Genomic DNA, 115,343 nt, shown 5'->3' with positions numbered 1-115,343 from the left:
TTTACAAAGGTTCTTCCATTGGCATCCTTAAAAGGATGCAAAACTTCATATTGCCGAATATGCTTAGCAATAACGTAAAGTTTTTCATCAAGGTTTTTTGCGGCTTTAATTTCCTTGTTATAAGATTGAGTGATTGCTTCCAGAAAAACATCAACTTTTTTTCTTACTGCCAGATAAAAGTGGTTTGTATTACTGTAGCCATGCGCCCTCATATCTTCATATATTTTTTTAGCAAGCTCCGGTATTTTTTCAGGGGTCAAATCTTTAAAATAGTCCAAATCAAAGCTAGGACCAAACGGGCCTGGATTTCCAGGACCAAATGATGCACCACCATCAATAAGAAAAGATAGTTGGAGAAATTCTTCTATCCCTTCAATTGAGGCACGACATGCTGGAATACCAAATGATACAGGCTCATCTGTTCTGATTTCACCTGGGCTCTTATCTTCTAACGCCTCTACTTTCCGTCCACACTTTTTATGTATTTCTTTAATTAAATCGACACTTAATTCAAATGTCTCACCTTCTTTATAAACTTGCAGTGCAATGGAGCACAAACTCTCTAAAGCAGCATTAATTGAACCTCGTTCTCTTGATTCATAACCATGCCAGCCCTTTTCTTTTGACCAAAAGCGTCCATCAACCAATAATCTCCATATTTGTTCAGGGGGGTAGGATTTTAGAAAAAATAATCCAGGCAAGTTTGGCATAATTTTACTCATAAAGCATCATTATTATTTATAATATTAGCCCAAAGTGATTTAAATATATTCAAAGAACCCATATTTTATGTCATAATGCCTGGCTTTATTTTGTTAATTTTTCTAAAGAAAAGTTTTGAAAAATGACTAAATGCAATATAAAGACACGAATTGATGAGATACTGTCATGCTGGTAACAACTATCTCCAAAGATGATTTATTATGATTTGAGCTACCCATATTGATTTATGTAGAGAATGTTATGAGAGATAAAATTATCACCAACAAGAAAGTTATTTATTCGTATTCAGTGGCACAAGATCGCTGTAAAAAATTGTCTGGCTTTTTATCAGAAAGATTTTATTCCATAAATCAAAGTCATAACAGTACAATTCTTATCGGCTCAAGCTTATCTCATCAGGATCACGATATAGAATATGATAAGATTCTTGATAGTTCGGGCACATCCATTACTAAAGATAAGAATGGTGTTATTAACGGCGCACGCATTGCAGTTACCGACGGCTTGGGTGGAGGAGCTGGAGATCAACAAGAAGATGAGGAGATACATAGAGTATCTCTAGCAACGTGTGAAGCATTTTTGGATAGTGATGAAAATATAGATACAGCTCTCGTCTCAATTGGCAAATTAACTTCTGTAAGGGATAGAACTAATAAAGAGCGTCCGCATGCATCTATGGCAGCATTTACCTATAAACACGAGCAAGGAAAAAACTATTCTGGTGAATTTGCAAATATTGGCGATGGATTAATTATTGTTTTAGATAAACAATTTCATATCAAACACACTCTAAATGCACGCCATGTTTATCGGGGATTTAATACATGGTCTCCATCATCTGTACAAATGTTTGCATCACCTTCTAATAAAGATCGCGCTCTAATTCACAAAAATCTTGAATTAACTGAAGGTGATATTGTCATTTCGATGACGGATGGCATATGGGGAGAGTTGGCCTCACATTTGACTTCTGAAACAGAACAATACCGTGATATCAATATTGCTGCCTATCCATTTGAAGCCTTATTTGATCAATTAGGTGATACTCCATACCCTTCTTCATTTGATATAGCTCACATCATTACCAATCACGCGATGTCCCAAAGCTTACAACGCAGACAAACTTTAGTGGAATTACTTCTTGAACTCGAACAACAACACTTTCAAGAAAAATCGATAACAACCATCAGTGAAGTATTCGCTTACTTGGATAAAACAAGTAATCCAAAAACAGCTGATACTTTAAAAAGCATTTTGTTTAAGCATGGTTTAAATGATGGAATAGTTTATTTTGAAAATATTGAGATTCCACTCGCTGTAGTGATGCGCGATTTAAAAAGTCGTACTGTTGGGGATTGTGCAACAATCAATGTGGTTCGAATTCCTTATCATTTAGATGAGCTCATACGATGTTTTATAAATCATCCTGAAAAACGACAGGCATTATCGCCACAACTTGAAACGACGATCCAATCCGAGGCAGAGATAGAAGAGGCATTTAAGCGTCTTTCTCTTGAAGTCATACAATCTGAAGTTGATTCCAGGCTTTCTGATGTGCATTTTCAACCGGCATTTAAAAAAGAAACTCTTTATAGAACACATAATCTCCTAACACACTATGTTCGACTATCTGGTCTCTTAGACCAGAAAATGGATTATCATAAATTGTTATCTAATTTAAATGCATACCTCACTAAAGAACCCTCTCTAGAAAAAAATGATATTGAATTGTTACTATCAATGCTAGACAGCAAAATTAAACCTAAAAAAGGAATTTTTCATACATTACTTGGGGAAAATCACAACAAACTCTATAAATCATTTTATAAACAAATCGAACTACACTTTTTAAGCAATGAATCAAACAATACGCATCAATTGAATTAGAGTCTTGGTGAAGTGACTCAGTGTTTTTAAAACTCTTCTCATCAGTAAATTAAAGTATCAATTTCGTCCAGGATGGGCCAAATACACCTTGGGGTGCATGAGGCCTAAACAGAGGCGATACATCTTATGCAACATAAGTCAGGTTAAACATGACCCCATTCGTATAGAAGTGATTTAGGCTTATACCATCCCCCATTGTTTGACCGGGTGCACGCCCCAAACGACTTTTACCCCAATCAGCAAATTCATACCCCACACCAACTTGCCAATTCTGATTCAATGCTTTTTGTACTCCCGCCCCCACTGTATAAGTAAAGGCTGTTTGGGTATGGGATGTAAAATCAGGATTTTCTATAGCCTCAAAAATTTTGGGCTCATTGTTAAATGCATGAGCGTCATTAAAACCAACACCAATACTGCCACTCACCCAAGGCATCACGATAAATCCCATATCTGCCAATAACTTTCCTTTTAATGCAATATGAGAATGCTGGATTTTATAATTGTAGGTGTAGTTGTCAAATTCTGGATCAGCATCATCCCAAATGTCCCCTGAAAGACGAGCATTAGTGGTTGCAGCAACTGCGAGGCCTAATTGTCCCAAAAGTGAAGGAGTAATTGACCGTTGCAAGCCTAAAAACACTTCAAAATTTGCCAGAGCGTTATTGGTATCGTCAGCATCATAAGTTTTTTCAATGTCAGGGGCCAAAAAAAAGGTTTGGCTCTCACCTCCAGTCGGCCATACTGGACCAATACTTAAAGCAGCAACATAATTAAAGCGGGAAATGGGTTCACCCATAGTTCCCGCTACACCACTATTAGTTAAAAGGCACGCTAATAATCCTAATAAATAAGACTGATTTGTCATCTCAACTCCTTGTATGCTTAAAATGATTGATTGAATGCATAGTACGTTTTTATTTTTTTAAGGGAACTAAACAGGTATCAACAGTTACGCCCCCTGGTATATTTGCTGGATTGTATAGCGCAAGGTTATCCCCTATATCTGCATTGTTGTCAAAAAATTCATTCGAAGCAACACAAGAATGAGCGAGGTTCACAGGGAAGGGAGTTCCTACACTACCTCCAACTAATATTGCCCCTCCTCGATTCTCTTCTTCCATTGGCATTTTCAAGGCAGTATTTCCGGTAAAAAGATTATCAAAAATTTGAGTATTCCCAGAAAACTCCACTGCAATTGCACCACCTCCAGGTGCCATAGCGGTTACCGTAGAACTTCCGGAACTAAAAATATTGGCAACTAAGTTAAAGAAAAATAAAGGTGATACGGCACCTGGAGGAACTCCTATAATGGCATTGTTTAGAAATTTGTTATTTGAAATTTGTGCTTGTGTCTGTATTGAAGAATTAAATATGGCATTCCCATAATTTGAGGCAAAGATTCCTCCACCTTCTAACTGTGCTTTATTATCGAGAAATGTTGATCCTGTTACTGTTGTTGCAATCGAATCCAGGTAAATTGCCCCACCAACACCTCCAGTATTGTTGGTGAATTCAGAGTTCATAATCTTAGCTTTTGAACCTGGATTAGGCAGGATTCCAAAAACATTAATAGCACCTCCCCCAAATGCAGCGGCAACGTTATTGGTAAACTTGGAATTCTCAACATTTAAAAAATAAGGGGTCCCATCATTAAAAGGGATGTGAAAAAAAATAGCGCCCCCACCAAAACCTGTAAGAGTCGTTAAATTTTGCATAAAAGTGCTATCAGAGACTGATAAATTGGTATTGATCACACCAACAGCTCCCCCACTTGCATCTGGAACTGGACCATTTAACACGTTATTTTTGAATTGACTTGCTGAAATAATGACATCACCTGCATCTTTACTACGAATCGCGCCACCATTACGAAAAGCAATATTTTGTTCGAATTCACTTGAAGTGATAGTATAAGCAGCGTCAATTAAATTTTCCAAAGCGCCGCCACTTCCCCCTGGAAATAAGGCACTGTTATTAACAAATCTGGATTTTTTGATATGAATTGCAGTATCGGTATCTATTGCTGCTACAGCTCCCCCGCCTGAAGCCAGGACTAGAAATTCTCCAGCAAGAATTTCCGATACTGTTGCATTAAGGCCATCACTAATATTTTGCTCAAAAACCACTTGATTGAGTTCAACTCTTGAGCCATAGCGTGCCAACAGTCCCCCGCCCGCAGCATGCTCATAGTCTAAACTCTCAAGTATATTATGGGCTCCCAAAACTCCATTATCTGGACCGTTTGCATAGCCCCCTCTAATAATGAGGCTGTCAAGTTTAACATTTTTAACTCCTGTGCCAGGAGGAACATCACTTCCGGCCATCAGTACATGCCACACTCTATCATTGCTACTACTAGGTACATAGGGGGTAAGACAGGTTGACGTCATATCCCCACATAAAATTGTAGGATGAAGTGTTGCGTTTCTTTGTGCACGTTCCGATTCAACCCCGGAAAATCCTCCATATATTGCGGTATCACTGGGTAACTCAAAGGTTCTTAGCTTAGGGGTATTAACGCCATAAGCACCACCAATTATTCCTTGTGGCGCATATACTCGAGAAGGCTTATAAACTCCTTTCGCCAACCAAATTTCGACAGCACCTGGGTCTGCGTCAGCAGCTTCGAGTGCGGACTCTAAATTATTAAATGCATTGGCCCAGTTACTTCCATTCCCGTTAGTTGCTTTATTGCCGTTAACATACAATACCGTTGCACTTCCTTTAATGATATTCAAAATCTCTGGAGCATTGGGTTGATAACACTGCAAACGATTGCCTAGATTACAAACGACTGGACCTCCAGATATGTTGCCGATTAAGTCACTGCCATTTACTTGCAACGTCAAGGTACATGATTGTTTAAAGCGTAATGTAAAAGGATTGTTGCAATTTCCTGAACCTGAGGTGATCTGGTTGAGACCGACAATAGAGTTCATGATTAAGGTATGTGTTTTTTTTGATTGATTGGTAATGGTGTATTTCACTAAAGCAGTACCTGTTGGACTGACAGTCAACTTAGGTGGAAAATTTACATCCGATGTAAACGTCCATAAAGGGTTAACAGTCGATACTGAATTGATAGGATCAGTACCGGCAATGGCACTATAATTTAGAATATTTAACAATAAAATGAAAAAAAAAGGATATCTTTTCAATTAATGCTCCTTGCACCAAAAAGTTATCGATTATAATAAAAGAGTGGTTGAAATAAAGAATGGTCGGTAGTTGTTATAACACCCATGATCGTAAAACGGCTTGGAGCATCTAAGCATAAAATTTTATGAATATCAATAAACTAACATGGGTATTTTTTCATAAAGTTCATTGCAAAAAGTGCCGATTATTTTAAAGTAAGATGAAAATCTTCAGCCTCATCACGGGGAGAAAATCCGTCTCTATATTTAAAATGTTCACAAATGTGGATGACAATAATATATGTTCCTTGTTTGGTTTTTTTTAAAATCCAAGTATGCGTTAAATCCGCGATGAGTTGTTGACTGTAAGCTGCCGGTGATTGCCAGATTCGTGCATACCAAACTCCTTTAGTACTTAAAGTAATTTGATCGTCTTGAGCTTCGCTATTAGTGAGTTCACATTCAAATTTTTGATCGAAATAGATGAGTTTGCCTATCTGATGATCAGCAAAACCCGCAATCCCCTTAAAAACTATATCACTGCCACGCAAAGTAATAATTAAATTTTCTGGATCAACAATCGGTAAAAAATCGGAGATTGGCGCCCGTGAAGCATTTAAATGATTAAATTGCTCAACAACTTTAAACGCCTCTTTTTCATCATGTTTTGCTTTATTCATCAATTCATCACCTCTTTTGGTTTTATTGTAGAACAGCCATATAAAAAATCCATCATCTAATGAGCATGAGCTACAGCAAAAGCTTTTCGCTTCATACCCATATTGGGGTGAGATATTTATGATCCCATCAGACGATCAAGCGCCTGAACTAAAACTTTAATTAGCAAATCAAGCTGCTACGAATATGATTGCTCAAGGAGTAACTCATATGGGCTATTGGCGTCTGCAACGGGATGACAGTAATTTGGACTATGGTAATTTATTTCCAAAGCTACTCGGTTTATCCTAGGCGATCTTTTTTGAGGACAGTTAAAGCTGTCCTCATTTTTTTATCATGAATAACATATTACATCTTATGTGCGATATCCAAAATCATATAAGCACCTGCTGTCGACAGTGACTTGTGAACCAGTCGACAATTAAATCCTTTAAAAAAAGCACCGATGCCATGATTCTTATAGATTTGTGATGCGACCTCCCCTATGGTTTGCTTGGTTTGATTAGTACAAGCCTGTTGGTTGCTCTTAATCACATCAAGGGGTGTCGTTGCAAAAGTTACCGGTGCTGAAGCAGCGGTTGCCCAAAAAATCGTTGACAGGAACGTTTGTTTTTCACGCCTGGTTTTAATTGCATTGTACGTCATAAATAAATAAAACCAACTTGGAAATGCTTTTGCCTGTGTAGCGCCACTTCCGACAAAAAAACCGGATAATCCTCTTTGCTGATAAATGCTTTTCATTGCTTGAATTGGAGTTACTGGTTTACTCTGACTTGCAATAGTTTTCATTTGTACTGTTTTAATATTCTCAAGCGGACTAACAACTAAGGTATCAAAAGTACTCGAAATGGAAGCTTTGACTAAACTTCCGACCAACATAGGAAATTGCAATTTATCAACCTCCTTTGGCATATGAGTAATCAAGAGAGGTCGGTATATTACTTTTCCTTGTTGACGAACAACGCAAGATAAAAAACCTGTGGAAAAATGGTTTAAATTTGCGCCTAAAAATTGTTTCGTTACTGAATAAGGACTTTGAGAAAGATTTGTTTGAATTGCAACTTTCAATCGTTCCGCTGGATGCCCTATTAACGTAGTAAATCCTGTATAACTCATACTAAAAGCATAAGCATCCCATAGCGTCTTCTTTTCTTTTTTTTCTTGCCCCATAAAACACCCTTCTGCCAACAAAAAGGCGCAAATAATAGCATATAGATCATTTTAAAGGCATTTTATTTTTCATTTCCCAAATCAAATAGATAAAAAGGAACTGTTTAATTCTCTCTAACTCACTCTTTGAAAAAGATAAATGTGGTAAATTCGGATGACATTATTTAGTATTGTTTCCTTGTTGAAAATTAAATTTATAAGAAACAACTTTCGTAAAAAAATACGTTTCATAAATTAAGAGTATTTTCAATTTTATTTCTTATTTTGAGTTTATTACTACTAAAAAAGGACATTAGAGTAAAATGAATCAATTCATAATGGCAAATATTTTATTTTTTATGTTGAATCAGGCCATTGCAGGTAATCCTATTCTTCATTCTTTAGATAAACCATTCCCAACACAAATTTCCACACTTGGTGGTAGTGTCACGGCTACGTATACTTTTACGAATAATCTTCCTTTTGCATTTAAAAAACCATTTCAGGTGACACCCATGCTTTGCGCCTCTGCAATTCAAGAATGCACTGCTCGTGAAGCCGAATTTAAATACCAGGATCAATGCACAGGTAAAAAATTACAACCTAAAGAAAGCTGTACCTACAGCATTACCTTAACACCAAATAGCATTGGCCGGAAAACCGTAATGGTCGCATACAGTGGGTATGACAATAATGTGGTGCACGTTCAACCTGCATTAACAACCCTTGCTACAAACAGTCCTGCGGGTCTTCTCGGCACCTCCAACTTTCCTTCAGCACAACCTTTGCCAAGCCAAGGATTTGCAAATACGAACTATACAGTAACCTTTACGTTTACCAATTATGATGCATCAACAGCCAGTTTTACTCAGCAAATCACTCAAAATAACAATCCAAACCACCCCAATTTCTTAATAACGAGCAACAGCTGTATTCCCTCAGGCACAACTGGAACTTTGGCAAGTGGCGGGCAATGCAGTATTACGGGTATTTTCAATGCACCAACTAATGGCTCATTTACGTTGGCAGCTCAATTAGTTGGCAACCTAAGTTCCAATACACTCAGTACATCAACCAACATACAATCCGTTTCATTCAATCAACTCATCGGTGTTGATTATAATCCTAACCACTATACCAATAACTATCCCTTTAATTTTCATGATGTTTTTTATACTGGGACACTCAATAACCCTGCAGCAACTAATGTGTATGCAGAGCTACAACAATTGCAAAATGCAGGGTTTACCACCGTGCGCTCCTATCAAACAGAGCCCTATAGTTGGATAGATATTATTAATCAAGCCAATGCTTTAGGGATGAAAGTGATTTATGAGGCAGTGATTCCTCAACTCCCTAACGACACCAATTATCCAGGATGTCCATTAGGCGCTCAAAATTATATTCCCTGTGCACAAGCGACATTAAATGCGGTTATTCAGGCAGTTACTCCTGCCGTGTTCAACAATACAGTCATTCTTGTTTTTGCTGGCCATGAAAACTATTGTAATGCGGGGAATACCGTTCCACCATGCACGGGAACTTCCAATGTGACTTATTTAACGACCGCGGTGTCGACTTTGCAAACGACACTCGCCGCACAAGGAGTGACAACTCCAGTAGGTTCCGCAGTCCTCAGTGGAAGTTTAGTCACACCGAGCCCTGCAATTTCTGCAGATATGCAAACACTAATTAACTCTTATTCGCCTACTGCTCCATTAGCCTTTGACCCTTACCCCTTTCAATTCGGTGTATCCCCAGCAACAGCCGCGGTATGGACGCCTCCATTAAGTTCAACAGTACAACCTACTAATTCACTAGCATGGGATTACATCCAGGTCGTCGGCTCAACAACACCTCCTGCTTTACCGGCAGCTAATCCTCAACCATTTTACACTGCTGGTCGTGTCTTATTGTCAGCAGAAACAGGATGGGCAACAGCAGGAACTACCACGGGATATGCATGCAATTCCCCAGGCCCATGTGCTCCATCCGTGGGTAATGCGTCTGCCTATTTCCAAACGCTTTATCAACTCGGTACCAGTAATTTTCTACAAACATCCGGATATAATATAGGAGTTCTTGCATTTGAGGCCTATGATGAACCCGCAAAAGCAGGTCCTACAGCAGAGCAAAATTATGGTCTGTTTGACTCGGGTTGTAATCAAAAAGGCGCAGGACTGGTTCCCAACAATACGATAGTGTCCGCTACGGGATGTCAGGGATTTACTAACGGTACTCTACTCTCCATTTTTGGCACTACACCGCCGACTCAAGCCTCATTTACGGTGCAAATTACCTATCCATCAGGACAACATCCAACAATAAATGCAACGATACCAGCTAATTCTGGCCTATCGCCCAATATCAGTTCGGTAACTCCATGGCCGCAATTCCTGGTTTATCAAGGGGCTCAAATTACAGTTTCTTCAGCGACAAGTGGACAATCGTGTACCACTACAGCCACCGCCGTTACTGCATCCCCATCTTCAATTACTTTTGGGCCAGTGACCTGTCAAAATCCACCTCCCAGCAGTATGGGGTGTTTTGGCTTGGGTTGCCAATTATCGAATCCTTTTTAAAATAGGAATTTGAGTAGGATAAAAATTTTAAATTTTTAGGTAAGAACATTTCAAAAGTGTCGGGCTAAGGCCCGATACACCCATTATGACGCCCCCCACCAATAAGCTACGAAACGAAATAATTTATTCCCTTAATAGGCAGATGACTCAAATCTCTTCGTGTGCTCGCCCATCATTTCTTACTCAAACAAAATGACCAAATATAAAACATTGCGATTATAAACTTGACAAAATCATTCTAAATGCCGTATTATTGTTCCACTTGATTAAATTAAAAGCATTTATAAGTGAGATAACAACATGCAAATGAAACTTTTTAAACAACAACCTATTCCTAAAACCAGTCAAGAAGCTTTTGATATATTAAGCTGCTCGTATGATCTAGATGATATTCAGAGTATTTTTTTTAATTTTAAGCAATTAGTAAGTATCAGGAAAAGTGTTTTGACTTCTCATGCTCTTCCAAACTCAACTGTACCCGATAATCAAGCATTTATCATCGATTTGGAGACTCGCATTAATAGACTACAAACAGCTGTGGCCGAAGAAAAACCTTATCCAACTTTATATGGCGACGTGTGTAAGGTAAAAGAAAGTCTTGGAGTAATTTTAGGATATTATCAATCTCAGATTAAAAAAGATCAGCCAATTGCAAGCAGCTTTGTACGAGATGCTCAAAGTCCTTCTAGTCAAATTACAGCTTTAGCATCTGAAGTTGCAAGTGATGCTCACCCCACCCTTAATAAAATAGATTCAAGGATGCTAACCAAATACACAATTAATTATTGTGCAACGGATATTATGGAAGATGATGTAGCAACAATTGCAGAGATTGTTCAAAAACCTTTTTTAGCTGATCATAGTGATGATCCCAAATTTTCCTATATCTAGTACCATGTAACTAGTGAGAAGTATCAATATCCTTTTGGTACTTCTTAAACCTAGGAAGGATTTTTTCTATCATTAAGTCTTTCGTAAAACAGCCAGGTACAAATTGAGTATGCTTAAAAAAAATTTGATATTTTTTCTTTGTTTCACACTCTTCTTTCCCTTAAAGTTTGCCAACGCAAGTCCAGAAGCAGTTAAACAAAAAATTAATCAAACAGTTACTTTTTTTATGCAGCATCACCATGTCCCTGGATTAGCATTAGCAGTACTCAAAGACGGTAAACCATTTCTTATCAAAGGATATGGCTATGCCAATATCGAAACTAAAGATCCGGTTAACACCAAGACCTTATTTGCTATCGGCTCCGTTTCCAAAGTAATCACTGCTTTTGCGCTAATGACTTTAGTACAGGAAGGGAAAGTGAATCTAAATCATTCCGTCTTGGACTATGTACCCAAAGCACCACAGAAATGGCGGAATGTCACTATTCGACAATTACTCTCCCACTCTAGCGGTATTCCCCAGCATCGTGGCCCCCATCTCCCATGGATTAAAGTTTGGAACAACCTGGCTAAAAAGCCCATGCAGTTTCAACCAGGATCGGCAATTACTTATAATAATTTTGCCTTTGCTGTATTAGGGCGAGTCATTGAAAATGTAAGCCATCAAACGTTAATCAATTACTTATCCAATACACTTTTTAACCCTTTGGAAATGAACGATACAGGCTTGCCTAATTCACTTTTTCCTCCAAATTTAGCCACCGGATATCAATCAGGAGCGGGTAAAATGATTCCCAGTCCGAATCAAAAACCATGGCAACAGATGGGGGGTTCAGGTGGGATCGTATCGAACATAAGTGATATGGCAAAATGGGACAATGCGATGTCTGCAGGAAAAATATTAACCCCGGCGGCATACCGGCAAATGTGGACACCCATTTTTTTGAACAATGGTCAACCTGCCGGCTATAAAAATTGGGCTTGGTCTTTAGGATGGCAAATTGCCACTATTGATGGCAAACGGATTGCATTTAAAAATGGGGCGATAAGAGGATATAGTAGTTGGATGGAGCGTCATCTTGATGATAAGGTAAGTATTATCATTCTCACCAATACCAATCATGTCCCTTTAAGACGCCTTGCTAAGCGCATTTTCATTCAGGTTATGCATGGTTCAAAATAGGGTCTACCTACTCCTTTATGTTAAGGAGCGCGAGAGCAACTAAAAAGTTTTGCCTCCAAATCCGTAGTGCCTATTCGGTGTTTTAATATCATTCAGTTGTTTCAATTCAGTCAGTTGTTGCATTGCCTGCGTTCTTTGTAAACTATAATCAATTGTCGTATAACGTACCTGATTTGCAGCCCCTACTTTCAATAATTGTGCGTCACAAAAATTTAAATTCTGCATAATATCACCATGAAGGGTGACTGTTTTATCTATAGAGGCACTACTCAATTCCTCTTCTGCGATTTTTCTGGTGCATTTAATGGCGCAGATAATGGAGCTGGGCAACACTTGAAAAGCTATTGCTTCATATGCATGAAGTGGCCAACCCGCACTTAGCGTCATTGAGGACTTAAAAAAATCATTAATATTTCTTGTTTGCACCGTTTGCAGTTCATTCAAATCAACCACAATTTCTTTATTGTCAGTTGGAGTATCTTGCGTTCGTGACAAAAGCACTTCCCCATTACCCGATCCGACATATTCTATTTGGGTAAAATCTGGAAGCGCAATAGCATAGATATAGGTCTCTTCATTATTGAGCGGAAAAATAGCTGCGCTTTCAATTTTAGTACTCATGCAAATGCATACCGCAGGATCAGCATCAACCGCTTTATCATCAATTCCTCGATCATTAATGTATCCTCGAGACTTAATTGCCTCTTTCCACCAATCGTTACCATAAGCTTTGATTCTTGGAACGAAGCCTTCTTTAAAAATGAGTTCGGGTGGCCTGCTATCTGAACGAAAGTAAATTCGTCCATGTAGCTCAGGAGGTGCGCTTTTCTTATGCAAGATCTCAGTAAATAACATGATGATTTCTATGCCCAAATAATTATTTTATCTTTTTATGATTTCAAAATATGTAATGTATTGCTACCCCCATATTGATAGTTGCAATATATATTTACTTATTGAATAAAAAAATATCTTAGCTACAATAATCTTTTTTTTCAGGCAATCATCATGGGATTTTATTTTAATACATTCAGACAACAACAAGGCGATGCAGCTTACAACGAACAAAAATATGAAGAGGCATATAAGCATTATTCAGAGGCATTAAAAACTTTGCAGTTACATGCTGCTTCTAATGGTTCTCGACATAACGATTTTTATGATGCTTTAGTTTATGTACTTTCCGAAATAGTACATACCAAACTTATGCTCATCCGTCGTGAGGTAGATAATTTGAACTTCGATGCTGTCGATCATTATTGGGATGATATTCCCGGTATGTTGCATGAAATGGAATTGGTTTATAAAGAACATCTTACAGGATTATCTCAGTCCAATAGTAATAAAGATCACGTAGTTTTGCGCGTTAATGAATTGCTTGCAATAGTTTGCGAGGAAGTAAGTGATGCCTTAGTCGATCAACTCGATGAACAAAACCAAAAGACGCTTATTGACTCCCAAGGTGTACTATCAAAAGCGGTTCAGTGGATGAATAGAGCGATTGATTTTCAGATAAAAATTGAAGGAAATCCTAACCTCTCAAGTAGTTTAGGCTATTTAAATTTACTTGAGCAGCAATATAAAGAAACCGGAAATAGAGATAGCCTGCGAATGATGTCCGAATATATTGATAGGCAGAAACTCTTGGCGTTGACCATTGAATCAGCCTTGGAGAAACTCGAGCTGCTTAGTTACGTTGCAACAATAGCCCTTGCTAATGGCGAAAATGTCGATGCCCTGACCTACGAGTGTCAAACCCTCTATACCAAACTCGAAGAGGAAGAAAAAGAAAATCCCATTTTGGATGACTTGCGTGCTTTAATTCAATTAATCCCTCAAGAGGAAGAAGAAATCGAATATGATGATAAATTGAATGCCTCTGAGAATGAAGGCACAAGCATGGATCAATCACTGGGTGATTTAAGCAAAGACGGATTTAACACAGAGGATTCTTTTACAGACCTCGGAAATGATATGCTTGTTGACTCCGAGCCTCATCAGGATGAGGATACCCCTCCTCCTCTATCAAGTGACTTGGGATCTTGCAATCCATTAATGATGGAAAATGATTCAACAATACCGCTCATTCTGACTCAACCTTATGGTTTCGTCGTACAACAGGGATTTTTTTCTCATCCTTCATCCCCCTCTCAACAAGTAGGGGATGAAATGCCTTATAGCCGCGCCCTGCAATTGGCATTAAAAAAAATAGTCACTCACTCGAACCAACCGAAATTTTTAGCGAACTTAGTGTCTCTTATAGCAGATTTCTTTTGTAGACATAAGGCTGATGGAATTCAAAAACAAAATGCGATTATATTAGCTTTCGATCTTTATCAACACGTAATTAAAATAGATCCTAATCATCATAGAGCGATTGAAAAATTAAAGGAATTATCCTCTCAGCACCAACCGTTGATTGGTTCATATCAGCACTATAGTGAACCCCAAAGTCCTATACCAGCAACGGTCCAATTATCAGGTGCAAAAAATCGTTTTTATCAGGCAATAGAAGAATTAACCATTCAATTAGAATGTCTTTTAATGAATGATAAAGCTAAAATTCAAGAAGCGATAAACAACTTAATTCACTTTATCGGTGAAAAATTAACCAGTGGAGCAATTACCAGAGAGCCAAGTCCGGAAATAAAAGAGCTTCTAGTTCAAACTTATTGGGAGGAGCTTCAAGAATCAGTACCTAATACTATGAGTATGAGTAGGATTCGCTAATTTTAAAAACTTACGCGCAAAACTGGAAAACGTAGAATTATGTATTATGGCTGTAAACTATTACTCTATCTTTGCCTGCCAGTTTTGCAGCATAAAGTGCAAGATCAGCAGCCTTTATTATTTCATCAATAGAAGCCCCATGTTTTAGTGCTTCTGCAACACCAATTGAAATAGTAATGTGATTCAAGGGATTGCCTTTAAAGTAAATTGATATATTTTTTATCTTTTCACGAAGCTCTTCCATTTTACTCACTGCATTGTTTAAGGTAGTGTTCAACAAGACGATAACAAACTCTTCTCCACCGAAACGTACAGAAATGTCACTTTCACGGAAACTGTCTTTTAATAACTTTCCAATGGCTTTGAGTATCTCATCCCCCGCTAGATGACTGTAAGTATCATTAAATTTCTTGAAATTATCGATATCCAACATCGCAACGCATAATGTCTTTTTTTCCCGAGCAATTCGAATTAATTCCCGTGACAAAATGTCATTTAAATAACGTCGATTGTATAAATTGGTTAATGGGTCATGTAAGGACAACTCGCTCAATGATACGCGCAGGTTAATATTAGCAATGGCAAGCTTCACAATATTTCCAAAGGAATTGGCCATGTCTTGTTGATGTCGTGTTAACTTTCTATCTTTTGGTGCGAGGAGATGGATAACACCTATCAACTCATTTTGTACCATAAGCGGTAACGCCATATATCCACCTTGAGGAGGCGTATTATAATGGGCACAAGGTACTGATTTATTGGGATCATCCACTACATTAGTGGCTGCCTCGCGAATTGAAAAGCAAGCCATAGGCAGGAATATATCAGGTAATAATTGTTCTTTTCCCCACTGAACTACTGTTTCCATTTGCTTGATCGTTTTATTATAAATTGATAACCCCCCACTTAAGTCTGGAAATAAATCTTGAGCAATTAAATGGATTCGGGGGTAAGCTTCTTCTGTGGTAATGCAAATTTGCAGGGAGCGATTCAATTTATTTAATAAACTTTCATCATGCTCCAGCAGCTTCAATTCATTTAACATTTCCATCGTTTTTTCATTTAACTGTCGCATTTTTTCTTCATTTTGTATGCGATCACTTACATCCTTCATTTGCATAATAAAATTAATTGGCTCTCCCTGTTCATCACGGATTAGACTCGAGCTAACCATCCCCCAGATAATACTTCCGTCCTTTCGAATATAACGTTTTTCCATATGTGAAATACGCAATTCACCCTGAAGAAGTTTATTCATGGCATCTCGAGTCATCAATCTATCATCAGGATAGGTGATTTCCAGCATGCTTTTGTTCAGTAATTCTTCATCACTGTAACCCAAGGTTTCTTGCAGCGTACGATTTGCATAAATACATTTTCCTTCGGGTGAAACAATGGCCATACCGATTGGTGCATTTTCAATAGTATTGCGAAAGCTTTCTTCACTACGTCTTAAATCGGACAAAAGATTTGAACTGTATATTTCCAGATAAAGTGATTTTAATAAAAATTGACTTAATTGTGCTGTTGCATAAATCAGTGTAATCACAAAAAGCAAAATCGCTAAAAGTAAAATCAATGATAGTGAGGGTACAATGGATACCGATAAAAAAATCAAGAGCACCCAAAGTGGTATCATAAAAGCAATGTATGCGTTATGCATGGTTAGGAGCTTTGCCGCTGGTGCTCCAAGAAGACCAATGAGATAAACAAAAATTGCCATGCGATGCAGCGGATCATCGACATAGATAAATAAAGCTCCTCCTAAAGACCATAACACTCCCGACTGAAAATTATTCACTACAAAGTACTTTTTCCAAAAGGCTGGATGAAATAAACCATCCTGCCTTTTTCGTCGATGATATTGATATAAAAATAAACTTCTCAATACATGATTAAAGAGGAACATCACCAAGACCCATGTCACGATTAGAAGTTTGTTATTCACTTGCTGCCAAATAATTGCGGCAAAAAAAAGGGTGGCAAAAAAATCTGCAATAATTAACACATAAAATTTATTATAGGACGCGGCTATAAGCTTATTTTCTATTTGATCGCTCTTAATGCCCGGGAAGTCCATATTGTCCTTAATTATTTATCAATTATTAAGATCATAGTATTTATCTACAAAATATCCAAAATGCCCCCAAACTTTCTTTACAATTTTGATATAAAATTGACGATTATGAAATAATACCTTATTTTAAATAAAGGCAGACTATTCGTACTCATGTAGGTACAGAAATTTATTATCCATATTACAAGGAGCGTCCAATGTTAATTACACTGATGCTTGGAGTTCGTCAATTTCAAGACGAATCGTTTAAACAAATGAAGGATATTTTTCAGCGATTGAGTTCAGGACAAGACCCTGAAATTCTATTTATTACTTGTTCTGATTCACGCCTGTTGCCAAATCTTTTGACACAATCGAAACCTGGTGATTTATTTTTCATCCGTAATGTAGGGAATATTATTCCCCCCCCTAATGTTCCTTCAAGTGAAGCAGCAGCACTGATGTTTGCTTTAAGTGAGCTTCATAGCATTAAAGACATTATTATTTGTGGCCACTCACATTGTGGCGCGATGAAAGGTCTTTTAGCTCCTAATCCAGACGCAAATCATCCTGCAGTGGCCTCATGGCTTACTCATTCACATTCTGTCTTAGAAAAAATCAATGACTCGAAAGAATCTTATAACGATAATTTCGCTTTAAAAGTACGACATGCTACTATGCTCAATGTTTTGGCTCAGATGGATCATTTAAAATCATATCCACTCATAGCTGAAAAACTGAGGCGTAAAGAACTCACTATTCATGGCTGGTTCTATGAGTTTGAGACTGGTGAAGTACTGGTTTACGAACCCAAATGTAATGAATTCTTTCCACTCGAAAAAGCATTAACTTTTGCTGTCTCAGCGCGAAGGGATAAAATTATTGAGCAGGTAGTAATGAGCCATTTGGAGCCTTTAACCAAACCTCAGACTGCTGAAGAATATAAGAAGTTAATGCACCTCTTTTCACAGCTTGAGAACGATTTAAAACCTATCTGGCAAGCAATAAAAAAAGAACTTATCCAAAAATTATGGGAAGAATTAGGCGGATTGTATTCCAGTATAGAGGATCCCCAATTCAATGATATGCTAGAACAAGGCCGTCAATTTAAGTTACCCCATCTAAAAGATTTTCAAAAAAATATTATAGACTCCGCAGGCTATCAGCACTATATGAGACAGATAATGCGCCATTCATTCTTTATGCAATCAACTCCTTTTATACAATCAATTCCAAAAGTAATTTCAGAATCAATTTGTAATTCGTTTACTTTTAATCATTAAACATACAGACCAGAATAACCTGGTCTTTAGTGCTGATAGAATTTTTACAGAGTCATATCCAAATTCTTAATGCCTGTTTCTTAAATGGAAATTATTCATTTATTTTACAAAACAAATTTTTTAGGCTACATAATATTAAAAGGAATTTAAATAGAATACTTATGAAAAAATGGACTGGTTTCTTTGTATTACTGGTAGTACTTACTCTAGTGGCTTATTATGCCATTGGCCTCACAATAAAAAGTACTTTAAATAAAAATATAAATTCGATACCTAAATCTTCCGCATTTAATGTCCGTCTTCACGAATACCACAGCGGATGGTTTTCTTCTCATGCGATTATATCAATCAAGATGCATATTCCTGCGCAAACTACAACGGATAAAAATGGTGTCGCCAAAACAGAACCACCCGTTGATTTTGATACCGATATACCCATTCTCATCAAGCATGGACCTTTTATAGTTACAAACTATGGAATACGTTTTGGAATGGGGATAATTACGACTCAACCTGAAACGCATTATGAAGCATTTATTAATTACCTTAATAGAACCATATTTAGGTACACGCTCCCCTCTTTAGCCATAGAAGGTAAAATTGGGCAAAATGAAGGCGATTTTCAACTCTCTTGGGACGGATTAACTTCCTTACTTAGTGTTTCTTCTAATCTTGATCGTATTGAGGGTAATTTAGAATTATTAGGATTAAGTGGATCCGCCAATAACCCTGCGAACACAGGGAGTAATGTGATCTTTAAAGTCGGTGGAATTACCTATGATTTTAATTTAAAACGTTACCAAGACTGGTTGTGGTTAGGCCATTCGCGCTTTGATATTCCTACTATAACAATCAATCTAGCTGGCACCCCGTTATTTGAACTCACCAGATTCAACTTTCTGGCGCGCTCTGATGTGAGTCATGAAGCATTAACCATTGATTTTAAACTGTCATTACAGAAATTATTTGCTAATAATCAAACCTATGGACCAGGAATAATGCATTTAAGTATTAGAAATCTGGATCCCATTGCGGCGGCAAAAATCAATCAGCAAGAATTCAGCATGATGCAAAATAATAGTGATCCCAATATGATCTCGCTTGCATTCCTGAATGAATTACCTCAGCTGCTTGCTAAAGGAGCAGTCATAGAGCTTTCTCAAATGACTTTGAATTTACCGGATGGGAAAATTGCAGGAAATTTTAAAATAACTCTGCCAAAAAATGAGAGCAATAATTTATCGCAGATCATGCAAAAACTACAAGGTGAAGGCTCCTTTAAAGCCCCAATGGCGACGGTAAAAACACTGCTGATCGCTTCGCTTAAAAACGAATCGTCCCCCAATGATACTCAAGCTAATCCAGTGACCTCACCAGCATCTACAACGAGTCCGACGCAAATTTTAACAAATCCTGATAACGATGCGGATAAAAAAGCAGATAAAATATTGCAGGATTTAGTAAGTAAAGGTTTTTTAAAGATTGAAGGTACTGATTATACCTTCACCTTTAAATTAGAAAACCAAAAAATTATTGTGAATGGAAAGGTTTTTAACCCTGATCAGCTTAGATAATTTAATTTCCTTTATCAAACTGTGAAATCATTTTAACAATATAGAAAAGCCCATATGTCGTATTGATATGGGCTTAGACTTTTTTACATCGTTAACGTGGGGTTAGTCGTTGGTAAGCGCTCCAAGAACCACAGGCTTACAATTTACAACTTAGGGGTATAATCTAAGCCAATATTCCAAGGCAACAGTTTTTCATAATCATCAACACTGTTGCAAAGAGGAGCGTTCTTTAACAACATGACATAGTAATGATAAGGGTCGAGATTGTGTAATTTAGCCGTTCTGATGATACTGAAGTGTAAACACAAGGCCTCAGCACCTTCAACAGAGGCGCAAAACAAGAAGTTCTTTCGAGCAATGACCAAGGGTTTGATTTCTTGTTCAGTAAGATTGTTATCGATTTCCAGACGCCCATCATCTAAAAAGCGCATCAGTCCATCTCTATATTTAACACAGTAATTGAGTGCTTTCCCAAGCGGTGATTGGGGCAAAGTTGTAGGATAGACCTTATCAACCCATGTATTAAAGGCTTCCATGAGTGGTTTGGATTTTTCCTGACGCAACTGGTGACGTTGGTCTGGATTCAGTTGATTATTTTTAGCCTCACGCTCTATTTTATAAAGCTCTTTAAAAAAGCGCATGGCTTCTTTGGCAATGCCTTTGCCTTTATTAGATTGGGCAATAGGTTCAAATTTTCTGCGCGCATGCGCGTTGCAATTGACAATGTGCGCATTGCTGCTACCCACAAGTTCAAAAAAATTGTCACCATCGACATGTAAATAGCCATTGAATCCGACAAACCAATCGTAAATAAATTGTTTGTGCTCCACATCGTTGTAGTCATAAAGAATAACGGATTTATCCGGTGGTCCACCCCGAATGCAATACACATAGGATTTGGTTTCTGCTTTTCTTCCAGGCTCATGCAAGACCTGCAAGGTCGTTGCATCACAACTGGCCACATCATACTCAATCACACTGTCTTTCAACAGATTATAAATGGGACGCAGTGGTGTCATTAACTCAATGAGCCAGCGCGCCATGGTTTGGCGTGAGCAATCAATACCATGTCGTTCGCTGAGTTGTCGCTCCAGATGGTACAGTGGTTGCCTGTCATCCAGCTTGCTGACCACCAGGAATGATAAAAACTCTTCTGTTGCTTTAATTTTGGGGAGAATTTGTTTGGGCGCTGCTGCGGTTACGATTTGATTCTCGCATCCTTTAGTGCAAGCAACTACTTCACGTCGTTGCTCCACAATTTCGATGACGCAAGGTTGGTAATGCAGTAGCTCTTTGGTTTCATAACGAATCACTGTTTTGCATGCACCACAGGCACATTGCTTGTCTTCATCAGATACCGGAATAATTTCAATGCGACGGGGTAGTTCTTTCTGCGCTTTTTTATTCTTCTTTCTTGTATGGGCAGCCACTGGTGTCATTTCTTCGGTCTGCTCACCGCTTGCTTCAGCCTGAGAAAAAATGCTCTGATTATTTTCAAACAAAGACAGCTGAGGATTTTCAGGGTCAATATAACGCTCAGAGCGCTTGCCAAAACGGTGACGGCGTAGCTCCATGATTTGTGCTTTTAAAGAATCATAGGCTTCCGCGTAGTGTTCATTGCGTGCTTGAGATAGAGCAAGCTCTGCTTTTAATGCGAGTATTTCGTTACTTAATTGCTCTATTTTTTCTTCGTACATCATGTTGAAATGGCACCTGTTTGCTGAGTCAATTATATCACATTACGTTGATTTTAAAAACAAATTAATCGTTTTTTGTAAATTATTTCTAATAGAAATTCGTAGCCAATACTTCCGGCAACAATGTGTGTTTTGCAAAATCCAATCCTGAGAGCAGCCAGCTTAATTGGTCATTGGTAAGGCTCATGACCGCGTCATCGTGTTTGGGAAATTTTAGTTTTCCTTGCTCCAATCGCTTATAACAGAGCCAAAACCCATTTCGCTCCCACCACAGCATTTTTATTTTATTGGCTTGGCGGTTTCTGAAAAGAAAAATTTGCCCTGATGTGGGGTTCAACTGAAGATGGTCGGAAATCAACATCACCAGTCCATCAATTTGTCGCCTAAAATCAATAGGCTTTGGATAGAGCCATATGCTTGCATTAAATGATAAAAACATGGCTAACCCCACAAGGACAACAACATTGGCAATAAAGTCTGGTCGTGAATTTTTAGCTCATGCCCATTGTTCAATACCAAGGTGCATACTGTCTCTGGAGCTCTTTGTGTCAGCTTATTTAATTGAATCGGTACTAATTTGGATGAAGCTATTTCTTCCCGATACTTTCGCTCCCAATAGCCAAATTGATGGTAGTTTAATTGATGCTTTCGACAGTACGTTACTCGCGACAAACCACTTTCTTTTTGATGCGTTACATGCTCCATCCATCTCTGTTCTTTCGTGCCATCTGTTTCTTGGGGGGATATAATTTGTGGGGATATATTCATCGTACTCTCCTCTCTAAATTGATGTTGCAGAGTATGACGAAACGGAGATAATTATTAAATTATGTAGTTGCTGGCGCGCTTACAGTCGTTGTAACGCCTGAAGAAAGACGACTCTCCCGCTCGATATACTTGTCCATAAGCTCGGTCAAAAAACCAATTTTCTCCGCCATAGAAAGATCTGATGCCAACACGCCTTGAGTAATACCCTGAAATATTTGACTGAGCGGGGATGATTTATATTCCAGATCTGATTTTTTACTTCTTGAGAGAGATTCTTTATAAAGAGCAAGGCCAACTCCTGCAGTTAGTGCAGAAGAGACGTCATCTCTAGTTCCTTTTGGCAATAGACGTTCCAGGTTTTTTTCTTTTCCATTAGAAAGCTCCATCACTATAACTCCTTCATCTCTTGAGCTCGATAATGTCGAATGATTTACCGAGGATTGAGGAGTAGAGCGGTGTTTCTTAGGAGAGAAAAAAGTGACCAGGTTGCTTAACTTCTCGGTCTTAACCGGTATTACAACCGGCTGAAATTTTTCAACGTTCTGAGATTCTTGTGGTGGCGCAACATCTTCAACATCCTCAACTTCATCAACTTCGTCAATTGCTTCAGCTTTCTCAACCTTTCCGACATTGATTATTTTTTCATCATTTTTTGTTTTTTTATCTTTTTTAGGTTTTTGAGGTTTTTCATTTTTTTCATTTTTTTCATTTTTTTCACTTGTAACAGTTAAATCATGGCTTCTTTTAAAATTCACTTCCAGCCAATTGACAAGTAAAGAAGGTTTCGCAACGTGAATGCTGTGTTTATCATGGTAACACTCTTCTTGAATATTCCGTCCCTTTTCAATATGTGGAACATGATTTTCAACAACAAAGAATTCTTTTGTTGCTTTAAATGGAGGTAGAATGTTACCTGGGTAAGTAATGAAATTATAACCGAGGGAGGCCGCTAGCAACATAATAGAAGGGCTTTCTTCCGTAAGATAGCTTCGAGAGCGAGCTCGCCACAGTTCAAGTTCATCACTTTCTCCTTCTTCGAGATGACGCTTAGCAAAGTCACTCGCAGCTTGCTCAATAGGTAACTTAAGACCATCTATGGAGCTATAAAGAGGCAGGATTTCAGTTAATGATTTCTCAAAGCCATTTTGAGACTCCCAGGTATGCCAACGCATAATCTCAAAATTTTTTCCTTGTTTTAACGCCAGGTCATTGATAATCGCAATTTGTTCATCCGTCGATTTACTGGAATATTCGCGTTTAAAATCTTCTGGAGTAATATTCAAAGGAGCTAAAAAAGCACCTAAATTTCTTTCAAAATACGACTCACCCAACTCTCGGGCTTGCCGTTTCAGCACATCCCCCCCATCATCAGATGTTTTCTTGAGATTATGCCAGTATATTTCATCAGCAATTAAGAACGTTGTCTTACCTTTTGTACCCGAGTGACCATTAGGAGTTTGATGCATCGCTACTGATTCATTCACAATAGCCGCCAAATACTCCCCTGTACAAAACTCATTTCCTTTAATACTTAAAAGAACTAAGTTTTTTGTAGTCTTTAATGTGGGGAAAAAACTTTTACTATTATTTTTTTTATCGATTGAATCAAAACTAGCAGTAACAATCTTACCGTCTTTTGGACCTCTAACTTTTGGCATCTAAATATTCCTTAGCGCTTATTTCTATCACATCAGTACGCTAACCATTTCATGAACCGACTTAAATAAATTTTATATTCGATACTACCGCGTAATATAATTAATCTGGTTTTCTAAACTCTAATAATCTTGAATTATTCGACTAAAAATATAGCCACAGTATAATTCATTTTGAAAAAAAAATAACCATTTCTTCGGCAAATAGTTTATAATAGTCTCATTAACATTTTATTAAGAACAGAATATTTAGAGGACTTTTTTTCAGCGTGTTGTAAATTAGTCTATTAACATCTGTCAAGCAGTTTAGGTAAAAACAATTTTACTTAATAATGACCCTGATTTTCATTGTTAAGTTCATTTGAATATGGTGAAAAATGGATTCCGAAAAGATACAAGAATTACAAAAGATTATTAATCAAAAGAATGAGGAAATCACTCAATTAAATCTTTCTCTAGAAGAAGAAAGATTAATATTTAAAAATGAATTACAGGCGGTTCATGATTATTATGAAAATATCATTGCTTTAATGCCAGGACACGTTTATTGGTTAGATAAGAATAATGTATTTTTAGGCTGTAACGATGCACAAGCGGCCAGCGCAAGGCTGCGGTCAAGAAAAGATATCGTAGGAAAAACTAATTATGATATGCCATGGAAAGATCAGGCTGAAGAATTAAATAGACTCAATACATTAGTCATGGAAACAGGCATACCTCATACTGCGGAAGAATATGCAGTCATGGCAAATGGAATGGGCATTTACTATTCGCAAAAAGTTCCTTTACGCAATCAAAAAAATGAAATTATTGGTGTTTTAGGTATTTCCCTGGACATCACAGAACGCAAAAAAATGGAAGTTGCTTTACGTCGTGCAAAAGAAAACGCTGAAGTAGCCAATCAGGCTAAAACCGAGTTTATAGAAAATATGAGCCATGATATCCATACTCCATTAAGTGGTATTGTCGGGATGTCAAGACTTTTAGAGGAGAAAGCAGAAGATCCTGAAAGAAAACAATATGCACGTTGGATTCATGAAAGCGGCGAGAAATTATTGGATTTACTTAATGGTGTTATGGAAATCGTTAAAGCAGATAATCTCCGAGAACAGGATGTCCAAGAAGAATTATTCGAATTACGTAAGCACATCAAGGATATCGCACATCTCGTTCAACCAACCCTGGAAATGAAGAAGATTCAACTCAACATTGAGATTGATGATACAGTACCCAATGCAGTAATTACGGATGGAACAAAATTACATCGAGTTTTGTTAAATCTTGTTGGAAATGCAATTAGGTTCACAGACATGGGTAGGGTCACAATTAAGGTAGAAACCCTTTCCCATGAAAACAGCTATACGCAACTTCGATTTAGTGTGATCGATACAGGAATCGGTATACCGCAAGAACTAAAGAGCAAAATCTTTGATCGGTTCTTTCGTGCCATCCCTTCTTATAAAAGCCAGCACAGCGGTTATGGCGTTGGACTTCATGTGGCGCAAAAGTACTTAAGTCTATTGGGTGGCGAAATACATTTAGAAACCGAAGTTGGAAAAGGCTCTACTTTCTATTTTACCCTGACCATGAAAGTGGGGTACGATGAGTTCAATCCTTCATATAATCAAACTCAAACGCCTGCGCGACAAGGAACAACTGCAGCGGATTCTCCACTTATTCTTCTCGTAGAAGATAATATTATTTCTCTTCATATGATTGAAAATGTTGTAGAACAGGCTGGGTATCAATTTTACTCAGCGATTGATGGCGAGCATGCTCTAGAGTTGTTAGAAGCAAATAATTTTGACTTAATTATTACTGATGTAGGGATATCAGGTAATTCAGATAAAAATCTGGTTCAGTGCATTCGCGATCTGGAAAAACAAACACAGAGAAATCCCATACCGATTATTGGCTTAACAACAAGCACCTCAGATGAGGTAGTATCAAAAAATTTGGGTATAGGAATGACTAGAGTGTTGACCAAGCCCATTCATTTAAAAGCACTACAAGAGGTAGTTAATGGACTTGATTTATCCTCAAAAGAAAAATGATTTTTTCCAATCCAATGAAGCGGAACCCAGGTCTCCAATGCTCTTGTTCTCACTTCTGATAAGCTCGCCTGGGATACGTCGTCCTAAATGAGATAGAGATAATAGGGAATAGTATCCCCTATTGAGGAGCTCCTTCATCGTAAGCTCCTCAGGATGACGTGAACTTCCGGACCAGTACGTTCCTCTGCACTCACTTAACCGAATTATTTCATCGAGTTTCAAAATAATTCGTGTCAAATGGATAACAAACCCAAGTCAAGGTGGAGCCATTGTAATTCACTTCAAGTGTTGAAGTATCTAAAGAAGTTAAGGAAGGTTGTTTGTCTATATAACAGACTCGCTTCGCCCCCTCTACAGTTACATAGTAATAAGATGTTGTTGTTTTATAATCAGCAGGGACATAATAAACATCTCCTTGTTTTTCCAATATAATGGGTTGTCCCGTAATCAAAATTTTGTCGGCGTAAGAACTGACATTGAGTATCATCAACGAAAAAAATGCTAATAATAATTTTTTCATAATAATTTCACTCCCTGAAAAGATGCGCGATTATGGTTAAGTATAGAACAAAAACACTACTTAATTTATTTTTTCACTACATCTTAATCACTGCACGAAATCGTACTTTATTTTCCATCATATCGGCAAAAGCTGCTTCCGCTTGTTGCAGTGAATATTGTTGAATCATTGGACGAATTCCCGTCAGCGCACAAAACTGCAATGTTTCTTCTATATCGATTGCGCTTCCAGAAGGCCAACCTTTAATCGAGCGATTCGCAGAAATAAGCTGAGTCGATATGACCTCAATTGGATCATGAGAAGCGCCTACAATAACCAACTCACCTTTATTACCAAGCGCGTCAATTAAGGGCGATATTGATTTACCACTTGGTGCTGTTGCTAAAATTACCTGGGCACCACCCAACTTTTTTAATTCAAGAGTAACATCTTGGTTGTCAGAATCTATATAAATGTGAGCGCCTAACTTTTTAGCGAGGGACTCTTTGTCTGCTCCCTTAGACAGAGCAACCGTTTTAAATCCCATTTTATTGGCAAATTGAATTGCTAAATGACCTAATCCGCCTATACCCTGTATTGCAACTAAATCACCTGCACGAGCAACACTATGTCTTAATGCATTAAAAGTAGTAATACCTGCACACATTAATGGCGCAGCATCAGCAAATGAGAGCTCATCAGGGATTGCAGCAAGCGCTTCAACAGGCGCGATCATATATTGTGCATAACCACCGTCATAATGTAATCCTGTAATTTGATGATTTTCACATAAGATAAAATCCCCATGACGACATGGAAGACATTGACCACAACGTGCCCCCGCCCATCCCACGCCAACACGTTGACCCGCTCTCCATTGGGTAACATGAGGTCCAATCTCATCTATCACACCTGCGATTTCATGACCAGGAATTCTTGGGAATTGAAGATTGGGCCATAAATTTTCCTTCACAAATACATCAGAATGACACACTCCGCATGCTTCAACCTTGATACGAACTTGATTTGTTGCAGGCATCATTATGTCTCGTTCAACCGCTTCCCATTCACCGGATTTATTGACCTGTACGACGTTCATCTTGTTCATTGTCCATTTCCTTATGTCATCAATAACAGAACGAATTAATTGATTGATTAAAATCCCTATCCTCAATTGTAGACAATCCCCACAAAATTTCATGAATCATGAGGATTATGAAAAAAGATGTTTCCTAATGTTGTTAGGGTGTTTTGTGCTGCAAGAAAGATTATAATCGCTTGAAAGAGTTTGAATTTTGTACTGCATACCATTTAATTTTAAAAGGAATCTTATGAATACTTTGGATTGGTTAAAAAAACTGATCGCGTTTGATACCACCTCACGCAACTCCAATTTATCATTGATTGAAACTCTAGCCAATGCATTGAATGATCATCAGATTAATCCCATTTTAATTCATGATGACCAAGGACTAAAAGCAAATTTACTTGCATCCATCCCAAATCGCTATGGTCGATTCGATGGAGGACTTATTTTATCTGGGCATACGGATGTAGTACCTGTTGATGGTCAAACGTGGGATAACGACCCATTTCGGGCAACGGTTAAAGACGAAAAAGTCTATGGCCGCGGGGCTTGTGATATGAAAGGTTTTATTGCCGTAGTCATGAATCTCATCCCGAAATTTAAAGCATTAAATCTTGAATTCCCAATACACTTTGCTTTTTCATATGATGAAGAAATTGGTTGCCTTGGTGCACCAAGTCTTATTGATAAAATGACACAGCTCAATTATAAACCGCTAGCATGTATTGTGGGCGAACCCACTTCGATGCAACCGGTAATCGGGCATAAAGGAATACAATGCTATCGTTGCCAAATTCATGGTGTAGCAGCTCATTCATCGCTGACGCCTCAGGGTTGTAATGCCATAGAACATGCTGCATCATTAATTACGTATCTTCGCAATATCGCGCATCACCTTAAATCTCAAGGACATCGTGATATAGCTTATGATGTACCGTATACAACGATATCTACAAATCTCATTCAGGGTGGAAATGCGTATAATACGATACCTAGCTTGTGTGAGTTTATTTTTGAAATTAGAAACTTGGTAGCAGATAATCCCGATGAACTTCATCAACAAATTGTTGATTATATAGAAACTCAGCTGCTTCCCACACTCCGTAAGGAACAAATGAACACCAACATTATTTTAGATAGGCTTGCGAATGCTCCTGGGTTAGATACTCCCCCATCAGAACCAATTGTTCGCGCCGCTCAATTAATTTGTGACAATGAACAGCTACTTAAAGTGGCTTATGCAACCGAGGCTGGTTTATTCCAACATGCGAAAATACCGACGATTGTTTGTGGTCCAGGTAGCATTGAACAAGCTCATCGTGCCAATGAATTTGTTTCACTTGAACAATTGCATCGTTGCGAACAATTCATTATAAAATTTCTACACTCACCATTCCTTAATTCAGTTAATTAGATTAAAAATCACGATGAGCTAAGAGCATGATTATCCTATATATTCCATTCTGTGAAGAAAATGATTTAATAGCTAGTGCAATTTATTGGCAAAAAGTGCTCAACACTCAAAATCTACTCATCATACAACATGGTAAAAAAATTAATTATCAATCTATGATGAAAGAATCCCTTACAATCTATGTGCTGGCGCATGGTATTGATTATTTGTTAGAGCAGTTTCATCTAGCAAGCACTTATCCTACTACCGCTCGGACTACACTTCTTGGCATTGATAAAATAGCTGATCGTTTTAACTCTGATTTTCTCTATCTGCATCATAGGATAAAAAGCATCAAACTTTATTTTTGTAATAATAAGGGGAATCAAAAATCCATAGCAGAGAAATTTCATCAGAATTTAATCTTATTTAATGCATTCATTAATTATTATGCAGGAACCCTTTTTAGCCCTTCAACAGATAAAAAAAAATATTCCTGTCATAATGGCCAGCGGCTCCCCGCCTCCAAGGTACGCCAAACATTAGATAAAAGCAGAAGAGATGAATATTCGCCTGAGAAAATGAATATCAAACAGCTAAGCAAGGCGGATTTCATTGATGAGACAAAACAAAAGCACCTTGAGTTTATGATTGAACGACAGAAAAAAGTACGCCAGGAATTATTTATGAATAAAAGAAATATACGGCTTGAACATCCTGTAGATAGTGAGCCAAGATCAGTCAATCCATGTTAGGTTGATTTCATTGATAGGCCGTATAGGGATCGAACCTATGACCAAGAGATTAAGAGTCTCCTGCTCTACCAGCTGAGCTAACGGCCCATTTTAAAAGGAATTATAATTACATCCACAACATGTTGATTACACATAAAATAGTAGCTGATAAAGATAAATTTTGCCATATGACCATGAATTATCATAAAAGTTGATATTAGCGTTTATTTTAAGTGCTCGAATCTCATCCTATTCAATAACAAACAATTTAATCCCAGACATGGCAAACCATTACCATTCCGGGATTTTTTTAAGTAGGAGACTCTACAGGATAAAGTTTTGCAGTTCCATAATTCTCTCGATACGTCAGAAACAGGAAACCGATAACCCCCATTGCCAGGGTAACAGGAATAACGCCTACCCCATAAACAAAAGCATTTGCTTCACGAATACCGCCATTTGCATTGATTACAAAACCAATCAATGAGTGAAAGGCATAGCCAAAAATCATGATGATCATATTGGCAATCGCCGTGGTCAAACCTGCAAGATGCTCTGGCACAAAAGTTGAAACTTTATAAATCGCCAAGATTTGATAAGCGCAACACATTCCAACCAATATAAAGGATATTGTAATGGTGGATACGGTTAACTTCCCAGCAATAAGTAAGGTGAAGATCACGAACATGGTTATTCCTGCGGCAATAATCGTTCCCAAGTAATATCCGGTTTTTTCCGCGATTAAACTTAAAATGGGCGAGCCAAAACACATTCCTATGAAAATCATTGAAGGCAAATAATTTGCTGTCGAGGTATTCAAACCATAAACCTGTTTTAAAAAGCCCGATCCCCACACATCAGAAAAACCTTCAAGTGGGCCTAGCATCAATCCTGCAAACAAACAGAGCAAAATTACCTTTTTGTTGGTAAACACCGTTTTGATATTTGTAAGGGCTGATGCCTGATAAGTAGGTTTCTCGTCAGGTACAATAAAATAAGTGATGCAGGCAAGAATAAGTCCAACAGCAATAAATACTTCGACTACCATTTTATAGCCCACTGCATGACACATATAACTAACAGGACCGCCACCATAAACAGCTCCTATCAGTCCTATCATCACAGAAAAACTGAGCATTCTAGAAAAATGCTGTTCTTTGAACGTCATCCGTATTATTTTAAATGTCCCCAAAATTGCAGCTGAAGAGCCAATACCAATGAGTGCTCTTCCTATAAGAGGATAGGCCCAATGGTCTGCAAAAATAAGAGGTAACAATCCAACAACAGGAAGCAAAATGCATAAAGTCATCACTTTTCTAGGACCATAACGATCCAGCATAATCCCGATTGGCAAATGCATTAAAGAATAACCAAGATAATAAACACCAGAAAACTGCCCAAATACTGTCGCATCAATGTGAAATTGCGATGTAATATCATCCATCATGATATTGGGCATTACTCTTAGAACATATTGGTACGCATAAAATATGGACGCAACAATCCATACAAACCAGGCAACAATTCGTGATGTAGACATAAAAATCCTCGAAAAAACAAGCAGCCAATTGATGCACAATGACTATAACCTGCGCATCAGTATATTCTAATACATTTCTTTTGAAATATTATTGCAAATATAGGCGGTCAACGAATAAATTTGAATTTTTATTTCACCGTATTATCATTTATTAGAATAAAATGCTAAAATATAAAATATTTATGTAATTTTTAAAAATTATGGACCGTACAGATAAAAAAATTCTTGATATCCTGCAATCCAATTGCCAAATCAACAACCAGGAACTCGCGGACATGGTGGCTTTATCTCCCTCACCTTGTCTTCGCCGAGTTAAGTTGTTAGAAGATCAAGGTTACATCAAGAAAAAGGTTGCCCTTCTTGAACCTGAAAAAATAGGTTTAAAATTATCCGTGATTGTTTTAGTTGGATTAAACAGTCATCAGCCTTCCGTGATGAGTCAGTTTGAAGAAGCGGTGCGTTTTCTTCCTGAAATAGTTCAGTGTTATTTAATCACTGGACAATCTGCAGATTACGTATTGAAAGTAATTGTACCTGATCTCAATGCCTATCAATCTTTTTTATTGGATAAACTAACCCGCATCAATGGGGTAACCAGCGTACAATCCAGTTTTATATTGAGAACGATTTGTGAAACAACGACGCTGCCATTAGATCATCTCGATTAATTTTATTCCTTCATCCATTAAGTAATTTATTTATAATGCAATTTTATTGATTTAATTCCATAAAAAAAGTATTGTGCCAAAGAAATTTTAACAAGGAGAAATTTATGACATTGAAGTTTTTACCCTTGGCTCTTTTAGGGTTATTTTTTGCAAATGCTGCAACTTCTGCTCCGCTTCCCAAATACATTGACAAAGACGGCCCTGTTTGCACGAGCATGCTATGCGCCTTTAAAAGCCCCGGCGGCCTCTATGTAAGCGGTACTGGGTATTATGTACAACCAAGTGAAACCGGTCTTGGTTTAGTCACTGACAGCTGGTTATTCGTTGTACCTGGCGGCACCCAAGCAGAAAGCAAACCCTTTGCTCCCGATTATCAATGGGCTGGAAGTGTTGCTCTGGGTTATGATATACCTATGTCTGCAAATAATATTGAAGTCAACTATCTTTATTTAAAAAATAAAACCCACGCTGTAAATAGTTTTGCTAACGGCTCTATTTTATTTGGAAGTATTTTATTCCCAGATGCCACCATCCCCAAAGCTTTTCTTCCAGGACTGGTCAGTGACGCTTATTTAACTTATAGAGTGGACCAAGCAGATGTGCGAGTAGGAAGAAAATACAGTGATACTTCCGGTGTATTTAAAATACGTCCCTCTCTTGGGGTGCGTTATGCGCAGATAACCCATAACCTTTCATTTATGGCTCCCGGACTGGTAACAAGCAAATTCAGTGGTGCGGGTCCTTTAATCAGCTTGGATGGCCATTATGACCTAGCCTATGGTTTTGGTTTGCTTGGTTATTTTGATTATGCACTCATGGCAGGTTCTATGCAGTCCTTCTCAGAAGTTTTCCTGGGAACCAACTTCAGTTTCAACTGGCCTAAACGCAACCGGGTTGTTAATAGCGTTACTGGTAAAATTGGTCTGGACTATACGCATGCCCTAACGAATACAGCAACATGGACTGCTGCAGTGGGATATCAAATCAATGAATATCTGAGTTCTATGGATACACTGAGAGGATTTACTGGCATAGGTGGTTTAGGACCTCAGCGCATTGCTGGCAATGAAACCAATAACTTCTCATTCCAAGGACTGTTTTTAAGCCTTACTTTGCATGCATAAAAAAGTCGATTAGGACAATCCTGGCTACACCCAGGATTGTCCGCTCTCAAAGCGCCTCTTTTTCTATGCTCTCTACAGTCCCCTCAAATTAAAATTTCTGGAATTTGCTTTCTTCATATACCCAAGGTATACAATTTAAGGTAATGCTTACATACATGTCATTGAATAAAAGGATATAAGAGATGACAAAAACAGTTGATTTTTTACTCATTGGCGGAGGACTTTCCTGCGCATTTAGTGCGGACACTTTGAGAAAAGAAGGTGCTAATGGCAAAATCACCATACTATCGGAAGAAAATTTTCTCCCCTACCTCCGTCCTCAACTCGCTAGAGGATTTTTGATTGGAGCACGAAAAAAAGAACAGCTGGTTTTATTCGATGCAGATTATTATAGAAAAAATGATATTGAGGTGCTACTTAATACCAAAGCGCTATCTGTTGATACCGAAAAAAAGAGAGTCAAAACGGATCATGCTGGGAACATATACTTTAACCAATTGCTTATTGCCACGGGTTGCAGCCCCCAAAGGGTTTGTCTACCAGGAAGTCAATTAGATAAGATCTACTACCTTAAAACAATTCTCGATGCCCAACCCATCATTCGTGAAATAGAAAATGCAAAAAAAGTCGTCATTTGGGGAGGAAGCTATATTAGCGTTGAGATCGCCTCCTTATTGGTCAAAAAAAAGATAAAGGTCACTATTGTTACCGAAGAATTCCATTTGTTCAATGTCAGTTCTTCTGCTGAGGTTGCTGCCTTTATAACTCAAAATGGCGTTGAAGTACTCCTCAATGAAACAGTAAAAAAATTTAACGGTAAAAATCAGGTTCACTCAGTGGAGACCAGCACAGGAAAAATTTTATCATGTGACTTTGTAATCATTAGCGATAAATATTTTCCGGTTACTGATTTTCTCCAAGGCAGTGGCATTGAAGTCAATGACGGCATAATTGTAGATCAATACCTACAAACAAATAAAAAAGATATCTACGCCTCGGGTGATGTTGCTAATTTCTTTGATCCCGTATTTAGAAGAGGTCACCGAAATGGAGGAGTGGATAATGCGATCAAACAAGGAAAAATTGCCGCATATAATATGATGGGAATGAGGAAAAGCTACCACAGTGCATCCTATTTCAATCTCCATGCCTTTGATACATATATTGTCATTATTGGTGATACAACGGATGCTACAGAGCGAATTGTAAGAGGATCTATTAAGGAAAAGAATTGCTCAATATTGTATTTAAAAGATGGATTGTTGCAAGGTGCCTTTTTTTCTGGGCGCCCTATAGAAGAAATTAAAGCTGCAGAATCACTCATTATCAATCGAGTAAATATAAAGGCCCATAAAAAAAAGCTTTTTGATGTAAACTTCCGCCTGGAGAAAATTGCACTCCAAACAATTCTTACTCTACAGGGAGGAGGTGCTTTAGGGGCTTTTGAATGTGGCGTGGTCAAGGCCATGGAAGAGTATGGCGTTTATCCAGATATTGTTTCCGGAATTTCTATAGGCGCATTTAACTCCGCAATTATTGCTGGAAATCCAAAACATGCTACTGAGGCATTAGAAAGTTTTTGGAGTGATCTTGCTTTGGATACGTTGCAGGTTTCCGATGAGCAAACTCGGCGTATTCTCTCTTCTTGGCAGGCTATGATTTGGGGCTCCCCTAACTTCTTTCACCCCAAATGGACAATGCCAATATTTAGTGCTGCTCAATCTCCAATACACTGGACAAGTTTTTACGATACTTTTTACGTTAAGGATCTTTTACGCAAATACATTAATTGTGATACGTTAAAGGACAGCCCCATTCGTCTACTGGTCATGGCAGTTAATGTTGAAACATCTGAATTTGAAACGTTTGATAGTTACACTGATAACATCACCCTAGACCATATTCTTGCCAGTGGCAGTTTGCCTCCAGGCTTTCCATGGACAACAATTAATCATAAACATTACTGGGATGGAGGAATCATAAGCAATACCCCAATTGATTCAACACTCGATGTCTGCGGCCAATCCAACAAAAAAATTTATACCGTTGAGCTCTATTCAAGGCATCGGGCCCTTCCTCAAAATATGATTGAAGTTCTCTCAAGAAAAGATGAGATCTTATACTCAGAAAAGATAAGAAAGGACATACGAACCACCGATCTTATCAACAACTATAAAAAGCTAATTGAACAAATTTTGCGTTTATGTGAACCTAAAGTGGCTGAAGAAATCAGACAATTCCCTGCTTACATTCAAGCAATGGGTGATGCGGGCATACAATCCATCACGCGAATTATCCGCGAAGTAGGGAAAAATGAACCCTATTCATGGGACTCTGATTTTTCAAGAGAGACTATAGAGCAACATAAGAAAAATGGTTATAAAACAGCTAAGAAAATCCTGGAAAAAGAAGCATTGAAAAAGAAACCGCTTAAATAAATCGGACTTATCCTGATAGGACTAAGTTAAGCCAAAATAACTCCTCCCTACATCTCGAGAGGTAGAAATGGACCAAATTGAGTTAAAAATTCTTTACCTAGTGTCATAGAGACAGATTGTAACCTACAATTAGAATAAAATTCATGTTATATCGGTTGTATTGTTTCTCAGTATGAAAAGGACCATCATGCTCTGGGCACTGATTTCTCTATTTTTCTTCTGGTTAGTTTTTCGAGAGCTCACAGGCAATTTACCCATATCCAAAGGATATCTTATCACGGTACTGAGCTTGGCTTTGTTATTTGCATGGCCTCCATATCATCACTGGCACTTTGAACGTTTTTTAACAGCTATAGCCGGCCAACTTGCTGAAAATCACCCGGCAAAAGTACATTGCAATACTTTATTTGACACACTGTTTGATGAAGAACCCAGAGTTTATGGTCATGCTGATCCTAAAACTGGATATATTGTCATCCAATATCCGAGATGCTCTCTATTAATGGATTATCTTCACCATCCTGCACTCGCAAACATGCAAGAATTGATTAGTTTGGATATCCTGACCCATGAAAGCATGCATGCACGTGGTGAATACAATGAAGCGAAAACTGAATGTGAGGCAGTACAAAGAAACTATCGCACAGCAAAACTGCTTGGGGTTCCAGACAATATTGCGAAACAAAATGCTCTTGACTACTACAATGGCTTTTACCTGAAACGTCACGATGGTTATTTCTCAAAAGAATGTGCTCCCGGTAAAACCCTGGATGAACATTTAAATGATTCAACCTGGGATGAATAATTAGGGCTGCTTAAGGCGAACGCAGATAACCTTCAGCAAGTAAACGCGGCAAAATCTGTTGTCCCAAAATTGAAGCAAATTGATGTCCGCTAGTCTTAAAATGAGCATCTAACCACACAAAATGATCAATCTCACTGCCAGGAACTGGAATGCCTTCAATACGCACAAAATAGGCGCGCATCACCAATAATGCATCTTCATATATAGCCTGTGCTTGGAACTCATCATAAGGAATAACGGATAGGACACCGACATTCAATTCTTCAAATAATTCCCTTCTTAATGCGTCTTCATCCGTTTCTCCACATTCTATCTTACCTCCAGGGACAATATACTCATTGGGTGGTTTTCCACGTTTATGTACTGCCAATACTCGATACTGTGCATCAAAAATTAATGCACCTGCTTTAAAAATAGTTTTCACCAATTGATTCATTTTCTAATACCTTATCTGTTAAGTCAGTTAATTGGTTTAAAATGGCTATAGATGGATTACTAATACTCTTGGAAGTAGTAAACACCGTATTACATTGTTCGCATTGGTGTTGTTGATGAGGAACTACAGCAAGAACTTCTGTATCAAAATGAGCGTGATAGCAACTAGGACAGCTTAGACTGGTTAAATAGAGTTTGAGTTGAGGAATTGCTTTTTGAATTTGCAATACACGTACCATTTCAATATCCAGAAGAATTCCATTGACCCAAACTTCGCTATACGTGTTATCGATAACGCGCTTTTTTTCACTATTGTACGCGTGGACATGAATTGCACTTTCCTCCAAACGTGGTGCCGTCCAAATAATTGAAGGATTTGACCCCCAAATCTGGAATCCACCTGCATATCGTGTGCTATCTAAATATATTTTACGTTGCGGCATTATCGAGGGTCGCTTTACTAATTTATCATCTAGTATCTCTTTGAATCGAATCACCGGATTTGCAACACAACGCTTGTTGGTTAGGGTTAAACCGCCACAAAAGGTACAATAATGTTCAAAAGAAGGGAGAACTGAGGACAAGTCCTTATCTAGTATTTCTGCGCCGCAATGACTGCAATTCAAACTCACGATATCAAAATCAAAAATTGAGCTCATGGTGTAACTTAGAGCACACTCTTCAGTAAGTGTCATCGTTTTTTCTTGCCAGATGAGCTCAACTTCCGGGAAAGATTGGTCTATGATTTTTTTGCGCGAGTGAGCCATTCTTGCATGAATATGAACACCGCGATCAAATTTCTTATCGTGGCTATCAAACACTGCAGGTAAAGCACCCCATGCAGCTACTCCCCCAGGGAAATCATCCAGATTGATTGAAATGGATGTACGTTTCAACATTGAAATGTCATTGAGCATAGAGATACCTTAAAAATAATCAAAGTATCCCTCGCCCTACAAGTTGAATAAGACATTACAAATCGGGAGGGACTCGAGAATAGATGTAATCATCAACTTGCGTGGATGCGATAGAATATAGAGAAAACTTTTTTGGATGTCAATGTAAAGAATAAAGTGCGGTAGTTGACTAAACCTAATCATTTCAAGGAATATAAGAAAATCTAAATGATATAACTATTCAAATTACAATGATAAAAATACTCCTATACCATACGATGATTGGTTCATGTTAAAAAAAATAACACTTTTAATATTATTGTTAACAGGATTGTTAAGCTGCAATAAACGAGTTGAACAGCCAATCTTCTCACCACCTAATAAATTTCCTTCCAGTACTAAAAATTATAAGCCGGTAAATGATTTACCCTATGTTGCCTGGTGGCAGCAATTTCATGATGACGAGTTAAATCAATTGATTGAGACTGGCTTAAAGAACAATATGGACATTCATATAGCTCTAGGAAACTTACAACAAGCACAAGGCGAATTGCAGCAAGTTAAGCTTAGCTGGATACCTATAGTACAAATATTTGCTGGTTATTCCACAAACCCCGCACTGGGGGCGCCTGGGGCATTTTTAGGAGTATGGCCCTATTATTTTTTGAATATTATGAAACTTTATACGCAACAGAAACAACTTACGTATAATGTTCAATATCGTCTCGCTGCAATTGAAGCAACACGCCTGACATTAATTGCTCAAGTAGCATCAGCTTATTTCACATTAATCGCTCAATTAGAACAATTGAGATTATTACAACAATTAGATAATGACTTAAAATCACTCGTTAAATTGAGCAAAGGAGAAATTAAAATTGGATTAGAAAATGAAATTACTTTAAGCCAATTGCAAACCGATGAGCAACTTGTTGCAGCCCAAATGAAACCTGTTTTGTATAATATCGTATTCAGTGAAAATGCACTTCGTTATTTGATTAATGCAAATCCAGGGAACGTTAAAAATAAACATAACTTCTCAAAAATTGATTTTTCTCGCTTTAAACCTGGCAGCTTACCTGCTACGGTATTAAATAATCGTCCTGATTTGAAAATGGCTCAATATGCATTAAAAGCTTCTCATGAAGGAATTAAAGTGGCTTACAGTGATTTTTTCCCTGGATTACAACTCGATGACTTTCTTGGTGACGTACATCTACCCCATAGTAACTTTGCCCAGGCAACGGATGCCTACGTTAATTGGACTATTCCACCAAGTTCTCTTGGTAAAATTGCAGCAAGCAAAGGAGCTTATAATGCTCGAGTTTCCGAATTTAATAAAACAGTGAAACGAATTTTAAGAGAAGTTGATAGCGATTACTCTGCCAATAGACGCATGAATGAAAAATTTGTGGCTTATTTACGCGCTGAAAAAAATTATCGCCATAAATATAAATTGCAACAAGGTCTGCTAAAAACAGGGCTTCTTTCTTACAAAGAATTATTACAAAGCAAAATCTATTTGGATAACTTGGCACTCTCAACGAATCAAGCTAAATTGGAACTTGCTATGTCATTGGTTATTTTGTATCAAGACTTGGCTGGAGGATATGCTTACAGTAACTAGTTATTGGGACTAGTCGTAGCGTCACTGCATTTTAGGGGCTTAAATCCCGAGTGGCACCAGGGATCTTCATGGTGTAGCACCGTGTTACGATGCGAGATCCCTTGTGTCACTCGGGATGAAGGATTTTTCGCTGTGCTCTATCCCGGGCTACATACTCATTTTAAGGCTGACCATATATTTTATGATAAAATTTACTCGAACTCGTATCCACATGAAACAAGGTTTTACTCGATTAAAACACTGGCTCACTATAGCCAATATCATCATTTTTATTGGCTTTTTAACGACAATTATCTATCTTTTTTCTTTTTTATTTCCTTTTACCGATAATGCATTTGTCGTCAATAATGTGCGCCCTGTCGCGGCCCTTGCAAATGGTTATATTACAAATCTTTATATAAGAAATGGTGATTTTGTCAAAAAAGGCCAAAAGCTCTTCACCGTATTTCAAAAACCCTATATCTATGCCCTAGAACAACTCAGCGCAGACTTAGCAGGCGCAGAAGCAAGACTTGCTGCTTTAAAAGCAACCTATGAACGCCATCTCAAACTCAGTCAAAATGAGCAAAGGAATTACATTAAGCTCAAGTTGGATGACCAAAAATTTCGTAAAGGTTATTTATTAAAATCGGTCTCACTTATTACCTTACAAAATTCGCAGCAAGAAACAAAAGCAGCTAAAGACAGATGGGATGCGGCTTTAAAACAACTAGAAATTGATCAGCATCAGATAAGAGCCCAAGAAAATGAAATTAAATCCCTGTATGCCCGTTTAAAAAATGCCAAGGTCAACTTGGAACAAACCGATGTATATGCGCAAAGTAATGGCATTATTCAAAATTTGTTTTTTAGTGTCGGAACACCGGTAAATATGAACCAACCACTTTTTTCTTTAGTTGATACGGATAATATTTACATTCAAGCGAACTTTAACGAAACCGATTTAGGTCAGGTGCGTAAAGGTTCGAAGGTATTGGTATTCCCTAGAATGTATTTGGGAAGAAAAATGTTTCATGGTGTGATTGACTCTGATTATTGGTCGGCCAATAGGCAGTTAGTGGATAACCGCACTCAGTTACAAAATGTCATCAACGAAAATCAATGGATCTTATTACCACAAAGACTGCCGGTGATTATCCGAATCACGGATCCCGATCCCGATTACCCACTACGTCTTGGAACAAGTGCTTATGTCTATATCAAAGTTTGAGCAATGGCTTGATGGGGTTGATCCATATGCCTTACAAAGGATCACTCTTTATAAGTCTCTTGTTGTTGCGACAGTGCAAGTGTATGTTTATTGGTTATTTCAACCCGTAAGTTTTCTGGCTTTCTTTTCACCTTTTCTTTTGTTGTCCCTCTATGAAGCGCCAGTGCTACCTACCTTTAAAGAAAAGGAATGGTTACTGATTTTTATCGGAATTGCAGTGATCCTCATTAGCGTGTCTTTTTATCTTGTTTACCCATTCCGTGGCGTCTTTTTCTTTTTTTCAATATTTGTCTTCGCAGCAACCTATTTTTGCGTATTAAAATATTTCTATGCGTTAAAAAGTTTATCCATGCTGCTTATCGCTACCGGAGCCGTTGTTCTAAGCACCGAACCACCTGCAAATCTTGAGGTGGCGTATGGTTTTATTTCATCCACTGCGTTATCAATAACCACGACCTTAATTTGTTTGAGATTTTTTCCCAATATGTATTTGATCATATGGAATAAGGCGCTGCAAAAATTCATTTTATACCTCGAAGAAGATATTGATTCGGCCCTTAATCAAGATCGTAAAAGCCCTATAGGAGAAGAAATTCAACATTTAGGAATGGTTCGAAATTATCGGCGACTGCTTCCCAAGAAGTACATAATGCAAACTTATCGGGTTTCAGTATACATCCGAAACATTCAACATTCTTTGGACAATCTATATTATGAGACCAAGAATGAACTATTTTGGCATGGCGTCAAAAATAATCTTTCTCGGCTGAGACATAATATGGATACTTATACTCCATGCGGCACGCCGACCTTATATGTAGCCCCTAAAACCCAATTGCAGTTTTATATTGCCCGCTGTCTGCAACTGGCTTTTCTCCGTTGGAATAAATTATGCTCACTGCGGAAAAACTAAAAAAGAAGCTTGATTACGCACGGTTTACTCAATTGACAATTATGTTTATGGTCGCCATGTGGGTTTATTTATTTACGACTATTCCTCACAAGTGGTGGGTTTTGCTGACCGTCATTATGGTCAGTGCGGGAATCGAACCTGGGTTAATTATTAGAAGAGCCATCCATCGTATTGGGGGTACTTTTGCCGCATTGTTAGTTTTAATTCCCTTGATTTATCTAATGCAGGTAAATTATCGAATAATCCCGATTGTATTTATTGTCGCGATCATTGGATTAGCTGTCACAGCATTAAATACAAAACGGTACGATATCAGTGTTTTTTTCATTACGCTTGTCGTTTTTTTGCTTTTAGCGCAAACAACCGACGCAAACTCCCCCGAGGGGCCATTTGAAATGGTACTGAATCGAGGGATATGTACGCTGATTGGCGTTTTTATTGTTTTGGTTGGCGATTATTTTTTATTTCAAGCCTATCGTTATTCACAAAAACTTTATTTATTTCACCAAATGATGGTATACAATTTTTTTAACGATACCATGCAGCAAATCGTCAAATGCCGAGCTAAAAAAATTAATACCTTTATTTTTGTTGAAAAATTGCGTGGCCAAGTCATTAAACATTGTGCTCCTATCGCAATTAGTTCTGAGAACTTGAAACTTGAGGTAAAAATCAGTGCCGAAACCAAAAGAAGGGTCGACCTTTTCCAAGAAACAATTTGGGACCTACGAAGGCTTATCTTTGCGTTATGTGTTTCAGAGTTTGTTTTACATTCCTCAACAACAACTGAAAAACATTTACAACAGTTTAAGATATTAATGAAGAAAGCAAAGGACAATTTTATATATACTGAAGATATTTTAGAATAGGCTCTCCTGGATCATAAAATGTCACAGTCGCACGCTCCAGGATGACGGGGTTCGTGACACGTCATCCCGAACGTAGTGAAGGATCTCCAACCCATGGCTCGAAATTCATCAAGATGACGGAGTTGGGCATTTGCTACATTCTATGAGCCCGTTCAGTATTATATTCACTCGCTTCTGGGGTAACCTGATTTAAAATTTCGGCTCTCTTTTCTGTAATAACTCGATTTAAAATTCTTAATTCAGAAACCGCATCTGTTTTCTTTTGCTCTAAGGCAGTCAAAAGCTGATTCAAATTATCAATATGTTCAGATTGATTTGAAATTTCGGTGTCTAAATACAACTTTTGAGAATCATACTGCTCCATCGGTGAAGCACCCGCCGCTTGTCTTCCAAGAAAACGACCAGTCCTGCTGGAATCTGCAAGTACGCTATTTAACTGCGCGCGATATGCTGCTTCGGAAGTTTCTACGGTGTCATAATTATTTTGATGCGCTTGATTTCTTTCCTTAAGCCGCTCCAAACGTTCTTGCGCATCTACTATGTTTTGATTGCAGCGATCAATTCGTTCTTCCAACTGCTCAAAATGGGGTCCGTATGAGCGGTTAATCTCGAGTAATTGGCCCAAGGTCAATTGTTTAAAATATTGACGCAGTTCAAAAGCAGTTCTATTTGGAAATTTTGACATGGTTTACTCCTTAACTTACAAAAAACAAATAATATCCTTTTGTTACCCAGATAAAAAGTTATTTTACCATGTTGGTTGTTTATGACACACTTCTTGATTGGAAATTATGAAAACCTGGAGTAAGTGAAGTGTTTTACAAAAAAATGTTATTTTATTGCATCTCACCTAAAGTATTAGAATTATCACCATTAAGCGTGTGGATTAGATTAATTTTAATGAGCTCAGCCAATGTCTTAGCCTCCATTTTCCGCATGACATTTGCACGATGAACTTCTACAGTGGATATAGATATATCAAGCTCATGAGCAATTTGCTTATTTAATTTTCCCTCAATAACAAAATCCATCACTTGGCGCTCACGTTTGGTTAGTCGTTCAAGACGTTCAAAAAAATCAGATTGCGATTGGAGAGGATAATTATACGTTTTTTTAAGCAATTTTTGCGTAATTTCAAGTAAATGCTGATGATTCACTGGTTTAAGAATAAAATCGGATGCTCCGGCTTTCATTGCACGAACAACCATTGGAATATCACCATAACCGGTAATCATAATCACTAAAAGTTGCGTTTTTGATACATTCAGATGCTGCTCTAGTAACTCCAATCCACTCATGACTGGCATACGCACATCAATAATCAAGCACCCTCTTTGCTTCATATCATAATGTTCAAGAAACTCCTTCGCATTACTGTAGGTGTATACGGGGATGTTTACTGATTCAAATAACCAACGAAGCGCTTGGCAAAGCTCAGGATCATCATCTACGATAAAAACTGCAGCATCGGTGAAATCCATCTCTATTTCCTTAGTGAATGAGTACTAAGTTGAAAACAAGTAATTCATACAACAGGATATTGCTATTCCCAAACAGAATCCAATTACAATGGGCTCGTTGTCTTGATAACTCCGGTTCCTTCATCACAAAAATTCACTCTTATTATAATTTTAGCAGTTTTTTTATCTATTGTGACGCACTGAGGTTTTTGAGTTTATTAGGGTTTACCTCAGCTGTGTAAACCCCATTAGTCATATTACGATTACGATTTGAATAATAACAAAACAATTTAATTGAGCAAATAGAAAAAACATCCAATTTTTTAGCAGGAGGTTTATTTATGGAAAAAAAAGTAGCAGTTGTTACCGGTGGCACTGGAGGGATAGGTACTGCAATTTGCAGACGTCTCGCAGCAAATTATAAGGTTGTTGGCTGTTACTTTAAGAATGGCAAACATGACGAAGTATTGCAATGGCAAACCCTGCAAAAAAAAGCAGGTTATAATATTGAAGTTCTCTTTGCAAACCTAGTCAATTTTTCTGATTGTGAAGCAATTACAAACTCAATTATAGAACGCTTTGGTCGTATTGATATTTTAGTAAATAACGCCGGATCTACCTGCGATGTCAGTCTAAAAAAAATGGAACCACATCATTGGCAACAAGTAATTGATGCCAATTTAACAAGCACATTCAATATCACCCGTAATGTACTTCCTTTCATGATAGAAAAAAATTTCGGGCGTATTGTGAGTATTTCATCCGTTAATGGCCGAAAAGGACAATTAGGTCAATGCAACTATGCTGCAACCAAATCCGCTTTATTTGGATTCACCAAGAGTTTAGCGCTGGAAGTTGCAAATAAAGGGATCACCGTGAATACTATTTCTCCCGGTTATATTGAAACTTCAATGCTGACCACTATGAAAAAAGAAGTCATTGATAAAATTACCAAGAGCATTCCTATAGGACGCCTTGGAAAACCTGAAGAAATTGCCAACGCAGTATCTTTTTTAGTGAGTGAAAATGCGGGATTTATCACAGGTTCTAACCTGGATATCAATGGGGGCCAATATATGTAGCGCCGAGCATCTTCATCTATTCTTCCAACTACGGTTCCTAAAAATTCGCTCTAGTGTTTGGGGGCTTCCAACCTCTTTAAGAGCATTTTATATTTACCATCGATTTATTCTCTATCAGCGGACACAGCCAAGCTAAAATAGTGCCCTTTTCATTCTTTGTGTAATAAGATGAAAATAATAAAGCATTTTTTACTCAACGATAAGTTTAGTATGAAATAAATAACCAACAACAATATGGACTGTTTTCAATTCGCTGGCTTGAGCCAAAATAGTAGGATTGTAAATAGCCCCTACGTCCATTACTTTTTTTGTAGGAGATAATCATGCCAACGCTTCATCATGATATTGAGCTCAAAGAAGTAAAAAAAGAAAAGCTGCCTGATAAAATAGCTTCCTCTTTATCAAAGGGAATCACTGAAAAAAGAATATTACGTGATCAATTTGGGGCCTATTATCTGATTAAAAAGCCAGATGTTTTAACGATAGAAGACGTATTTAAAGGATATCTTTCTCATCAGGAACTGCAAAAACCCTCCTTTGACACCATGGAACATATTTTTTCAATTAAACTTGAAAGTGCCTTTCTGGAAATTTTAATTCCGCGGATGGCAAAAAAAATGTTTGAGGGGATTATAGAAGTCCCTGAAAATTATCTACATGTCGATAAAGACAAATCCATTGGTGTCATTTCAAAATTCATCAATAGTTTTTCTGAATTTTTATCGCAAAAAGAAGCAGTCAAAACGAAACCATTATTCGAACGCGAACAATTACCTAAACGCGATGATTTATCACTTACCTCTGAAGAAGCACGATTTCTAGGCCAATTGTACGCAGTAGCACTCGTTTTTAATTTATGGGATTTATTAAATTCCAAATTACTCAATTCAGGCTATTGTGAGGATAAAAATCATGTAAGGCGAGCTGCTATTGTTGATTTTGGTTGTGGAGGCACTCTAAGTTATAAGGGAAGACATACAGATACACTGGCTTTTGATGATCCTGATTTTTATCCAACTAAAAAAGTAGCTTATTCATTCTTGGGACAAAACTATCGTGAACATTATCGTCATGGGTATGCCTTACCTTTTGATAAATTGGTTGCCCCTCTTTTACCTCATACAATAATTGCTGATTTATTTGATATGTCTCAAGAAGATATAATTAGCCGCTCCATGCTTGAAGGTTTTTGTGAGGCAATTACCACAGCGGAGAAAAACATGGCTCAAGATCCTCATTTATTAGAAGACGCCTTATTACAATCATTGAGCGCAATTACTTTAGATTCCTCGATACAAACAAGCGATTTGAAATCTCATTTAAATACAGAATTTTATGGGAAGCCAGAGAAAAACTCACATTCTTTAGTGACTATTCTTCAGCAACGTCTTGATAGCGTCAAAATGCTTCTCATGCAATTTAAAGTAGGAATATCAGCAACTGAGATTCAACAGGAAATCAGAGACTATTATTATTACTCCCAAAATTGGGTAAAACCCTAAAGGAACTGTATCGATCGCCATAATCTAGGTCTGGTAATCTGGAACAAAATTCAGGAAAAATAAGAGCTATTCCGAATTGGTTTATTAACTCCTGCTCTCACAGAATGGCTTATCCACAAGTCCATAGGCCAGTAGAGCCTTCATCGTCTCGGATAGGCCTGTGGACCCTGTGGGTAAGCCATGACACACCGAACTATGTTTTAGAAACCGTACTAGGGTGTCCGAAATACACTTGAGCTGGTGTTAAATATCCAAAAGACTGATGGAGTCTTCGGTTGTTATAATATTCAAAATACTCAGCTAATTCCAGCTCTATCTCTTCGATTGTTTCGAAATCATACCGATAGAGTTTTTCTTGCTTAACACTGCGCCATAAACGTTCTATGAAAATATTATCGAGGTATCGGCCGCGCCCATCCATACTGATAGAGATTTTGTGGGCCTTCAAGGTATTGATCCAATCATTAGACGTGAACTGAGCACCCTGATCGGTATTAAAAATATCACACCGCCCCTGTAATAACGCGTTTTTTAGCGCCTCTACACAAAATTCTGCTTCTAATGTTGGGGACACCGCCCATTGAAGCACATACCGACTATACCAGTCCATGATGGCAACCAAGTAAACATGGCCTCCCTTCATACGCACGTAGGTAATATCAGCAGCCCAGACCTGATTAGGCTTAGTGATATCGATGTCACGTAATAGATAGGGGTACACGGTGTGCTCTTTATTGGGAACGCTTGTATTTGGCTTTGGGTAGACGGTTTCTAATCCCATAGCCTCCATGAGTCTCTTGATGCGTCGTTTACCAACAGGATAGCCAACTTCAAGGGACAACCATTGTGCGCGCTTCACTTTACCTTCACATGGATACTGGAGATAATGCTCGTCTAACAGCGCCATGAGCCGCTCGTCCTCTGCTGATATAGGAGACGCTTTGTAATAATAACTGGAAATACTCAATCCGAGTAGCATGCATTGTTCTCGGATTGATATTTCAGCGTTGCTATCAATCAGCTTACGCTTTTCATCCAAGCTCAGTGGCAGTCTTTTTTTTTAACCATGATAATTGGGCTTGAAGTCGACCAATTTCCTCATACAAAGCACCAACAAGCTCGGCTTGCTCTTTTTTATCCTTATCATGAGAATTGGAAAAAGCATCTGAAATAGCCTGCAATGCTGTTTGCTTCCATGCTTTAATTTGGGTAGGATGCACACCGTATTCGCTGGTCAGTTGAGCCTGAGTCAATTTTCCTTCAATTGCCGCAACTGCTATCTTTGATTTTTTTGATGCCGTGTAATAGTTTCTTTTTTTGCTCATTCTATTCTCCTCTGTTACTTAGAAGAATAGCTCTTAAAAATTACCTTTTTTCGTCCAAAAAACCGCGCCTATATCACCAATCCACTCAATTGGAATTTGCTATTTTAGAATTTTGTGTGTATTAATTTAATATTGTGATGCACCATTTTTTCGCATCTTTCTAAAATATGTGAGGCACTTCTATGCATTTTCACCCTCTTGATAATCGTTATCTTTACAATATCTATGATTTTAATATGCGTTTGCTTCAGCCTTACTCCGATTATTTTGACCATATGGCGAAACGTCTTCGCAGAATTTCTGACAATATTAATTTGCCCGTTAACATTCCTTATATGCCCAATGAAGGACAAGAGGTGTTGAAAAAAATATTGGATTCATCTTCAGGTCATTTTCGTAGGTTATCCGGTTACTCCTATGTATTTCATATTATTACGAATGTTTACGATAAACCCCAATTTGATATTAATGAAGTGAAAATCCATGATGAATATTACGATGTCCAAGAAGAAATTATTAATAAAAAAAGTTTTTGCAACCTAATTCGTTTTAAAAAAGTAAATGCGGAACACTTGGATTTACCCAAATTACTCGTCGTCGCACCAATGTCCGGACACTATGCAACCTTGTTGCGAGATACCGTTAAAAATTTACTTCCTATGTACGATGTCTATATTACTGACTGGAAAAATGCTCGTGATGTGCCCTTAATTGAAGGATCGTTTGATTTGGATGATTTCATTGATTACATTATTTCCTATTTAAATTTACTTGCACCCAATTTAAACGTCATGGCAGTTTGTCAGCCGACGGTACCGGTTTTAGCTGCCGTTGCTCTAATGTCCACCAATAATTCACCCAACCTGCCTCGCACAGCAATATTGCTCGGGGGACCTATTGATACGAGCCAATCACCTACTTCGGTCAATGAATTAGCTTCTTCCAGAGGAGACGATTGGTTTCAACAAAATGTCATCTCGATTGTGCCCTCTCGTTTTCCAGGTGCAATGCGTCTTGTATATCCTGGATTTATGCAACTTGCGGGTTTTATGAGCATGAATTTTCAGCGTCATATGGAATCACTGCAAAAAGCAGTCGATCGATATGCAGACAACCAAAAAGAAGCAGCCTTCAAGATAATCAAGTTCTACCTTGAATATTTTTCAACTATGGATCTGACCGCCGAATTTTACATGCAAACAATCAATACAGTTTTTCAAGAAAAACTATTAACTACTGGACGCTACAAATCGCGCGGACATAATGTGCGTTTACAGGACATAAAGAATACTTCTATTCTGGCAATTGAAGGTGAACGAGATGACATCACGGGCGTAGGACAAACAAAATCGGTGCTCAGCTTATGCAAAAACTTACCAGATTCCATGAAAAAATATTTCCTTGCTGAAGGCGTAGGTCATTATGGATTATTCAACGGCAAAAAATTCCGCAACATTATTATTCCAGAAATTAAGGCCTTTACAGAGGAACATTCTGATTCCTAGGGCTTAGTTTACAAATGATATTGTCGAAGGCAGAGCATGATTTTATGCACTTCGATATGCGTATACTTGATGTATGCCGCACATTTAATACCCCCGAAAAATAACGTCATTCGAACTCAATTTAGCGATTGTTAAAGAGCCGACTAATTTACAGGTGAAATTTTCTTCGAGAATTCAAGAGAATTGGCGGCATCGATATTAAAAATACGCTATATTATTAAAGTTAGACAATCAAAAGGAACTGATATGGCTACTAATCATGTTATTCATCGTCCCGAATCAGAACTCTTGCAACATCATCGAGGATGGCTCTTTGGTTTTGGAATACTGCTATTACTCTTAGGGTTTATTGGTTTAGGTATGGAAATCGCATTAACCATAGTGAGCATGTATTTTTTTGCAGTACTCCTCATGGTTTCTGCACTATCACACATTGCAGATGCATTTAAATATAAAAAATGGGAAGGCGCGATTTGGAAAGTTTGTATTGGCATATTGTATCTTATTGGAGCCTGTATCATCTTATATGATCCCTTGTTAGCCTCTACTATTATCACTGCCTTACTGGCTTGGACACTTATTGTTATTGGTGTTACTCGTATTTTCATGTCGATTTCATTACGACATACCACAGGCTGGGGGTGGATCTTTTTTGCCGGAATAACCTCCTTAATACTCGGGATCCTAATTTTAATGCATTGGCCAATGAGTGGATTATGGGTCATTGGAATGTTTATTGCGATTGATATGATAGTCAGTGGTTGGACTTATATTATCATTGCAATTGCTCTACGCACCTCCAAAAGGTTACCCAGCTAATAATCGGTTACTCATTGGTGAGTGCGCTGAATATCGAATCTATGTGGGTCATTTTGACCTGAGTTATTGTCACCTTTTTGTGAAGAATTTATTAAGAATATGAACTATGCAAAAAAGTGACAATAGCTCAGAGCATAATGACTGAAAGCGATTTGCTGTTTTGGTTTTTCTCGCACAATGAGTACAATTAAATTTTAGAATTCATTAAAAAGCCTATACCCATTATAACTTACTTAGCGAATTTGCATGTCCCTAATCTCACTATGGATTTTCCAAAACTTTTAAATTAGCGAAACATTGGAACTATCACTTTTAATAGAGCTATTTATGTAAAAAAAATCTAGAATTATAGAAAATAGGAGTGAGATATGGACAAGATTCCCAAAGAAGGTTTTATTCTTTCTATCCGTAGCCGATTAGTTATTGGCTTTGCAACACTTTGTTTGCCTTTATTGATATTAATTATGTTATTGCTCCCCAAAATAGATTGCGTCATGCAATTGAGCCAATTAATTAATCGCGAAAGTTTACCCCAAATTCTTGATACCCAAATTTATCAAGCCCAAGATATTCTTGAACATTGGGCAATGACGGGAGATCCACAGGATAAAGACGCTTTTGCGCGGATATGGAGAGAAATTAATGAAACCCGAAATCTATGGAATCAGATTATGAACTCCACCGAGCTGGATAATACGGAGTTACAGAAAAAATGGGACAAACTTCAAAACTTGTATGGGCCTCTCTATGAAATCCAAGCAAAAATAATCAATGCCCCTAGAGATCCTAATGATCCCAATAATGTAGAAAATAGTAGAAATAATACAAAAGAAATTCAAAATGCAATGATTGATATTATTGATGGTCCCTATTCTTCTGATGCAGGAAAAAGAATAGGAGGTTTTTTTAATGAAATATCATCAGAAATTGACAAAAGTACAACTAGAATAAATGAAAGCCTAACTTCTTTAAAAAAATCGGCTTATGGATTACTTGTTTTAGCCATTGCTTTAACTCTTATTGTCCCTTATGTGACCCAAAAATCGATATTAGGCGCCGTGGGTTTTGCGATTGATATTGCGAAACGAATTGCTGCGGGTGAGCGTAATATTCCAATTCAACTTCGCTCAACAGGTAGGCTAGGGAAATTGTTTATAGCACTTAAGGCCATGCAAGAAGCAATTGCAGCAAATGATGCGGCTCTACGTGCGAAAGAAGTGGAAACTCGAGAATTATATGAACAACTAGTCAATTCATCAAAAAAATTTAGCGAATTCAGCAGCAAAGTTGCTGCAGGAGATCTTCAAGAGCGACTTAAACTCGATAAAGAAGACATATTGCACGATTTAGGCCGTGATTTAAATTCAATGACCGAAGGTTTGGCATCCATTACTAGAAATATTACCGAAGTGAGTACGAACATAGTCACTATGGTGAACACGGTGATTACTTCTGCAGAGGAACAAGCAGAAGGTATTACCTCACAAGCATCCGCTATTAATGAAATCAGTGCTTCACTGGAAGAAATGGATAAAAGCTCAAAACAAACCATGGAAAAAGCTCAAACGCTGCGAGAAGTAGCTAAGAATACTTATGAGCAAGGGAAATTAGGTACACAGTCTGTAGAACAAAGCATTCTGGGTATTAGAGCTTCAGAAGAAAAAATGAAGCTCATTGCCCAAACCATACTTGATTTAGACAACCACACCCAACAAATCGGTGACATCACCTCAGTGGTCAATACTCTGGCACAACAATCAAAGATGTTGGCATTGAATGCTGCAATTGAAGCATCAAAAGCTGGGGAATCAGGAAAAGGTTTTGCAGCAGTAGCTAAAGAAGTAAGAAATCTAGCCGAACAATCGGAACAATCAACAGTACAAGTACAAAAAATTCTTGAGGACATTCGTCGCGCTACTGAAAAAGCAGTCATTGTTACCGAAGAAGGGACTAAAACATTGGATTCAGGAGCAAAATTGATTGAGAATGCAGGTAAAATCATTCAAACACTGAGCCAAATGATTAATGATGCCTCCATAGCAAGTCAACACATTGAGGTAGCCATTCGTCAAGAAGCAGTCGGAATCGAGCAAATCGTTGAAAGCATGAATGAAATTAATCGCACAACCTCCACTTTTTCGAGCGGCATCAAAGAAATGATGACATTTATTCATCATTTGGACGAGATTGCCAAGCAGCTCAAAGATGATGTGGATGTGTATAAAGTTTAAAAGGTTGGATCAAAAGGATCCAACCAGCTTGTTATAATTATCTATGCCAGGTAGATCCATAGCGTGTGGTACCACAATGACCGTTAAAGCAACCTTTATTCACACTCGTATGGTGACAATTGCCTCCACGACAGACGGTATAACTTCGGTGATATCCCCAAGCAAAAGAGTTAGAAATAAAACCGCTCATAACAATAATCATCGTAATTTTTTTAATATTTTTTGATAACATATACCGCTCCTTGTAATTATTCAATCAATAAGCACATTAAATGCACAATTATGCATGCTAAGTATAGTTTAGTTTGATAGGCTTTGTGGATTTTTACGAAGCTTTTTACGTTCGAGCCCCTACAAAGAATTAGGAATATTTTAGGCCGAATCATATAAATAAATAAGAAATAAGCTGAAAATTACCACTTCTTGTAATCAATCCATACGGTGATAAGTCCGTGTATCAAAAATAATTACCAGGCTTTACTATTTTTTCAATAAATTACTAGCTTCCTCATCAATAACTTCATATGCCTTTTGTACCTTTTCATCGCGCTTTCTATATTTTGGGGCGAAAAATGGTCTATCTGTTTTTGCAGCATGTGCTATTTCCATAACGTCCTCTAATATCTTCAATGCCTCTTTGTGATCGACTTTTTCCAGATTAACATCGCCAATCTTTTCATGGATTTTATACAGATTATTAGGAATTTCTTTTGGCTCTCCATTTACATATATTTTTTTACTGCTTCCCCATTTTCCTAGTGGCCATTCACTGGTTTCAATTAATGCTTTAATGTCTTGTAAAGTACCAACCACACACTGTTTTTTTAAATCATCCATTTGCACGTTCTGGAATGTTTCAAAAGCACTTTTATATCCCTCGCTTTTTTCAGCTAGATTCATTGAGAAATTAATAATATCGTCTACTTTGACTTCTTTGAAAGTGTATTCCTTTTTTTCGGCTACTGTGTGTTCCGATAAAGTAAAATCAGGTCGGCTGACCTCTTTACTCTGATCAAATCTAAAGCCATATTGATCAACAAAGTTTACGAATTGTTGTCTATGCATGAAGGCGTCAGTAAATGGTCTAATAGGTTGTTTAGGATTTAATACTTCTTGAGTTAATTCGATTTTCGTTCCTGCTGAGGGTAATTTTGAAGCTGCGTGTTCTATAAAAGCTTTATGCATCAACTGCTCCTGCTGCTCAAGAGCCTTCTTCCTGTTTTCATAAATGATTCTAATTTGATATTCAATGTTGCCGGTTGTTTTTATGTCTTGTTCTCGTGCGATTCGTGCATTTCGTGCCTCATCTCTTGCCTCTTTCATTGTCGCTAAAAAATGACCTCCAACTCCAAATTCAATAGCGACCTTACTCGGTTTAGCTAAATTTTCTGGAATTGTAACTCGCTTATCAAGAACGTCTGGCGCTAACTCCTGTAACAAGAATTGGAGGAATTCATCAATCAGGTCAGAAGATGGAACCTTTGCTAAGTCAAACATATCATTGAATTTATCTAATTCTTTATAATTAGGATTGGCTTTTTTAACTGCTTCAAACCAATCTTTAAAATCGTTGTAATCCATAGCTTGGACTCACTAAAAACAGCAGTGCTACTAAAATTATAGCAGGAAAAAAATAATCAGCTGGCACCTCCACTCTTCATAAGGTCAATTTATTGGACATTTTTTTATTCAGCGAATCACTTTAAAATTGTTAGATCAAAAATGAACCAACCTACTTGCTTACCGAAATATTTGCATTTCAGCAACTTTTAATGGTTTGATTTATGTTGACTTGAGTTAATTACAACAACATAAAATCTATAATGCATCAAATAACATGGACGACAGGCTAAAAATAATTCCTGCAATGCTGAGTTTGGATTACAAATTCGATGAGAACGGTGTTTGTTTTGACTAAGTGAGTACGAAAGATGAATCTATTTTAAAGTTTATAAGGGTTCTTTTTATTGAACTTCATAAAGTTTACTAAACTTAATAATAAATAACTCTCATGTTTTTCGATACATATGACGCCTTACGAAAATAATCAAATAAATCATGTGGACACTGTAGCCATTTTTGATTTTGATGGCACCATAACGTACAAGAATACCACCATTCCCTTTTTAAGATTTATTGAGGAAAAACACTTTTTCTGGAAATTTTTACCCAAAGTCCCTCATGCACTAGCCTATAAACTTCACTTAATCGATGTCGATGGTTTAAACAACATTATTGCAACACATTTTTTAAAAGATTTATCACAAGAATTTCTCTATCAAAGCGGAGAAAATTTTGTCGATTCGATATTGCCGCAATTAATTAAAGACTCGGCAATACAACGGTTAAAATGGCATAAAGAACGAGGTCATCATTGCATTTTAGCTACGTCTGCTTATAACCTTTATGTAGATTATTGGGGAAAGCAAAATGGCTTTGATCATATCGTCTCTACACAAATTGATTTTGACCCTCAAGGTAAGGCTACAGGTAAGTTACGAGGTAAAAGCTGTAACGGCCAAGAAAAATTAAGACGTGTACTAGAGTGCATCAATAACCCCAAAACACTTTATGCTTATGGCGACAGTAATGGGGATAAGGAAATCTTAAATTATGCGACTCATCCTTACTATCGCAGATTTAACTAGCTTTTTATCCTAGCGATCAGCTCACTTATCATCATGTCCATTATTGTTTGAGCTTCTTTCTCAGTCACCAACATGGGATTATAAATTAAACCTAGAATGTCTCCTTGAGAACTACTTCTTACCATTAAATTACATCGCTCCGGATTCGAATAATTCCACAGAGCGACTTGTTTGGTTTCCTGAATTATTGTCTCAAACACATGATCTGCAGACTTAAATTTCAGGGCATCGATTAAAGAATACTGATTGAAAATAAACTGAGGCTGTTTGTAGTTAATTCGTGTCATATCCTGCAGTAAAAATGGAAATTCAAAACGGGAAACTAACTCTACTATCTTTATTTGCAAAGCCTGTAATTGAGAGATAAGAGGGTCATCGTTAATGGAAACTAACAAAGGAATGTTATCAGCATAATAACCCAATATATTATGATGCTCCAAATGTGTACGATTCGATTTTACAATACTGATATATACTTCTTTATTACCCCAATACTGGGCAATACTCGCACAGAAAAGATGGAGATAAAAAGTATAAAGAGATATTTTATTGGTATGACAAAAATCAGCTATTCTCTTGGAATAAATTTCCATTACCTGCTGATAAACCACACCACCATAATAAGTCTCTTTTACTAAAAACGTATCTTGCTTCCTGGTAAGGCTTGCTGAGGCCAAATAATCCGTGTAATCATTGAGTCTTAATTCATAATTTTTATAATCTGCAGCAATATGATTTAAATAGCTTGAGTCCTGCTCAATGATGCTTGTTTCATCACAGTGTAAATAATAGTGTTCGAGTTCCTGAAAAAAAATCTCTGCAGACAAACCGTCACAAACCAGATGATGAATTCTAATTAATAAAATGGGCTTTTCTTCTGCAGATAAAACAAGATACCACCGTAATAAGGGAGGACTATCTATAGCAATAGGCTCTAGCAATAATTCACCCAGCGTTTGATAGAGCTTATTTGTTTTTACTTGCTTTAAAGGTAAGTGCGCCTCTTTTCTAGTGAGAATGAGCTCAAGCTTTTCTTCTTTAGGGGTAAAATAGCTTCTCAAGGCTGGGTGCTTACTAATGCAAATGCGCATCGCTTTATCTAATCGTGCTAAATCAACATCCTTCTCTAACTCTTTAATAAGGGGAATAAAATAAGGCATGCCATTGGGATGCGATTTTAATAACTGCCATAAATTTTGTTGTAAAATAGAAGCATTCATGACGGTTAAATTAGCTTTTTGCGCATTAATTTTTTGATTTTTTTTCTGAATGCAGTTGCTGATCAGGGTCATCCATTGCATTAATAAGGCCTGGGCTAGATTATCTCTTATTTTATCTGCGCGGTATTTTAACGCTAACTTCAGTTCTGAGGGTTCAAGCAATGCTTTAAAAGACAAAAGCCTAGGCATTTCTCCCCACAAATAATTTTGCACATTACCACTTTTTGCAGCAGTAACCTTAAGTTGTGAACTGGTCACTCGTATTTGAACACCGCGCTGAAAATCAAAAGAAATTTCTGGATACTCAAGGCCGTTTTCCGGGAGCATAGGCATGCGTAAATATTGCTTATCGACTCGTGATAAAATTTGCTCTTGTAGTGCCTGCGCATGCTGTAAAATATCCTCGCATTGATGCGAAACTATGACCACATCACTAGAGGTATCACCGAATACTGAAGTAAAATTGCCATCTTCTCGGCCTGAAAAAAATACTACAATACCTTGCTTTTCTCTCTTAAAAGACTTAAGGAGTAAATCAAATAAATGAGCAAGTATGAAGTTACTTAAGGAAAGTTTGTTTTTTTCAAGAATTTCCAATGTCTCATTTAGATTCTCAAGAGGTATACTGGCTGAAATAACCCGGGCCTCCATAGGACAATGGGTGACACAGACAAAGGGAACACTCAAAGGAATATCTTTTAAATAATTCAGCCAATAATCTTTTAGACTGCCATCAAGTAAATCCAGGACATTATTCCATTGCCAATACACATAATCACTATATTGCGGAGGTTTTTCTTCGAACTGCTGATCATCATAATGTGACATCACTTCCTGAATGAAAGAAGTTACTGTATTACCATCACAAATCAAATGATGAAAAACAATCAGCCAGCGATGTTCTTGCTCATTAACACGAATGAGTCGGTTGCGTATCAGTGGTGGCTGCTTCAAATCTATGGGAGTAAGCAAAAATTCAGCTACCTCCCCTGCATCATAATTATCACTATATTCGAGACAAACCGCTACATCCTGATGAATATGTTGGTTAACCTGATGCAAAATTTTGTGGAAACCATATCGGAAAATATCATGACGCTGCATTGTCTGTTTTAAAGCATACTCAAATTTTTCTCGGGATAAAGTTCCCTCTATCTTTATTTCCATAGGAATTTGGTATGCCCTTTTATCTTGACAACGATTAAGAAAATTCCATACCTCTTGCTGCTGTAATGACAGAGGAATGGTGTTCGCTGTAGGAAAAGTGTTTTCTTGTGCTATGTAATCAGTTAACCTTGCTTGAATTTGTGTGGCCAGTTCTTCAGCTGAGGCATACTGAAATACATCTTTAACAGAGACAATATTGTCTTTGTATTTTTTATTCACTTGATGAACCAATTGGGTTGCCATTATCGAATCCATGCCGGCTTCGAACCAATTATGGCTTCTCGATAAACTATCATCATCGGCTTTTAATATCTTTTGCACCATATGGAGAATGTCATCTACACGACACTCTTTTTTACCCGGTGCTGGGGTTATATTTGCAGCGCCATTGGAAGATGTTTGCGTATGCATCGCTTCTTCATGAGTTGCAGAGGCATTATCATTAAGAAAATTCGCAACAATAACCTTGTTTATGCCAACTTTTTCTTTCACTACTGCCCGAATTACTTCTTGGGTAATTGGAGCAATTCCTAATGAAGCCAAGTAAGAGGTTAATGATTCTTCATTTTTTTTGAATAAACCCGTATTTTTTACCGGCCCTAGTATCCAATTTAAACTAGGTTTCCCCTGTTGTTGGCGTAAATCAGTTAAAGCGTCGAGAAAAGCATTAGCTGTTGCATAGGCCGCTTGCCCCTGACTTCCTAAAACACCAGCTATAGAAGAAATACAAATAAATTCTTTAAGTTCACATGATGCTGTTGCACGATGTAAATTAAAAGCTCCCAGCGCTTTGCCTTCCAGAATAAGTCTAATATCCGTCTCTTGCATAGCAAGCCAAGGTTTATCGATAGTGACTCCAGCAGCGTGAATAACACTGGCCAATGGAGGTAATTGTTTTTTAATTGCTCCAATTAATCGTTCTACCTCATTGGCTTCGGCAATATTACAGCAGTAATAGTGAATCTGCGCGTCATGTTTGAGATACGATTGGATCACTGGAGACCAAATTCCAGGTTTTTTTCTGCGTCCTACCGCAACAATTGTTTTTACTCCTTGCTGTAGGAGCTCTTCAATTAAAACTTGACCTATGTCGCCACAAGCACCTGTAATTAAATAGGTATTATCCGGGTAAATCACCTTATTACCCAAAATTAACTCAGGCATAAGCGGAACAATGTTTAACGAATAATAGCGTTGATTCTCATAACGTAAAATCCAATCATTTTCCGACTCACCAAGCAATATATTAACCCAATTCTTATCGGTCTCTTCTAGAGTGCCCTCTCGATAGTGGACGGACCACTGGGGATACTCCTGCTTGATGGATTTAAGCAGAGCAAGTAAGGCAGTACCTACCACAGAGGAGTTAGCATTTAAGAAAATAAAAGATTTATATACCTTATTTTTAATCAGTAATTGCGTTATCCGAGCAAGAAAAATAGTCTCGGAAATTACTTCCTCCTCATCAGCTTCACAGCAATAAATAAAATGAGACGCGTCTTTGAGTTGTGCTAAAATAGTCGCTTCCTGTGCTTCTCTAGCAATCCGTACGGTGGTAATGTCATGCTGCTTTAACAGGAAATTCAAAAGCTCTATTTTTGATTCTGTGCGAGCCATGACAGCAATTTTTTGAGTGGAAGAAATAGAAGACAGCTGCCAATTCAGTTCCTCCCATTGCACCTGATATAAATTTTTTCGCCACTGCCCCTGCGATGTGTTTTGCTGTTGCGAAAAAGCAGGTAACCAATAATCCTTTCCTGCAAAAGGATATTTAGGCAGCGATTCTTTGTGAAAGAATGCCTTCAAATACAATGCATTCCAATCAATGCTCCAGCCTCTTAAATAAAGTACTCCTAAGACCTGAAGCAGGCTTGGCCAAGGATTCTCTGCGTTCAAAACCGATGGCAAGACTGTGAAATCCCCAAGGAGTTGAATTTGTGCCGTTAAAACGGGTTTGGGGCCAATTTCCTGATAGAGATTAATCCCCTGTTGCATTAACGTTTGGAGCCCTTGATAAAAATTAACTGTTTTTAGCAAGTGCTCACACCAATATTGCGCATTGATTTCCTCAGGATTCAATTCTAAACCTGTAACATTGGAAATCAGGGCTATTTTGGGTTGATTGTAGATTACTTTCTGGGTTTCTTTATAGAAATCAGCCACAATAGGCTGCATGAGTGGTGAGTGAAAAGCATGAGATGTCGCTATAGAGGTACAACGCAGATTATTTTCTGCGCAATAATTTTTTAAAGCCTCAATCGCCTCACGAGGGCCTGAAACAACAGTTTGCTGTGGACTATTCTTTACTGCAATGACCAAATCTGGGAAATCCAGCAATAAATTTTCGGTTTTTTCGGAGTTCACCGCAACAGCCAGCATTGCCCCCTCTTCAGGCAGAGAGGCAATCAACTCTGCACGAATACATACTAAACGCAGGGCATCTTCCAAAGACAGGATCTCAGCAACACAAGCGGCAACATATTCTCCCAAGCTATGACCAATTAAAGCATGCGGACGAATCCCCAATGAAAGGAACCATTTGGCCAGCGCATATTCATAGACAAATAAAGCGGGCTGGGCATAACGAGTATGGTTAATATTGATATGCTCGGGGGTATTGAGTAAAACTTCGTGCAAATCATAGGAAAGCAAAGGATTAGCGATAGAACAACAGTGATCCACAATGAGTTTAAATAATGGCAATGTTTTATAAAGTTGGGCCGCCATCTGTGGCTGTAAGCACCCTTGACCGGTAAATAGCCATACTAATTTATTATTGTCACTAACTTCACCTTGCTGCCACTCCCCCTGTTCCAAACTCATCTGCCACTCGCTCCTATCTTTAGCTACGATAAAGGCACGGTATGCAAAATGGGTGCGTTGGCTAATTACTTGTTGGCACATTGCAGCAAAATCCACAGGTGCGTTTTTGCTGTATTGGCGATAGGTTTCTAAATAATTTTTTAAAGCAATTTCTTCTCGGGCACTAACTACCCAAAGATGATAAGGATAAGTTTCTTGTTCGATTTGAGGCGCTGAGAATCGGGCATTTTCCAAGATAATATGGGCATTCGTGCCACTAAAACCAAAAGAACTGACACCGGCATAACGCTCGCTCATTTGCCAAGTTTGACATTGTGTGGGGACATGCATGGTCTCTTGTGGCGTAATTTTGGGATTAAACTGCTTTAAATGAAGATGACTTGGGATTTGGCCGTATTTAATTGCCAAAACTGTTTTAATAAAACTCGCAATACCGGCAGCAGCCTCCAAATGCCCTATTCGTGTCTTCAAAGAAGTAATATAAAGTGGTGTTTTTCGTGCAAGTGCATACGCTCGTCGTATGCTTTCCCATTCAATAGGATCACCTAATGACGTTCCTGTACCATGTGCCTCAATATGAGTAATTTGCTCTGGAGTTAAATGAGCAAGCTTGATGGCATCTTGCATCACCTGAACTTGTGCTTGTAAATTAGGAGCAGTTAAACCATTGCTCGCCCCATCTTGATTTACCACACTGCTGCGAACCACCGCATAAATTTTATTTTGATCGCGAAGAGCATCTTTTAAACGTTTTAAAACAACCATCCCGCAGCCTTCTCCTCTAACATAGCCATCGGCTTCACTATCAAAAGTACTGCAGCGATTCTTAGGTGATAACATGCCCGTTTTACAAAAAATAATATTGGTTTCTGGTGAAAGGATTACATTAACACCCCCAGCCAGAGCCAGATCGCACTCTCCATCTTGCAAGGCACGACAGGCTTGATGAATGCTCACCAATGAAGAGGAGCACGCAGTATCAATTGCCATGCATGGTCCATGGGTCCCTAAAAAATAAGCGATACGCCCAGCGGAGGTAGAGAAACTGGTTCCTGTTGCTTGATAGGTAGTTATTTCCTCCAAGGGAACATGCTTTTGAATCAAAGCATCATAATCATGAGTACTGATTCCGAGATAAATACCCGTATGTGTGCCGCTTAAATCAGCAGGAACAATACCGGCATCTTCCAATGCATGCCAACTCACCATTAACGCCAGACGCTGCTGAGGATCCAAATATTCAGCCTCTCTGGGTGCTATATTGAAAAATTTGGTATCAAATCGTTTAATTTCAGTTAAAAAACTTCCAGCAGTAGAGTACATCATCCCTTTTTTCTGGGGATCGGCATCATAAAACTGCCTATTATCCCAACGATCTTTTGGAATCGGCCTGATACTGTCCTCTTGACCTTGCAGGAATTTCCAAAACTCATCCACATTTTCTAAAGTCTGATGAGAACCTGGAATACGACAATCCATGCCAATGACCGCGATCGGTTCATAATCTTTTTCCAATAATCTACTCTCTTCCTTATTTTTTTTAACTATATGCTGGCTTAAGGCGAAAATGGTCGAGTACTCCCAGGCAAGCCAGGGATCTAAAGGTTGCTGGATAAATTGCTCCAACTCATTGACCATCGTGACTAATTTAATGGAAGTAAGCCCAAACTCTGCGAAAGCACGTTGCTCATCAATATCGTGAAAACAAACGCTGCTATTGTTTGCTATCCATTGCTTAAGCCAAGAAACAATCTCCTTGTTATCTTCAATTGTTACTGTTGGGTTTGTTTTCTCTTCTTCGAACTTTTCGGGCAATAAAAGACGTGCGAGATAATCAAATTGTCCCTCAGAGTAGGCGTGCTTACAGGCACTGCGCTGAATTTTGCCGCTGGTCGTCTTAAGAATTTTTCTAGGAGGAATCAGCAATATATCATAGAGAACAACATCGGTAGCCTCAAAAACCGCTTTTTTTATTTTATTTAGAATTTCGCTGTATCTTGCTGCCTCAAGATGGCGGTTTACTTCAGCAACCACAACACATTCTTCTGAAGATGTCCCTGCGATGGAAAATGCAGCGGCGCCATTTTGAATTAAATTGGAATCAGCTTGATAACAGGCTAATTCAACATCCTGAGGATAAATATTACGACCATTAATGATAATTAAATCCTTAACGCGCCCACAAATCACTAAATAATTTTGCTCATCTATAAAGGCTAAATCCCCCGTTCTCAAGAAAGGACCATCACCACCAGCAGTAAACGCATTAAAAACTTCTGCAGTTTTTTCTGAATTGCGATAATAACCTGCAGCAACAGAAGTTGCCTGCAGCCAAAGTTCACCAACCACCTGTGTAGGAAGCTCTTTCCGAGTAGTCGGATCCACAATTTTTAGGGAATAATGATTAGAGACTTTACCACAACGTACTAATTCAACTGCCTCCCCCTGAATGGAATGAGGCCTAACTCGTCCATCACTCAATTTTTCTTTATCAACGAAGAGAAATCGATTCTCAGGATTCTGGTTATAGAGGGAAATGACCAAGGTTGTTTCGGCCATCCCATAACCAGTCTTCATCGTTCCTGGTGCCAAATTATAAGTTTTCAACTTTTCTTCAATCCGTCTCACCGTGTTTGGCTTTACCGGTTCGGCGCCGTTAACCAAATGGCAAACAGAACTAAAGTCTAGTCCTTGATATAAAGAAGCGTTTTTTTCCAAGGCATCGATCGATAAATCATAAGCAAAGTTAGGAGCCATGGTATAACTTCCCTTCTCTTCGCTAATTTTTTGGAGCCAAAAGAGAGGATTTTTTAGAAAGGTTAATGGCGCCATAAAAGCACATGTTCCCCCACGATACAAAGGCAATAAGGTATTACCAATTAATCCCATGTCATGGAAAATAGGTAACCAGGAAACACAGGTGTTTATTGAACTTTCTCCTAGGTACTCTACGAGCAGATTCAGGTTAGCATGGAGATTTCTATGGGTCACTATTACCCCTTTGGGCGAACCGGTAGAACCCGAGGTATATTGCAAAAAGGCAATATCATCCGGTTGGGCAATTGATGGAGAGGCAATAAAAGAGTTTTCTACATCGAGCATATCCACACAAATTAAATCAGCGTTTGGGAACATGAAATGATTGGTATCACAGTAATTTTTAACTTTTGCGGTTGTCAAAATCATCTCAACTTGCGAATCCTCAATTATTTTTAGCAGGCGCTCCAAATGACGGGTTTGCCGAGGAGGATAAGCTGTTACTGCAATATTTCCAGAGTGTAATGTGGCTAAAAATGAAACGATATAATCCAAGCTCGAATCAAAAATTAATAAAATGGGGTGTTGTCGCGCCGATTTTTGTTTCGTAAAACTATAGCTGGTAATTACTTGAGAATAAGCAATAATTTTCTCCTTTAATTCACGGTAATTAAGCTGCTTTTCAGAGAGATAATCTCCCTCGAAAAATTTTAAAGCGATTTTTTCCGGTTGGACTTCCGCATAGTGGAGGATTTTAGTTAAAATTAGTTCAATAGTCATAGCATACCTTCTTTTAATCTATAGAGCATTTTTTGATTTTAAATTTCTTAAAAAAAAGGCATCTTTTCGAAAATTATTAATTCGCATAGGTAATTTCCTCTTTAGAAAAATAAGAATACTGTGGGCAAAGTGAAAGATGAGTGAAATACATCTGAGGAGGTAGAAATAAAGCCAGAAACACCATTTCAACATAACAATACAGACACTTGGCATTGACTCTTCTCGTTTTGTATAATAAACAACAACCCAACGGGTTCTAAAACCAATTTTCGGTAAATTATAGTACAAAAATTAAACAATTTTATTAAAAAAACGACACACCCTGAAAAAACTTGGTTTTATCTCAAAAAATGGCTATTTAAAGCTAATTCTGATGTGTTGAGACTAAAATCTTACAAGCGCTCCATTTTGATCTGGGGTCTAAGACAACATGTGGAATTAAATAAAAAACCGCTCGTTAAATAATATACTATTTGCGTTCTCATGAGCTAAAGTAGATTTTATGAATCTAATCGATGTAAAGGATTGCAAATGAATCATATTCTTATTGTCTATGCACAACAAATTGAAGATTACAAAAAGCATTTTATCAGTATACTCGAAGATTTTTTAACACAGAGAAACTATGAGCTCACTGTATGTACTTCATTAAAAGATGCTTATGATGTGAGCAGTTTAAATCCACGAATTGTTACTATTCTTTATGATTGGGATGATTTTGGATTTGATGATTTACATCATTTTTCGAGTCATAATAAATTGTTACCTATATTTGCAATGGCGAATAGACATGCCTCAATTGACATTAATCTGAGTGACTTTGATCTCGCTCTGGACTTTTTGCAATATGATGCAAACTTAGCACACGATGATTTTAAACGCATATTACTTGCCATCGAAAAATATCAACAAGAGATTTTACCTCCATTTACCAAAGCGCTGATGCATTACGTGCATGAATTGAATTATGCATTTTGTACACCCGGGCACTTAGGAGGCACAGCATTTCAAAAAAACCCGACCAGTGCCGCATTTTATGACTTTTTTGGCAAAAATATTTTTCGCGCTGATCTTTCAATTTCAATTGAAGAGCTTGGAAGCTTACTGGACCATTCAGGACCTCAACGTGATGCAGAGCAGTTTATAGCCAATATCTTTAAAAGTGATCGTTCATTAATTGTAACGAATGGCACATCAACATCCAATAAAATAGTGGGAATGTATTCGGCAACTTCCGGCGATACCGTAGTGATTGATCGTAACTGTCATAAATCAATCGCCCATTTTTTGATGATGGTCGATGTGATCCCTATTTATCTAAAACCAACACGAAATACTTATGGAATTCTAGGTGGGATCCCTAAATCAGAATACACAGAACAAGCGATCCACGATAAAATTCTTGAACATCCAGAAGCTACTGCTTGGCCTACCTACGCGGTCATTACTAACTCGACCTACGACGGTATACTTTATAAGGTTGAAAATCTTCAAAACGAGCTCAAGGTAAAACATTTGCATTTTGATAGTGCCTGGGTTCCCTACACCAATTTTCATCCCATTTACGCTGAAAAATTTGGGCTCAGTTTAACGCCAAAAAAGGATCAAGTGATTTTTGAAACGCAGTCAACCCACAAATTATTGGCAGCGTTCAGTCAATCATCGATGATCCACATTAAAGGCTCTTTCGATGGGGCCATTCTTGATGCCAATTACATGATGCATATGAGTACTTCTCCTTTTTACCCTCTTGTCGCCAGTTGTGAAGTCTCTGCGGCCATGATGGCCGGTAATCAAGGCTATGATTTAATCAATGAAGCGATTGAATTAGCAATAGACTTTCGCATGGAAGTAAAACGCTTAAAAAAACAAAGTACCGATTGGTATTTTGACGTGTGGCAACCGACAATAGAAAAAAAATCATCTTGTTTTCCCTTAAAACCCAATGAAAAATGGCATGGTTTTCATCACGTAGACGAAGACCATTTGTTTTTAGACCCAGTGAAGGTAACCGTACTTTTACCAGGAATCAAAAATGATGAGCTCGATGATTGGGGAATTCCAGCTGTCATTGTCGAAAAATTTCTCGCATCCCATGGAATTATTGTTGAAAAAACAGGCCCCTATTCCATGTTGTTTTTATTTAGTTTGGGAATTACTCGCGCAAAATCGATGGCATTATTGGCTGCTTTAAATAAATTTAAACAACTTTATGATGAAAATGTACCGGTCAAAGTCCTACTCCCTCAGTTGTATCAAGAACATCCTGAATTTTATGAAAAGATGTCCATTCAATCCTTGGCTAAAACCATCCACGGTTTAATGCAAAAACATAATTTACCCAAAGTGATGTATCATGCTTTTGATACATTACCTCAAATCGTCATGACACCTCATCAGGCTTACCAAAAACTCATTCGGCAAGAAACACAATTGATCCCCCTATCCCAATTGAAAGATAAAATCTCTGCTGCAATGATCCTGCCCTACCCACCTGGTATTCCTTTAATTATGCCAGGAGAACAAATTACTGATGAGAGCGAAGTGATTCTTGATTTTCTCCTCATGCTGGATGATATAGGAGAAGCACTACCAGGTTTTGCAACTGAAATTCATGGCGTTGTCACCGGAGATGATGGAAAGAGCTATGTGCAGATCATTAAAAAAGCTTAGGACAGCAATGAGGCTACAGTATGTTGACTTAAAATCGTTTAGACATAAGTACAAAGGCTTCTTTTTGATCAGTTATGATATAATTTATTGTGTAACTAATGAGCTTTGATGATGCGATATAAAATTACAAAGCAATTTGCGCGCGGCGAAGAAAAACTCATTGCTGAGTTCGATGAATTAAAAAATATGAATGTATTTATTACTAAAAAGGTCGCGAATTCAGCTCAAGAAAAACAAAAAATTATTTATAGAATCTACGATGATTCTGAATTATTGCATGTGTTAAATAATGAAAATGTCTCTATAGCTTATGCAAAATATGCAGAGGGCAATGGAGATCTTAATCTCATCCAACTTCCATTCATGGTACTGAGCAAGCCAGAAAACGTGCAGGAAAAAACTGAAATTGCTCACTTCAGCGATAAAATCGATGCAGATTCATTTATAGAGGATAAGTGCGAATTAGATGAAACGGTCCAAGATAATGATCTCTTTTTTCTAGTTAAAAATCAAAACCTTATTGATACCTTAAACAGAGTTATCAATTCACATCGAAAAAAAGAAGCAATTGACTTTACTGAAAATGAAAACGGAGCAAAATTTCATCCATCGCCATTACCAAACCGCCCAAAACCTCCAGGTGGTCCTAGCGACTGCTGGATTGAAGAAGATGAAAATAATTGAGAAAAACAGTACCCACCAACAACGTTAACTTAGACCACCCGTTCTCAAACTCTTGGTGCGGTGATTGAGCAAATTGTATCCTCATTAAATTCAGTGATAAAATTCTTTAGAATTTTTTCAATTTCAGATTGAATGGCTTCTTTGGCTTTTGGATCCATATTCTTAATATAGTGCTCCGGATGATGCAAAAGAGAATCTAAAGTAATAATTTCTGCCGAAGATACAGCTTTATTGAGTTGTCCCTCAAGAATCAGATTAATCGCAGAAACGATATGGTTAGGATCATTTTGTTTTCTTAGACGATTAAGTATCGCTTGGACATGGATCTTAAATGTATTAACTTCTGTAAAAAATTTATAAGTTTTAGTTTCACGCATAATAATGTTTATCGATTCTTGCAACACATAACAAAAAGTTGCAATATTGTATAATAACTTACAACTTTATTCCATTTTCATGCAAAGCAAATCTGCATTTTTCGCTTCCAATGGCTATTTTTCCATAGATAACTTTGATTACGTCTTTCGAAAAATGGTCTTAAGTGCCTATGCGAAGCGTTTTAATAGTGTGGCAGATGCTCGACTTTATTTAGCAATATGCGGAGTAGACTTAGAATCCACAGTCAAAATACTCTTAACAATGGAAAGAACTGGACTGCTCACTACCCCCATAGCCGAAGCTATTTTTGCACCAGTGGGATGTGGTGATATTGCAAATGCATTTTGTAAGCTGATGACTGGCGATATCATGATAACGGGAAAAAAGGGAATTGAATCTCTTACCCCGCTCGTTGAGGCACTCGAAAATGATTTGCCCAAAATTATTCGCATTGATATTCCTGGACATTCTTATGTGATGTTGGCTTGCGAAAAAAAAGCGGAAGGAGTTTTGGGGTACATTTATCAATCTAACGTAGCGTATGACATGGAAGATAATGCTTTTTCCCTTGCAGCATGGCTAATGGATGCGAAATCGTGTAAAACAAATCTCTCTGAACATCTGCAAAAATTAGCGCGACTGATTAATCCCGCTGTTTCTAATTTAGAGAAAGAAAGCATCTATTTTGAGTTATATTCTGCAAAACCCATCGTCGATGTAAAAGTTCCCGCGAACATGAAAGAAATGGTCTCATACATTAATGAGAATATGAGTTTTCAATACACCATCAAATCCATAAACGCTAAAAACATGCTCCATGTTTCAAAACGAATACAGAAAATATTAAACCAGCACCCTGAAGAACAATTCCAATCCTTAGAGAGCTATATTTCCAAAATGAGAATAGAAATAGAGTGTGATAACGAATTTTATCCTGTAACAGAGCCCTCCTAAGACCCGTCAAATGAATGTCTACTTAAGGATTTGGAGATAAAATCGGTGCTATGCGTAGCGTAGTACCAAAAAAGTTTCAGTATCTAGGGCATAGCTAGGCATAATTTTGTGAGCGATTATCTTTCATTAGTGACCAATTATGTTACAATATGAGCAACAATAGATTGGAATTAACTCGTGTCTTCCTCAGTATCTCCAAAGAACTATCAATGGATAGCCAGTCTCTATTTTTTTCAAAGTATACCCTATGTGGTCGTCACGTTGATCGCAACCATCATGTTTCAACAATATGGGATGACCAATACCCAAGCTGCGTTTTTTACCAGCTTATTTATGATCCCTTGGACAATTAAACCGCTATTTACACCTTTTTTGGAAGATCGTGCCACCAAAAAAAAATTAACCCTTTATGCACAAGCCACCTTGAGCTTCCTTTTTATGTTCATGGCATTTGGCATCGATACGCCCTATTTTCTAATATTGAGTTCATTAGGTTTTGCAAGTCTTGCCTTTATTTCTTCACTTCATGATATTGTTTCTGATGGTATTTACTTACTGTTAAATAATGAGGAACAAAAAAGATACGTTGCTTGGCGCAGTTTCTTTTATCAAATGGGAAGGTTGCTTATTAAAGGAGGCCTATTGGCCCTCATTGGCGGCCTCGCCTTGCACTATCAATTTAATGTATGGCGAATATTTTTTCTCAGCTTATTTGTCATAGGGCTTCTGCTGACCTGTTACCATAAAGTGAAAATCCCAGAAAACGACTCACGAACCGAATCGATTAACCCCAACTATCAGCAAATATTTAAAACGCTTTTCTTTAATAAAAAAATCTATCCTATATTACTCTTTATTTTTTTCTATAATTTTTCCGAAGCGCAAATGCAAAAAATCATCCCGTTATTTTTATTGGATCAAGAGGGATTAGCGCTCAACTTATATCAAGTTGGAGAGCTCTATGGGATTTTTGGAAGTACCCTATTGATGTTAGGTATTTTTATGTCGGGCTGGCTTATTACTCATTATAAACTGGAGCTCTGTATCAAAAAGGTAACAGTACTCTTGCTCCTTGGTCATTCACTCTATCTTTTGTTTCCCCTTTTTAATGCAAACCATAACCTACTTTATCTGGTTATTTTATTGAATCAATTCACTGTAGGTTTGGCCAATGGAACCTATATGGGCTATCTGTTGGAAGCAGCCAACAAAAGCGCCTACCCAATGTCCATGTACACTGTTTGTACCTCGATCATGGCCTCAAGTTATGTGTTTTTTGGTGCACTGAGTGGCTGGATGGAGCAACAACTCGGTTATTCTGTTTTTTTCCTTTATATTTTTGCAGCAAATATAATGCTTGTCATAATAACTTTTAGAATGATGAATCAGTATGACTGACTTACTTGTAACCTTAGAGAATGAATTAGTACAGGCATGCTCACTTGCTGATTGTGATCTTGCCTTGAGTTACTATTTAAATAAAAAAGGGATTACAACGTTTTCATTTACTTATTATGCATATCATCCCAATTCAGCCAATCGTTTAAAATATGATATGTGTTCCGCTAATTTCAAAGCCTGGCATCAACACTACCTTGCAGAACAATACCAAGATATTGATAGTACAATGAATTTTGTTTATAACAATCATTTACCAATTTATTGGAATTTAAAACAGCAATTGGCACAAGCAGCCAGTGAGTCAGAACGTAAAATGCGCGAGGACTCAATTGCGTTTGGCGCAGAAGCAGGCTTATCAATCCCTATCCATGGTCCACATAATAATTTTGCCATTTTGTTATTGGTGCAAATGCAAAATCAGCACTGTAATTTGCAGGATAACCGTGCACAATATGATTTCTTTGTTACTGCGCATCTCTACTATCACTACATCCAAACTCATCTTCTCGATCAAATTAGTGAGAAAGAAGCTTTTCATTTAACCCAGCGTGAAATTCAATGTTTGCTGCTGATTGCGGAACAACATTCCGTCAAAGAGATATCTCAACGGCTTGAAATCAGTGAACGAACTGTTAATTTCCATATCCAAAAAATCAATAAAAAATTAGGTACTAAGAATAAATATCAATCCTTGGCCAAGGCCTTAGAATATCAATTATTAGTCTTATGATCCCCCTGTCACAATTGACAGTGGTCAATGACCAATTGACGGGATTAAAATTTAACTTCCTGTTCATTGGAGATACATAATGAATTTTTTTAAGAAAATTATTCAATTAACTACAATTACTGCTTCCCTAATTCCTGTAGTAGCAAATGCAAGCTTAACTTTATACACGACCAATTGGTCTATGTATGGCCAAAATCCTTACGAGTATGATGGGGCTTACAAAATAGGTCGGCCTTATGGACAGTTAGCTTATGTGTACAATCCGGAAATGGTCGCTCAATTCAATAAAGCGGATGTAGTCGCCTGGAGTTTTTTACAAGTATGGAATAGCAAAGACCCCAACCAGGCTCAATATCAAATCCCCTCCAGCTGGGATGGTTTAATGCATTTTGCAGATCTCTGGGGTGAGCTGCCTTTGGAAGGTTCCTGGATCTCACCTTTACCACCAGAAACTAAAGACTTCCTTGATTTTTGTACCGCAAATCAAGGTGCATGTACTTCCATACAAATGAATGGCAACACCGGACAAAAAGAATTATTTAATTACACAGACCAAAAAGGGGTGGGACAACTCAACAGTTTTGGTGCATTTATTCATTCCAATAAATATACTGCCAAACGCATCATTGCAATTGGTGGTGCCAACACAGTAGAAAATAAAGGAATCAGCACCGCTACATTTGCTGCCATCTTCGCCAATCAAGATAAATTTTTAAATCAATTTAAATCCTGGATGAACCATTTTAAAAATTTAAAGGGAATTGATTATGATTTTGAACCCCCTATTGATTTGCAAACAGGTGGCCAATTACCTCCTGATGCAAATACTCTGGCTGACTACAAACATCTTTTTGATTTAGTCAAAGCCAGCCGACAAACCTTAGGAAAAGATGCCTATATCTCTGTAACCATCACGGTGAATAAAGAGTATTTGGAAAAAATCAATCAATCGGTTGATGGCGGCTGGTTTAAACAAATCGCCAATTATGCCGACAGCGTTAATTTAATGACCTATGATTTACATGGCCCTTGGTCACAAAGTAGTGATCCCTATACCGCTGTACATGCCTATTTAAAGCAACCGGGGACCAATCATAAGGATGAGTTTGCGATTAACTATGCAACAGACTCGATTACCGAACAAGTTCTTGCATACGGTATGCCCAAAGAAAAATTGCAAGTAGGTTTAGCAGCCTATGGCCGAGGATTTTCCGGGGTAGCGTCTGGTGATAATCCTGATCTTCCTGGTTTTGAACAACCTTGGACTGGGGCAAGCCATTTTGCCACTGAGTATTCAATACAAGATGGTTTACTCCCTTATAAATCTGTAGATAAAGTGGTAAACCAACTCAATTATAAGAGCTATCGAGTCAATGCCTTCGATGAGAACAATAACCCATTTATTACCGGTTCTTATCTCTACAATGCAACAACCAAACAATTTATTGGCTATCAATCTCCCGAGGTAGTAAAAGAGGTATGCCGATTTATCAAGAATAAACAACTTAAAGGCACCATTATGTGGAGCGCTGATACCGACCTACCTGTTTCAAATCCTAATAGTTTGGTTGCAGCGTATAAGAGTATGTGTAACTAGTCCTTGTAGCCTGGGTGAAGCGTTAGCGGAACCCGGGATTTTTTTTGCCGTCATCCCGAGTACAACGAGGGATGACGAGTTTCTTGAATCTCCATAACTCCTTGACTATTATTTAAAAATACCAAATCTCAAACTCAAAACAATGAACCCATTCTCTTTATCTATAGCATCGAAATGGAAAATGATTTTGGTTTTCCTCTCATTGATTGCTATTTTCTTATACCTCGTGATGAAAATAATGAATGCTCCATTAGCTGAAGTCCCTTTATTGATCATTATCATCATTGGAGGAATCCCCTTATTTTTACAAATCGTAGGTAAACTATTTCAAGGTAATTTAGGTGCAGACTCCTTAGCCGCTATTGCTTTAGTCACCGGTACTCTCCTCCATGAATACCTGGCTGTGGCGCTCATTATTCTCATGTTGGCTGGTGGACAAACGTTGGAACAATATGCCATGCGTAAGGCATCCTCTGTTCTAATGGCCCTCGCCGCGCGTATGCCCACTAAAGCCCATCGAAAAACAAAAGATCAAATTGAAGACATCTCACTAGATGATATTCGTATTGGTGATGACATTGTTATCTATCCCTATGAAATTTGTCCCGTCGACGGCAACGTTGTGGAAGGACATGGCATGATGGATGAATCCTATCTGACAGGTGAACCTTATATGATTTCCAAAGCGCCTGGAACTTCTGTGATTTCGGGTGCAATCAATGGTGAAGCTCCGTTAACTATCCAGGCAGTCAGACTCCCTTCTGATTCACGTTATGCAGCTATTGTTGAGGTACTTAAAGAAGCAGAACAACGAAAACCTTCTTTACGACGATTAGGAGACCAGATCGGCGCCATTTTTGCTCCGTTCGCCTTGATCTTTGCCTGTGCTGCCTGGTACCTCACCGGTGATTCGATGCGCTTTCTCGCCGTAATCGTCATCGCCACACCTTGCCCATTACTCATTGCTATTCCCATTACCTTAATTAGTGCGATTTCTATGGCGGCAAAACAAAGTATTATTATTCGTGACCCAACCGTTCTTGAGCGATTACCGACCTGTCGCACTGCGATTTTCGATAAAACAGGAACATTGACCTATGGTAAACCCGCATTATCAGAAATCCATATTGCCAAAAACACATCCCTGAATTCAGATCACATTTTGCAATACACTGCAAGTTTAGAACGTTATTCAAAGCATCCTCTGGCTCCTGCAATCCTGAAAGCTGCTGAAGAGCGTCATTTAAAATTGCTTGACGCCTCTCACGTTTCTGAAAAACCAGGACAAGGGCTAATTGGTATTATCGAGCATCATCAAATTCATGTTACCAGTCGTAATAAATTTCTGCTTAATAAACCCGAATCCGCTAAGGAACTTCCACCTGAATCTCCAGGTTTAGAATGTATTATTCTCTATGACGAACAATTTATAGGCTCATTAGTTTTTCATGATGCACCGCGTAAAGAAGGGAAATCCTTTATCAGCCATTTATCCCCTTCCCACCAGTTTAAAAAAATAATGCTGGTATCTGGTGATCGTGAGTCAGAGGTTAGATATTTAGCTTCCCAGTTAAATTTGAAAGAAATTCATGCCTCACAAAGTCCAGAACAAAAGCTTGCCATTGTTCGCGAAGAAAGAAAAAATGCGCCCACCGTATTTATGGGGGACGGTATTAATGATGCTCCAGCACTCACCGCAGCAACAGTGGGAATTGCCTTTGGACAATACAGCAATATAACCTCTGAGGCAGCCGGCGTCGTAATCATGGAAAATACTTTGAAAAAAGTAGATGAATTAATTCACCTAAGTTTGGATACCCGCAAGATTGCATTACAAAGCGCTGTTGGAGGAATGCTACTTAGTGTTATTGGGATGGGCTTTGCATCAGTCGGTTATATCACTCCCGTAACTGGTGCTATTCTTCAGGAAGTAATTGATGCAATTGCAATTGTTAATGCGCTCAGGCTTGCATGGGGCGGCAAAATTAAAATTGATTTACCCCCTGTTTCTGCCAGCTAAATTGTGTCGATGGTAACAATTTTAACTCCAATTGTGCATTTATTTGCACCTGTTTAACTATAATAAATATAAGAACACGAAAATTGGAGGTATTAGATATGAACTCACTCCGGCAGAAAGACCCATATGAGGCCAGAGTTACAATTGAAAACAAAATTATCTCTAAAACAACGGGACAAAATATCGATGCGTTGAAAGTACATCTAAGCCAACAATGTGATTTAGAACATTCGGGGGTGGAAGGAGAAATTATTGAACTTGCCACAGGCAAGATCGTATATAGGTGTCATAAACAAACGATAATCGATCAATAAATTTTCCCCGAAATCTCTCATAAGTACATATGATCTATGCTTCATATTAATCTTTCAACGGAATATGTAAATCGTTATAATAGCAATTCACTTAAGACCAAGGATAGGACATGCAAAATTCATACGGGTTTGGCAAAAATGTCGACTACGCATTCGATCAAGCACTTGAGCATGTAACAAATGAACTACAAAAAGAAGGCTTTGGGATTCTTACGGAGATTGATGTATCCGCAACCATGAAGCGGAAACTGAATAAAGACATCCCGCCCTATCGCATACTTGGAGCATGTAATCCTCATTTAGCTCACAGTGCACTGGAAGCCGATCCATCTATTGGTTTATTACTTCCCTGCAATGTTGTTGTCCGGCAGGATGATAACCAACAAGTCCATGTTGAATTCATGGATCCTGAAGCCATACTCCAATTGGTTAATAAACCAGAGATTAAACAGCTAGCCCAAGAGGTAAAAGCTCGCCTACAACGAGTTCTTCAGGGAATTTAAGAACTGATGTGACCCTCTGTCAACCCAATTGAATGTCTCTATATTAGGTGTATAGTGTGATAACTCGAGGAACTGTTCAAAAAAAATTGCTGCTCTTGGGACTAAGCCAGTTCCTGGCGTCTTCATTCGTAAGTGCTGAGGTGGTGAAACCCATCAGTTATATTGAAGCGGTGCGACTTTCACTCAGTAGCAATCCTCGCATTGGTGCGAGCCAAGCCCAAATTGAATCAGCCAGAGCAGCAATTATTGAAACACGGGGAACCGGGTTACCCAAGCTAGGCATGGAAATGAATGCTGCTCGCAGTGATAATCCTTTAAACGTTTTTAGTTATAAATTAAGCCAGGGCAATGTTTCATTTGCTGACTTTGGTCTGGGGCAATTCACAGGTCCCGGTTCAATTAACGTAAGGCCCCAAGCATTGGATTCACCTGGGTATTACAGTAATTACAACGCAGGATTTAAACTAACCGTACCCATTTACTCAGGGGGTGAAACCAGCGCAAGACTGAGAAATACTAATGCCCTGCTTCGTGCTGCTCAACACGGTGATCAAGCAGCACGTATGCAATTAGCTTATGATATTCTCCAAGCTTATGAAGGTGTTCTTGCTACCAACAAACTCATAGTTCTTGCGAAAGAAGAAGTCGATGCGGCTACCGCATATCTCAAAACAACGAAAACCCTTTTTAAGCAATCGCTGGTCATAGAAAGTGACTTGTTACTCGCGGATACTTATCTGAGGACAGTAAAAATATCTTTAATAGCAGCGCAAGCAGAATTGCAAAACCATCTTGATGAGTTCCGCAGCTTAATTGGCCATCAAGAAGGTTTGTATGTTCCAAAAAATTCCGTTCAGTTTCCAACAACAAAAAGAACGATTGCCGCCCTGACACAAAAGGCATTCATCCGTAATGCACAATTGCGTGCCATTAAATCAACCATAGAGGCGGGTCGCGCCAATATTGATGCAGTCAATGCAACAAACAAACCGCAGGTAAACTTACAATTACGGCAGGATTGGAATGGGAATACTGTAGGTGCTGGACTTCCATCAAATCTCATTGCCCTTGGTGTCAATTGGGAATTATTTAGCTCAGGTGAACATTCAGGAGCAGTCCAAAAAGCGGTTGCTGAAGTAAAGCAAGCTACTTTTCAATTAGAGGATACTGCGAATGCACTGCGTCTTGCACTTATCCAGGCACGACGCGCTGAAGAACTTGCAATGGTTCAATATCAAGCACATCATGCTAACGCAATGCAAGCAAAAAAAGTTGTAGGCCATCTTAGCAAAAGATATGGGCGTGGATTAGTGCCACTTGGGCAATTGTTGGAAAGCCAAATGAAATGGGCTGAAGCAAAAAATCAGTGTATCCAATCACAATACAATCAAATTCTTGCGCGAGGACGATTGTTAATGCTAACGAATGAGTTAATTCCATCAGAGAAATAAAATAGTGTAATTTATTGGACAAATGAGAGTTGCTAATAAAGAGATGTTTTCACAACTCTTTCAACAAAAAATGCATCGGAGCACCTGGATTTTGAATAAAAATATCTCACATAAACCGCTATTAAACAGTGCTGGCCAAATGGCTAGAGCCTTTATTCACTCAAAACTCACCCTGCTCATTATTCTTAGTTCCCTGCTGTTTGGTGCGCTTGCAATAGAGTTCACACCGCGAACTTATAATCCTGAAATTGTAGTGCCAGTTGTTGCAATTTCCGTGAGTCGTCCAGGCAGTGATGCTCAGGAAATGTTGCATCAAATTGTAAGGCCATTGGAAGGACTTATGGCATCTATTCCTGGAGTAGATCATACCTATGGCATGGCAATGAATGACAATGCATTAGTCACAGTACGATTTAAAGTAAACGAAAACGAAGAAAACAGCCTAGTTAAAGTATACAATCAAATCAACAGCAATATGGATAAAATGCCTTCAGGCACATTAATGCCGTTGATACAATCAATCAGTCTGTATGATGTCCCTTTGTTGACAATTACGCTTAGCTCCTCGCAATACAGTTCCATTCAACTGCAGAACATGGCAACCAAAGTACTCGAGCAATTACGCGGGGTACCTCAAGTAGGTAAAAGCTGGGTTATGGGTGCATCACCTTCCGCGCTACGAGTATGGTTAGATCCTGATAAGATGGCTGCGCATTTCATTCCATTGCAAAAAATCAAACAAGCGCTCCAGATGAATAATATCAGCCTGAATGCTGGGAAGTTGGAGCCTGAACAGCGTGAAGTTCCTTTACGTATCGAAGGAAATCTCATCTCAGCGGAGGATCTAAATCAAATCATTATTGGAGTAGATAATGGTATGCCTGTCTTATTAAAAGATGTTGCTCGAGTTGAGTTAGCACCCGCAGAGGAACAAATTCGTTCCTATTTAGCCTTCGGCCCAAGCGCCTCGAATCAGCCCACAGGGGTACTCAAACCTGCAGTGACGCTTGCGCTGGCACGCCAAAAAGGAAGCAATGGGGTAGTTGTCGCCAATGCCATACTTGAGCGATTAAAACTCGTTCAAGAAAGCAACATGATACCCAGCGATGTAACAACTATTGTAACCCGCAATTATGGTGACGATGCAAATGACGCCGTCAATACGTTGATTGAGCATTTAGGAATTGCGATCGCTTCTGTAGTACTTCTTTTAATGCTGTTTTTAGGTTGGCGTGAAGCATCTATAGTGATTTTTTCCATACCACTGATTCTCTGTATTGTACTTGGGATAGGATGGATATCAGGACAAACAATTAACCGGATCACCTTATTCGCATTAATTCTGTCGTTGGGTTTATTGGTAGATGACAGTATCGTTGTGATTGAAAATATCCATCGTCATATGATGCAAAAAGCACAGAATAACCTCACTCGGTTGATCGTATATGCAGCAAATGAAATAGGAAAACCAACCATCATTGCTACTTTTACTGTGATTCTTGCGTTAATTCCCATGGCTTTTGTTTCAGGCATGATGGGCCCTTTTATGGCTCCTATCCCATTTAATGCGCCGCTGGCCATGCTTACTTCACTGATTATTGCCTATACCGTTGTTCCTTATTTGGCTTATAAATGGCTAAAAACTAAACACCGGTCTTATTTGCACTCAGAGAATCAGATCGTCATTTCCCAAGAAAAACACCACTTAAGCTTGATACATAAAATTTATATTTATCTTTTTACTGTGCTTTTAAGATCTCGATGGTTACGCTATTCATTTTACGTTTTTATTTTTGTTCTTTTATTTCTGGTGATGTTGCAACCTTTATGGGAGTTCATCCGACCATCAGGTAGTAATGGCCCGTTGAGTCCCTTAGGTGTTGAGCTTAAAATGCTTCCTGATGATAACGTGAATACCTTTTTACTTGAGGTGAACTCTGGAGCTGGTTCCTCGTTAGAGCAAACCCTAAAGATTACAGACGATATTTCCAACGTTCTTGCCAAAAATCATTTTATCACCAATTATCAGCTCTTTTTGGGACAAGCAGCCCCCGAAGATTTTGCAGCGATGGTTCGAGGGGATGCCATGAACAGTGGCACCCATTATGCGCAAATTCGCGTTAATTTAATTAACAAACACGAACGAACCATTGGATCGCATGAAATCGCCCAACAGGTTTATGATTCATTGTCTGAAGTGCGTCATACTTATCCTTTGGCCCATATCAAACTTTTTGAAAGTCCTCCAGGACCTCCGGTTCGTTCACAAATGGAAGCTGGATTGTATGGACCCAATTACAATCAGCTAAGAGAACTAGGAAAATACATCAGCAACACTATCTACCCTCAAATTTATGGGATGATTAATATTGATAATTCAGTCACTGAGGATTTAACCGAATACAAACTATTGATTAATCGAAATGCTGCTGTTTTTTCAGGCCTACTTCCTAATGCACTGGCTAACGAGATACGCAGTTATTTTAAAGGGGTTAATGTAGGTAGTGGCCATAGACCAGGCCTTCTTGAACCAGAAAATATCATACTTCGCTTGCCCAGAATCACGCGGAATAATATTACATCTCTAAAAAAATTGTATTTATTAAATCAGCAAAATCAACTTATCCCCTTATCAAGGATTGTTGATTTCAAAAATGTAATCCAAGAAAAACCCATTTTCACCCGCGATCAACATCAAGTTGTTTATGTCACAGGTGAGATGCTGCACTCAAGCCCAGCCTATGCGGTAGCAACCGTAACTCATATGCTGCACCATGAAAAACTGCCTCATGACATCCATTTAACCGTTGGGAATCTTGGATTTACAGAGCAGCAACCGCAGAATATTACTAAAAATCAATTACTTTGGCTTGGCGAAATGCGTTTAACATTAGACGTATTTCGTGATTTAGGCTCTGCATTTATAGTAGCAATTGTACTTATTTATATATTACTGACAGGATTTTATCGGTCCTTTTTCATCCCTCTAATTATTATGGGAGCTATTCCACTCACAATTATTGGCGTATTCCCCGGTCACTGGATTATGCATCAACCATTTACAGCCACTTCCATGATCGGGGTGATTGCTCTGGCAGGAATTGTTGTACGAAACTCTTTATTACTTATCGATTTTATTTTAGAGAAACAGCGAGCCGGGTATTCAATCGAATCTGCAGTCACAGAATCCGGTGTGGTTCGGCTCTTGCCTATTCTGTTAACCGCTTTTGCAATTATTTTAGGATCCGCAGTGATGTTATCTGATCCTGTATTTGGCGGGCTTGCCATTTCATTAATTTTTGGGGCCTTTGCTTCAACTATACTTACATTATTCCTCATTCCTTTAATTTATTTGGGTTGGTGGAAATGGCGTAATTCTTAGCATGCTGACGAGGAGGCTCTCATGAACACTGAACGTATTGTTCGCATTGTTGCGGGAACATTTATTTTACTTTCGCTGGCAGTTGGTGTTCCACAAAGCCCCCTTTATCTCAGTAACTATTTTCTTTGGGTTACTGTATTTGTAGGTGCCAATTTATTTCAAAGTGGATTTACTCAGTTTTGTCCTTTAGAAAAAATCTTGAATCGATTTGGTGTCGGTTGCAAATAGACAACATTGAATCAGGGATGATATGAGTATGGCTCACATCATCGTTAAAGGGGCTGGAATTGCGGATGTCTCAACTGCCTATGCTCTGAAGGACAAACTTGAAACAACCCATAAAATCACGATGGTCCATGAGATTGACTATGTCCAATTTCTTCCATCCAACATTTGGGTCCGGATAGGTTGGCCCTCGCGTTCAGCAATTACTTTTGAAAATGCTTGGAATTAATCGGTTAGAATAGACTCAGTTTGCTCACATTAGGCTATAATTTCAGTTAGGAAGGAACCACCATGAAAATATATCTCATTCAGCATGGAGAAAGTCTGGGAAAAGAAATTGATCCCCTGCAATCACTGACCAAGCAAGGAATAGCTGACATTGAGCATTTAGGGCATTTTCTGAGTCATAAAAAAATAGAAATCGCTCGGATAATTCACAGTGGAAAACGTAGAGCCGAGCAAACTGCGTCAATACTCGCATCCAATTTGCCATTCTCCGGGGAAATCGAATTTCATCAAGGGCTGGAGCCTTTAGATGATGTGAACCCGGTTGCATCTGAAATATATCAGCTACACCACAATATCATGCTTGTAGGGCACATGCCTTTTATGGGCAAATTGGTTAGTAAACTTGTTGTTCACGATGAAGAAAGAGCTCTTGTTGCTTTTGTTCCGGGAACTATCACATGCCTTGAGCGAACGAATGAAGGTCAATGGATTATTAATTGGATTAAACGCCCAGATATATATAGAATTTGATATTGCAAGCAAGCTAATGGATTATTAAATAAATAATTTCTAATCGCCAGGAGGTCTCATCTATGTACAAACAAATTATGGTCGCTGTGGATGATACTAAAGCCTCCACTTTAGCGTTAAAGGAAGCCATTAAACTTGCAAAAAATCAAAACTCCAAACTTCGCGTGATTCATATAATTGATACTTTATATGAAGGTGATGTCGATCGCGAATCATTTGTTGAGTTAACCAGAAAGCAAGGACAGGAAGTTTTAAATTCAATGAAAAAAATGCTGACTCGTGCAAAAGTAGAGTTTGAAATGAAACTTTCTGAGTTAATCCCTTCCAAGGCTCAAATTGCTGAAAAACTCGTTGATGAAGCAACAAGCTTTTCTGCTGACTTAATTGTTATAGGGACCCATGGTCGTCGCGGAATCCATCATATATTGACAGGAAGTGTAGCCGAGGAAGTCATTCGAATTTCCAAGACTCCTGTATTGTTAATTAGAGGTTAGAAAGATAAAGATGTAATATCAATTAAAAATTACTCTTGATTTGATAAATTGACTTTATTCTGCTTCACTTAATTCATTCGAATTCATTCTTCAAACCTATGTTTGGAGAAACTGCTGTCTCTTGCGGTTAATTAATGCTCCTTTTAATAAAATCTTAATAATCTTATGCTATAAATTAATAGCCGGCAATTACACATATTGATACAAATATGCCCAAAACATACTCCAAGCAGCGTATAAATTTCGATTTGTTGACTGATATGGATCTGCCTCGCTATGAGTATCATCGAACCTTACGTCAGGCAATTGATTTATCTGCTACGAGCTATTCACAACAACAAACGAGTGATGGGGTAATTTATCAATGGGATAATATCGCACCAGAAATCGCACTGGTTATTCTTCAAGAGGCTCAAAAACAAAAAATTAATATCCAAGATGAAGTGATTCAGGGCATGGGAATTGAAGCTTTTAATGAAGCACGCTTGCAACGAGCGATAGAAAAATTACAAAACAATCCAAATTACTCTTTATTTATTCAAAAACTGGCCTTACATATTACTGCGAACAAATCTACAGAGCTCACTCTAAAACAATTAAAATCGGCAGGAATTGTCAGCCTCGAGCAATTCGATGAAGTATTCACTAACTTTTTATACACACAAAAGAAATTAAGCAAGAGCTTTCCTAATTTCATGAAAATAACTGAGGAAGATGATTTTTATCAATTCACTACTTTTATGGCCAATGAACCCTTATATGAATCGTTCCTTTTGGCATTTACCCAACATCTTGCTGCCGAATTTAATCAAAAAAGAATAAAAAATAATCAGGTTGAAGTTCCTAAAGAAATGGATAGCAAAAATCTATTAAAATTTTTCCATTCCATTAGTTATGATTTCAGTTTCCAATTTCCAAAATCCAGCCCCCTACAAAACAATACTTTGTACCTTGAAATACTTCGCGACAAGCTAAACTATGTGGTCATTGAACCCTCTGGGAATGAAATTAGCGCCACAATCAATTTCAGTGAACTTGGTTTTACCCTAGACGAAAAAACCACCGAAGAAGAGTTAAGAAGTTATTTCCCTAAACTGTTGAAAATCACCTCGCAAAGAGGCCATACCGGGAACATCGCCATTAATAGCACCGCAGCGTTAAGAGATAAAGGAATTGATTTTTTGGAAAGCGATGTGGGTACTAGTTTATTTTTATCCCATTTACCAGCAGTCGATCTCGTCAAAGACGAAGGATATCAATTTACTCTGTATCACTGGTTAAATCAGGGAAATTTGGAGCGTTTAAACGATCTATTGGTTTTGGGGGCTTGCCAACGTTATAACAAGGAACTTGACGCCTGGATAAAACAGATGAAAGCCCCTACAGAAATAAATGAAGAATTTCAACACGAGATCGATGCAGTCGGTGACTTAGTGAAAGAAATTACCGCAATAATCGCTACTCTTGATGATGATCCGCACGCACAAGATAAAGAATTAGATAATAAAATAACATCACTGTTCCTCCATTTAAAAGTCCTAAAACAATTCTATAGCGACACCCCCTTTTTAAATCCTGGAGAAACATTACCCTCCACAACAGGTCATTTTGAACAGTTCATCAAAAGAATTCTATTCAACTCATCAGGTGATAAATTAATTCAATATATACCAGACGATCATGAGAAAGGCCGAACTTGGAAATTAAATTTGGTGAGTTTAGTTAATGGTATAGTGAACAACAGAAATTTTGTTTCGGTTCGTGATGTAAAGAATAAAAACGAGCAGTCATTTTTAACCGATGAATCAGGGCTTGTTGTAAACCCTTCTATTGTTTTTAGAGAACAGCTAAAACAGAGGCTTACAGCCTATCTTAAAAACGATGTTCATCATTATCATACTGTACAGAGTTATCAAAATGATAAATTAAATATCACTCCAGCACCTGTTGTTTTTAGAGGCGGACATTTTACTGACTCTGTGGGTGAAACAATACAGTTTGCTAAAAAAATGACGAGAACTGGTGAGTATACTGCGGACAGTCATTTATTAGCTGGGCAAGAAAATAATGTTAAAAAGCATGAAATTCGCTCCGGAACAGCATCTACCCTGGCGGCTACAGGGGTTGCTGGAACACGTTCTGTTACGGATAAATTTGATGTAGCAATCAAATTTGGTGGAATGAACGAGGTAAAGATTCTCTATATCGTTCGGGGTAAGGAATCATTTCATTCACAACCTTTTGCAGAAATTGTAGGCAAAACAAAATTAGGTGAAATAGCTTATACCCACGTGAATCCTCATGATTATATCATGACCATCCTTTATAACTGCCATAATGAAATTCTTGATGTAATCCCTGGAAATTTAAGTGGGGAAATTCAGGGGGTAAGTGAATTTACCAGGGAAGTTATTACTTCGGGCATTGAGTTTTATAATAAGAAACAAGACAACTCGTTGACTTCCAAACCTTTAGTGCAGCTCCCCTCTCCCGGTCAAAAACAGATGGCAACAATTCATTTGCCTGAAAAAAAACCCTTAATTGATATTCTTCACTCGCATAAAAAAGAATCAGCTCCAGCAGTTGATACACAGCCTGCTCCAAAAAAATTAGACAGCTTCAGGATCACACGAGGCATTCATCAAGGTCATAAAATGCTGTCATTAGAAACCCTACGCTCGGAAGTAGAAGTCATCGAGCCAATGAGCGAAAAATTAGATCTTCCAGAGGGAACTTTCAAATTAGTTCCTGGAAGATTAAGTGAGGTAAGAGAAGCAGCAGTAGCTCATTTCAACATGCGGCATGTTTTAACGCTTAAAGATTTTAACCGATGGAGTGTTCAAGAAAGAAAGTTGCAGGAAACTTATAATCGAATTTTACAGCCTAATTTTATGGAAGGGGACATCCAAGAGCAGTTAACACATGCCAATATAGCTCATGAAGAGTGGTTAACTGATGTACTGGTGCCCAAATTGCAAACGGCGTTGATGCTTCATCTCGCAGCACGCTTAATAACCGATTATCGCGTTGACACTGAAGAGGTGAATGAGCTCGCTCAAAAATTATTCCATGACATTCTGGAATCGCAGGAGAGCGGTTTGAAGCTAATGACTTTTTGGTCAAAAATTCATGAATCCCTGAATAAAGAAGAAGTACATCACTTTTGCGTGCAAAGAGCGCATGAGCGGATGGAACAATTGTACCCCTCCTTGAGCAAAGACAGTAGCGAGTATGCATTCAAATATAATTCATGCTTGGTGATAGAAAAGAATAAAATCCAAAGACAATTAGTCAACAAAACGATGTCCGAGTTTTTGGATAAAAATCTGGATGCTTTTGCTCAAAAATATAAGTTGGAGAAAAAAACAGTTTATCCATTCGCTGATAATCATGATTTTGTTTTTTTAGGCCCGGCAGCAAGTGGCAAGAGCACCATTTCCAGTCAATATATTAAAAAAGAAAATAGAAAAGATTATGTTTCATTGGCCACCGATGATTATCGAGGCATTTATATGCCATTTACCGAAGAATTTGAAAAACAAGAAACCGATCAGGCATTTATTCGCACCCAAGACAGCGCCTATTTAATCAGTGAACTCGTTGAAGAGCGAATGCATGCTCAGAAAGATAAAAGGCCTAATGTAATCGTTGATGGGGTAACCTATAAACCATCCCAAAAAGCTTTGGTCGAAAGAAATAATAATTCTATTGTAGTCTGTGCTTGCTTGGATGATATGTCCCAAGTGGTTAAGCGTTGCTATGATAGAGCAAGACAAGAGGAAAGTGGATCAGCGGATAAAGGACGATATGTCAATACAACCAGCTTACTCCACATGCATAAAACGGCAAGCCTCAACTTATTAGTTCATTGTGCACCGAATACAAAAATTGATTTTTACAATACGAATGTCCCACGAGGCGTCACTCCTCCTTTAATTGCTACTGTCGATACTCATGGAGAAAAAACACTCACAATTAATCATAATAAAGGCTCTTTAATGTATTTAGCTTCTTTTTTCAATAAAGCTCGCGTTAATGTAGGGGCTAAAAGTGATCAACATCTCTTTTTAGAAAAATTAAAACAACCCGAATTCCAGATTGATTCATTATTCTCAGTTATGGAGTTTGGATTTAAAATTATGTTGCTGGGCGAAATGAACAGTCCCTGTTTAACTATTACAAAGAATGGTGATGGAATTACTATGGAAATTCTCGATCCAGAACAGCTGAAAAATAAAATTGAAGAAAATCAAGCTGAAAAACCTCTATTGCAAATGCTTTTATTGTATGGGCACCTGGGTGGTTTGAAAGCAGTTCAAAAGAAATGTTTGGTGCATGAAGATATTGATTTAATTGTAGAACAAATAATTGATACCCAATCTCAAACCAAAAAAACCGCTGTAAGCAATGGAGAAATGCCCTTTTAAAGAACAGTTTGCAGCTACAATATATAGAATATGAAATTAATAGATATAATGCATTCCTAAATCGAAAGGAAGATACAATGAATAAGTGCTTACTAAAAAAAATTGAGAGAGAGAAAAATAAAATAGAACATTTTATTGATTCTATGCGTGATTTTTTCTCGAAAACTCATGATGAATCTGAGAGAAATAATCGTCTTGAAGTGTTTGATACCTTATTGCTTTTAGCCACCTATGCGCAAGCCGACGCACTTGAAAATGAGTTTCAAAGTGTATTACCACAAAATGAACGAGGAGAGGCAATCAATTATTTATGTCAGGAACTTCGAGAAATCAATGGCTTTTGTCAAGGTTCATTTAGCGATGAGCATGACGTATATAGAGATTTATTCTCTGAAATAAAGTTTCCTACTGCAGAAAAAAAACACGCAGTGCGCAAACTTTTAAGTGCAACGATTACTGAACTAATTTTTGAAAAGACCAATACCCCGTCAAACCGTTTAGGTGCATCAAAATAGTACATCCTTCTTCTTTTCCACATTTTCTCACCTCTTCAAATAAAATTATTTTCAAATTTTTTTTATGATAAATACCTGTTTCAAAAAATAAAAATTTACGTTTGAATCCCAAAACCAGATGAGATATGATGACGATTTGTTGTTTCTGTGTTTTTTGAAAACAACCATAGGATTAACATTAGCCATTGTTTCTCAGGAGGGTTATTCTGAGTACTTTTTTCAATGCAACACGCATCGCAGCGTACGCGATTTACGCTGAGCTCAAACTTTACCCTTATTATAATTTTGGTTTTCATCTCGATGCCATCACCAGTTTTTTTTGTCATATACTGCGTGCTTTATATGATTTGAGTGCATTTCTATTGCGCGTATTAATTACCCCATTTTATCTTTTAAATCCTTTTTCTTGGCCCAGTGTACCAGGTCATGCCTTAAATCTTATCGATGATGTAGTGGGTTTTGCGCTCAGTGCAGTCAGTATTGCCATTCACCCAATCATTTTTGTTCTCCGTACCTTAAGCTCCATGATTCGAGGTTATGATCAAGGAACGGATTACGATTGGGGTGGGGATAGCGAAGAAGAGGATCTAGAAATGGCAATGACCATTTGCTAGAACTAAAGCACAACATCATACTCATTTATGAAAGCGTGCCCGAAAATTCATTGTGATCCTAAATAAAATAGCACACGCTTTTCCGTACATAGGTTCACAAACTACTGATCGACCACCTGTGCAAATGATCCTGTTTTAAGAAAACTCATAATTAATTGCCTGGTTTTTGCATTATTCATAATAAATGTATGATTGGAGTTAACAATAATCGGATCATTTTGTCCTTGTAAACGCGCTGATTCAGGAGGAACTTTCGCATCAAAGCGCCCTGCTATAATTCCGATTTTAATGTTTGGTACGGGGACACGATGTACATAGGACGTTTGCTCAGAACTCAGTTCAGCCAGGGGTTTTATTGGGGAAGTAAACATAGGAAATATTTTGGAAGACAGTTTTGCCATTTTTGAGCCTTGATTTGGGGGTGCCAACATGATGAGACAACCGATTTGTTTTAATTGTTCTTGCGACCAAGTAGATAATGCCTGACGAGTAATAATTCCGCCAAGACTATGAGTTATAAAACTAACCTTCACCCCTGGGTTTTTTTCTAATAAATTTTTAATAAATTGATTTAAAATTATTCCGTGCTCTTGAATACTGTATTTTGGAGATGGATAACTGTAGGAATAAACCTCATAGCCTTGTCTTTTCAAATAATTTTTTAATGGCCACATACTAAGGGATGTGCGCATCAAACCATGGATTAGCACGATGATTTCCCGATGATGAGCCGGTTTAACTTGTGCTGCAGAAGGCACTGCATAAAGTTGCTTGCTGGTATTGGGTAATGCGTATGCTTGAACCATACCGATCATTCCAATGACCATCATTAGAATGTATCGCACAAATGGGTTGTTTTTAAAAATGGTTGTGGTAGCCATTATTTCCCTTTCTTTAATTTTATAGGGGTCTGCCCCAATTATCCCTTATTATTTGAAGTGAATTAATATAGCAGGTTCAAAAAACTTTCCAATTAGAGTAAGTACGTATTCATTTTAAAATCAACTTTCTCGACAGATTAGCCTTCTCTCTCTGCAAATTTTGTGGATTTATTGTTCATATTATGGTACATGATAGCAGTTCACTAAAGTGAATAAATCATTTTAAAAGATCTAGTGTATTAAAAAGTATCATTGTTCGATTCAATTAAATCCAAACCGATGAGGAGTTTATTATGTTGAAAAAAGTGATTGTCGCTACACTGTCTATTATCAATTTCTCTGTTTTTCTTCCTGCCTATGCCAATGAAGATTTGAGCTGTAAAGTTGAGGTTGCTGTTGCTACTCCACCGGTGCAATTTGATCAAAATGTAGCATTTAATGTGACTAATGAATTCGGACTCAGCAAATCACTTACCCTTCTCGGAGGCAAAGCACCTCAATTTATCGATAAACTACCTTGTTCTCCGGCGCCTTTAACCATCAGTGCCACCTTATACTCAACTCCAACTCATTCTTTGTTACAAGGCCCCATCATTGGTCAATGTGTTTTAAAAGCAGGACAAGTCATGTTAAATGGTTCAGATAATAGTGTTTCTGTAGTATTTCCTTATGATTTTAATTGCAATTAAGGTAGGACGTTCCCTTCTCCCCTGCTCTCGTCATTCCGAGCAAAGCGAGGGATCACCATACTCGTGTCATAATGAGAAGTGCTCTCATTGGTTCGGGAGTTGATGGCAGGCTGATGAACACTCCACCCTACCCCTCTTCCACAAGTAGGAGAGGGGATTTTAACTTCAGGGCACGAGTTAAGAATTTATAGGGTGTCATCATCTCTCTTACAACGCATTCCCCAACGCGCTCCTACACAAGTAAAGATAGCCCCTAAGAAAAAGAGCGTGAACATAATAAATGCCCCTGAGGTCAAATTAGCGGGAGTCACATTAACCTCTACCACCGCTTCATTTTGACCATTTTTCATGGCAGAAGAAATTTTGGTGGTACCTACTGGGGTTGAAATTTGATTAACTGTAACTGGAACTGCGACGACAGTACGGGAAATAGAATTGGTATAGGTTGCTACGGATTGGCTTAAAAGTCCTATCAATACAGCGCCTAAGATTAATGCCATAACCCAGGTGATAAAGCCATATATCATTCCCAAATTACGTTCAGGACAATACAAGCGGCCCAAATAACCAGCAGTATATCCTGCAACCAGCGAAGAAATCACAACACCTATAATAATTCCCAACATTCCGCCAACGACGACTATAACTGAGCCATTACTCATGGTTTTAAAGGCACTTAGCCCTATAGCAATTCCGAAGAGATTCAATAAAAAACTGAGACCTAATGCAGTTAATGCACCAGCAACAACTGCTGTCCAAGAAATGCGTTTATTAGGATGTATGTGGCAATGCTCTCGAACCGATGAATTTTCACTTTCCATTTGAATCTCCTTATTTCATGATGAATGTGTGGTTGGGGGAATTATATTTGAAGTTTGCTCTTTCGGCTGTTGCTTCAACTTATATGAATTGTATAGGCTCAGCTTGCATTTCTACCCTCTTGGCCAAACCGAACCCTAGTACAGGTAATTATTTTTACTAAAAAATTACCCCATATATTTATATTTTTCAAGAGCATACCTTCTCTGATAGCGAGGATGTAAGCGCTTAACCTCATCTACGGCTCAGCGATTTGATCTATATTTCGAGCAATATTTTTTGCGATAGCACTTAAGGGCAAATCGTTATCTTCCTTACCAAAAGGTTCTTCCAAGTCCTCAGATAAGATTTCCAAACCCAATAAAATATATACAATCATAACCATCATCGGGATAATCATAAAACCGAATGTATCTACCCAACCAAAGGGGAACATAATGGCATAAAAAAGTAATGCTTGTTTTACAAAAAAGGCAAAGGCAGGCGGTACATGGGTATTTGCGATTCGTTCACAACCTCCAGCCATATCAATCAAATTGGCCATATGAGTGTCCAAAACCAGATATTGTTCCAATGTTAATTTATTTTCTTGGCGTAGTTGATTCAGCATACGATACATTTTTTTAGTTACTAAGAGGACCGGATGCTTTCCCTCAAACTCATGAATGCACAAAGAAAGCAACTCTGTTTGCACCTCTCTACTGTCTTTTCGTAAATGGGCTTTAATAATAGCCGGTAATTTTTTCAACAACTCATAAAACTCAGGATATTCCTGCAACCCCACATAAGTATCGAATTTTAGACCTAAGTTTCGACAATTATTTACAATTGACCCCCATAAAACTCTTCCCTCCCACCAACGTGAATAACTGGTGTTTACTCGAAAACCAATGACGATAGTCAGGATAAAGCTAAAAATCAGATGAAATTGACCTAAATTATAACGAGTGGCATTTTCAAAAAAATAAGCAATGATTACCGCATAGATAACGATTATGATGGTTATGGGTAATAATTTTCGAAAAACTTTTTCTTTATAAAACAAGAAAAGATGAGGAATCCACGTTAAAAGATTATATGTTCTCAGTTTCATCAATGCTTCCCTACATAAAAAATACAGTGTAACGTGACTGTTATCTCGAAGCAAAGTCTTAGATCGTGACATCAATTATTAAAAGAGTTTAATATGCACATCCGATTTAAATAAAAGGATGTATCATTATGTTGACTTATATTACTCAACTCTTAAGCAGTGGGCTTGAAGGATTTGATGAAACGTTTAAAGACACTCCAGCCCATCAGATCGTTTTTGCTACCGCAGCGCTTTATTTTCTTTGGCAACAATACCCCGCAATAGCTCAAGCTTATCGCTCTCGAAATAATACAACTTACAAACAAAGTGTGATTGATGTCGCCTTTAGTTTGGGTAAAAATTTACCCCAAGTAAAAGCCTATCTCGATAAGGAACTGAACAAGGATCTCCAAAGCACGAAAGACAAATTAAAGGAATTACGTGCTCAGATGGCGCTACAAGATAAAATTCCTGAAGAAAGCACTTCCCCAAGTCTCATTTTAAAAGAATTTGGCATCAATCCAGAGGAATGTCTTTTTAATTTTGCAGGTGTAAAAAATAACGATACGGCAAGACAATTTACGGTCCAACAAGGAGATGGTCAGGATTCAGGTGCACTCTATGCCGTTCATCCTCAAGAACTTAAAGAATTACTCAAGGAAGTATATGCCAAAACTGCTTTAACCAATCCGTTGCATGACAAATGGCCACGCATTATTGCCATGCAGGCTGAAATTATTCGCTGGTGCCAGGGGTTATTTGGTGGTTCTAAAGAGGGTTATGGGCTCATCACTCATGGCGGTTCGACAAGCATTATTGAGGCAATGGCTGCCTATGTCATTCACGCTCGAGCCAAAGGAATTAAACAACCTGAGATTGTAGTACCTGAAACCGCTCATGCTGCTTTTAAAAAAGCAGCAGACTTGACCGGAGCTCGACTAATTACAGTTCCAGTCGATCCTAAAACCGGCGCAGTTACAGCAAATGAAATGAGAAAATACATTTCCAGCAATACGGCCGTAATAGTTGGCTCAGCACCATCCTTTATGAATGGAATTAATGATCCTATCGAGGACTTAGGACAATTAGCTCTAGAAAAAGGGGTCCCACTTCACGTCGATGCCTGCTTAGGTGGATTTTTAACCGCATTTCTAGATACTTCCAAAAAGCCTATGGATTTTCGTGTTAAAGGAGTCACTTCCATTTCAGCAGACTTACATAAGTATGGTTGCTGTCCTAAAGGAACATCTGTATGCCTATTTAGCGAAGACTCTCCAGCTTTATCCGTATACGCTGCCCTGAACTGGTCTGGTGGGCTTTATACTACTCCAGGTATTTTAGATGGCTCAACCAGTGGTGCCCGCGTTGCAGAAATATATGCCACATTGTCATATTACGGACGTCAAAAGTATCAGGAAATTTCTGAAAATATTATAGCCCTGCGCCAACGACTGCAAAATAAAATTGAAGAATTATATAAACCCAATGAATTAGGAAAGCGAGACGTCACTATTTTTGGAAATCCTCAATGGTCCATATTGGGTTTCCGTAGTGATACATTAAATCCCCACTTTATAGCAGATGAGTTAGAAAAGCGGGGTTGGAAACTTAATCTATTACAAAAACCGGATGGATTTCATTTATGTTTAACACATGTGCATACCTTGGTTGATCACTTTGAAGAGAAATTTATTGGCGATCTTGATGCGGCAATAACTGCAGTAAAGCAATATCCTGCTGACAAAAAACCTACAGGAAATGTTAAAGTTTATGGCACCATCGGCATGCTACCCACCGCCGTACAAGAAATGGTATGCAGGCAATATCAAAAAGCTCGTCTTTATTATGAAGCGACGTGTACTAGGTTAGGATTTTTTGCACCCAGCAGTAAACACGAAATCAAAGAAGATACGCAGGAAGTTAAGAATGAACTAATTTTATAATTAGCCATTTGGGAGCAATGGAGGACTCCTCATCCGCCCTAACGGGCACCTTCTCCCTTATGGGGAGAAGGGATTCAGAAATAAATTCACCCTCCCACCCTGGGAGAAAAATTTCAAAAATAGATTCACCCTCCCAGCGATGGGAGAAAGAATTCAACAATAGATTCCCCTCTCCCAGCGATGGAAGAGGAGCTAAGGGGTGAGGGTTATGTTATGCCCATTGTCTGATTTTATTTTCCACTTCCAATGATAATGCTCGGTGAGCCATATCAGTAGGATGAACTGAATCAGCAAAAAGATAATTGTTTGAAGTTTGCTGACATAAAATAGCCAAGGGAGCAGTACACACTGGATCGGTAACGTTCTGAAATAAGAAAGGTACACCACTTACCACTGTTGGCTCCCCTGCTTCTGCATTTAGGATTAGATTATCCAAAGCCATATAAGTATCAAAATATAAAATCTTGACTTCATGACGCTTATAACGCTTCACAATAGCACCCAGCTTTTGATTTAACAGTGAATCAAACATAAAGCTGAGATTTTTTATATTTCCAGGAAGCGATGGATCCCCGATTGTTGCAGCCAGTCGAGTGATAAAAGGGGTAACACCGATATTAGGCAAAGATAACACTACAATTCTTTTTGCACCCCGTGCAGCAAGTGCTTCAACCTGTTGGACAATCTGGGTTGTGGTCACGTCGATCAACTGCATAAAACCAATTGGATTAAGTTGTGTCGAAATACCAAAAAGCATGTCATTTGCACCGGACCAAATGAAATACATTGCTTTGGGATCCAGTACTTTTGGTGCGGTAGATAAATAATTTTGAACTTGTCGTTGAACGGATGGCGCCCAATAAAAATTAATGCCAGGTTCGGCTGCAGTTCTAGCGCCGCCACACGCATAATTAAACCCATTAAGCGGCACGACTGGTGGTGCTGGGGGACGACTTGGATCAACAAAGATAGGCGTTGTATTGTTGGTCATCTTATCATTAAGTGATGGGAATAAGGTGCCAGGGGGAAGAAGAGGAACACCTAAGATATCATGCGCAATATACTGAGACCAGGTATAGCCGTCGAAGGTTGTGAAGGTAGGGGCTTTATCAGGAATGCCATTTATAAGCGTAAACGTATTATTGAAGCCACTATCCGTTAAACTATCACCAAAAAACACCATTTGGCTAATTTCACTAAATGGAACTGCCTGCGCGATATTGGACAAAGTACAGCATAACGAAAACATACCAACCAGCACCGTCAATTGTGTTTTGGCATGTAATATCATTTTTCTAATTTTGGCTAACATTAAATTATCTCCTTATAATGGCCTTAGCAACTGTAACGTAGTCCCAGTGATACAATATTATTTGTTCCTTTATAATCAGCGCTGACCTGATTAATTTCCAATGGTGCGACCAAGCCAGGAACACCTTCATTAACCTGAGTGATGCTCACAGATTGCTTATGAATAAAAATGTGCGAATAAGCTCCATCAACGGAGAAATGGTCGTTTACCAAATAACTCAATCCAAAATTTAACCAATATTGATCTGAGTCAGGAATAAGTGGAGTACGGTTTTGGGAATTTATTGGCGACTGATCCCAGGCAAATCCGCCACGTAGTGTCAAAGCAGAGTTATAACGATAATCAGCACCTAACGATCCGAAAAAGGTATTGTGCCATTTCATTGGAACAACATAAACAGTCTCAAAAGCATCTGGGGTTGAAACAACAATATCACCCAAATAATCCCAGAAGTTCACTTGTGCTGTTGCTTTGAGCGTCCACTCATTAATATCACGAGCAAGACCAAGGGTTAATACACCGGGAGTTCTCAGCGTGTTACTTACAGAGGTTTCTGTATTAAACAAAAAAGTAGTTGCAGGTGAAGGAACTATATCACCAATAATCGTATATTGTTCGCCATGACCACTCAGTTTGGTAGAGATTTCTGAACGATAGCTCAACCCTATACGAGTAAATTGGTCCATCTGATATAAGGCACCCACAGTATAGCCATAACCCCAGCCATCACTTTTCAAATGAGTTGGTTCTGTTGCTGCAATCAACGCATCAATGGGAGGAACCCCAGTGTTAATTCCGTCAAAGTGAGAAAAAATTGTTTTTAAATACTGGGCTTGAAAACCAGCGCCCACAGACAGTTTTTCATTAAGTTGGTAAGACAGAGAAGGATTTATATCAACAGAGTTAATCTCGGTCTTTACCGATGCATAGCGTAAAACGGAGTCTTCCGAATATTTGTTATAGAGGTAGAATGGTTCAACAACTGCTAAACCTAAGGTTAACTTATCAATAGGAGTTCGCCAACCGGCATAACCTTGAGGAATAAAAACCGCATTACTGATGTTATGTTCTGATGCATCTCCTTGTACCCGACCAACAATACTTGAGGCTGGCGTGCCAGGTACATTAAATGTATGAGTAGCCGCTCCATCATACATACTAATTTGAGGAATAAATTCGCTCGCTCCAACATATATCTGGTTTTGCTTTAATGTAGATAAAGTTGCAGGGTTGTTAAATAATGCAGAGACATCATTATTAGCCGCAGCAGAACCGGCCATTGCCGAACCTTGCAAGCTGGGGCTAGTCTCATTTAACTGAAAGCCACCTGCAAATACGGGCAAACCAACAAAAAATTGACCCATTACAAGAGCAACCGCAAATTCCTTATTTAATAAACGTGAATTACTCACCTTAGACTCCTTTCTTCATTTCAGTGCGCTTCATTTTTAAAACTCAGCAATTACCTTGTCAGATTTATGCAAAAAGTTCAAATTTATTTTTATTTTTCTTGCCAAAAATTAAATGTTTTCTATGATCTATTGCCAACACCGCATTATCACTCGTGACATAGAGAGAAATTTTTCGTGGTAAGGGGGCATCAATAACCCTCGATTGCTCCACGTCTTTAGTCCGGTTACTATAGATGGAATGTAACAATCTAAAGGACTGGATTGATGAGTGATTTTTTCCAAACTCCCCCCCGTTTGGGTAATCAATATGATGAAGATCGGGTTTTAAAAACGTATCTGGAGTGGAAGCTTCCTCCCTCCATGCTGACCGAAATTCAACCTGAATTGCATCACCTCGGCCAACGAGTCATTGAAGATATCTATCAATTTGGACAAGAGGCGGAAGCATATCCACCTCGACATATACCCTATGATCCATGGGGAAAGCGCATTGATCACATCGAGGTTTCTCAAGCATGGAAAGAGCTCGACCGAATTTCTGCGGAAGAAAAATTAATTGCCATAGGTTATGAGCGCCAACATGGCGCTTTATCGCGTATACATCAATTTGCCAAATTGTATTTATTTCATCCTTCATCAGCCATTTATACCTGTCCTCTCGCCATGACCGATGGCGCTGCGCGAGCATTAGAACTCTATGCTGATGAATCTTTAAAAAAACATGCGCTTTCCCATTTAATTTCTGCTGATCCTAACTACTTCTGGACTTCCGGCCAATGGATGACTGAACGAACAGGCGGCTCTGATGTCAGTGGCACATCAACCATTGCCAGACCAGATGGCAACCAGTTTCATCTCAGCGGAGTCAAATGGTTTACTTCTGCTACCACATCCCAAATCGCCATGACCCTTGCCCGTATTGAAGGCGCTCCTGAAGGAAGTAAAGGTTTAAGTTTGTTTTACGTCGAGCTTAGGGATCAAATGGGTAGACTGAATGGAATTCGCATCAATCGCTTAAAAGACAAGTTAGGTACTCGTGCCCTACCTACTGCAGAATTAACTCTGGAAAATGCGCCTGCCTTACTGGTTGGTACAGCAGGTGATGGCGTTAAAAAAATTTCATCCTTATTTAATATTACCCGCATTTACAATGCCTGTTGTGCCGTGGGTTATATGAGACGCGCTATCGCTCTAGCTCGTGATTATGCAACAAAACGTGTCGCATTTGGCCACACCTTGTCAAAGCAGGTGCTCCATCTAGAAACATTGGCGAATATGCAAGTAGAATTTAGTGCATCGTTCCATCTGGTTTTTCATGCCATTGAACTATTGGGAAAAGACGAGTTAGGTGAAGCAACAAAGGCCGAACAGGCTGTGTTAAGGCTTTTGACTCCTCTTGCAAAGCTTTATACAGCTAAACAGGCAATCGCCGTGACCAGCGAAGCCTTGGAAGCTTTTGGTGGAGCAGGTTACATTGAAGATACGGGTCTCCCTCAATTACTAAGAAATGCGCAAGTACTCTCTATCTGGGAAGGAACAACGAATATTCTGAGTCTTGATGCCTTGCGAGCGATACATAAAGAGAATGCAGCAGAATTTTTTCTTGACGACATGCAACAACGACTGAGTCATATCCATCATAAGCAACTCATAAAGTCTAAAGTGAAAACTGAGCACACCACACAAAAAATAAAAAACTACATTCATTCTATGCCTAAGATGAGTATTGAAGAACAACAAACTGGTGCACGACAACTTGCCTATGCATTAACACAAACTTATGCAGCCAGCCTATTGTTGGAACATGCTCAATGGTCTTTGCAAAACAATAAGGATACTTTACCTACAATTACTGCGATTCGCTGGTGTGAAAAAAATCCATCTGAACTGATTTCATTTTCGGAAAACTACAACAAAGAATCACAATTACTGGCTATGGATTACAATGAGTTCCACTAGAGCAACTGCTCTTTTGGTTCTGACTGTACTTTCAGATAATTCAATACAGGAAGTTATAAAATATGAACCTTTTGCATTCGCGCATTGTACCTTTTTTCTCTTTATTTTTTTTATTACCCTTTTCTGTACAAGCTGCGACTGATAATTCAATCAGTCTGGTTGGGGATCAAGGCTATGACATTGTCTCCTACCAACAAAAAAGTGGGCCTGTACGAGGAAGTGGAAATCATGTCGTCATGTATCATGGTATTGCTTACATTTTTGCAACCCAGGAAAATAAAAAAGCATTTGCAGCAAATCCTGAAAAATATTTACCTGCCTATGGGGGTTATTGTGCTTATGGAGTTGCCTCGGGACATAAAGTCATCAGCGATCCATTAGCATGGAAAATTGTTGATGGGAAACTTTATCTTAATCTGAATAAGCAAATTCAAGCTATTTGGGCAATAGATATTCCTGGCAACATTAAAAAAGCAGATGAGCAATGGTCTCAAATAAAAGATAAAGACGCTTCCATTTAAATCAGTAACAACTGTTTTTTTAGACTGGAATGAGGAGAAAAGCACAGCCTTAGCTGTGCTTTTTTATTACAAAAAAAATTCTTGCATTAAATCTTAAAGCTCTTTATTGTTTAAACCCCAAATCACTAATTTTATGAAAATTAAGGGAATTTATGAAAAAAATAGGACTATTAGTGGGTTTCTTGTTTTTCTTAAATGATGGTTTTGCTAAAACGCCGATTGTTGCCCCCCAACCAACGTCTTGTATTACAGGCAGCTTCAGCTCAACTGGTACAAGTAGCTGGCAAACCGTTTCATTGAAAATAACCAACAATTGCAGTCAAACTGTAGATTTTCAAAACTCGACCATAACTTTTTCTAATGGCAGCAATCTGAATACCTCTTTTTGGGGAAATTTTTCGCCATTATCTTATCCAGTGAATACGTTGCAAATCACGTCACAACCTCAAAGCGGTACCTATTTATCCTCGCTCTCATTACAATTTCCCACCTATCAAGGAGCCAACAGTAAACTCCCCAAAGGAAGTTCATTTACCATTATTTACGGGGAACCAACTGCAGATTATATAGCCAATAGCGTCTCTGTTTATTTAAATTCTCCAGTATCTACCGGCACTATCAATTTAATTAACGCTACAGCAAAACCTGCCAATGTAACCCAAACCTATGCACTGGTTAATTTAACTTTAAACGGTCAAACAGTAAGTGCACAGGTTCCTTGGTCTGGACAACAACAGATATCTGGCCTTGCTGCCGGAACTTATACCGTTTCGCCTACTAATGTAACGGATAGTAATGGAGTCGTGTATCAAGGAGTAGCAAATCCTGCAAGCTTAACCGTTTCAGCAGGCGCTACTGTTTCTTCTACAATTAACTATGCTGCAATGCAAACAACAGGAAACATCAACATCAATTTAGCTGCATTGCCTTCCCAATTATCTGGTTATACAGGCAATCCAACCGTAACCTTAACTCGCATGGATAATCAAAGTGCAACCAATGCGCAAGTGAGTTGGAGCACAATTAACGTAATCAGCCAGTTATCGAATGGGATCAGCTACGCTTTTTCTACTCCAGTAATCACCTATAATGGATACAACTGTACTCCGACCTTTACACCAACATCAGCTGTTGCTGCAGTGACTGCTCCTACAGTGCAACTCACTTATAATTGCGTTCAAGTAGCCCAAGACAGTATTCCCGTTACCATAACAGGAGCACCTTCGTCTCTTTCTTCCATTAATGTAACCTTTACTCCGAGCGGCAATGGCACACCAGTTAATGAAACCATTTCATTAAGCAACGGAACTGGAACAGCTAATGTGAGCTTAACCGATGGAATGGTTTACACTGTAAGCGCAACATCAGTAAATGGTTATGCGGTAAGTTATGCTCCCCAACCGTTAACTGCATCGTCCTCTGCTACTGAAACCATTACTTATACTCAAAACACAACTACCGGAGGCAGAATTATAGGTTACTTGCCTGGTTGGGAGACTCCACCATCTGCTACCACTTTGGCAAATGCGGGTTATACTCACATCCTCGTAGCATTTGGAGTCTTTAGTACTACCAATCCTGGCCAAATCACTTCTGCATTCGATACCGTCTCAGCAAGTTACATTCAGTCCTTGCATAATGCAGGCATTAAAGTGTTACTGTCCATAGGTGGAGCATCATCTGGTATTGCGAATACTACAGTAGATTTTCATCAAGTATTATCAGCAGCCTCTTCACCTACAGCATTTGAACAAACTTTTATTAGTTCCTTAGAAAACCTACTCACTCAATATAATTTTGATGGATTTGATTTTGATATTGAAAGTGGATTAAATGCGAGTGGAACTTTTAGCAATCCAACAGGTGATATCGCTGTTCTTGCGAATATTATCAATACAATGCATACGAATCATCCTAATTTGCTTCTTACTTTAGTACCACAAACTGCGAATATCGCCGCTACCTCAGGTTTTGATGCAACGTGGGGTAATTATGCTTCTTTGGTGATGCAAACCCATCAATCTTTAGCATGGGTCGGTATTCAAATGTATAATGCGGGTTGTACGTATGGCATTGACCTGATTTGCTATGATCCGAACAATACAAGCAGTCCAAACGCTTCAGTTGCTATGGCCACCGATTTACTTGAAAATTGGCCTGCGGTCACCAGTTCTGGACAGCAAACTGGGTTCCAACCTTATATAAGTTATCTGACTCCTTCTCAAGTGGTATTAGGTTATCCTGCACCTAATGCATCAGGACAAAGCGATGGCTCACCTGCAGCAGTGATTGGTACAATCAAACGAGCCATACAATGTTTACGTACTGGAGTTGCCGGCGCATCCAGTTGTGATACCTACATTCCACCACGAACTTATCCAGGATTTGGAGGAGTCTTTGACTGGGAAGTTATTCATGACGAGAGCAACAATTATCACTTTGCCTCCAGTTTGCTAAACTGTGTCATTAATGGGAATTGTAATTAAATTAAATTTCCCTTCTCCTTTATTGGGAGAAGGTGCCCGTAAGGGCGGATTAGGGTAACTGACCAACACCCTCACCCCAACCCCTCTCCCACTCGTGGGAGAGGGGATTTTTTTATTTCGAAGTAGCGAACTAGAGAATACACCATGGAAAATACCGGATTATTTTTAATCGCAATGGCCTTTTTGCTAGGTATCCGCCATGGTTTTGATTTAGATCATCTGGCAACCATAGATTCCGTCGCACGAATAGTCAGTGGACGTCGAACTCTAGCAAAACTTGTAGGATTTTTATTTTCCCTAGGACATGGTTTAGTAGTCATTTTAATCAGTTTAATTATCGGCAATGGGGTTAAGCCAGTACTTGTTCCCCAATGGCTCGATGGGCTCGGCAATAGTATATCCATTACCTTTTTATTTATTTTTGGATTACTCAATCTTTGGAATATTTTCCGAGACCCCGCCCAATCTCCTTTTCCAACCAGTTTCAAAAACTATTTCTCAAAAAAATTAATCCGCAGTCAAGCTAACCCTTTTTTTATCGTATTGATTGGCGCCCTTTTTGCCCTGTCGTTTGATACAGTAAGTCAAGTGGTCTTATTTTCCCTTTCTGCTCGGGCGATGGCAGGATGGTTATTCTCAGGGATGCTTGGCCTTGTTTTTATGTTTGGGATGATGGTTTCAGACGGATTAAATGGATTACTTGTTTCAACTTTAATCCAACGAGCCGATTCAGTATCTCTGTTATTTTCCCGGCTGGCCGGCTTTATGATTGCATCATTTAGTCTGATTATTGGTATGATTAATTTTATCAAAATGTATAATTAGAGTCGTCTCATGCATGAATTATGGGTATGTAAAAGTATTCTTGAGATTATTAAGCAAAAAGCAGCGGCAACAGAGTGTACTCGTGTAAAAAAAATCATTTTAGAGATTGGCCAGCTTGCAGCAATTGAGAAAGACGCCCTGACTTTTGGTTTCAAGGTGATTACAGAAGGAACGATAGCGGAGCATGCAGAACTTTATATCATCGATATTCCAGGTGAAGCACTTTGCGAATCGTGCCAAAACCGAAGTCCTTTACAGCAATATTACGATGCATGCCAGGTTTGTGGAAGTCATGAATTAAAGGTCATTCAAGGTGAAGAATTACAAATTAAATCAATGGTGGTGGAATAAAAATGTGCGGAATCTGCGGTTGTACTGAAGAACATAATGAAATGGAGCATCATGATCATACTCATGAGTCGATGCATCACAGCCATGATGAACATCTAATCCACGTGGAGCAAAATATTTTAGCCAAGAACCAACAATTTGCTCGTGCCAATAAAAATTTTTTAACCAGTAAAACTATTTTGGCCTTGAATATTATGTCAAGCCCTGGTTCTGGTAAAACAACCCTTTTAGCAAAAACCATTCTGGATTTAAAGAATGAAGTGGATATTGCTGTTGTGGTTGGCGATCAACAAACCAATCATGATGCAGAATTAATTAAAGCCAGTGGCGGTAATGCTTTACAAATCAATACAGGAAAAGTGTGTCATTTGGATGCGCATATGGTCGGTCATGCCTTAGAAGATCTACCTTTAAAAGAAAATTCACTCTTGTTTATTGAAAATATAGGTAATCTTGTTTGTCCTGCTTTATTCGACTTAGGAGAACAATTTAAAGTGGTTATTCTTTCAGTAACCGAAGGAGACAATAAACCACTAAAATATCCCGATATGTTCCGTTGTGCTGACTTAATGCTCATCACAAAAATGGACCTCCTGCCTTATGTGAATTTTGATCTAGACCAATGTATTGAATACGCACGTCGAATTAATCCATCCATTGAGACACTAACCCTCTCAACGGTGAATGGCAATGGTTTAGAAGCCTGGTACGAATGGCTCAGGAAAAAACAAACGGACACTCGTGTGAATTAATGGAACGTCTAAGAATAATCATTCAAGGACAAGTCCAAGGTGTTGGCTTTAGACCCTGTGTTTACCGAATCGCCAAACAACTTGCGCTCACAGGTTGGATCCAAAATAACGCTGTGGGCGTATTGATTGAAGTACAAGGGATTTTGGCCGATCAATTTATTTCTCATTTACAAGAAAATCTCCCCCCGCTTGCCAAAGTACAACAAATTCAATCTGAGACGATTCCCTTAAAACACAATGAAACAGTCTTTGAAATTATTGAAAGTCAAAAAGGGAGAGTAAATACGGTTATTACCCCTGATGCGAGTATTTGCACCCTATGCTTAGACGAACTGTTTGATCCTCAAAGCCGCTATTTCCGCTACCCTTTCTTGAATTGTACGCATTGCGGCCCCCGGTTCACAATCACCCGAAATCTTCCCTATGATCGCCATCAAACCTCGATGGATTTGTTTCCTTTATGCCTGGATTGCCAAGCGGATTACAACGATCCTGGAAACCGACGCTATCATGCCCAACCGACAGCCTGTGTGCATTGTGGTCCTCAACTTTCATTACCCGTGGAAGAAATTGCCCGATGTATTACACAAGGCGAAATCATTGCTCTCAAAGGTTTAGGCGGATATCAACTGATTTGTGATGCGCGTAATGAGGAAGCGGTAGCCAAGTTGCGCATAAGAAAGCACCGGGACGAGAAGCCTTTTGCTCTTATGGTCGCAAACAGCTTAAGTGCGGAACAGCTTGTCGCAATGAATCAGCAAGAAAGGGATTTGTTAGAGAGTATTGCGCGCCCCATTGTATTGCTCAAAAAAAATGATTTATTGAACACATACAGTCCTGCAATCGCTCCAGGATTAAATACCTTGGGAATTATGCTTCCGTATACTCCATTACATTATTTACTTTTCAATGCTCTTGCTGGAAATAAAAACGGTTGTGCGTGGTTGAATGAGTATCAAAATACCGTATTAGTAATCACCAGTGCCAACTTAGGCGGCGCCCCCCTCATCATTGAAGACCATAGTGCCGAACAGCAACTCAATCATATCGCCGATAAAATAATTTCCTATAACCGCCAAATTATCACTCGTGCCGATGATTCGGTCGTTCGAATAGTCCGTCATGGTCCTCTATTTATTCGCCGCTCTCGAGGTTTTGTACCAAATCCCATTCAGCTCTCGCATGAAATTCCACCCACTTTGGCAGTAGGCGGACATTTAAAAAATACGTTCTGTATTACTCGTGGTGATGAAGCTTTTGTTTCTCAACATATTGGCAATTTAAACAATAAAGCAACTATTGAGTTCTTTCATGAATCATTAGAGCATTTACTGCGTTTTCTCGATGTGACCCCAGAACGGATTGCTCATGATTTACATCCTGATTTTTATACCACCCATTTTGCCCGACATTATGGAATTCCTGCTTTTGCCATTCAACATCATCATGCGCATTTAGCTTCAGTTATAGCGGAGTACGGGATTAAAGAAAAGGCCTTAGGACTTGCGCTTGATGGGTATGGATACGGTATCCATGGTGAAGCTTGGGGTGGAGAACTTTTTCTATTAGAAAATTCAACCTGCACACGGGTGGGATCTTTTTTACCTCTTTTACAACCCGGTGGAGAAATTGCCGCAAGGGAGCCCTGGCGAATGGCAGCCAGCGTTTTACATCATTTGGGACGTAGCGATGAAATTAGCGAACGATTTTCAAATCATCCCCATGCGCACATTATCCACCAACTGCTGAATAAAAGAATAAATAGCCCCAGCACAAGCAGTTGTGGTCGCTTGTTTGATGCAGTAAGTGCCTTATTGGGAGTCCAATTGATCTCGCACTATGAAGGTCACACTGCCATGCTTTTGGAAAGCATGGTCACTCAAGTACAAATACTCCCCAATGGATGGCAAATAAAAGAGGGATTTTTTGATATGATGCCTACGCTAAACGTATTAGCTAATCGATGTGAGCCGATAACTGGTGCGAATCTTTTTCATGGAACACTCATTGCTGGTCTTGCAGCATGGATCACGGGAATCTGTCGAGAAAGAAAAATTGATGTGGTAATATTAAGCGGAGGTTGTTTTTTAAATCCAATATTAGCCGAAGGATTAGTCACCACGTTAAGTGAATCAGATATCACCTCTTTTTTACCACGTGTTCTTCCACCCAATGATGGAGGAATTTCCCTCGGACAAGCGTGGATTGCTGGGAATTTATAACCATAACAGGGCTCTAAGAGCTTTTCCCTTCTCCTTTATCCTCGTCATCCCGAAAGTAGCCAGGGATCTCCATCGGAAACACTGTGCCACAACAAGGGATCCCTGGCTACGCTCAGGATGACGAAGCTTGGGGAGAAGCTGCCCCCGCTGGGTAGATGAAGATCAAGATATTATAAAAAAAGGATAACTTATGTGTTTGGCGTTACCTGCACGAATTACTCAAATTCTTGATGATGACAAAGTCCTAGTGAATATAGGTGGCATCACTAAAGAAATCTCAACTGCATTATTAGACAAAGTCGTTCTAGGAGATTATGTCATTATTCACGTTGGCTACGCTTTAACACGACTCGATGAGCATGAAGCTCAAACCACTTTAAATTTATTTGCACAAATGGCGAAGGATGAATCCTTATGAAATATATCGAAGAATTCAGGAATGCCGATTTTGCAAAAGCACTGGCCAGAGAAATTGCTGCACACGTTGCTCCGGATCGACATTATCAGTTTATGGAGTTTTGCGGGGGACATACCCACGCCATTCATCGGTATGGAATACCCAGTTTGTTACCAAAAAATGTGGAACTGATCCATGGCCCAGGATGTCCAGTCTGCATATTACCAATGGCAATCACAGACAAAGCCATGGCATTAGCATCATTACCCCATGTTATTCTCTGCAGTTATGCAGACATGTTGCGAGTCCCTGGTTCAGGACAAAAAAATCTATTACACGCCAAGGCAACGGGGGCTGATGTCCGGATGATTTATTCGGCAAGTGATGCACTAAAAATTGCCAAAGAAAATCCGCAAAAAGAAATCATATTTTTTGCTATTGGCTTTGAAACCACAACGCCCCCCACAGCCGTAATTATCCAGCAAGCGCGTAAACTGAACCTCAAAAATTTTAGCGTTTTTTGTAATCATGTTTTAACACCGGTCCCCATGGACCACTTGCTGCAATCCAATGACGTCACCCTCGATGGATTTGTTGGCCCAGCTCATGTCAGCATTATCATTGGCAGTCAATCTTATGAATCAGTGTGCAAAAAATACAATAAGCCCATCGTGATTTCCGGCTTTGAACCTTTGGATTTACTGCACTCCATTTTAATGTTAATTCAACAAATCAATGAAAAAAGGTGTGGGGTAGAAATTCAATATACTCGTGCCGTGAATCGCGAAGGAAATTTACTGTCGCAACAAATAATGGCTGACGTATTTGAATTACGTGATCAGTTTGAGTGGCGTGGTTTAGGATTCATTCCTCAAAGTGCTTTAAAAATCAGAGCAGAATATGCTGAATTCGATGCGGAGCAACGTTTTGATATTCCTGATTTTGTCTCCCACGAACACAAACAGTGTGTTTGTGGTGACGTACTTCGCGGTGTAAAGAAACCCATGGAATGTAAATTATTTGCCAAAGTATGTACCCCTGAGAATCCTCTGGGATCCTGTATGGTGTCCTCAGAAGGTGCATGTGCCGCAGTATATGCTTATGGACGGATGAATGGATGACTGGAGCAATCATAACGAATACACCAAAAACACCTAAACTTAATGTTCGAGAAGGAGTTATTAATTTAACTCATGGGAGCGGTGGACGTGCAATGACTCAATTAATTGAGCAAATGTTTTTAGCTGCTTTCGATAATCAGTGGCTTGCTGCACGAAATGATCAAGCCTGTTTTTCAATATCTGCAGGCCGAATGGTCATGACTACAGATGCCCATGTCATTTCCCCTTTATTTTTTCCAGGCGGCAATATTGGCTCTTTATCGGTGCACGGAACAGTGAACGACATTGTGATGTCCGGCGCCAAACCCTTATACTTATCTGCCAGTTTTATCCTCGAAGAAGGATTTCCATTAGCGGACTTACAAAAGATCGTCGAAGCCATGGCTGTCGCAGCGCAACAAGCGAATATTGCCATCATTACTGGCGATACAAAAGTAGTCGAACGTGGGAAAGGAGACGGTGTATTTATTACCACTACGGGAATAGGCATAGTTCCTGAAGGAGTTCATATTTCTGGAAACAGGGCCAAGCCAGGTGATCGGGTGTTGATTAGCGGGTTCATTGGCGATCATGGAGTTGCGATTATGGCGCATCGAAATAACTTGCAATTTCATACCGAAATTCAATCGGATACTGCGTCACTTCATGATTTGGTCTCTTGCATGGTTGATGCAGTACCTGACATTCATTGTTTACGTGATCCTACGCGCGGGGGTCTGGCAACCACATTAAATGAATTGGCGATACAATCCAAAGTTGGATTTATGATTGAGGAAAATAAAATCCCTATCCGCACGGAAGTTGCCGGTGCATGCGAGTTATTAGGGCTTGATGCGTTATATGTCGCAAATGAAGGGAAATTAGTTGCCGTTTGTGCTGATGATGATGCAGATACATTATTAGCTGCAATGCGAGCACATCCTTTGGGAGTGCATGCAGAAATCATAGGGGAAGTGATTGAAGATCCACACCATTTTGTGCAGCTTAAAACAAAACTTGGAGGTATGAGAATTGTCGATTGGTTAGCGGGTGAACAATTACCACGAATTTGTTAATGTTAATTAATGTAGGGGAATATCCCTTCTTCCCAACTGGAGGAGGTGCCCTTTAGGGCGGATGAGGACATTACTTGCGATTAAATGAGCCTCACCCCGGTCCCTCTCCCACAAATGTGAGCGGGGATCTCTTCAATTTAATGGCAGTGACATTGTGCTGCACCCAGGTGAAAGGAATTTTATGACAGCAAATAAAATAAGCTATTTCATGCCTTATTTGAAATTGCAGAATTTATTGGACACCCTGCACGATGCAGGATACTCCTGTGTAGGCCCTCAAGTACGTGATGGAGCGATTGTTTATGATGTGTTACAACACGCCGAACAATTACCTTGGGGCGTCCGTGATCAACAAACCCCGGGTAGTTATCAATTAGAAAAAATTAAGGAACATAAAGCATTCGCCTTTGCAAATGGTCCGCAAGCAATCAAACCGCTTCTATTTAAGCCCCAAGAAACCGTATGGAAAGTAGAACGTAACCAAGAAGGGAAATTAATTTTTCAACCACATCAAGCAGAAGAACAACCGATTGCGATTATTGGCGCTCGTTCTTGTGATTTAGCGGCAATGAGTATTCAAGATAAAGTGTTTATTGAGAGTGCCCATCCCGATCCTCGTTATAAAAAACGTCGTGAGCAGTTATTGGTTATTGCGGTCAATTGTTCTTATTCTTCAAATAATTGTTTTTGTGTTTCCGCAGGAACTGGACCCGAAGTCAGAAATCCCTTTGATATTCTGCTGACTGAAATCGATGATGGATTCGTAATCCAAACTGGCAGCGAACGGGGTCAAGCAATGATTGCCAATTTAGATTTACCCAAAGCGAAAGCCCATCAATGTAAAAAAGCCAGTCACAATGTGGAACACGCGGCAGCAATGCAAACCAAAAGAATTCCCTTAGAGAATAAGCAGGGTTTACGAGATTTATTATTTGCCAATTTACATCACGCAAGATGGGACGATGTTGCACAAAGATGTTTATCATGTGGTAATTGCACCTCTGTGTGCCCTACCTGTTTTTGTCATAGTGAGGTGGAAAAGCCCAGTTTAGATGGCACAAGCAGTGAACATCAGCGCGAATGGGATTCTTGTTTTACCGCAGGCCACAGCTATTTAAGCGGGAAAGTCATTCGTGACGATACCCATAAACGCTACAGACAATGGTTGACTCATAAGGTCGGCAGTTGGTTTGATCAGTTTGGTACGAGTGGTTGTGTCGGCTGCGGACGTTGTGTTACCTGGTGTCCTGTTGGTATTGATATCACCGAGGAACTCGCGGCAATTTCTGGTGAATCCAATGTAAGGATAAAAGAAAGTGATTAACTCCATTCCCGATCCCTATGTACCACTTGAAGCCATCATTGTAGAGAAAACCGAAGAGTCCTCTTCAATTTTTACCTTGCATTTGCGTTTTCTTGACCCAGATCATCATGAACGATTTCTCTTTTATCCAGGTCAATTTAATATGCTCTATCTGTACGGCGTCGGGGAAGTTGCCATTTCCATTGTCTCTGATCCGGAAAAAAAGGATATTCTCACGCATACCATTCGCGCCATAGGGCGAGTGACCAAAGCATTACAAAAACTCCAACCTGGAGATCGAATAGGAGTTCGTGGACCTTATGGACGCGGATGGCCGCTTGACCAAGCAAAAGGTAAAGATGTAGTGGTGCTTACAGGAGGACTAGGTTGCGCCCCCTCGGTCTCCATTATTGAATACATTTTGGCACGCCGAGAACAATACGGTCATTTGAGTATTCTGCAGGGCGTGAAGCACAGCGATGATTTTATTTTTAGGAAACAGTATGCAATTTGGCAAAAATCGCCTGATACTGTAATTCATATCGCAGCAGATCAAGCCGGACCGAAATGGCCATGGGCTATAGGTTATGTTACAGATATGATTGATAAACTTCATCTGAATCCTGTAAATACCATCGTGATGATGTGTGGACCGGAAATGATGATGAATACCGCAGTCAAAGTACTTACGCCACGAGGAATTTCAGAACATGATATATATTTAAGCATGGAACGAAATATGGAGTGTGGAATTGGACAATGCGGCCATTGCCAATATGGAGGAGTTTTTATTTGTAAAGATGGCCCGGTATTTGCCTATTCAGAAATCAAAGAATTATTTAATGAACCAGGATTTTAGCAACGATGAAGCCACGTTTGGCGGTACATAAATTTACATCCTGTGATGGATGCCAATTGGCCTTTTTAAATGCCGGAGAGGCCTTAATCACGCTATCAGAATTAGTGGATATGATTCATTTTTCGGAGGCGGGAGCGGTCGATCTTGATGCCAAGGTAGATATCGCCTTTGTTGAAGGCAGCATTTCCACGCCCGATGAAGAACTACGCATTAAAAAAATTCGCGAGAACAGTAAATTCATCATTACCATCGGTGCTTGTGCTACCGCAGGAGGGGTGCAGGCTTTGCGTCATTTTGCAGATACTAAAGAATGGGTCAGCAGTATTTATGCGTCCCCAGAATACATTCATAGCCTAAGTACTTCCACACCCATTTCCCATCATGTGAAAGTGGATTGGGAGTTATGGGGCTGCCCGGTAAATAGCAATCAAGTATTGGAAGCAATTCGTTTTCTATTATCCAATGCGACCCCACGCATCAAACAAGATTCTGAGTGTATGGAATGTAAACGTAAAGGCAATGTTTGTGTTTTGGTTACCCAAAAACAACCCTGTATGGGCCCTGTAACCCAATTAGGCTGCGGTTCTCTTTGTCCCTCAGTAGGACGGGGATGTTATGCATGCTATGGCCCAAAAGAAAATCCAAACCCTAACTCCTTGGGTAACTGGTTTGAACAGCTTGGTTTATCGAAGGAAGCCATCGCGCAAAAATTTTTGCATATTAATAATCAAGCTCCTGCATTTAACAAAGCAGGAGCTTATTTTAAGGGAATTAAAATCAGCAATGAGTAACACCATTTCCATTAATGTTCCTATTTTGGCGCGCGTTGAAGGTGAAGGAGCGCTTGAGCTGCACATTCGTAACAGTAAAATCAGCAAACTACAATTAAAAATTTATGAACCGCCAAGATTGTTTGAAAAATTTCTCGAAGGCAGAAGTTATAAGGAAGTTCTGGATCTTGTAGCGCGGATCTGTGGGATATGTCCTGTTGCTTACCAAATGAGTGCAACTCAGGCTATTGAACATTGTTTTGGTCTGCCACCCTCCCCTTGGGTACGCGAGATGCGCCGCCTCTTTTACTGCGGTGAATGGCTTGAAAGTCATAGCATGCACATTCATTTTTTAGCTTTACCTGATTTTTTAGGATTTAAGTCAGCACCAGAAATGGCAAAAAGTTATCCTGAAGAAGTACGACGGGGCATCCGTTTGCAATCGTTTGGTAATGATTTAATCAAATTATTTGGTGGTCGTTCGGTTCATCCAGTTGGTGCTTGCGTGGGTGGATTTTATAAAGCCCCCTCTCTGACGCAAATCAACACCCTATTAGAAAAAGCGAAAGCCCGCATTGAGGATTGTGAAGTATTAATTCGCTGGCTTGCAAAACATTCCTTTCCGGATAACTCCCATGAGTTTACCTATGTTTCTCTTTATCATCCTACAGAATATCCATTCAATGAGGGCAGACTGGTTTCCAATCATGGCTTAAATATCAGCATCGAGGAATTTGATGTCTATTTCAAAGAAAGCCAAGTCCCATACTCCACCGCCTTGCATTGTTTATTACAAAATAAGCCTTACTTGGTAGGACCTCTAGCACGAGTGAACAATTGTTTTGGTCACCTGCCCGCCCCTATCCATCTGCTTTTACAGGAATTAAAAATAAACTTTCCCTCCAAAAATATGTATCACAGTATTTTTGCACGCGCCGTTGAAATCTATTTTTGTGTTTTAGAATCGATACGTATCATGGAACAATACAAAATTCCCAAAGAATCCCATCCTGAAGTGAAACCACGTGCCGGAATAGGATTTGGGTGTACTGAAGCCCCCAGAGGGACTTTGTGGCAACATATTCACTTGAATGAGCAAGGACAAGTAAAATCCGCGCGCATCGTACCGCCAACCAGCCAAAATCAGGCACGGATTGAAGAGGATTTACATCGTTCTTTGGTGCAATATGGTCTTGACCAGGATGAGGATTCATTACGTGCTTACAGTGAAATGATCATCCGCAATTATGATCCCTGTATTTCATGTTCCACTCATTTTTTAACGATTAAAGTGAATCGAGAATGAAGGTCATCAAAGTACTTGGAATTGGTTCCCCTTTTGGTGATGATCAGGTAGGTTGGAAGGTAGCCAATGCGTTACAACAACACCTATCAAACCATCCTCATCTTGCTCCCTTTTTACTTATTGAAAACCATGATCGGCCAGGTGTGCGACTCATTGAGCTAATGAGTGGATTCAATACTGTATTTATCATTGATGCAGTCAAATCAGGGAGTACAATTGGAACCATTCATCGATTTAAAAATGAATCGATTCTCGATTCAGAAAATAGATTCTCGACCCATGGTATCAGCATCCTGCAAACACTTGATCTAGCCCGTGCTCTTAATGAGTTACCTGCTAACCTTTTATTTTATGGAATCGAAATTGATGCAATTACGCTGGATGAAACACTTTCCCCTCAGATAGAAAAAGCAATTGCGGAGGTGACGCGCCGATTGATCAATGACCTAGTTACTGCTTATGAAGTCTAGCATGAAGCCCGTATCAAGCTCGATACGGGATCTTTTTTAATCTGTCTACCTAGTGCTTTGTTTTTTCTTTAGCAACGTCGCCAAACAGCCAATCCGTGCTCACTTCAAGTTCATCAGCAATTCTTTGCATCGTATTGTCATCGAATGCCACAACACCATGCAAGAGCGCTTCAATTTTAAACTTGGGTAACTGAAACATCTTTGAACATGCTTGAACACGCTCTGTCATTAATTCAGGAACACCCAATTCATCAAGCTCATAGTTCAAACGTTCAGTTAATTTTTTGTTTGACATGGTCGTCTCCTTTTTCGCTTTTTATCAGTGTAAAACAAGCAAGCTTAAGGATTGATTAACAAAAAGATTTTTTTAAAAATTATTTTCACGACACCCTAAATAAGATGCTTGCTCCCCTTCGTTAAACGATCTAAAAAAATCCATTGCTTATCGCAGTGAAAATGATATCCAGCAATGTTATGATTTGCACCACAGATGAACCAATGGATTGATAAAAATTATGCCCAACTCAAGAGAAATGTTATTAAAAATTTTAAATCGAACAAGAAATTCACTTCAAAATAAAGTTCCCCCCTTTCAAATAGAGTGTCTTGATATGTTTCAAAAAAAGATTGAGGCCATTCAAGAGGATGAAATTTCTGAAATGGATGTACAAGTTTGTGATGTGCTTCTTGATAAATGTTTTTGTGACTTAGATGATATGGTCCCAAGAGAATATAGGATTATCGGTCTTATAAATAAAGCAAATCTTAAGAATGATGATTTTTATACTAAAGTTGTCAAGATTTTTGATAATGAAATTACAAGAATCAATAATTTATCGAGAAAGGGCTTTTACGACCAAACACTTACCAATGTCAAGAGGATAGTGATTGATATGAAAACCCATTTGACCAGTTTAAAAAATGAATTAAATCCACAATATCATGATGAGAAATCTCACAATGGTTTCTTCAGGTAAGAAATAAGGATTTTTTTCATTCAAATCAAGTGATGGAGCATTCAATGTCACACAGTGCAGTGATTACAGGAGCGAGCAGTGGTATCGGGCATGCATTAACTTTAGAATTAGCCTCTCAGGGCATTACCGTAATTGCGATTGCCAGAAATAATACGGAGTTGCTTAAATTAAAAGAGAAACATCCAGAAAAAATCAAGACCATACCTGCAGATATTACTACTGATGAAGGGCTAACAAGAATTGCCAATGAAATGAAATCATTGAATATCAATTACTTGATTCATAATGCAGGCATTATTTCCCCTCTGGGCTTATTACATAAGGCGACGGCAGCTGATATAAGAAAAATAATTGAAACCAATCTTATTGCGCCCATGTTACTTACTCAAAGTATGCTTCCCTTGTTCTCCAAGCAAGGAGGCCGCATTTTAAATATCACTTCCGTAGCTGGAGAAAAGCCGGTTACCGGAGCTGGCGCTTATTGCATTTCCAAATCAGCATTCAACATGTGGACGAACGTCTTACAGGCTGAATTACCCCAGGGAATAGTGGCAACTGATGTTATTCCAGGTGAAGTAGATACCGGTATGCAAAAAAATTTACGGGAATGTCCTGTAGAATTATTTCCATTAGCTGATGAATTTAAGAGAGCATATCAAGAAAAAACCTTGATACCTCCCACAGTGTGTGCTGAGTTTTTAGCGTTCCTCTTATTAAAAACGACTCCAAAAGAGTTTTCGGAGAAAAGGTGGAACATTTATAAACACTATACAAAACCAATTCCTCTTCCCTTAAATAAAGACAAACTCGATGATTAGACTCACATCATCCCGAGCATAGCGAGGGATGACGTGGTAGTGAGTAGCACAGTACGTCAAATTACAGCATTGAGTCTTGCGACCTGTAACTGACACTCATTAAATGGCAATCGCTATTCAAAGAGTAATGCCATAAAAATATGATTTTCATATACTCCATCAATACGGACCGCATTTTTATGGACTCCTTCTTTGACGAAACCATATTTTTCATACAATGAGATTGCCGCATAATTATGTTCCCGTACAGTAAGCTCTATCCGTGTTAACCCCTTTAATTTTGCCATTTGCAATGCCGTGCTTAATAATTTCTCACCTATTCCCTGTCCTCTATAGGGTGCAAGCACACCAATCCCCAAAGCACCAACATGGGCAAAAACAGGTCGATCAAGCGGGCTGATATCACACCAACCAATCACCTGATCCTCATGCATCGCGACCACTTGAGGCCACCCCTCTTTAATATGCTCTAAAACAAAATCTCGAGTTAATTTGATGGGAGGCCCTTCTAAAAAAGCTAAAAATTTACGTTCACGTGCCACACTATCTACAGCGTTCCAAAAAGCTTCAATATGTTTTTCTTGGATGGGAACAATAGTAAATTGCATAAGAATCGATTCAATAATTAACCTTGGGATAAGTAAAAAGGAGATTCTTTCTTGAGTCAATAAACAATTGCCCTAGGACTGTAAAACGGACAGCCAAAACTAAAGATAAAGAACAGAGAACATGTTATAGTGCAAAATAGAATCTCGGTAACAATGAGAAAAAAATATGCAAGAAATGACTATTTATCATAATCCTCGATGCTCCAAATCACGACAAACTTTGACACTTTTGCAAAGCAAAGGTTTTAAACCGGTAATTATTGAATACCTTAAAACCCCACTTAGTTTAAAGCAATTAAACGCATTAAAGAGTCATTTTGCTCTTAAGGATTTTGTTCGTACCGATGAGCACGTTTTTAAAGAACTGGGATTATCTCTGAATAATGAAACTCAAGTGTTAAGTGCGATGGTCAAAGAACCCATATTAATGCAACGTCCCATCGTCACTTACAAAAACAAAGCAGTTATTGGACGCCCCCCCGAGAAAATTCTGGAATTATTTGAGTAATATTTAGCCGTTGATCTTAATTCTCGCTCCCTATCAGGGAGGTGCACGACAATGCGAATGAGGAAGTCGCACTCACCCCACAAGTGGGCCTTAGAGCTTGGAAGAATAAGATAATTACCAAACTGATTTTTTGTCATTCCTGCGAAGGCAGGAATGACATCCAGTTTTCCAAATGGTCAGAGCGAAGGCATTATTGATCAAGATCACTGTTGGAGCATTCTGCTAATTGGTAGTCAATTGATTAGGGCAGCCCTCTTGATGGTAAGAGACCAATGCGTTATATATTCCTTGATAATCTGCAAATGCATTCCTATTCTCTTTAACATCGTCAAAAACTGAATTTGTTCGCCCACAAGAGCCGGATTCGGTGAGATTTAAATGATCACCATTTGCTTTTTTGTAGGCAATAAAAGTTTCACCGCAATGTAAATGGGGTCGTTTGTTCCCTGCATTCCCTAAATATTCCACATTACCACAATAGGTTTTCTTAAAGTTAATCTTGAAGTTGGGTGTATGTGCAAAAGTGTTGATAGAAATAACTGCGATAACGCAGGCTGCTGCAATTGAAAGTTTATTCATCATAGAGAATTAAAAAAAGTGTTAAAAATCAAATTTAACACACTCCGTTCCAACAACCAAGACCTGACTGCAAGTTTTTGATGTTACTTTATTTTTGCAGCACATAAGTTCCTGGTGCGGAGGGTAACGAAGAATCCAGCTCTGGAGGTGAAACAAACCTTTGCGAACTGTTGTTTACCAACCAATGATGCCATGCAGTCCACCAGGAACCATCTCTTCTTTTTGCTTTACTGAGCCATTTTTTCGGTCCTATATAAGGCATTTTCTTTTTGCTTTCCAGAATAGAATAATAACGTCCGGGATGGTTGGGTTCACTAACAATTCCTGCGTTGTGACCGCCGCTGGTCAACACAAAGGTAATATCCGTATGCATCATCAGGTGGATTTTATATACAGATTCCCAAGGGGCAATGTGGTCATGTTCTGTGCTTACAGCAAAAATAGGTAAATGAACATTTCTAGGAGCTACTACTTCATCTTCGACCTTAAAATGTCCCTCAGCAAAATCATTATTCAGAAACAATTTTTCAAGATATTCCGTATGCATTTTATAGGGCATTCGGGTTGAATCGGCATTCCAGGCCAGTAAATCAATCATCC

Annotated in this window: 95 protein-coding genes and 1 tRNA gene (2 of these 96 cut by a window edge); 62 read left to right on the top strand and 34 right to left on the bottom strand. The window is 38.6% G+C overall.

Translation table 11 applies throughout. The features are described 5' to 3' along the window. Window positions 1-722 carry the beginning of a Dot/Icm T4SS effector AnkN/AnkX/LegA8 gene (gene ankX, locus OQJ26_RS04555; RefSeq protein ID WP_265702780.1) on the bottom strand. The gene continues 2,119 nt to the left of window position 1, outside the view, so the window shows 722 of its 2,841 coding nt (coding positions 1-722); the start codon lies at window positions 720-722; its stop codon lies beyond the left edge, outside the window. A 241-nt stretch (window positions 723-963) separates the two neighbouring features. Here ankX and OQJ26_RS04550 point away from each other — a divergent pair, with 241 nt between their 5' ends. Then, entirely contained in the window at window positions 964-2,610 is a 1,647-nt protein-coding gene (locus OQJ26_RS04550) for a phosphocholine hydrolase Lem3 (RefSeq protein WP_265702778.1), read from the top strand. Window positions 2,611-2,734: 124 nt separating this feature from the next. On the opposite strand, the gene OQJ26_RS04545 is transcribed toward OQJ26_RS04550, so the two are convergent. From OQJ26_RS04545 to OQJ26_RS04530, 4 genes are all read right to left on the bottom strand, one after another. Then, window positions 2,735-3,478, bottom strand: a complete 744-nt coding sequence (locus OQJ26_RS04545) for an outer membrane protein (RefSeq protein ID WP_265702776.1) — start codon at window positions 3,476-3,478, stop codon at window positions 2,735-2,737. Window positions 3,479-3,527: 49 nt separating this feature from the next. Next, window positions 3,528-5,771 carry a hypothetical protein gene (locus OQJ26_RS04540; protein WP_265702773.1) on the bottom strand — a complete coding sequence of 748 codons (2,244 nt, stop codon included), beginning with the start codon at window positions 5,769-5,771 and terminating at the stop codon, window positions 3,528-3,530. A gap of 185 nt (window positions 5,772-5,956) precedes the next feature. Further along, window positions 5,957-6,430, bottom strand: coding sequence for a hypothetical protein (locus OQJ26_RS04535; protein WP_265702771.1), 474 nt, complete (start codon window positions 6,428-6,430; stop codon window positions 5,957-5,959). A gap of 346 nt (window positions 6,431-6,776) precedes the next feature. Further along, window positions 6,777-7,598, bottom strand: coding sequence for an MC/SLC25 family protein (locus OQJ26_RS04530; RefSeq protein WP_265702770.1), 822 nt, complete (start codon window positions 7,596-7,598; stop codon window positions 6,777-6,779). A 302-nt stretch (window positions 7,599-7,900) separates the two neighbouring features. On the opposite strand from OQJ26_RS04530, the gene OQJ26_RS04525 reads away from it, so the two are divergent. From OQJ26_RS04525 to OQJ26_RS04515, 3 genes are all read left to right on the top strand, one after another. Next, a complete protein-coding gene (locus OQJ26_RS04525) occupies window positions 7,901-10,159 on the top strand; it encodes a hypothetical protein (RefSeq protein WP_265702768.1) in 2,259 nt (752 codons plus the stop codon). 300 nt (window positions 10,160-10,459) lie between these two features. After that, on the top strand, window positions 10,460-11,050 hold the full coding sequence (locus tag OQJ26_RS04520; RefSeq protein WP_265702766.1) for a hypothetical protein: 591 nt from the start codon (window positions 10,460-10,462) through the stop codon (window positions 11,048-11,050). 109 nt (window positions 11,051-11,159) lie between these two features. Next, window positions 11,160-12,233: a serine hydrolase domain-containing protein gene (locus tag OQJ26_RS04515; RefSeq protein ID WP_265702765.1), complete on the top strand. Its 1,074-nt coding sequence runs from the start codon at window positions 11,160-11,162 to the stop codon at window positions 12,231-12,233. A gap of 39 nt (window positions 12,234-12,272) precedes the next feature. Here OQJ26_RS04515 and OQJ26_RS04510 read toward each other — a convergent pair whose 3' ends face one another. Then, the gene (locus tag OQJ26_RS04510) at window positions 12,273-13,088 is read right to left on the bottom strand and encodes a hypothetical protein (protein WP_265702763.1); all 816 of its coding nucleotides are present in this window, start codon (window positions 13,086-13,088) and stop codon (window positions 12,273-12,275) included. A gap of 153 nt (window positions 13,089-13,241) precedes the next feature. Here OQJ26_RS04510 and OQJ26_RS04505 point away from each other — a divergent pair, with 153 nt between their 5' ends. Next, entirely contained in the window at window positions 13,242-14,963 is a 1,722-nt protein-coding gene (locus OQJ26_RS04505; RefSeq protein ID WP_265702762.1) for a hypothetical protein, read from the top strand. Between the two features lie 37 nt (window positions 14,964-15,000). Here OQJ26_RS04505 and OQJ26_RS04500 read toward each other — a convergent pair whose 3' ends face one another. Further along, window positions 15,001-17,043, bottom strand: a complete 2,043-nt coding sequence (locus OQJ26_RS04500) for a GGDEF domain-containing protein (protein WP_265702761.1) — start codon at window positions 17,041-17,043, stop codon at window positions 15,001-15,003. Between the two features lie 194 nt (window positions 17,044-17,237). On the opposite strand from OQJ26_RS04500, the gene OQJ26_RS04495 reads away from it, so the two are divergent. Further along, entirely contained in the window at window positions 17,238-18,302 is a 1,065-nt protein-coding gene (locus tag OQJ26_RS04495) for a carbonic anhydrase (protein WP_265702760.1), read from the top strand. A 161-nt stretch (window positions 18,303-18,463) separates the two neighbouring features. Continuing rightward, a complete protein-coding gene (locus OQJ26_RS04490) occupies window positions 18,464-19,876 on the top strand; it encodes a YdgA family protein (RefSeq protein ID WP_265702759.1) in 1,413 nt (470 codons plus the stop codon). A 143-nt stretch (window positions 19,877-20,019) separates the two neighbouring features. Here the strand turns inward: OQJ26_RS04490 and tnpC are convergent, their stop codons facing one another. The 4 genes from tnpC to OQJ26_RS04470 form a co-directional block, all read right to left on the bottom strand. Continuing rightward, on the bottom strand, window positions 20,020-21,576 hold the full coding sequence (gene tnpC, locus OQJ26_RS04485; protein ID WP_265702303.1) for an IS66 family transposase: 1,557 nt from the start codon (window positions 21,574-21,576) through the stop codon (window positions 20,020-20,022). Window positions 21,577-21,661: 85 nt separating this feature from the next. Beyond that, window positions 21,662-22,012: an IS66 family insertion sequence element accessory protein TnpB gene (gene tnpB / locus OQJ26_RS04480; protein WP_265702305.1), complete on the bottom strand. Its 351-nt coding sequence runs from the start codon at window positions 22,010-22,012 to the stop codon at window positions 21,662-21,664. Window positions 22,013-22,014: 2 nt separating this feature from the next. Then, the gene (gene tnpA / locus OQJ26_RS04475; protein WP_265702306.1) at window positions 22,015-22,341 is read right to left on the bottom strand and encodes an IS66 family insertion sequence element accessory protein TnpA; all 327 of its coding nucleotides are present in this window, start codon (window positions 22,339-22,341) and stop codon (window positions 22,015-22,017) included. A gap of 59 nt (window positions 22,342-22,400) precedes the next feature. Beyond that, on the bottom strand, window positions 22,401-23,999 hold the full coding sequence (locus OQJ26_RS04470) for a hypothetical protein (protein WP_265702758.1): 1,599 nt from the start codon (window positions 23,997-23,999) through the stop codon (window positions 22,401-22,403). 374 nt (window positions 24,000-24,373) lie between these two features. On the opposite strand from OQJ26_RS04470, the gene OQJ26_RS04465 reads away from it, so the two are divergent. Beyond that, complete coding sequence (locus tag OQJ26_RS04465) at window positions 24,374-26,050, top strand: ATP-binding protein (RefSeq protein WP_265702757.1); 1,677 nt, start codon at window positions 24,374-24,376, stop codon at window positions 26,048-26,050. A 208-nt stretch (window positions 26,051-26,258) separates the two neighbouring features. Here OQJ26_RS04465 and OQJ26_RS04460 read toward each other — a convergent pair whose 3' ends face one another. Continuing rightward, the gene (locus tag OQJ26_RS04460) at window positions 26,259-26,570 is read right to left on the bottom strand and encodes a hypothetical protein (RefSeq protein WP_265702756.1); all 312 of its coding nucleotides are present in this window, start codon (window positions 26,568-26,570) and stop codon (window positions 26,259-26,261) included. A 76-nt stretch (window positions 26,571-26,646) separates the two neighbouring features. After that, on the bottom strand, window positions 26,647-27,657 hold the full coding sequence (locus OQJ26_RS04455; protein ID WP_265702755.1) for an alcohol dehydrogenase: 1,011 nt from the start codon (window positions 27,655-27,657) through the stop codon (window positions 26,647-26,649). A gap of 223 nt (window positions 27,658-27,880) precedes the next feature. On the opposite strand from OQJ26_RS04455, the gene argE reads away from it, so the two are divergent. Together argE and OQJ26_RS04445 are read left to right on the top strand one after the other, a co-directional pair. Continuing rightward, window positions 27,881-29,050, top strand: a complete 1,170-nt coding sequence (gene argE, locus OQJ26_RS04450) for an acetylornithine deacetylase (RefSeq protein ID WP_265702754.1) — start codon at window positions 27,881-27,883, stop codon at window positions 29,048-29,050. Window positions 29,051-29,076: 26 nt separating this feature from the next. Continuing rightward, window positions 29,077-29,784: a hypothetical protein gene (locus OQJ26_RS04445; protein ID WP_265702753.1), complete on the top strand. Its 708-nt coding sequence runs from the start codon at window positions 29,077-29,079 to the stop codon at window positions 29,782-29,784. A 14-nt stretch (window positions 29,785-29,798) separates the two neighbouring features. Here the strand turns inward: OQJ26_RS04445 and OQJ26_RS04440 are convergent. Further along, window positions 29,799-29,871: transfer RNA gene (locus OQJ26_RS04440), tRNA-Lys, on the bottom strand. A gap of 202 nt (window positions 29,872-30,073) precedes the next feature. Next, window positions 30,074-31,303, bottom strand: a complete 1,230-nt coding sequence (locus tag OQJ26_RS04435; RefSeq protein WP_265702752.1) for an MFS transporter — start codon at window positions 31,301-31,303, stop codon at window positions 30,074-30,076. 200 nt (window positions 31,304-31,503) lie between these two features. Here OQJ26_RS04435 and OQJ26_RS04430 point away from each other — a divergent pair, with 200 nt between their 5' ends. The 4 genes from OQJ26_RS04430 to OQJ26_RS04415 all read left to right on the top strand — a co-directional run bounded on the left by OQJ26_RS04430 (window position 31,504) and on the right by OQJ26_RS04415 (window position 36,338). Continuing rightward, complete coding sequence (locus OQJ26_RS04430; protein ID WP_265702751.1) at window positions 31,504-31,971, top strand: Lrp/AsnC family transcriptional regulator; 468 nt, start codon at window positions 31,504-31,506, stop codon at window positions 31,969-31,971. A gap of 104 nt (window positions 31,972-32,075) precedes the next feature. Continuing rightward, entirely contained in the window at window positions 32,076-33,095 is a 1,020-nt protein-coding gene (locus OQJ26_RS04425) for an Lpg1974 family pore-forming outer membrane protein (protein ID WP_265702750.1), read from the top strand. A gap of 182 nt (window positions 33,096-33,277) precedes the next feature. Further along, window positions 33,278-35,533 (top strand): FAD-dependent oxidoreductase, encoded by a 2,256-nt coding sequence (locus OQJ26_RS04420; RefSeq protein WP_265702749.1) that lies wholly within the window; start codon window positions 33,278-33,280, stop codon window positions 35,531-35,533. A 187-nt stretch (window positions 35,534-35,720) separates the two neighbouring features. Then, on the top strand, window positions 35,721-36,338 hold the full coding sequence (locus tag OQJ26_RS04415) for a hypothetical protein (RefSeq protein WP_265702748.1): 618 nt from the start codon (window positions 35,721-35,723) through the stop codon (window positions 36,336-36,338). Window positions 36,339-36,348: 10 nt separating this feature from the next. Here the strand turns inward: OQJ26_RS04415 and OQJ26_RS04410 are convergent, their stop codons facing one another. Together OQJ26_RS04410 and OQJ26_RS04405 are read right to left on the bottom strand one after the other, a co-directional pair. Then, window positions 36,349-36,774: an NUDIX hydrolase gene (locus OQJ26_RS04410; protein WP_265702747.1), complete on the bottom strand. Its 426-nt coding sequence runs from the start codon at window positions 36,772-36,774 to the stop codon at window positions 36,349-36,351. Continuing rightward, the gene (locus tag OQJ26_RS04405) at window positions 36,746-37,672 is read right to left on the bottom strand and encodes a hypothetical protein (protein ID WP_265702746.1); all 927 of its coding nucleotides are present in this window, start codon (window positions 37,670-37,672) and stop codon (window positions 36,746-36,748) included. The genes OQJ26_RS04410 and OQJ26_RS04405 overlap by 29 nt, the downstream gene beginning before the upstream one ends. Before the next feature lie 286 nt (window positions 37,673-37,958). Here OQJ26_RS04405 and OQJ26_RS04400 point away from each other — a divergent pair, with 286 nt between their 5' ends. The 4 genes from OQJ26_RS04400 to OQJ26_RS04385 all read left to right on the top strand — a co-directional run bounded on the left by OQJ26_RS04400 (window position 37,959) and on the right by OQJ26_RS04385 (window position 42,288). Continuing rightward, complete coding sequence (locus OQJ26_RS04400; RefSeq protein ID WP_265702745.1) at window positions 37,959-39,296, top strand: TolC family protein; 1,338 nt, start codon at window positions 37,959-37,961, stop codon at window positions 39,294-39,296. A 181-nt stretch (window positions 39,297-39,477) separates the two neighbouring features. After that, window positions 39,478-40,506: an HlyD family secretion protein gene (locus tag OQJ26_RS04395; RefSeq protein ID WP_265702744.1), complete on the top strand. Its 1,029-nt coding sequence runs from the start codon at window positions 39,478-39,480 to the stop codon at window positions 40,504-40,506. Further along, window positions 40,487-41,419 (top strand): hypothetical protein, encoded by a 933-nt coding sequence (locus OQJ26_RS04390; RefSeq protein ID WP_265702743.1) that lies wholly within the window; start codon window positions 40,487-40,489, stop codon window positions 41,417-41,419. The genes OQJ26_RS04395 and OQJ26_RS04390 overlap by 20 nt, the downstream gene beginning before the upstream one ends. Further along, window positions 41,398-42,288 (top strand): FUSC family protein, encoded by an 891-nt coding sequence (locus OQJ26_RS04385; RefSeq protein ID WP_265702742.1) that lies wholly within the window; start codon window positions 41,398-41,400, stop codon window positions 42,286-42,288. The genes OQJ26_RS04390 and OQJ26_RS04385 overlap by 22 nt, the downstream gene beginning before the upstream one ends. 133 nt (window positions 42,289-42,421) lie before the next feature. Here OQJ26_RS04385 and OQJ26_RS04380 read toward each other — a convergent pair whose 3' ends face one another. Together OQJ26_RS04380 and OQJ26_RS04375 are read right to left on the bottom strand one after the other, a co-directional pair. Further along, window positions 42,422-42,973, bottom strand: coding sequence for a coiled-coil domain-containing protein (locus OQJ26_RS04380; protein ID WP_265702741.1), 552 nt, complete (start codon window positions 42,971-42,973; stop codon window positions 42,422-42,424). A gap of 151 nt (window positions 42,974-43,124) precedes the next feature. Continuing rightward, complete coding sequence (locus OQJ26_RS04375) at window positions 43,125-43,769, bottom strand: response regulator transcription factor (RefSeq protein WP_265702740.1); 645 nt, start codon at window positions 43,767-43,769, stop codon at window positions 43,125-43,127. 320 nt (window positions 43,770-44,089) lie between these two features. Between OQJ26_RS04375 and phbB the strand changes: the two genes are divergently transcribed. Both phbB and OQJ26_RS04365 read left to right on the top strand, forming a co-directional pair. Beyond that, on the top strand, window positions 44,090-44,830 hold the full coding sequence (gene phbB, locus OQJ26_RS04370; protein WP_265702739.1) for an acetoacetyl-CoA reductase: 741 nt from the start codon (window positions 44,090-44,092) through the stop codon (window positions 44,828-44,830). A 323-nt stretch (window positions 44,831-45,153) separates the two neighbouring features. Further along, window positions 45,154-46,332, top strand: a complete 1,179-nt coding sequence (locus OQJ26_RS04365) for a hypothetical protein (RefSeq protein ID WP_265702738.1) — start codon at window positions 45,154-45,156, stop codon at window positions 46,330-46,332. Window positions 46,333-46,525: 193 nt separating this feature from the next. On the opposite strand, the gene OQJ26_RS04360 is transcribed toward OQJ26_RS04365, so the two are convergent. Both OQJ26_RS04360 and OQJ26_RS04355 read right to left on the bottom strand, forming a co-directional pair. Further along, entirely contained in the window at window positions 46,526-47,371 is an 846-nt protein-coding gene (locus OQJ26_RS04360; RefSeq protein ID WP_082650874.1) for an IS3 family transposase, read from the bottom strand. Continuing rightward, the gene (locus OQJ26_RS04355; protein WP_065235619.1) at window positions 47,364-47,657 is read right to left on the bottom strand and encodes a hypothetical protein; all 294 of its coding nucleotides are present in this window, start codon (window positions 47,655-47,657) and stop codon (window positions 47,364-47,366) included. Before OQJ26_RS04355 ends, OQJ26_RS04360 begins: the two co-directional genes overlap by 8 nt. Window positions 47,658-47,839: 182 nt before the next feature. On the opposite strand from OQJ26_RS04355, the gene phaZ reads away from it, so the two are divergent. The 3 genes from phaZ (at window position 47,840) to OQJ26_RS04340 (ending at window position 52,212) form a co-directional block, all read left to right on the top strand. After that, window positions 47,840-49,162, top strand: a complete 1,323-nt coding sequence (gene phaZ / locus OQJ26_RS04350; protein ID WP_265702737.1) for a polyhydroxyalkanoate depolymerase — start codon at window positions 47,840-47,842, stop codon at window positions 49,160-49,162. Between the two features lie 246 nt (window positions 49,163-49,408). Further along, window positions 49,409-49,981 (top strand): HdeD family acid-resistance protein, encoded by a 573-nt coding sequence (locus tag OQJ26_RS04345; RefSeq protein ID WP_265702736.1) that lies wholly within the window; start codon window positions 49,409-49,411, stop codon window positions 49,979-49,981. 368 nt (window positions 49,982-50,349) lie between these two features. After that, window positions 50,350-52,212, top strand: coding sequence for a methyl-accepting chemotaxis protein (locus OQJ26_RS04340; protein WP_265702735.1), 1,863 nt, complete (start codon window positions 50,350-50,352; stop codon window positions 52,210-52,212). A gap of 37 nt (window positions 52,213-52,249) precedes the next feature. Here the strand turns inward: OQJ26_RS04340 and OQJ26_RS04335 are convergent, their stop codons facing one another. Both OQJ26_RS04335 and OQJ26_RS04330 read right to left on the bottom strand, forming a co-directional pair. After that, window positions 52,250-52,444 (bottom strand): hypothetical protein, encoded by a 195-nt coding sequence (locus tag OQJ26_RS04335; protein ID WP_265702734.1) that lies wholly within the window; start codon window positions 52,442-52,444, stop codon window positions 52,250-52,252. A 248-nt stretch (window positions 52,445-52,692) separates the two neighbouring features. Then, window positions 52,693-53,793, bottom strand: a complete 1,101-nt coding sequence (locus tag OQJ26_RS04330; RefSeq protein ID WP_265702733.1) for a hypothetical protein — start codon at window positions 53,791-53,793, stop codon at window positions 52,693-52,695. Between the two features lie 446 nt (window positions 53,794-54,239). Here OQJ26_RS04330 and OQJ26_RS04325 point away from each other — a divergent pair, with 446 nt between their 5' ends. Continuing rightward, entirely contained in the window at window positions 54,240-54,860 is a 621-nt protein-coding gene (locus tag OQJ26_RS04325; protein ID WP_265702732.1) for an HAD-IB family hydrolase, read from the top strand. On the opposite strand, the gene OQJ26_RS04320 is transcribed toward OQJ26_RS04325, so the two are convergent. Then, window positions 54,857-63,607 (bottom strand): type I polyketide synthase, encoded by an 8,751-nt coding sequence (locus tag OQJ26_RS04320; RefSeq protein WP_265702731.1) that lies wholly within the window; start codon window positions 63,605-63,607, stop codon window positions 54,857-54,859. The two genes, OQJ26_RS04325 and OQJ26_RS04320, sit on opposite strands and share 4 nt — an antisense overlap. Window positions 63,608-64,138: 531 nt before the next feature. On the opposite strand from OQJ26_RS04320, the gene ldcC reads away from it, so the two are divergent. Together ldcC and OQJ26_RS04310 are read left to right on the top strand one after the other, a co-directional pair. Next, entirely contained in the window at window positions 64,139-66,280 is a 2,142-nt protein-coding gene (gene ldcC, locus OQJ26_RS04315) for a lysine decarboxylase LdcC (protein ID WP_265702730.1), read from the top strand. A gap of 108 nt (window positions 66,281-66,388) precedes the next feature. Continuing rightward, complete coding sequence (locus OQJ26_RS04310) at window positions 66,389-66,964, top strand: hypothetical protein (protein WP_265702729.1); 576 nt, start codon at window positions 66,389-66,391, stop codon at window positions 66,962-66,964. 44 nt (window positions 66,965-67,008) lie between these two features. On the opposite strand, the gene OQJ26_RS04305 is transcribed toward OQJ26_RS04310, so the two are convergent. After that, window positions 67,009-67,341 carry a hypothetical protein gene (locus tag OQJ26_RS04305; RefSeq protein ID WP_265702728.1) on the bottom strand — a complete coding sequence of 111 codons (333 nt, stop codon included), beginning with the start codon at window positions 67,339-67,341 and terminating at the stop codon, window positions 67,009-67,011. Between the two features lie 46 nt (window positions 67,342-67,387). On the opposite strand from OQJ26_RS04305, the gene OQJ26_RS04300 reads away from it, so the two are divergent. The 16 genes from OQJ26_RS04300 (at window position 67,388) to OQJ26_RS04225 (ending at window position 86,728) form a co-directional block, all read left to right on the top strand. Further along, window positions 67,388-68,296, top strand: coding sequence for a hypothetical protein (locus tag OQJ26_RS04300; RefSeq protein WP_265702727.1), 909 nt, complete (start codon window positions 67,388-67,390; stop codon window positions 68,294-68,296). Window positions 68,297-68,473: 177 nt separating this feature from the next. Further along, window positions 68,474-69,694 carry an MFS transporter gene (locus tag OQJ26_RS04295; RefSeq protein WP_265702725.1) on the top strand — a complete coding sequence of 407 codons (1,221 nt, stop codon included), beginning with the start codon at window positions 68,474-68,476 and terminating at the stop codon, window positions 69,692-69,694. After that, entirely contained in the window at window positions 69,687-70,427 is a 741-nt protein-coding gene (locus OQJ26_RS04290) for a helix-turn-helix transcriptional regulator (RefSeq protein ID WP_265702724.1), read from the top strand. The genes OQJ26_RS04295 and OQJ26_RS04290 overlap by 8 nt, the downstream gene beginning before the upstream one ends. Window positions 70,428-70,506: 79 nt before the next feature. Continuing rightward, the gene (locus OQJ26_RS04285) at window positions 70,507-72,024 is read left to right on the top strand and encodes a glycosyl hydrolase family 18 protein (RefSeq protein ID WP_265702723.1); all 1,518 of its coding nucleotides are present in this window, start codon (window positions 70,507-70,509) and stop codon (window positions 72,022-72,024) included. Between the two features lie 142 nt (window positions 72,025-72,166). Next, the gene (locus OQJ26_RS04280; RefSeq protein WP_265702722.1) at window positions 72,167-74,044 is read left to right on the top strand and encodes a heavy metal translocating P-type ATPase; all 1,878 of its coding nucleotides are present in this window, start codon (window positions 72,167-72,169) and stop codon (window positions 74,042-74,044) included. Window positions 74,045-74,142: 98 nt separating this feature from the next. After that, window positions 74,143-74,358 carry a hypothetical protein gene (locus OQJ26_RS04275; RefSeq protein WP_265702721.1) on the top strand — a complete coding sequence of 72 codons (216 nt, stop codon included), beginning with the start codon at window positions 74,143-74,145 and terminating at the stop codon, window positions 74,356-74,358. 110 nt (window positions 74,359-74,468) lie between these two features. Further along, the gene (locus OQJ26_RS04270) at window positions 74,469-74,861 is read left to right on the top strand and encodes a DUF302 domain-containing protein (protein WP_265702720.1); all 393 of its coding nucleotides are present in this window, start codon (window positions 74,469-74,471) and stop codon (window positions 74,859-74,861) included. A 56-nt stretch (window positions 74,862-74,917) separates the two neighbouring features. Continuing rightward, window positions 74,918-76,312, top strand: coding sequence for a TolC family protein (locus tag OQJ26_RS04265; protein ID WP_265702719.1), 1,395 nt, complete (start codon window positions 74,918-74,920; stop codon window positions 76,310-76,312). A 91-nt stretch (window positions 76,313-76,403) separates the two neighbouring features. Continuing rightward, window positions 76,404-79,694 carry an efflux RND transporter permease subunit gene (locus OQJ26_RS04260; RefSeq protein ID WP_265702718.1) on the top strand — a complete coding sequence of 1,097 codons (3,291 nt, stop codon included), beginning with the start codon at window positions 76,404-76,406 and terminating at the stop codon, window positions 79,692-79,694. A 21-nt stretch (window positions 79,695-79,715) separates the two neighbouring features. Next, window positions 79,716-79,922 carry a YgaP family membrane protein gene (locus OQJ26_RS04255; protein ID WP_028379968.1) on the top strand — a complete coding sequence of 69 codons (207 nt, stop codon included), beginning with the start codon at window positions 79,716-79,718 and terminating at the stop codon, window positions 79,920-79,922. Between the two features lie 22 nt (window positions 79,923-79,944). Further along, a complete protein-coding gene (locus tag OQJ26_RS04250) occupies window positions 79,945-80,148 on the top strand; it encodes a hypothetical protein (protein ID WP_265702717.1) in 204 nt (67 codons plus the stop codon). Window positions 80,149-80,210: 62 nt separating this feature from the next. Then, on the top strand, window positions 80,211-80,678 hold the full coding sequence (gene sixA / locus OQJ26_RS04245; RefSeq protein ID WP_265702716.1) for a phosphohistidine phosphatase SixA: 468 nt from the start codon (window positions 80,211-80,213) through the stop codon (window positions 80,676-80,678). Between the two features lie 62 nt (window positions 80,679-80,740). Then, window positions 80,741-81,172 (top strand): universal stress protein, encoded by a 432-nt coding sequence (locus OQJ26_RS04240; protein WP_265702715.1) that lies wholly within the window; start codon window positions 80,741-80,743, stop codon window positions 81,170-81,172. 209 nt (window positions 81,173-81,381) lie between these two features. Next, the gene (locus OQJ26_RS04235) at window positions 81,382-85,599 is read left to right on the top strand and encodes a zeta toxin family protein (RefSeq protein ID WP_265702714.1); all 4,218 of its coding nucleotides are present in this window, start codon (window positions 81,382-81,384) and stop codon (window positions 85,597-85,599) included. 77 nt (window positions 85,600-85,676) lie between these two features. Beyond that, window positions 85,677-86,114 carry a hypothetical protein gene (locus OQJ26_RS04230; protein ID WP_265702713.1) on the top strand — a complete coding sequence of 146 codons (438 nt, stop codon included), beginning with the start codon at window positions 85,677-85,679 and terminating at the stop codon, window positions 86,112-86,114. Window positions 86,115-86,299: 185 nt separating this feature from the next. Beyond that, window positions 86,300-86,728 carry a hypothetical protein gene (locus tag OQJ26_RS04225; RefSeq protein ID WP_265702712.1) on the top strand — a complete coding sequence of 143 codons (429 nt, stop codon included), beginning with the start codon at window positions 86,300-86,302 and terminating at the stop codon, window positions 86,726-86,728. Between the two features lie 101 nt (window positions 86,729-86,829). Here OQJ26_RS04225 and OQJ26_RS04220 read toward each other — a convergent pair whose 3' ends face one another. Beyond that, on the bottom strand, window positions 86,830-87,609 hold the full coding sequence (locus OQJ26_RS04220; protein ID WP_265702711.1) for an esterase/lipase family protein: 780 nt from the start codon (window positions 87,607-87,609) through the stop codon (window positions 86,830-86,832). A gap of 293 nt (window positions 87,610-87,902) precedes the next feature. Between OQJ26_RS04220 and OQJ26_RS04215 the strand changes: the two genes are divergently transcribed. Further along, window positions 87,903-88,298: a hypothetical protein gene (locus tag OQJ26_RS04215; RefSeq protein ID WP_028379961.1), complete on the top strand. Its 396-nt coding sequence runs from the start codon at window positions 87,903-87,905 to the stop codon at window positions 88,296-88,298. Window positions 88,299-88,483: 185 nt separating this feature from the next. On the opposite strand, the gene OQJ26_RS04210 is transcribed toward OQJ26_RS04215, so the two are convergent. Both OQJ26_RS04210 and OQJ26_RS04205 read right to left on the bottom strand, forming a co-directional pair. Beyond that, on the bottom strand, window positions 88,484-89,119 hold the full coding sequence (locus OQJ26_RS04210; protein ID WP_265702710.1) for a hypothetical protein: 636 nt from the start codon (window positions 89,117-89,119) through the stop codon (window positions 88,484-88,486). A 236-nt stretch (window positions 89,120-89,355) separates the two neighbouring features. Next, window positions 89,356-90,210, bottom strand: a complete 855-nt coding sequence (locus tag OQJ26_RS04205; protein ID WP_265702709.1) for a bestrophin family protein — start codon at window positions 90,208-90,210, stop codon at window positions 89,356-89,358. A 128-nt stretch (window positions 90,211-90,338) separates the two neighbouring features. Here OQJ26_RS04205 and OQJ26_RS04200 point away from each other — a divergent pair, with 128 nt between their 5' ends. Further along, on the top strand, window positions 90,339-92,132 hold the full coding sequence (locus OQJ26_RS04200) for a pyridoxal phosphate-dependent decarboxylase family protein (RefSeq protein WP_265702708.1): 1,794 nt from the start codon (window positions 90,339-90,341) through the stop codon (window positions 92,130-92,132). 211 nt (window positions 92,133-92,343) lie between these two features. Here the strand turns inward: OQJ26_RS04200 and OQJ26_RS04195 are convergent, their stop codons facing one another. After that, window positions 92,344-93,444 (bottom strand): SGNH/GDSL hydrolase family protein, encoded by a 1,101-nt coding sequence (locus tag OQJ26_RS04195; protein WP_265702707.1) that lies wholly within the window; start codon window positions 93,442-93,444, stop codon window positions 92,344-92,346. A 23-nt stretch (window positions 93,445-93,467) separates the two neighbouring features. Next, window positions 93,468-94,856, bottom strand: coding sequence for an OmpP1/FadL family transporter (locus OQJ26_RS04190; protein WP_265702706.1), 1,389 nt, complete (start codon window positions 94,854-94,856; stop codon window positions 93,468-93,470). A 264-nt stretch (window positions 94,857-95,120) separates the two neighbouring features. On the opposite strand from OQJ26_RS04190, the gene OQJ26_RS04185 reads away from it, so the two are divergent. The 15 genes from OQJ26_RS04185 to OQJ26_RS04115 all read left to right on the top strand — a co-directional run bounded on the left by OQJ26_RS04185 (window position 95,121) and on the right by OQJ26_RS04115 (window position 111,253). After that, complete coding sequence (locus OQJ26_RS04185; protein ID WP_265702705.1) at window positions 95,121-96,815, top strand: acyl-CoA dehydrogenase family protein; 1,695 nt, start codon at window positions 95,121-95,123, stop codon at window positions 96,813-96,815. A gap of 62 nt (window positions 96,816-96,877) precedes the next feature. Continuing rightward, a complete protein-coding gene (locus OQJ26_RS04180) occupies window positions 96,878-97,336 on the top strand; it encodes a YHS domain-containing (seleno)protein (protein WP_265702704.1) in 459 nt (152 codons plus the stop codon). 152 nt (window positions 97,337-97,488) lie between these two features. Next, window positions 97,489-99,822 carry a glycosyl hydrolase family 18 protein gene (locus tag OQJ26_RS04175; RefSeq protein WP_265702703.1) on the top strand — a complete coding sequence of 778 codons (2,334 nt, stop codon included), beginning with the start codon at window positions 97,489-97,491 and terminating at the stop codon, window positions 99,820-99,822. Window positions 99,823-99,966: 144 nt separating this feature from the next. After that, complete coding sequence (locus tag OQJ26_RS04170; protein WP_265702702.1) at window positions 99,967-100,647, top strand: HoxN/HupN/NixA family nickel/cobalt transporter; 681 nt, start codon at window positions 99,967-99,969, stop codon at window positions 100,645-100,647. Between the two features lie 9 nt (window positions 100,648-100,656). Continuing rightward, entirely contained in the window at window positions 100,657-100,998 is a 342-nt protein-coding gene (gene hypA, locus OQJ26_RS04165) for a hydrogenase maturation nickel metallochaperone HypA (RefSeq protein ID WP_265702701.1), read from the top strand. A 2-nt stretch (window positions 100,999-101,000) separates the two neighbouring features. Beyond that, complete coding sequence (gene hypB, locus OQJ26_RS04160) at window positions 101,001-101,750, top strand: hydrogenase nickel incorporation protein HypB (protein ID WP_265702700.1); 750 nt, start codon at window positions 101,001-101,003, stop codon at window positions 101,748-101,750. Beyond that, complete coding sequence (hypF, locus tag OQJ26_RS04155) at window positions 101,750-103,972, top strand: carbamoyltransferase HypF (protein ID WP_322783956.1); 2,223 nt, start codon at window positions 101,750-101,752, stop codon at window positions 103,970-103,972. Before hypB ends, hypF begins: the two co-directional genes overlap by 1 nt. A gap of 190 nt (window positions 103,973-104,162) precedes the next feature. Beyond that, window positions 104,163-104,390, top strand: coding sequence for a HypC/HybG/HupF family hydrogenase formation chaperone (locus OQJ26_RS04150; RefSeq protein ID WP_265702698.1), 228 nt, complete (start codon window positions 104,163-104,165; stop codon window positions 104,388-104,390). After that, entirely contained in the window at window positions 104,387-105,490 is a 1,104-nt protein-coding gene (gene hypD, locus OQJ26_RS04145; RefSeq protein ID WP_265702697.1) for a hydrogenase formation protein HypD, read from the top strand. Before OQJ26_RS04150 ends, hypD begins: the two co-directional genes overlap by 4 nt. After that, window positions 105,487-106,545 (top strand): hydrogenase expression/formation protein HypE, encoded by a 1,059-nt coding sequence (gene hypE, locus OQJ26_RS04140; protein ID WP_265702696.1) that lies wholly within the window; start codon window positions 105,487-105,489, stop codon window positions 106,543-106,545. The genes hypD and hypE overlap by 4 nt, the downstream gene beginning before the upstream one ends. Window positions 106,546-106,726: 181 nt before the next feature. Next, a complete protein-coding gene (locus OQJ26_RS04135) occupies window positions 106,727-107,869 on the top strand; it encodes a 4Fe-4S dicluster domain-containing protein (RefSeq protein WP_265702695.1) in 1,143 nt (380 codons plus the stop codon). Next, a complete protein-coding gene (locus tag OQJ26_RS04130) occupies window positions 107,862-108,707 on the top strand; it encodes an FAD/NAD(P)-binding protein (protein ID WP_416209941.1) in 846 nt (281 codons plus the stop codon). The genes OQJ26_RS04135 and OQJ26_RS04130 overlap by 8 nt, the downstream gene beginning before the upstream one ends. 5 nt (window positions 108,708-108,712) lie before the next feature. Beyond that, entirely contained in the window at window positions 108,713-109,498 is a 786-nt protein-coding gene (locus tag OQJ26_RS04125; RefSeq protein WP_265702694.1) for an NADH-quinone oxidoreductase subunit B family protein, read from the top strand. Continuing rightward, window positions 109,491-110,783: a Ni/Fe hydrogenase subunit alpha gene (locus OQJ26_RS04120; protein WP_265702693.1), complete on the top strand. Its 1,293-nt coding sequence runs from the start codon at window positions 109,491-109,493 to the stop codon at window positions 110,781-110,783. The genes OQJ26_RS04125 and OQJ26_RS04120 overlap by 8 nt, the downstream gene beginning before the upstream one ends. After that, entirely contained in the window at window positions 110,780-111,253 is a 474-nt protein-coding gene (locus tag OQJ26_RS04115) for a hydrogenase maturation protease (protein ID WP_265702692.1), read from the top strand. The genes OQJ26_RS04120 and OQJ26_RS04115 overlap by 4 nt, the downstream gene beginning before the upstream one ends. A gap of 49 nt (window positions 111,254-111,302) precedes the next feature. On the opposite strand, the gene OQJ26_RS04110 is transcribed toward OQJ26_RS04115, so the two are convergent. Then, window positions 111,303-111,548 (bottom strand): hypothetical protein, encoded by a 246-nt coding sequence (locus OQJ26_RS04110; RefSeq protein WP_265702691.1) that lies wholly within the window; start codon window positions 111,546-111,548, stop codon window positions 111,303-111,305. A 220-nt stretch (window positions 111,549-111,768) separates the two neighbouring features. On the opposite strand from OQJ26_RS04110, the gene OQJ26_RS04105 reads away from it, so the two are divergent. After that, window positions 111,769-112,230 carry a hypothetical protein gene (locus OQJ26_RS04105; protein ID WP_265702690.1) on the top strand — a complete coding sequence of 154 codons (462 nt, stop codon included), beginning with the start codon at window positions 111,769-111,771 and terminating at the stop codon, window positions 112,228-112,230. A gap of 44 nt (window positions 112,231-112,274) precedes the next feature. After that, window positions 112,275-113,048, top strand: coding sequence for an SDR family NAD(P)-dependent oxidoreductase (locus OQJ26_RS04100; RefSeq protein WP_265702689.1), 774 nt, complete (start codon window positions 112,275-112,277; stop codon window positions 113,046-113,048). Between the two features lie 113 nt (window positions 113,049-113,161). Here the strand turns inward: OQJ26_RS04100 and OQJ26_RS04095 are convergent, their stop codons facing one another. Next, window positions 113,162-113,656 (bottom strand): GNAT family N-acetyltransferase, encoded by a 495-nt coding sequence (locus OQJ26_RS04095; RefSeq protein WP_265702688.1) that lies wholly within the window; start codon window positions 113,654-113,656, stop codon window positions 113,162-113,164. Window positions 113,657-113,822: 166 nt separating this feature from the next. Here OQJ26_RS04095 and arsC point away from each other — a divergent pair, with 166 nt between their 5' ends. Beyond that, the gene (arsC, locus tag OQJ26_RS04090) at window positions 113,823-114,164 is read left to right on the top strand and encodes an arsenate reductase (glutaredoxin) (RefSeq protein ID WP_265702687.1); all 342 of its coding nucleotides are present in this window, start codon (window positions 113,823-113,825) and stop codon (window positions 114,162-114,164) included. A 222-nt stretch (window positions 114,165-114,386) separates the two neighbouring features. Here the strand turns inward: arsC and OQJ26_RS04085 are convergent, their stop codons facing one another. Together OQJ26_RS04085 and OQJ26_RS04080 are read right to left on the bottom strand one after the other, a co-directional pair. Next, the gene (locus OQJ26_RS04085) at window positions 114,387-114,746 is read right to left on the bottom strand and encodes a hypothetical protein (protein WP_265702686.1); all 360 of its coding nucleotides are present in this window, start codon (window positions 114,744-114,746) and stop codon (window positions 114,387-114,389) included. A gap of 85 nt (window positions 114,747-114,831) precedes the next feature. After that, window positions 114,832-115,343, bottom strand: the end of a protein-coding gene (locus OQJ26_RS04080) for a PHA/PHB synthase family protein (RefSeq protein ID WP_265702685.1). Its footprint extends 1,279 nt past the window's final position; 512 of the gene's 1,791 nt are visible here — the last part of the coding sequence; its start codon lies off the right edge, out of view; the stop codon is at window positions 114,832-114,834.

The sequence above is a fragment of the Legionella sheltonii genome (assembly GCF_026191355.1).
Taxonomy (GTDB): domain Bacteria; phylum Pseudomonadota; class Gammaproteobacteria; order Legionellales; family Legionellaceae; genus Legionella; species Legionella sheltonii.
The sequence above is the reverse complement of the archived record's forward strand: the minus strand, read 5'-3'. Positions and strand labels throughout refer to the sequence as shown.

Bases quoted from the DNA above. Each gene is read 5' to 3' on its own strand.
- OQJ26_RS04530 (WP_265702770.1), bottom strand. From the start codon at position 7,598: ATGGGGCAAGAAAAAAAAGAAAAGAAGACGCTATGGGATGCTTATGCT.
- OQJ26_RS04320 (WP_265702731.1), bottom strand. From the start codon at position 63,607: ATGACTATTGAACTAATTTTAACTAAAATCCTCCACTATGCGGAAGTC.
- OQJ26_RS04495 (WP_265702760.1), top strand. From the start codon at position 17,238: ATGTTAATTACACTGATGCTTGGAGTTCGTCAATTTCAAGACGAATCG.
- OQJ26_RS04180 (WP_265702704.1), top strand. From the start codon at position 96,878: ATGAACCTTTTGCATTCGCGCATTGTACCTTTTTTCTCTTTATTTTTT.
- OQJ26_RS04230 (WP_265702713.1), top strand. From the start codon at position 85,677: ATGAATAAGTGCTTACTAAAAAAAATTGAGAGAGAGAAAAATAAAATA.
- OQJ26_RS04390 (WP_265702743.1), top strand. From the start codon at position 40,487: ATGTCTATATCAAAGTTTGAGCAATGGCTTGATGGGGTTGATCCATAT.
- OQJ26_RS04520 (WP_265702766.1), top strand. From the start codon at position 10,460: ATGCAAATGAAACTTTTTAAACAACAACCTATTCCTAAAACCAGTCAA.
- OQJ26_RS04550 (WP_265702778.1), top strand. From the start codon at position 964: ATGAGAGATAAAATTATCACCAACAAGAAAGTTATTTATTCGTATTCA.
- argE (WP_265702754.1), top strand. From the start codon at position 27,881: ATGAATACTTTGGATTGGTTAAAAAAACTGATCGCGTTTGATACCACC.
- OQJ26_RS04135 (WP_265702695.1), top strand. From the start codon at position 106,727: ATGACAGCAAATAAAATAAGCTATTTCATGCCTTATTTGAAATTGCAG.
- OQJ26_RS04385 (WP_265702742.1), top strand. From the start codon at position 41,398: ATGCTCACTGCGGAAAAACTAAAAAAGAAGCTTGATTACGCACGGTTT.
- OQJ26_RS04410 (WP_265702747.1), bottom strand. From the start codon at position 36,774: ATGAATCAATTGGTGAAAACTATTTTTAAAGCAGGTGCATTAATTTTT.
- OQJ26_RS04205 (WP_265702709.1), bottom strand. From the start codon at position 90,210: ATGAAACTGAGAACATATAATCTTTTAACGTGGATTCCTCATCTTTTC.
- OQJ26_RS04415 (WP_265702748.1), top strand. From the start codon at position 35,721: ATGCTCTGGGCACTGATTTCTCTATTTTTCTTCTGGTTAGTTTTTCGA.
- OQJ26_RS04400 (WP_265702745.1), top strand. From the start codon at position 37,959: ATGTTAAAAAAAATAACACTTTTAATATTATTGTTAACAGGATTGTTA.
- OQJ26_RS04200 (WP_265702708.1), top strand. From the start codon at position 90,339: ATGTTGACTTATATTACTCAACTCTTAAGCAGTGGGCTTGAAGGATTT.
- OQJ26_RS04280 (WP_265702722.1), top strand. From the start codon at position 72,167: ATGAACCCATTCTCTTTATCTATAGCATCGAAATGGAAAATGATTTTG.
- OQJ26_RS04285 (WP_265702723.1), top strand. From the start codon at position 70,507: ATGAATTTTTTTAAGAAAATTATTCAATTAACTACAATTACTGCTTCC.
- OQJ26_RS04305 (WP_265702728.1), bottom strand. From the start codon at position 67,341: ATGCGTGAAACTAAAACTTATAAATTTTTTACAGAAGTTAATACATTT.
- OQJ26_RS04435 (WP_265702752.1), bottom strand. From the start codon at position 31,303: ATGTCTACATCACGAATTGTTGCCTGGTTTGTATGGATTGTTGCGTCC.
- phaZ (WP_265702737.1), top strand. From the start codon at position 47,840: ATGCATTTTCACCCTCTTGATAATCGTTATCTTTACAATATCTATGAT.
- hypB (WP_265702700.1), top strand. From the start codon at position 101,001: ATGTGCGGAATCTGCGGTTGTACTGAAGAACATAATGAAATGGAGCAT.
- OQJ26_RS04095 (WP_265702688.1), bottom strand. From the start codon at position 113,656: ATGCAATTTACTATTGTTCCCATCCAAGAAAAACATATTGAAGCTTTT.
- OQJ26_RS04420 (WP_265702749.1), top strand. From the start codon at position 33,278: ATGACAAAAACAGTTGATTTTTTACTCATTGGCGGAGGACTTTCCTGC.
- OQJ26_RS04085 (WP_265702686.1), bottom strand. From the start codon at position 114,746: ATGATGAATAAACTTTCAATTGCAGCAGCCTGCGTTATCGCAGTTATT.
- OQJ26_RS04240 (WP_265702715.1), top strand. From the start codon at position 80,741: ATGTACAAACAAATTATGGTCGCTGTGGATGATACTAAAGCCTCCACT.
- OQJ26_RS04355 (WP_065235619.1), bottom strand. From the start codon at position 47,657: ATGAGCAAAAAAAGAAACTATTACACGGCATCAAAAAAATCAAAGATA.
- hypE (WP_265702696.1), top strand. From the start codon at position 105,487: ATGACTGGAGCAATCATAACGAATACACCAAAAACACCTAAACTTAAT.
- OQJ26_RS04210 (WP_265702710.1), bottom strand. From the start codon at position 89,119: ATGGAAAGTGAAAATTCATCGGTTCGAGAGCATTGCCACATACATCCT.
- OQJ26_RS04170 (WP_265702702.1), top strand. From the start codon at position 99,967: ATGGAAAATACCGGATTATTTTTAATCGCAATGGCCTTTTTGCTAGGT.
- OQJ26_RS04235 (WP_265702714.1), top strand. From the start codon at position 81,382: ATGCCCAAAACATACTCCAAGCAGCGTATAAATTTCGATTTGTTGACT.
- OQJ26_RS04375 (WP_265702740.1), bottom strand. From the start codon at position 43,769: ATGGATTTCACCGATGCTGCAGTTTTTATCGTAGATGATGATCCTGAG.
- OQJ26_RS04455 (WP_265702755.1), bottom strand. From the start codon at position 27,657: ATGAACAAGATGAACGTCGTACAGGTCAATAAATCCGGTGAATGGGAA.
- OQJ26_RS04150 (WP_265702698.1), top strand. From the start codon at position 104,163: ATGTGTTTGGCGTTACCTGCACGAATTACTCAAATTCTTGATGATGAC.
- OQJ26_RS04505 (WP_265702762.1), top strand. From the start codon at position 13,242: ATGGGATTTTATTTTAATACATTCAGACAACAACAAGGCGATGCAGCT.
- hypF (WP_322783956.1), top strand. From the start codon at position 101,750: ATGGAACGTCTAAGAATAATCATTCAAGGACAAGTCCAAGGTGTTGGC.
- OQJ26_RS04465 (WP_265702757.1), top strand. From the start codon at position 24,374: ATGGATTCCGAAAAGATACAAGAATTACAAAAGATTATTAATCAAAAG.
- arsC (WP_265702687.1), top strand. From the start codon at position 113,823: ATGCAAGAAATGACTATTTATCATAATCCTCGATGCTCCAAATCACGA.
- OQJ26_RS04405 (WP_265702746.1), bottom strand. From the start codon at position 37,672: ATGTTGAAACGTACATCCATTTCAATCAATCTGGATGATTTCCCTGGG.
- OQJ26_RS04175 (WP_265702703.1), top strand. From the start codon at position 97,489: ATGAAAAAAATAGGACTATTAGTGGGTTTCTTGTTTTTCTTAAATGAT.
- OQJ26_RS04430 (WP_265702751.1), top strand. From the start codon at position 31,504: ATGGACCGTACAGATAAAAAAATTCTTGATATCCTGCAATCCAATTGC.
- OQJ26_RS04325 (WP_265702732.1), top strand. From the start codon at position 54,240: ATGACGCCTTACGAAAATAATCAAATAAATCATGTGGACACTGTAGCC.
- OQJ26_RS04335 (WP_265702734.1), bottom strand. From the start codon at position 52,444: ATGTTATCAAAAAATATTAAAAAAATTACGATGATTATTGTTATGAGC.
- OQJ26_RS04425 (WP_265702750.1), top strand. From the start codon at position 32,076: ATGACATTGAAGTTTTTACCCTTGGCTCTTTTAGGGTTATTTTTTGCA.
- OQJ26_RS04525 (WP_265702768.1), top strand. From the start codon at position 7,901: ATGAATCAATTCATAATGGCAAATATTTTATTTTTTATGTTGAATCAG.
- tnpA (WP_265702306.1), bottom strand. From the start codon at position 22,341: ATGAATATATCCCCACAAATTATATCCCCCCAAGAAACAGATGGCACG.
- OQJ26_RS04460 (WP_265702756.1), bottom strand. From the start codon at position 26,570: ATGAAAAAATTATTATTAGCATTTTTTTCGTTGATGATACTCAATGTC.
- OQJ26_RS04270 (WP_265702720.1), top strand. From the start codon at position 74,469: ATGCAAAATTCATACGGGTTTGGCAAAAATGTCGACTACGCATTCGAT.
- hypA (WP_265702701.1), top strand. From the start codon at position 100,657: ATGCATGAATTATGGGTATGTAAAAGTATTCTTGAGATTATTAAGCAA.
- OQJ26_RS04255 (WP_028379968.1), top strand. From the start codon at position 79,716: ATGAACACTGAACGTATTGTTCGCATTGTTGCGGGAACATTTATTTTA.
- OQJ26_RS04185 (WP_265702705.1), top strand. From the start codon at position 95,121: ATGAGTGATTTTTTCCAAACTCCCCCCCGTTTGGGTAATCAATATGAT.
- OQJ26_RS04250 (WP_265702717.1), top strand. From the start codon at position 79,945: ATGAGTATGGCTCACATCATCGTTAAAGGGGCTGGAATTGCGGATGTC.
- OQJ26_RS04510 (WP_265702763.1), bottom strand. From the start codon at position 13,088: ATGTTATTTACTGAGATCTTGCATAAGAAAAGCGCACCTCCTGAGCTA.
- phbB (WP_265702739.1), top strand. From the start codon at position 44,090: ATGGAAAAAAAAGTAGCAGTTGTTACCGGTGGCACTGGAGGGATAGGT.
- OQJ26_RS04110 (WP_265702691.1), bottom strand. From the start codon at position 111,548: ATGTCAAACAAAAAATTAACTGAACGTTTGAACTATGAGCTTGATGAA.
- OQJ26_RS04490 (WP_265702759.1), top strand. From the start codon at position 18,464: ATGAAAAAATGGACTGGTTTCTTTGTATTACTGGTAGTACTTACTCTA.
- OQJ26_RS04220 (WP_265702711.1), bottom strand. From the start codon at position 87,609: ATGGCTACCACAACCATTTTTAAAAACAACCCATTTGTGCGATACATT.
- OQJ26_RS04290 (WP_265702724.1), top strand. From the start codon at position 69,687: ATGACTGACTTACTTGTAACCTTAGAGAATGAATTAGTACAGGCATGC.
- OQJ26_RS04100 (WP_265702689.1), top strand. From the start codon at position 112,275: ATGTCACACAGTGCAGTGATTACAGGAGCGAGCAGTGGTATCGGGCAT.
- OQJ26_RS04125 (WP_265702694.1), top strand. From the start codon at position 108,713: ATGAAGCCACGTTTGGCGGTACATAAATTTACATCCTGTGATGGATGC.
- OQJ26_RS04105 (WP_265702690.1), top strand. From the start codon at position 111,769: ATGCCCAACTCAAGAGAAATGTTATTAAAAATTTTAAATCGAACAAGA.
- OQJ26_RS04215 (WP_028379961.1), top strand. From the start codon at position 87,903: ATGTTGAAAAAAGTGATTGTCGCTACACTGTCTATTATCAATTTCTCT.
- OQJ26_RS04515 (WP_265702765.1), top strand. From the start codon at position 11,160: ATGCTTAAAAAAAATTTGATATTTTTTCTTTGTTTCACACTCTTCTTT.
- OQJ26_RS04275 (WP_265702721.1), top strand. From the start codon at position 74,143: ATGAACTCACTCCGGCAGAAAGACCCATATGAGGCCAGAGTTACAATT.
- OQJ26_RS04500 (WP_265702761.1), bottom strand. From the start codon at position 17,043: ATGGACTTCCCGGGCATTAAGAGCGATCAAATAGAAAATAAGCTTATA.
- OQJ26_RS04340 (WP_265702735.1), top strand. From the start codon at position 50,350: ATGGACAAGATTCCCAAAGAAGGTTTTATTCTTTCTATCCGTAGCCGA.
- OQJ26_RS04345 (WP_265702736.1), top strand. From the start codon at position 49,409: ATGGCTACTAATCATGTTATTCATCGTCCCGAATCAGAACTCTTGCAA.
- hypD (WP_265702697.1), top strand. From the start codon at position 104,387: ATGAAATATATCGAAGAATTCAGGAATGCCGATTTTGCAAAAGCACTG.
- OQJ26_RS04115 (WP_265702692.1), top strand. From the start codon at position 110,780: ATGAAGGTCATCAAAGTACTTGGAATTGGTTCCCCTTTTGGTGATGAT.
- OQJ26_RS04380 (WP_265702741.1), bottom strand. From the start codon at position 42,973: ATGTCAAAATTTCCAAATAGAACTGCTTTTGAACTGCGTCAATATTTT.
- OQJ26_RS04535 (WP_265702771.1), bottom strand. From the start codon at position 6,430: ATGAATAAAGCAAAACATGATGAAAAAGAGGCGTTTAAAGTTGTTGAG.
- OQJ26_RS04195 (WP_265702707.1), bottom strand. From the start codon at position 93,444: ATGTTAGCCAAAATTAGAAAAATGATATTACATGCCAAAACACAATTG.
- OQJ26_RS04545 (WP_265702776.1), bottom strand. From the start codon at position 3,478: ATGACAAATCAGTCTTATTTATTAGGATTATTAGCGTGCCTTTTAACT.
- sixA (WP_265702716.1), top strand. From the start codon at position 80,211: ATGAAAATATATCTCATTCAGCATGGAGAAAGTCTGGGAAAAGAAATT.
- OQJ26_RS04470 (WP_265702758.1), bottom strand. From the start codon at position 23,999: ATGCCAAAAGTTAGAGGTCCAAAAGACGGTAAGATTGTTACTGCTAGT.
- ldcC (WP_265702730.1), top strand. From the start codon at position 64,139: ATGAATCATATTCTTATTGTCTATGCACAACAAATTGAAGATTACAAA.
- OQJ26_RS04330 (WP_265702733.1), bottom strand. From the start codon at position 53,793: ATGGATTACAACGATTTTAAAGATTGGTTTGAAGCAGTTAAAAAAGCC.
- OQJ26_RS04395 (WP_265702744.1), top strand. From the start codon at position 39,478: ATGATAAAATTTACTCGAACTCGTATCCACATGAAACAAGGTTTTACT.
- tnpB (WP_265702305.1), bottom strand. From the start codon at position 22,012: ATGTTTTTATCATTTAATGCAAGCATATGGCTCTATCCAAAGCCTATT.
- OQJ26_RS04445 (WP_265702753.1), top strand. From the start codon at position 29,077: ATGATTATCCTATATATTCCATTCTGTGAAGAAAATGATTTAATAGCT.
- OQJ26_RS04365 (WP_265702738.1), top strand. From the start codon at position 45,154: ATGCCAACGCTTCATCATGATATTGAGCTCAAAGAAGTAAAAAAAGAA.
- tnpC (WP_265702303.1), bottom strand. From the start codon at position 21,576: ATGATGTACGAAGAAAAAATAGAGCAATTAAGTAACGAAATACTCGCA.
- OQJ26_RS04310 (WP_265702729.1), top strand. From the start codon at position 66,389: ATGATGCGATATAAAATTACAAAGCAATTTGCGCGCGGCGAAGAAAAA.
- OQJ26_RS04120 (WP_265702693.1), top strand. From the start codon at position 109,491: ATGAGTAACACCATTTCCATTAATGTTCCTATTTTGGCGCGCGTTGAA.